The following is a 115343-nucleotide window of genomic DNA, read 5'->3' as shown; positions in this document are numbered from 1 at the left end:
CCTGCTGGTAGATCACCTGTCCGTCTTTCAGGAAGCTCACCGGGTTGGTGTACTGGTCCAGCTCAATGGGCAGAAAGCGGGCCAGCCTGATGGGCAGCCGCACACTGGCGTACCCCTTGGCTTTCAGACCCTCGTTCAAAGGCTCCTGGCCCATGAACTCATACAGGCGGTTGTAGGCGTCATTGTCACTGGTCACCAGAATCTTCTTAATGTAATGGGCAATGCTGGGGAAACCGTTGGCAGATGTTTTGTCTTGCAGCACCTTGGTCTGGCCTTGGTAGGCGCTATCTGTGAGCATGACGGTTTCTTTGTTGAGGCCGTCAATCTTCAGGGTGTTGATTTTCTCCAGCGCCATGAGCGCGGCGGGTAACTTCACTGTACTGGCCGGGTTAAAGTAGTTGTTCTGATCTACCTGGTACCGGTACGTCTTGAAAGAAGGCGTATTGTTCCTGTCGCGGTCAATCTGCGTATATAGAATCTGGATCTTATATTTCCCCGGGTTCGCCAGCAGCGTTTTGAACTTGGCTGGGTGCTTTTGCAGAAGCTGGGCTAAGAATTTGTCTGTTTTGGCTTGCGCCGAAGCTGCGGTGGAGAGCATAAGGGAGCAGAGGAGGAAAGAAAGAAAGTACTTCATGTTGGGTTCAGCAGGTCAGGGGTGAAGGAGATGGGAGCCAATATTAGTAAATTCGCCCCATCCCGCAATTCCTTGCCTTCCGTTCCTGTAATCAAAAGTGTTTTTCCCATGCAGAACCCGTTCCAGCTTGGAGACACCCGGCAGTACCAGAAAACTGTAACCGCCCAGGACTTAGCCCGTTTTGAAAGTGGGCTGGTGCACCCCGTTTGCTCCACCTTCGCGCTGGCGCAGGCCATGGAGTGGGCGGCGCGGCTGTTTGTGCTGGAGATGAAAGACCCGGACGAGGAAGGCATTGGCACCATGCTGCACATTGACCACCACGGCCCCGCGTTTGAAGGGGAGACGCTCCGGCTGGAGGCGGTCTTTCAGGAGCTGACCGGCAATACCCTCACGTGTGCGGTGACCGTACGGGTGGGGGAGCGGCTGGTGGCCACCGGGCAAACCGGGCAGAAGATTTTGAAAAAAGAGAAGATAGAACGACTTTTGAAGAATAGAAACGCATAAATGGCGAAACAGAAAGACAAAGACAGGCTCCAGAAAACGGTGAACATTTCTAACCGGCGTGCCTCTTATGAATACCAGTTCCTGGACAAGTACATTGCCGGCATGGTGTTGCGCGGCACGGAGATCAAATCCATTAGGGAGGGCAACGTGAACCTCACCGATGGCTACTGCACCTTTCACGGGAACGAGCTGTTCCTGCACCAGATCACCATTGCCAAATACACAGAGGGCACCCACTACAACCATGAGCCCACCCGTGACCGCAAGCTGCTCCTGAACAAACGGGAGCTGAAGAAGCTCAAAGAGGGTGCCCAGGAGCAGGGCGTCACCATGATCCCCACGCGGCTCTTCATCAATGACCGCGGCTTCGCCAAGGTAGAGATAGCGCTGGCCAAGGGGAAGAAACTCTTTGACAAACGCGAAGACATCAAAGAACGCGACATCAAGCGTGAAATGGCCAGGGAACGGTACTAAGAATTAGGAATTAAGAATTGGAATAGAGCAATGGTTCACTGCTTGTGGTGCTCCCATAATCATACAGCTTGCCTCAGTTCTTCTTCATTTATGGAGCTGTAAAGTTTTTTCTTGATCTGCCTCTGCTTAGGCTTCTCTTCTGGGTCTACTTCTTCCTGGCTATTTACCTAAATGTCTTTTAATACCTGATCAACTGCAGACTCCACCTTTTATCATCCTGAAAGGATCTTAGGGAACAGGGGGCGAACTAGAAAAGCAGGTGCCTTTTTTGATTCTCCCCTTGAGGGGAGCGAAGAGGGGTGTTGACACCAGCTGATCTTCGCATTGCCCTCACTTCATTGTAGTAAAGAAGGAATAGAATTAATCTAGTGATTTTCAGCAACGCCTGCTCTCCTGTGTAAACACCCCACTGGCTCCCCTCAACGGGCGAATCTGGTTCAAATAAACAAATTACCTAATTTCCTGTTTTCGGGCTGTTTTTCAGAAAACAGGCCGAAAACAGGAACAGCGCTAGAAATTCCGGCGGAAAAGTGAGAAATTGCTCCTTTATTTTGTTCACCAATTCTCACATTCACTCAATCACGCATTACCTTGAACTTCGGGATTTGTAAACTGAGTCTGGTGCCGGTGCGCCGGGAGCCATCTGATAAAAGCGAAATGATCTCGCAGTTGGTGTTTGGCGAGTGCTATCAGGTGCTGCAGACCCAGGAGAAGTGGCTCCAGATTCAGAATGCGGCAGATGACTATGAGGGGTGGATTGACTTCAAGCAGCATTTCCCCGTTACAGACACCTACTTTCAGGAGTGGAAAAATGAGAAACACGCCCGCTCCATGGATGTGGTGCAGACCGTGAGCGGCACAGACGGGGTAACCCCCATTGGCCTGGGCAGCGTACTCCCTTTCTTTGACGGCATGACCATTAGGGTTGGAGACGAGAAAATGCTTTACAACGGCCGCGCCACCAACCCCAACCTTCCTTACCGCGAAAATTTTCTGCAGAAGATAGCCCTTCAGTTTAAGAAGGCGCCCTACCTGTGGGGCGGGAAATCCATCTTCGGGATAGACTGCTCGGGATTTGTGCAGCAGGTGTACGGGCTGTGCGGCTACCAGCTTCGGCGGGACGCCTACCAGCAGGTGGTGCACGGGCAGGAGGTGCACTTTGTGGCGCAGTCCAGACCCGGTGACGTCGCCTTTTTTGACAATGACGAAGGCCGCATCATTCACGTGGGCCTGGTGCTGGAAGACCAGAAAATCATTCACGCCTCCGGCGAGGTGCGCATAGACCAGCTGGACCACTACGGCATCTACAACCGGGATGCCAAACGCTATTCCCACAAGCTGCGCATCATCAAACGAATTCTGGAGTAACCTTCGGCGGCTGATTCTCAGGGAGGTATGGCATCTGATGAAGATTTTACGTATCTTACAGGAGCAATCACTGAGCCGGACGCGTTATGAACGAAAAGGTACTCTTACTGAACCAGGATTTCACCGCCATTGCCACCTGCAGCCTGCACAAGGCGTTTGTGCTGCTGTACCTGCAGAAGGCCGAGTTGGTGGCGCAGGACCTTCTGAACGGCCTTCGCACGGTGAGCCACACCTACCCGCGGCCGCTGGTGATCAGGTTGCAGCGTTACGTGCGGGTTCCCTATAAAGGCATTGCGCTCACCCGCCAGAACATCATGCGCCGTGACGGCTACCGCTGCCAGTACTGCGGGGCTTCCAGAAACCTTACCCTGGACCATTTGCTTCCGCGCTCCCGCGGCGGGCAGAGCACCTGGCACAACCTTATTACCGCCTGCTCCCGCTGTAACTCCAAGAAAGGCGACCGTACCCCAGAGGAAGTGCAGATGAAACTGGCCAGAAAACCCTTCAAACCGTCTTTGGTCTCGTTCCTGCGCGAAAGCATACAGGATGTTGACCACGCCTGGATGCCGTATCTGGGGGAGCGGGTGCGGGCATAGGAGTAGTACATTGAATAGATGATATACAATTATTAACCGTTTCATATGTTGAGAAAAGCATTTTTTGTAGTTGTGTTGGCAGCCTTTGTTGCCCCTGTAGCGCTTCAGGCGCAGGATTTCCCAGGCAAGGGTACGCTCAGGGATTTGAGAATCACCAGTTCGCAAGGGGTCAGCGAACCCGTAAAGGCCCTCTTCCTGATTAAAACCGATGCGGGCAATGTACCAGTTTCCCTAGCGAGCATTGAGCAGATTGTTCCTGAATGGATTGAAGCCATAGATGTGATCAAAAGTCAGGCTGCCGTGCAGCAATTTGGAGAAAAAGGGAGGGAAGGTGTTATTCTGATTAAAATAAAACCAGAGCGGGAGCAGCAGGTTCTGCAGATGGTGAAAAAAGGTTAGCCTTAACCTCTGGTGGTGGGCATAAAGTCACAGCTATACAGCCTCTCGTTACGTACAGCCACTCCTTTCTGTCTGAGAGCTAGCCCCTGCCATCTCACCAGGGTCCTACCAACTTAGCCCTTCCAATCCATAAGGGGTAAGGTGATTTGCCTATGCAAAAAGGCGTAACCTAACGTTCAGCTTAAAGCCATCTCTTACATAGAAGGCTTGTCACCTCTGTTCTGTTTCTGGCCTGTTTTCAGAAAAACAGGCCAGAAACAGAGGGAACCCCGTCATGGGCATATCCCAAAAGCTTGAGCAGGCAGATAAGAGAGAAGTTTGTCATTTTCCGGAGCAGGGAAGGTGCTGGAACTGCCTGCCCCTGCGCTACGGCAGTTATTGAGAATCTAATCAGTTTCTTGCTGAGAAACAGCGAAATGCATAACTTTGCCCTGTAAACAGAGCGCCAACTCCCCCTTCAGGCGCTCCCGGCTGTTCAGCCGGAAAGAATTGATACCCATAGCTTTGTGTTTCTGGCTTCTTTTTTTGAAAACAGGCTGAAAACGTGCTGTGGTGTGGCCGTGCTCTATATTCTATCTAAACCCTTTTGTAAAATGAAAAGATTGCTACTTGTTTTTCTCCTGCTGGGAGCGGTGTGCTCCTATGAGGCTGCTGCCCAAGATGCCAATGCCAAACCAATCAAGGTGAAGCTAGGCAAGACCTCCCTGTCTGTGCACCCAGACGCCTCTTACTTTGTGAAACTGGAAGACCGTACCATAGAATTGGAGCAGCTGGCCCTGGACCAGATTGACCAGGCCTGGATTGCCGCCGCTGAGGCCCTGAAACCCGAACAGGCCATGGAAGCGTTTGGCGATAAAGGAGAGTATGGCGTGGTGCTGATCACTTTCACTAAAAAGAACGAGGCTGAGGCGCTAAAACTGATCCAGGACGTGAAGCGCCGGAAAATGTAATTCCGGCTACTGTAGCCAGAGGTTGCCACGTGCGTTTTAGGGCTGTTTTTCTGAAAACAGCCCTAAAACGCACGTTTCCTTTTCAGGGACAGGAAGGCTTGCCTGTCAAGGCGTTAGATATTATTTGAACGGTTTAACCGTATTGATTCCCAAAAAATTCGTACCTTCGCGCCGCATTCAAGGCGGATGCCCCGTGTTCTCAGGTGAGGCCATGGGTATGTAACATAAGCTACGCGGGGTTAAGTGGTTCTGTGACTACGCGTTATTTTAGTGAACCAGCATAGAAATATGGCAAATGTAGAAGATTTTGACTGGGGCCAGTACGAGTCTCAGGGTTTCGGTGGAGGTTACTCTGCGGCGCAGAGAGCTGAAATGGAACAAATGTACGCCGACACCCTGAACACCGTTCAGGAAGAGGAAGTAATCACCGGTACGGTGGTGGGTATCACTGACCGTGATGTGATCCTGAACATCGGCTTTAAGTCAGACGGGTTGGTACCTGTTTCAGAATTCCGTGACATGCCGGAGCTGAAGGTGGGTGACACCGTTGAGGTTTTCATTGAAGACCAGGAAGACCCTAACGGTCAGCTGATCCTGTCTCGCAAGAAAGCCAAAATTGTAAAAGCTTGGGAGAAAATCTACGGCGCCCTTGAGAACGACCTGGTTCTGGAAGGTGTGGTGAAACGCAGAACCAAAGGTGGTTTGATCACTGACCTTTACGGCGTAGAGGCCTTCTTGCCAGGTTCTCAGATTGATGTGAAACCTATCCGCGACTTTGATGTGTACGTGGGTAAGAAAATGGAAGTGAAAGTGGTGAAAATCAACGCCGCTTTTGACAACGTAGTAGTTTCGCACAAAGTCCTGATTGAGAAAGATCTGGAGCAGCAGCGTGCCGCTATCCTGAACAACCTTGAAAAAGGTCAGGTTCTGGAAGGTGTGATCAAGAACATGACCAACTTTGGGGTGTTCATTGACCTTGGTGGCGTAGACGGTCTGTTGCACATCACTGATATTTCATGGGGCCGCATCAACCACCCGCAAGAGGTGTTGGAGCTGGACCAGAAAGTAAACGTGGTAGTTCTGGACTTCGACGACGACAAGAAGCGTATTTCTTTGGGCATGAAGCAGCTGACTGCTCACCCATGGGATGCCCTCCCTGCCGAAGTAGAGGTTGGCTCACGCGTACGCGGCAGAATTGTGAACGTAGCAGATTACGGTGCGTTCTTAGAACTGATGCCAGGCGTAGAAGGCTTGATCCACGTATCAGAAATGTCATGGTCTCAGCACCTGCGCAACCCACAAGACTTCATCAAACAAGGTGATGAGATTGAGGCTGTTGTGTTGACCCTTGACAGAGATGAGCGCAAAATGTCTCTGGGCATTAAGCAACTGTCTGAAGATCCTTGGACCAAGCAAGATGTATTGACCAAATATGCCGTGGGTACTAAGCACACAGGTGTGGTTAGAAACCTGACCAACTTTGGTCTGTTCATTGAACTGGAAGAAGGCGTAGACGGTCTGGTACACGTATCTGACCTGTCCTGGACTAAGAAAATCAAACACCCATCTGAGTTTGTGAAAGTTGGTGATAACTTAGACGTAGTGGTTCTGGAGCTGGATGCTTCTGCCCGTCGTCTGGCGTTAGGCCACAAGCAACTGGAAGAAAACCCATGGGATACGTTTGCTACCGTATTCACCATTGGCTCAACCCACAAAGCAACGGTGTTAGAGAAATCTGACCGTGGTGCTACCCTGGAGCTGCCTTACGGTATTGAAGGTTTCGCATTCCCTAAAGGCTTGTCAAAAGAAGACGGTACTGCCGTTGAAGCTGGTGAGCAGTTAGATTTCAAAGTAACTGAGTTCTCTAAAGAAGATCGTAAGATCATCTTGTCGCACACTGCCAGCCACACGGCTCAGCCAGAAGATGCTAAGAAAGCCAAGTTTGCTAAGAAAGACGCTCCTGCCGGTGCCGCCAAAGCTGCTGCCCCTGCTGCTCCTAAGAAAGACGAAGTGCGTTCAACCTTAGGTGACCTGGATGCCCTTTCTGCTTTGAAAGACCAAATGATGGAAAGCGAAAAAGAAGCCGGTGAGAAAAAATTAGCCGCTGCTGCCAAAGCACGTGCTGAGAAATCTGGTGACGCTGACAGCGCTGAGTCTGCTGAATAAGTTCTGAACGGGTTTTTGACCTGTTTTCCTGAAAAGAGCCCCAAAACACGGGGCTCTTTTTTTTGCCCCCCTGCAGCCTCCAGCTTTCATTCAGCCCGTTGCAATTCCAGCAGTTTCTAAAATTGAACTCAGAAAGGCAGATTGGGAAGGAGGGAAGCCTCTTCTGTACAGGCTGATGGTAAGAAGGCAGCATTAGAGAAAGACGGTTTCCTCCTTTGGCAAAGCACTTAGCCAGGTATAGCCAAAAAAAATAGCTTCTTATCTCTTTGATTACATGTGATTTAAGGAGCCATAAGCCTTCTGCGCCCGGGGAAACCGTTAAAAAAATGCCATAAAATTGGCGCAGTAATAGAAAGTGGCTATATTTGCACTCCCAATCACGGTAACGTGGCCGAGTGGCTAGGCAGAGCTCTGCAAAAGCTCGTACAGCGGTTCGAATCCGCTCGTTACCTCAACTAAGGACAGAAACCCCGCTCAGGTATTACCTGAAGCGGGGTTTTCGTTTTTACAGGTTCTCAAACAGGAAATAAATCTCTCAAGCGCCCTTCTCCGCTTGTTGCTAAGAGCTTGTTTACATTTTGATTTTGCAAGCGAAAACGGGGAGCGAAGGGTTCTGGCAAATCGTTTATTGAGCAGCATAGTAGCGTTATGGTGCGATAAAAAGGTGAAGACAGGTTCTTTCGATACCCGTTTGCAGCTTAAAAAACAAATTAATACAAGCTTTAAGAGTCTCCTTGCCCGGTACGCAGCTGGCTGTTGATCTATGCAGGCTATGGGGTTTACGCTTTTTTGAGGGTTCCTTTCCCTGGCACCTTTCCAGGTGATTTTAGCCGCCGGTATTACCTTCCTCTCCCCATGTTTTCCCGTAAGGCAGGGTTAGTTACCTACCCGCCAGCTGTGGGTTAAGTAGTTTCCGCAGGAAGGGTTTGCGGCAACTATCATATCTGTATTTCCGGCAAATCTTTTGCCAAAAATCTACGTAAGCCGAACATCTATTAGCAATGTGATGCTTTTTGAAGCATCTGCCTGTATTGAATTGATAAATTCTTAAACTTGATTGGTTGTCAGAGCTTTACAGGCAAAAGCAACTAAGTACCCCCATTAGAACGCTGACACTGCATGAGTGAGAAAAACACCGGCCAGGAGGGAAAACCGCTTCCGTCATTTGAGTACAGGATTCCCAACGGCACCTTGATCGCCATTGGCGGACGTGAGAATAAAGGAGAAGAACCGGAAACTGGTTCAACCAGTAAGGAGAACCTGAATTTTGTGAGAAATGAGATTCTTGAACGGTTTGTGCAAGAGCTGGAAGGCAAGAATCCCTTGATCGTAGTCATTCCTACGGCCTCCTCCCTACCAGAAGAGGTGGGGCAGGATTATGTGAAGGTCTTTAAAAATCTAAAAGTCAACAACGTACAGGTGCTGGACATACGCTCCCGCGAAGACTCCTGCAAGGAGGAGCACCTGGATATGATCAGGAAAGCGGCGGGCGTCATGTTCACCGGGGGCGACCAGCTTCGGCTCACGGCCATCTTTGGCGGTACAGAGATCATGCGCCTGATCAAAGAGCGCTATTTCAAAGAGAAGCTGGTAGTAGCAGGCACCAGTGCCGGTGCGGCCGCTATGTCTACCCAGATGATTTACCAGGGCATGAGCGGCGGCGGTTTCATCAAAGGCTCTGTGAGCATAACGGCCGGCCTGGAGCTGATCAATGACGCCGCCATTGACACGCACTTCATTGCCCGGGGGCGCATGGTGAGAATGGCCCAAATGATTGCCACCAACCCCACGTTTATAGGCATTGGCCTGGAAGAAGACACCGGCATTGTGGTAAAGAAGGGGCGGGAAATAGAGGTGATAGGAAGCGGTTTGGTGGTGATTGTAGACGGCCGCAGCAGCACAGCAACCAACATATACAAGGTGGAGGAAGGCGTTCCAGTCACCATCAGAGACCTTAAAGTCCATTTGCTAGGCAAAGGAGACACGTATACCATGGAAATTTTTTAACACAACTCTCACTGAATTCTATCTTTTGAGTTTCAAGATTTATGAAAATCGCTGAATTGCGCATCATGCGCGGACCAAACTTTTGGTCAGTTAAACACCCGAAGATTATTGTGCTCAAGCTGGACATGGGAGACTATGCTGGTGTTTCTACCGCCCAGATCCCAGATTTTGCGCAGCGGCTGGAAGAAATGTTCCCCGGTATGGTAGAGCACCGCAGTACGGAGGGGCAGGAGGGCGGCTACTTAAAGCGGGTACGGGAAGAGGGTGTGCCGTTAAGCAATGTGGTAGAGCACGTGGCGCTGGAACTGCAGACCTTAGGGGGGATGGAGTGCGGGTTTGGGCGGTCTTATCCGGCCCCGCAGCCGGGGTTTGAGTACGTGGTGTTCTCTTACCAGGAAGAAAAAGCCGGTGAATATGCCGCAGAGGCGGCCATACGCGTGGTGACGGCACTGGCAAAAGGGGAGCAGTATGACATTCAACCAGATGTACTGGAACTGCATGAGATACGGGAAGATGAGCACATTGGCCCCAGTACCTATTCAATTGTCTCAGAGGCCGTAGCCCGCGGTATTCCTTACATCAGGCTCAACAAGCATTCCCTCATCCAGTTGGGGTATGGGGTGCACCAGAAGCGCATTCAGGCCACCATGACCTGCCGTACCGCCGCCTTCGCCACTGAGATTGCCGGTGACAAGAGCGCCACCAAAGACATGCTGCGGGAGGCCGGGGTACCGGTGCCCAAAGGGGAGATAGTGTATTCTGTAGATGAACTGAAGGAGGCGGTAGAGTACCTGGGGTACCCAATTGTGACCAAACCCTTAGACGGCAACCACGGCAAGGGGGCCGGTATCAACCTCAGGTCCTGGGCCGAGGCCATTGCCGGTTTCAAGATGGCGCAGAAATACTCTGATGCCGTGATTGTAGAGCAGTTCATTGAAGGCTATGACTTCCGGATGCTGGTTATCAACAAGAAGTTTGTGGCCGCCGCCAAACGCACGCCCGCCATGGTGGTAGGAGACGGTGTCTCTACCGTACAGGAACTGATCAATAAAGTAAACAGTGACCCAAGACGGGGCGTGGGGCATGAAAAAGTGCTTACCAGAATAACCGTTGACAAAGACACCAAAGGCATTCTGGAAAAGAAGGGCTACACCCTCAAAACTATCCTCGCGGAAGGGGAGGAACTGATGCTGAAGAGCACGGCCAACCTTTCTACCGGAGGCACCGCCACTGACGTCACAGATCTGGTAGACCCCTACAACATTTTAATGGCGGAACGCATTGCCGGCACCATTGGGTTGGACATCTGCGGCATTGACGTGGTTACCTCAGACATAGCCATACCGTTGCCAGAGGCCCGTGGGGCTGTGATAGAGGTTAATGCGGCCCCTGGGTTCAGAATGCACATCTCACCAACAGATGGTCTGCCGCGCAACGTGGCAGAACCGGTGATTGACATGCTGTTTCCCCGTGATTGCCCTTCGCGCATTCCCATCATTGCCGTGACCGGAACCAACGGGAAAACCACGACCTCCCGTTTAATTGCCCACCTGGTGAAATCAAAAGGCTACCACGTAGGCTTCACCACCACAGACGGCATCTACATACAGGACAAGATGCTCCAGAAAGGGGATACCACCGGGGCAAAGAGCACAGAGTTTGTGTTGCGGGACCCAACGGTCAATTTTGCGGTGCTGGAGTGCGCCCGCGGCGGAATGCTACGCTCGGGCCTGGGCTTCCAGAACTGTGACATTGGCATAGTAACCAATGTGGCCGAAGACCATCTGGGGCTGCGCGATATTTACACTTTAGAAGACATGGCCAAGGTGAAGGCCGTCGTTCCCAAGAGTGTGAGCAAAGACGGCTACGCCATTCTAAACGCAGATGATGACCTGGTGTACGAGATGGCCAAAGAGGTAGAGGCAAAGGTGGCCTTCTTCAGCATGGACGAAAACAACCCGCGCATTCTCAAGCATGTGGCCAAAGGCGGCATTGCCGCCGTCTTTGAGAACGGCTTCATTTCCATCTTCAAGAACACCTATAAAATACGGGTTGACCGCGTGGCAGACATCCCGTTGACGTTTGGCGGCAGGGCCAGGTTTAACATTGAAAACGTACTGGCGGCCACCCTGGCGGGGTATTTGTCCCATTTTGAGATCAGTGAGATCAAGACCGCGCTGAGAACCTTTATTCCTTCCCCCACCAAGACCCCGGGCCGCATGAACCTCTTCAAGTTCCCCACCTTTGAGGTGCTGGTGGACTATGCCCACAACCCCGCCGGCATGAAAGGCATTGCTGAATTCCTGGAGAATGTAGACGCCCGTAAAAAAGTAGGGATCATTGCCGGGGTAGGGGACCGGCGTGATGAAGACATGGTAGAGCTGGGGAAACTGGCGGCCCAGATGTTTGATGAGGTGATCATACGCCTAGACAAGGACCTGCGGGGCAGAACCGGTGATGAAATCAATAAACACGTGATCAACGGCATTATGCAGGTAGACCCTGAGAAACCGTACCGCATCATTCAGCAGGAGATGAGTGCTATTGCCTACGCGCTGGAGCATGCTGAGCGTAACTCCTTCATCACCATCTTCTCAGAAGACATCTCAGAAGCCATCAAGCTCATTGAAAACTTCAAGGTAATCCAAGACCGGAGGGTACTGGTAGATTAGTGAGTGGAGGCATGGGGGAATCTTTAGAGGTTGTTTAAATTTTGGTCTTGTGGCGAAAAATGGGTGTAAAAGGTTATGGCGAAGCGATTTTGAGCGGCCTAGCAGCGCTACGGCGCGAGAAAATGGCCAGCTCAGGTTCTTTTGATGCCATTTTTAAGTACGAAAGACAAGTTTAATCATACTCTTAAATGTAAGCATGTGCCAAATCTTATTTTCTGTTTTTGGGCTGTTTTGTGAAAAACAGGCTAAAAACAGGAATAGGTAATCCTGTCAAAATCCCTGTATTGTCCGCCTGTAAGGAAATGGCTGGCGGGTAAGAAACGTTCTTCTTACCCGCCAGCCATTTATTTACAGGAGACATCAACAACAGCGTATTTTAACCTTGAAGCAGTTTAGCGTTTTATATTCAGGTTATGGCGCCAGCGTGGGCTTGTGCATTATGGGAAGCGAAGCCGCTGTTTCCGGGCTGTTTTTGCGAAAGTAGCTTCAAAACGCAGGCAAACACTCGCGCAGGTGCCACGCCATGATTCGTCACTATCCATTCAACCAGGAAAAACCAGAGACAGCTTCATTGACAGCTTGCCGGTTAAACCCCGTTCACCCCTTCCCGCAATACGTATTCAAAAAAGAAGCCCGGAAACATTTTGCGTTTCCGGGCTTCTTTTTGAAAAACAGGGCTAAAACGGTTATTTCAGCGTGAAAGAGGACGTACCAATAAGGTAGCCGCCTGAGTAGAATTCAACGGTATGTTTGCCGGTCTTGTACGGGCTGCCTTTGGAGTACAGGAACGTGACCTGCTGCTGTGAGTTGTCAAAGACCACGTCACGTTTGCTCGTGTAGAAAATCTCTTTGCCTTCGTACTCAAATGTTCCAGAACCGGTGGCCAGGTTGTAGAGGGCAGAGCCGTCTGGCTCAATCAGACGCATCATGATCTCTTTGTTTTCCTTGGGCGCCACCTCGTTTCTGCCAAGCCTGAACGTGAATTTGATCTTGTCTACGCGCTTGGCTTTGTACTCCTCGTCATCGTCTTCTTTCTCTTTGCCTTTGTCATTCAGGATGGTCACCTGAATATGCTGGGCCTCCAGCTTTGAGGCCAGGGCTACCTTTTCCTCCAGTTCCTTGTTGGTAGAAGAAATTCTGCTGATGGAGTCAGACAGCTTGTTCTGGGTGGTCTTCAGGCCCGTCACCTCGGTGAAAAGCTCCTCATTGGCCTCCTGCAGCTTGGCCATCTCCTCGTCCTTTTTCCGGAGGGCCACTTCCAGGTTCTGCGCCCGCTGCTGGAAACGTTTCTGGTCAGCAATGGTGAACGAGCTGTTCCGGAAAGACCGGAGCTGGGCCAGGTCAGAGTTAATAGCGGCAATGCGGGTTTCCAGGGAGTCATTGGCCAGGCCCAGGGACCTCAGTTCGTTGCTCTGGCGCTCAAAATCAGCCTTGAGGGCTTCATAGACTTTGATCTGGTTCTCCAGTTCGGTATTCTTTACTTTAATAATTTCCTTCTGCTCCTCACTCTCCTGCGTCTTCTGCTGCTGCATGTAAATGAGAATACCATTGATGCTGAGCAGTACAATAATAAGGCCTACCACTAAGAGTTTGCGGTTGCTGTCCTTTTCGGGTGTTTCGGTTGCCATTGGGTAATTGGGGTTGGTGAATGGATTTCCGCCATTTCGTATTCTTACAAAAATACGGTTCTATCTATCCTTTGCAAATAACGGGTTAAAATACTTCCTTGGGGCCATGCCTACAGAACAAGACTTAAATGAGGCCTACTGGGCAAACCGGTACCGGCAAAACCAGACCCAGTGGGACGTGGGGGCCGCCACTGAACCGCTCAAGGCGTACATTGACCAGCTCACCCGCAAAGACCAGCGTATCTTACTGGCGGGCGGCGGAAATGGTTACGAAGCCGAGTATCTGCACCAGCAGGGGTTCACGCAGGTCTTCCTGCTGGACTTTGCGGCTGAGCCATTGGCCAACTTTCAGCGCCGGGTGCCTGACTTCCCGCGGGAGCACCTCCTGCGGCAGGATTTCTTTTCCTTAACGCCGCACCGGTTTGATTTGGTATTGGAGCAGACCTTCTTCTGCGCCCTGCCCAGACACCGGCGTGCGCAGTATGCCCGCCAAGTCTTTGACCTGCTGGTTCCTGGCGGGAAGCTGGCTGGGGTTCTTTTTTCTGAGGAATTTGAGAAAGAGGGGCCGCCCTTTGGCGGGACCGCCCCGGAATACCAGTCCTATTTTGAGCCGTATTTCAGGTTCAGCCACTTTGCACCCTGCTACAATTCTATCAAACCTAGACAGGGGCGGGAATTGTTTATAGTGCTGGAGCGGCGGGAGCGCATGCAGTTTCTGGCGTGAGATTCTAGAATTTGCTTAATTTTGGACAAAGGCCGAAGACATGCCACTGGGAGCGGCACAACAGCTGCCGCCGGTATTTCTGTTTTTGGGCTGTTTTTCTGAAAACAGGCCTAAAACAGCTTTTAACTCTTCTGCCAAACCATAACTTCGTAACGTATTTGAACCATGACTATTTCCATCCCTAAACTACAACATACAGACAGCGGCAACTTCTTCCTGATGGCGGGCCCGTGCGCCATTGAGGGCGAGGAGATGGCATTGGAGATTGCCGGTGAGCTGGTGCGCATCTCTAACCGGCTGCGCATCCCGTTGATTTTCAAAGGTTCTTACCGCAAAGCAAACCGTTCCCGCCGTGACTCGTTCACCGGCATTGGCGACGAGAAGGCGCTGAAGATCCTGGCCAAAGTGAGCGAGACCTTCGGGATCCCCACCGTGACCGACATCCATGAGAGCCATGAGGCGGCCATGGCCGCCGAGTACGTTGATGTGCTGCAGATCCCCGCGTTCCTCTGCCGCCAGACAGACTTGTTGATTGCCGCCGCTGAGACCGGCAAAGTGGTGAACATCAAAAAAGGCCAGTTCCTGTCTGGGGAGTCCATGAAATTTGCCGTGGAGAAAGTGCGGGACTCCGGCAACAACAACGTGATTCTCACCGACCGCGGCAACAGCTTCGGGTATTCTGATCTGGTGGTGGACTTCCGGAATATTCCGGCCATGCGGGAAAACCAGGTGCCGGTGGTCATGGATGTGACGCACTCCTTGCAGCAGCCTAACCAAACCTCTGGCGTAACCGGCGGCCGCCCCGCGCTGATTGAGACCATTGCCAAAGCGGCCATTGCCGTTGGCGCAGACGGTTTATTTATTGAAACGCACCCAACGCCCGCCACTGCCAAGTCAGACGGAGCCAACATGCTGCAGCTCTCTAACCTGGAAGGTCTGCTGGAGCGTCTGGTAAGAATCAGGGAAGCAATCCGCTAGAGGGGAATCCCTGTTTTGGGGCTGTTTTTCTGAAAACAGCCCCAAAACAGGGGGAATCCTTTTCTTTTACAACATTCCTGTGTCTTCTTTGGCGCAAGCATTTGCTGATGCCCACGCACTCCTTTTCAGAAACCCGTGGTCACCAGCAAATGCTTGCGCCATTTTTATTAAAAGACATTTGGCTAAAAACGCAGCGTGAAATGCTGCTTGGGCTGGTTGGTCCGGAAGAAAACGAGGCCCATGTAGAAGAGGTCTACTGTGAGCAGCACTTGCGGGTGCTGCTTTATTTTCTGCCAGGCTTGGGCCATTTCAGCAGACCAGTAGATGTCATCAAAGATGAAGACGCTGCCTTCATGGGCTTTGGGCAGACACAAATCAAAGTAGCGGAGAGTAGGTTCCAGACGGTGGTTGCCGTCAAAGAACACAAAGTCCAGCTGCTCTATCTGTTCAAGGGTTTGGGGCAGCGTCTGGTCCATATTGCCTTCCACCAGCCGCACGTTCTGCAGCCCCAGGTACTGCATGTTTCTCCTGGCCTGGGCCGCAATGGCTGGGCATCCCTCCAGGGTGTAGAGGTTTGCCTTTTCCCTGGCCAGACCCAGATAGCCGGTGGTGAGGCCAAGGGAGGTGCCCAGTTCCAGAACAGTGGCGGGTTGAAAATGGTTGGCCAGCCTGAACAGCAACTGCCCCAGACGGGCCGGTTTGGCCGCAGTGCGGGCAATGTCTGCCACTTTGCGTTTTCTGGTGTTTTGGGTATGGGAGCCGGCCCCAAAGTCAGTGACGGCCAGCTCTGTCTGGTCTTGCAGCAGCTTTTCTCTGAGGGCCTCTACCTTGTCATAGGCCAGGAAATGGCCGTTGTGGTGAATGATAAAGCAGTAGAGATTGAATACAAAAGGGGAGTGCAGGCCATGTGCATTCCCTGAACGCCACCAGAACGAGGCGTACCTGTAAACCATAGCGGCCTGTTGCAACAAGAGCAGTGATTAGTTAAGCTTGTAAGGAACAATTAAGGTGAACTCCGGAATGGACACGTAGAACTGACGCCCGTCTACCAGGCGCTCCATGAGAAACGTGCCCGCCATTTTACCAATGCTGGTCTTAAGGTTGCAGCCAGACACATACTGGTGGCTCTCGCCGGGTTCCAGCACCGGTTGCTGCCCTACCACGCCTTCGCCCTCCACTTCGCGCACCTCATTGTTAGAATCATAGATGTGCCAGTGGCGGCGTAACAACTTTACCGTAAATTCGCTGTTGTTCTCTATAGAAATCTTATAGGCGAACACAAAGTGCTGCTGGGCCGGACTGGAGTAGTCAGGGAGGTAGTTCGTGGTAACGTGAACGGTTACTCCTTGGGTTGTTTTCGTATCCATGCGTGCCTTTATTTGGTATAAAGAAGAACAGCCTATCTGGTAAATAAGTTTAGCCAGCCGGATTCTTGCTTAAAATTACACAGAAAACCATTAACATGTCACCTCTCTATGCAGGTAAAAATTGAAAGCAGCTGGCAACAGGTCCTGCAAGACGAATTTGAGAAGCCTTATTTTCAGGAGCTCATCCAGTTTGTAAAGTCAGAATATGCCACTACAGAAGTTTATCCGGCTGGTAAAAACATTTTCCATGCCTTTGAGGAATGCCCGTTTGACCAAGTGCGGGTGGTCATTCTGGGCCAGGACCCGTACCACGGCAAAGGGCAGGCCAACGGGCTGGCATTCTCGGTGAGTGAAGGAATCAGAACGCCTCCCTCTTTGCTTAACATATTCAAAGAGATAGAGGCAGATTTAGGGAAACCCATTCCGCGCAGCGGAAATCTGGAGCGTTGGGCAGAGCAGGGGGTGCTGTTGCTGAATGCCACCCTTACCGTACGGGCCCACCAGGCGGGTAGCCACCAGAAGAAAGGCTGGGAAGAGTTTACTGATGCCGTGATCAAGAAGGTGTCTGACCTGAAGGAAAACGTGGTGTTCCTGCTGTGGGGAGCTTATGCCCAGAAGAAAGGCCAGATGATTGACAGCCAGAAGCATCTGGTGCTGAAAGCGGCCCACCCCTCACCGTTTGCGGCAGACAAAGGGTTCTTTGGCACCCGGCATTTTAGCAAGGCCAACGCCTATCTAAGAGGGCACGGCCAGCCCGAGATTGACTGGTAGCCTGGGTTTCTGTTTTGGGGCTGTTTTCTGAAAAACAGCCCTAAAACAGAACCTGTTATTTTATTCCGCCAAAGGCGGCAAAGCAGGAGTTCTTGTGCAGGAGCTCCACTTGTTTGAATCCCACCTTACGTAAGAGGTCCAGTTGAAAAGTAACAGAACGGGGCGAGTCTTCCTTTTCAATATAGGCCAGCACGTGGTTTCTGTAGTCCAGGCCGCCCACGCTGGTAAGATAGTCACCGTAGCGTTGCCACATGAGCTGGTCAATCTGGGGAGTGGCCTGCACCACCAGGTCAGAGATCCAGAAGGAGCCGCCGTCTTTCAGGCTGTGGTACAGTTTCCGGAACACAAATTCCCATTCTTCTTCTTCCCGCAGGTGGTGCAGCACCGCACCGGCCAGAATCACATCAAACTGCTTTTCAGGAAGCGGCACTTCCCTGATATCTCCCTTTAGGGCCTTTACTTCACCCCTGGTTTCTGCTTGCACCCGTTGCTGCGCCCTCTGCACCATGGGCAGGCTCAGGTCTACCAGCGTGCAGTTCAGGTGCGGGAGTTTAGATAGCATTTTCAAGGTGAAATTACCGGCGCCACAGCCAATGTCAAGAAGGTGCCGGGCATGCGGTGTAGCATACTGGGCCGCTGAGGTGATGAGCTCCAGGCATAAAGGGGCGTCTATGGTAGACAGCTGCCCGGTCTCTAGGTTGGAGAAACGTTCTACCTCCTGATCAAAACGCTGTTCTATTTCTTGCACGGTTGACTTGGCCGTAAAAGGGGTTGCCATAGGTGTGAGTAGTTGGTTCTTTTAAGCCGAAAAGGTAAAGGTTTCTTTGCCGGAAGAAAAGGGTGTTTCTGGCTTCTTTTTCAAAAAACAGCTCTAAACCAGCGTTGGCTAGGGAAGGAGTTCGCGCAGCGGGACCAGTTGGTAGCCGCGCCTTTTGAGCTCCTGCAGCAGAAAGTCCAGCTGGTGGTACAGTTTATCTGTCCTGGCCGGATCAGTACCCAGGTGCATGAGCAGCAGAAAGCCGTTGAGGCCGTGTGGATCTTTTTCTTCCCGCTCCCAGATAGAATCCAGAATGGTTTGGCTGGAGCGGTATTGCCTGCCCAGGCTGGGGTAGGTGTAGTCTGCGTGCGAAAGGGTGCCGGAGGTGTAGTTGATAAGGGTGAAGCCTGCCTCTGTGGTCCAGTTGGCAATCTGCTGGTTGTACCACTCATAGGGGGGCAGAAAGAAAGGGGCTTCTTCTTTGGCGACCCCAAAGCGCGCCATTTCTGCATAATTGGCCATGAGATCTACCATGAACTGGCGCTTGGAAACCAGCAGGGAGTCCCGCTTGCCCCAATCTGCGTACAGCAGGTGCCGGTCTGAGTGGGCCCCCAGGTAGTGCCCGTCTTTTTTCAGGCCTTTAATAACGGGTGCAAAACCGGGGTTGCGGTAAAAGTCTCCGGTAAGAAAGAAGGCCGCGGGTACGTGGTGCTTTCTCAGGGTTTTTCTGATGACCGGGTAACCATCTGCAAACTCATGGCCGGTGAAGACCAGCGCCAGCTGTTTTTGCGCGGTGTCCCCCCTGACTATGGCCCCCTGGTACCGGGTTACTTTTTTTTTATTTTCCTGACTTTGCCTTTCTCTTTGCCTTCCATCTGGAGTGAGGAGAGCAGAAAGCTGAGGCTGGCGGTGCCATCCATGGTGGGTTCATTGGTTGAATAGTCGCCGTGGTCATCATGGTACACCGCCAGATTAGACTGATAGGCGGCAAACTCGTCTTCGGCATCTAGTTTCAGCCCTTTCAGGTTCTTGAAGATGCTGTTGTACACAGGACCGTCTACCAGGCCTCCCGCCAGCTTATAGCCCATGAGCAGGGAGAGGGAGGAGTGGGGGGAGTTGGGGAACTCACCGCTCTGGGGCAACCCTACCACCATGCTGGTGCCCCAAGGGTTCATCCCAAACAGCCAATCCCGCAGTGCCGCCTCCATCTCCACATAACGGCGGTCACCAGTAAGTTGGCGGTACAACACCGCCTGGGTTACCAGGCCCGCCACCAGATTGTTAGAGCACCAGATAAACGGTACCCCCATGTTAAAGGCATTTTTTCTGCTGCGCCTGAAAACCGCCTCCAGCCCGTTGCTCAGGTTGCTGATGAACTCCTGCCGTATGGCTTCGTCTTTAGAGGCGCCCAGGTAGAAATGGCCCAGGTTGATGAACGGGTACCATTGATAGTGGCGGGCGGTGTCTTTGCCCAGCCAGGGGGTCTGCGGCTCCTGTCTGCCAAACTCGGCGGCTTTCTCCAGAAATTCGGTGGCACCGGTCTGGTGGTACAGTTGTACGGCGGCCAGTTCCATGTCATCTACCCAATTGTCTTCCTCATAAAAATAGGGGGCTCTGCCGGGGGCGGTCTGGCTCACGCCGGGTCTGGCCAAACCAAACTCATATGCCTGCCTGGCTTTGGTCTGGAGAAGCTGAGCGTACTCAGGGTAGTAATCGGCCAGGAGCTGGGCGCCCATGCTGAACGCTGAGGAAAATTTTCCGGCCGTGGAGGCCACCCCGGTAGAGCGGTTTTTGTACTGGAACGCCCCCTGCGGTTTGTCAGAAACTACGTACACCGGCCGGCCGTTGCCGGCGCCTTTGCCATAATTCACCCGGTCATAGATAGGCAGCCGGTAGCCGGTGTGGTCGCGGTCATCTGCAATCTGGTTGAACATGAGGTCAGGCTTGGGGTACATTTTCAGGAGCCAGTCCAGTCCCCACTTTGCCTCATCTAAAATGTCTGGTACCCCGTTGCTGCCGGGCAGGCCGTTGTCAAAATAGTTGTCCCCAAAGGCCTTGGGGTTCTGCTGGTAGGCAAACAACATCTGGAATACGGCATTGGCCGAGGTGGTCACATACTGCAGGTAATCTGAGGCGTCATGCCAGCCGCCACGGGCATCAATGAAGGTGGAATCCACCTTCGGGTCTGGGTGAAACACCACAAAGCCGTCTTTGGTATGGCAGGAGTCTCTGAAGAAAGGGTTGAAACCGCAACGCTGCTGCCGCATGTAGTGCAGCACATAGTCTGCGGTGTTATCATACACGTCTGGGCTTACCCTGAATTTAGGAGAAATAGCCCCGCCGGCTTTAATGAAGAAATTGCCGGTCTTCCTGAATTTGGAGAAATCCAGGCGGTAGGTATTGGTAAAGGCGGCATACGGGCCAAAATCTTTAGACTGCTTCCCTTTGAAGACTTCCTTGCCCGTGATCACATCATGCACCGTAAAGTTGTTGCCTTTGAGCGGTTCTTTGCTGGCCAGTACGGCTATTTTGGTGGAGGTAGGCAAATACCCCATCTGGTTGATCCTGACCCAGCTCTTTAGAGGAGCCGATTGGCCAAGTGCCAGGGAGCCGTTCAGGAAAACAAGCAATAGGAGAAGCGGGACAATTCTACGCATGGAAAAAGGTTTCTAGCGGGGCTAATTTAACTTTTCTTCCGTTTCACGGAAAGAAGAATATGCAAAACGCCAGCTTGGGGCTGGCGCTCTGCTTTAGTAGTAATTGGGTAGTTTCTGTTTTTGGCCTGTTTTTACAAAAACGGCTCCAAAACAGGGATATTATTTGATACCCATGAAAATTCTGCTCCAGCGAATCTTATCAAAGAACCCGGCATTAGGGTCTGCTGACATCCAGACCAGAACGGCCTTGCCTACCACATGGTCTTCAGGCACAAAACCCCAGTAGCGGGAGTCTAGGGAGTCATGGCGGTTGTCACCCATCATCCAGTAATAGTTCTGCTTGAACGTGTACTGGGTAATGGCTTTGCCAGCAATGGTGATGCTGCTGTCTGTGACTACCACGTTTTCATTGCCTTCATACTTCCTGATCACCATTTCATACAACGGAATGGTTTGGGCGTTGATCTGGACTGTCATGCCTTCTTTGGGTACCACAAAAGGACCGAAGTTATCTTTGTTGTAGGGGTACATGCTGGGCTTGAACGGGAACACGTCTGGCTGCGCCACACTGTCTTTCCTGATAATCACATTGCTGATGAACTCAAAGCCTTTGAGCTGCTGGGCAGTCTCTGGGGAAGTGTTCACCACGTAGCCGGCCCCGCCGTACAGTTCCTGAATATCTGTAATGTTGTTTTCTTTAAAGAAGTTGGGGTTCAGGGGCGTCTTGGTGAGCAGGAAATACGAATACTGTACTTTCTCCGGCTCAGGGACCAGCTTGTCATTGATGTACACCTGCAGGTCTTTCATCTGGATTTTGTCACCGGCAATGGCAATACAGCGCTTGATGTAGTTGGTACGGAGGTCTACCGGGTGCTGCTCTTCTGGCGGGAAGTTGAACACGACCACGTCATTGTTCTTCACCTCAGAAAAGCCTGGCAAACGGTAAGACGGCAGCTGGATGGCATCTGAATAAGACGGGATATTGGTGCCCCAGATGGTTTGGTGGGTGAGCGGTACCTGCAGCGGTGTTTTTGGGGTTCTGGGGCCGTAGTGCAGCTTGCTCACAAACAGGTAGTCTCCCACCAGCAGTGACTTCTCCATAGAGGGAGTGGGAATGGTATAGGCCTCAAAGGTAGCCCACCTGATCAGGGTGGCCGCTACAACGGCAAACAGAATGGCGTCTCCCCATTCCCGCAAAAAGCCTTTTTTCTGTTTAGGCTGTTTATTCTCTTTCGTCCAAAAACGGATGCTCATGTGATCTTTTTTAAAGTTCCAGCAGGTCAGGCATTCCAAAGATGCCCTGGCGGCCCGGGAGCCATTCAGCGGCCAAAATGGCGCCGGCGGCAAAACCTTCTCTGCTATGGGCTATATGGTGTAGCTCAAAGGTATCGTTTTCTGAGGTGTATTGCACAATATGCGTCCCAACAACTTCACCCTCCCGCTCAGATTCAATCCCCAGCATTTCAGGGTTGTGGGTAGCGTTGTTCACCCAGCCTTGTTTCTGAGGGTAATGCGCCATAATGCCATCAGCAATGGTCAAGGCGGTGCCGCTGGGCTTGTCTAGCTTGTGAATGTGGTGAATCTCTTTCACCTGCACCGCATACTCGGGGTACCGCTGCATTTTTTTCGCCACATATTCATTAAAATGGAAGAAGAGGTTCACCCCAATGCTGAAATTAGAAGCGAAAAAAAGTGAGCCTTGGGCGGCCGCGCATTGCTCAGTCACCAGGGGCAACTGCTCCAGCCAGCCCGTGGTACCCACCACTACGGGAATCCCTTTTTCAAAGCAGGTGAGAATATTGGGTACGGCGGCGGCCGGGCTGGTGAACTCAATGGCCACATCTACCTGTTCTGCCGTGAATTCCTGTAACCGGTCTGCGTCTTCTATGGTCAGGGTGCCTACAATCTCATGCCCTTTGGCCTTGGCCAGACGCTCAATTGTTTTCCCCATTTTACCGTAGCCAATCAGAAGGATGCGCATGTTATCTGTTCAAGTTAATTTGTAAGGTAAGGCCAGCCGCATAAGAAGAGGAGTGGGCCACTTGCTGCATTCCCGGGGTAAGCCGGAAAGAAAGGTCGTCTCCCACGTCAAAGCCCTTCAAGTGTGCGTGTACGTGGGCCTCCATCACGTTCAGGCCCCAGGCCAGCACCCCCAGAATGATGTCAAGGTCCCGGTATTTCCTGAAAAAGTCGCGGCTTCGCTGGAGATTCCTGTCACCCTGGTCGTTGGGCAGCCCCTGGGCGTACAGTCCCTGGTTGGCGTATTGGTCTATGGTATTGGGGTCACCGTCAAACCGCACTCTGATTGCTTTGGAAAAGCCCTGGTACTGCCTGTTGTTGTCATAGATGAAATACCCAATGACAGCCCCAGTAGCATAGATCAAAGGAATTTTCCAGTAGCTCTTGTTGTACGCCTGCCCTAATCCCGGAACCACCAGAGAATAGAATGCTGCCTTGGCTGGCCTGCTCCAATTCTTAAAGCCTTTTTTCTGGGTGGTATCTATGGCCACCGTGGCGGGAGTGGCCACCACTACAGAATCTGGTCCGGCGGTTACCACTTGCGCCTGGGCGTGGTAGGCCGTTCCAAGAAGAACTAGTACGAAGGAGAAAAGTGCCGCCCAATGCCGCATTTATGAGTAATTTAAAATTTCCAGAATCCGGTTCAACTCATCTACAGACACAAACGGGATCTTGATTTCCCCTTTGCCCTCTGCAGAGGCTTTCACTTGAATACGGGTTCCGAAATAGGATGATAGCCTTGTTTCTACCCGCTTCACTTCATTCTCAAACGGATGAAGGTCTAATTTGGTCTGCGGGTCTGGCTTTTTGTTTTCCTGGTTGATCTTGCGAACCAGCTCCTCCACCTTGCGCACAGAGAGCTCCTCGTTCACAATTTTGCGGTACACCTCCAGCTGCTTCTCCACATCATCAATGTTGATCACGGCGCGGGCGTGCCCCATAGAGATCATGTTATCCCTGATCCCTATCTGTATGTCTGGCGGCAGTTTTAGCAGGCGCAGGTAGTTGGTGACTGTGGTGCGCTTTTTGCCTACCCGGTCACCCAGCTCCTCCTGCTTGAGGTTACACTCTGAGAGCAGGCGCTGGTAGCTGAGGGCAATTTCAATGGCATTGAGGTTTTCCCGCTGAATGTTCTCAATCAGGGCCATCTCCAGCATCTGCTGGTCATCAGCTTTTCTGATGTAGGCGGGAATAGACTCCAGACCGGCCAGTTTAGCGGCTTGAAAACGGCGTTCCCCGGAGATCAGCTGGTAGGCCTCTGCGTTGAGCTGCCTTACCGTGATAGGCTGAATGATGCCTTGAATTCTTATAGACTCGGCCAGTTCCTCCAGCGCCACCTGATCAAAATGGGTACGCGGCTGAAAGGGGTTGGTCTCAATCTGGGTTAATTTTATCTCTGCGATGGTATTGACCTCATGAAGGGTAGAAGAATCAGACTTTCGTTGTTCATAGCCGCCAGAGATCAGGGCGTTCAAGCCCCTTCCCAATCCGCCGGCTTTCTTTTTGGCTGAATTATCAGACATGTACTTTTCTCTTTCTAAAATTATTGGGCAACGGCCACCCCGTTTTTCTCTACAATCTCACGGGCCAGGTTCAGGTAGCTAATGGCTCCCTTGCTCTCTGCATCATGCAGAATGGCCGGCACCCCAAAGCTGGGGGACTCACTCAACTTCACGTTACGGGGTATAATGGTGTCAAACACCATCTGCTGGAAGTGGGTTTTCACTTCTTCCACCACCTGGTTAGACAGGCGCAGGCGCACGTCATACATGGTCAGTAGCAGCCCTTCAATCTCCAGGTCAGGGTTCAGGCGTGACTGAATGATCTTAATGGTATTGAGAAGCTTGCCCAGCCCTTCCAGGGCGAAGTATTCACACTGCACCGGTATGATAACAGAGTCTGCGGCCGTAAGTGAGTTCACTGTGATCAGACCCAGCGAAGGGGAGCAGTCAATGATGATGAAATCATACTTCTCCTTGAGCGGCACCAGCACTGATTTCATTTTCTCCTCCCGGTTGGGCAGGTTGATCATCTCTACCTCAGCGCCCACCAGATCAATGTGTGACGGGATCAGGTCCAGGTAATCAATAGGGGAGGTGAGAATGATCTCCTGCACGCTGGTCCCGTCTACCATGCACTCATAGATGCTGTTCTCAATATCTTTCGGGTCAAACCCGATGCCGGAGGTGGCATTGGCCTGCGGGTCAGCATCTACCAGCAGGGTTTTAAATTCTAAAGCGGCTAAGCTGGCTGCCAGGTTGATCGCCGACGTGGTTTTGCCCACGCCGCCTTTCTGGTTGGCAACGGCAATAATTTTTCCCATTCTACAGGTTACAGTTCAATAGTTTGACCAATCTCCATCAAAATCAACTCCTTCTGCTGGCGCCTTGCAAGCTCCAGCGCTTCAATATGATCAATCTCTATGTAAGGGAAGGTGTCATAATGCATCCCTATGATCTTTTTAGTGTTCACGTAATTGGCCGCCACCAGGGCGTCTTCTACATCCATGGTGAAGTTGTCGCCTATGGGCAGAAAGGCAAAGTTCACGTGGTACCGGTCGCCAATCAGTTTCATGTCTAGGGTAAGGGCGGTGTCACCGGCAAAGTAGAAGGTCTTCTCTGCGCTTTCTACCACGTACCCGCCGGCAGTACCGGCGTAAGAACCGTCTGGCAGGGAGCTGGAGTGAACGGCGTTCACCATCTTCACCGTCCCGAAGGGCAGGTGTACCTTGCCGCCGGTGTTCATGGGGTGTACCTTCTCTATGCCCTTGTTCTGGTACCAGCTCACAATCTCAAAATTAGCCACCAGCGTAGCCCCGGTTTTTTTCAACAGATACTCGGCATCTGCCACATGGTCTGCGTGGCCGTGTGACAGCAGGATGTAGTCGCACTCAATCTGATCCAGATCCACCTCAGACGCCAGAGGGTTAGGGGTGATGAAGGGATCAAACAGCACCCTGGTGCCGCCCAGATCGCACAGAAAGCAGGATTGACCGTAATATGTAATTTCCATAATCTTCGTGCTGAATTGACTTTTTGCCTGCACTTTACAGTTCAAGCTTGCACAAAGATAACGCTTTTTACATACACTTTTCAGCGCCAATTATCAACACTTTGCAGGTATTTATCCCCATTTTTTGGCGAAGATATTTGCGGGGCCAGAAGAAGCGAACCGGTTCGCCAGCCCCCGGGCCAGCACCCCTTCCCCTGCTTTCCGGGGGGGGAGAATGGCTGCTGTCAGTACGCTGAGCGCCCTTGGCCCAGCTCCTGGATTAGAACGCCTAACCCACTAAAAAAGTCTTCCCACCCTGAATTTTAGCACGGAAGTGGTGCTGGCGACGGTGGTTCTTGATCCTGTTTTTGGCGTGTTTTCACAAAAACAGGCCGAAAACAGGGAAGGGCTCTGGCAATTCAGCCCGTTGCTTTAATATAGGCTTCTCAGCGCAGGCTAAACGGGCAGCGTAAGTTTCTGGCGAAGCGATGTATGAAAGGCTGAGCCCCGCCATAGCGGGAGAAAAGGGTAAAGTCAGGTTCCTGTGATTTTGTTTGGCCGCGCACAAGACTGATCTAAAATGGCCGCCCCGTGCAGGAGGCTTAGCCGGTCCCAAGATCGTGGTTTGGGGCTGATATCAAAAAACTAGCCCAGAAACGCCACTCAGAGGTTCTTGCACTTCTTGCCGGTGCATGCCTTGGGGTGGCGTGAAGGATCACTCCTCCTCCCTGCAATCACAAAAGAGCAGGAAGGGCCTGAAACAGCAAAACCCGGCTGTAAGGCCGGGTTTTGCTGTTTTAAAGTGGCACGCTTATTTGCCGCCTTTCTTACGTTTAGATTCCTGCTCTGCGGCGGCCTTCATGGCATCCTGTAAGCGTTTTTGGAAACCTCCCTTAGGCTCTTTGCCTTTGTTTTTCTCATGGTAATCATCCAGGTTCTTCCGGATCTTCTGGTCATCTACAAAGTATCTGATCAGGGCCTGCTGGCCAAAGGTGACAATGTTGGAGACAAAGTAATAGAAACTCAGACCGGCAGGGAAGCTGTTCAACACAAACATGAAGATCACCGGCATGAGGTAGGAGTAGAACTTCATGGGCCCTTGCACGGTGCTCACCTGGTTGTTGGACCATGTGTACAGAATGGTGGAGGCCGTCATCAGGAGGGTAAACATGCTCACGTGGTTGCCATAGAACGGAATGGTGAACGGCAGCTTGGCAAACACGTCATACGTACTCAGGTCATGGGCCCACAGGAATGGCTCCTGCCGCAACTCAATAGAGTTGGGGAAGAAGTTGAACATGGCAAACAGGATAGGGATCTGGAGCAGCATAGGAATACAGCCGCTCATGGGGTTTACGCCCATCTTGCTGTACAGGGCCATGGTTTCGGCCTGCGTCTTTTGCATATCCCCCTCGTTCTTCTCTTTAATGGCGTCAATCTCAGGCTTCAGCACCTTCATCTTGGCCATAGAAACGTATGACTTGTAGGTCAGCGGGCTCAGGATCAGCTTAATGTACAGCACCAGTAAAATAATAATGATACCGTAGTTGCCAATGAAGTCTTCCAGGAAGTCAAAGGCCGGAATGATGAGCAGCTTGTTCACGTACGCGAAGATGCCCCAGCCCAGCTCCAGGTTCTGGTCAAAGTCATCGGTCACATTCTTCAGCACGTCATAGTCATTGGGGCCGAAGAAGTAGGTGAAGTTGGCTTTGCCGCTTAACGCATCCTGGATAGGAATGTCAAGTTTAGACTTGAGCGTTTTCACCTGGAGGGTGTCTTCCGGACGGAAAGAGCTTTCCACCTCCACGTTCTCAAAGCGGTTCTGGGCAATGATGGCGGCGGTGAAGAAATTCTGCTTGTTGGCTACCCATTTCACGGGCTCCTCCAGTTTCTCAATCTCAGGGTCAGTGGCGCTGGCAGAAAGCTTGTCAAAATCCCCCTCCACAGTCAGGTAGTTGACGGTAGAATGGTTGCGGTTCTGCTTGATGTCCTGCTCCAGGCGCTTCAGCTCATCTGTCCAGGTAAGGGTGATGGGCTTCTGGGCCACCAGTTGGTCCATGCCCCTGAAGTATAGCTGGTAGTCTACCTCATAAGACAGGTCCCGTAGAACATACACCTGCTCAATTACCTGGCCGGGGGCCACCTGGGCGGTAAAGGTCACCTTTTTAGCCGGGGCATTGTCAACGGTGGCTGAGGCAACCCCAGAAGGTTGGAAGTTCAGGTCAGACAGACGGACTGTTTTGCCAGAGGCCGTCTGAAATGAGAAAACCTGCTGGCTGCTCTCGGTGTCAAACAGGATAAGCGGCTTCTGGTCCCAGGTTTTGTAGTCTTTGAGTAGAACCTCTTCTACCTTGCCGCCCTGGCTGCCCAGGGTTACCCGCACCACTTCGTTCTCCAGCACCACCTGCTGGTTGGTGCCGGTGGCCAAAGAGGCGAACTCCCCCAGTTGGGAGGCACGTTGCGCCGTGGCGATAGAATCATTGAGGGGAGTGGCAGCTGCCGTAGAATCTTTTCCGGCCGCCGCTCCGGTAGTGGTAGTGATAGCTGGCTCAGCCGCTTGAGGGGCTGGTCCGTCCATGAAGAAAATGCTGTACATCAGTATCAGCACGGCAATCAGGCCCAAGCCTATTGCTTGATTTTTATCCATATTGACTTCTAAGTGGTTATTTGTTTTTATTTTTTGTGTAGGTGATGGCGGCTTTCACAAACCGCACAAACAGCGGGTGCGGGTTAAGCACGGTGCTTTTCAGCTCTGGGTGGAACTGCGCGCCCACAAACCAGGGGTGGTTCTGCAGCTCAATCACCTCCACCAGCCCGGTGTCTGGGTTCACGCCAGAGGCCACCATGCCTGCTTCTTCAAACGCCTGCAGAAACTGGTTGTTGAACTCGTACCGGTGGCGGTGGCGCTCAGTGATGTGCCCTTTGCCGTAAGCCTGGTAGGCTTTAGAACCCCGCTTCAGGTCACAGGCATAGGCCCCCAGGCGCATGGTGCCGCCTTTCTGGGTGATTTGCTTCTGCTCTTCCATCATGTCAATCACGGCATGGGTGGTTTCAGGGTTCATCTCTGTAGAGCTGGCGTCAGGGTAGCCGAGCACGTTGCGGGCAAACTCTACGGCTGCCGTCTGCATGCCCAGGCAGATCCCAAAGAACGGAATTCCCGCCTCGCGCACAAACCGGATAGCCTCCAGTTTTCCTTCAAAGCCGCGCTCCCCAAAGCCGGGGGCTACCAGCACGCCGTCCATGCTCTCCAGGTGCATGTGCACGTTTTCATGTGTGATGAACTCAGACTGGATGAACTTGAGGTGCACCTTGCACTCATTGAAGGCGCCGGCGTGGATAAAAGACTCAATAATTGATTTGTAGGCGTCTGGCAGTTCCACGTATTTCCCCACCAGGGCAATGTTCACCTCCTCGGTTGGGTTTTTGAGGCGGCCCAGAAACTCTTTCCAGCTGTCCAGGTTGATCTCCTGGCGGCTGGTCAGTTTCAGTTTCTTGATCACGCGCTCGTCCAGCTTCTCTTTTTTCATGAGAAGCGGCACATCATAGATGGTTTCAGCGTCTAGCGACTCAATGACCGCGTTGGGTGCCACGTTGCAGAACAAGGCGATCTTGCGGCGCATTTCAGCGGGAATGGAGTGCTCAGAGCGGCAAACCAGAATGTCTGGGTTCACGCCAGACTCAGACAGCGCCTTTACAGAGTGCTGGGTGGGTTTGGTTTTCAATTCACCGGCGGCTTTCAGGTACGGGAGCAAGGTCAGGTGAATGACCACGCTGTCACTGGGGTTGAGCTCCCAGCGCAACTGCCGTACGGCTTCAATGAACGGAAGGGATTCAATATCACCTACGCACCCGCCAATCTCTGTGATGACCACGTCAAACTCACCACTCTGGCCAAGAAGCAGCATGCGGCGTTTGATCTCGTCTGTGATGTGGGGTACCACCTGCACGGTTTTTCCCAGGTAGGCGCCCTGGCGCTCCTGGGTAATGACGTTGTGGTAAATGCGGCCGGTGGTGACGTTGTTGGCCTGCGAGGTGGGGGCGTTCAGGAAACGCTCATAGTGCCCCAGGTCCAGATCTGTTTCAGCACCGTCATCGGTTACATAGCATTCGCCGTGCTCATAGGGGTTGAGCGTGCCGGGGTCAATGTTAATGTAGGGGTCAAATTTTTGGATGGTTACAGAGAAACCTCTCGCTTGCAGAAGTTTAGCCAAGGAAGCAGAGATGATGCCTTTCCCGAGAGAGGAAGTCACACCCCCCGTAACAAAAATATATTTAGCAGAAGCCATAAGTAGTGTTTGTCTTATGGACTGCAAAGTTACTGTAAATAATTAGAACGGCAGGCAAAATGTTTGGGAACCAACAGGAAATAAAGCAGCGGAGCCCGTATAGGGCTGTTTCTGAGCTGTTTTTCTGAAAGTAGCCCGAAAACAGAAAGTACAGGTTTCCTTTATTTCCGCAGGTCACCCTATTATGGTTGTGGCCCCCTGGTACCAACTCTGCCGCTTTCACAAGGCCGGTTGGATTTTTCTGTTTTGGGGCTGTTTTTTAGAAAACAGCCCCAAAACAGAAAAAACGAAGAGCCCGCCAGGCAGGGCTATTGCTCTATCCAGAGAATGGAGTTGCCGGTGTTATGCTCATTCTGCTCCCACAGCTTGTTCGCGGGGTCTAAGATCCAGTTACCGTTCACCACAAACTTGTAGCGGGTTTTGCCGGGGGAGAGGTGCACCTGGAACACCCACTCGTTGTCTTCGCGCCGCATCACAAAAGACTCTGGGTCCCAGTTGTTGAAGTCGCCGGCCAGGGTCACTTTTTTGGCATTGGGGTAGCCTTTGAGCCGGAACGTGTAGTTGGGCTGAATGATCAGGTAAGAGTTTCCGCGCTCGCCCCCCCGGTTGGGGTTGGCTGGGTCTGCAATCATTTTGCCGTCTACCTTGAATTTATAGGCGTAATTGCCGGGGCCCAGGGTGTAGGGGATCTCCCAGCCGGTTGCGGTTTTGCTGAGGAAGAGCTCATCTTCGCGCCAGCCGTTAAAGGAGCCGGTGAGCACCACTTGCCGGGCGCTGGGGTAGCCATGCAGCTTGAACAGGTGCGGCTTGCCCAGCCGAATGACGGAGTTGTACTGCCCAAACTCATTGGGGTATTTGTTCGGGTTGGAGGGGTCTTCATACCAGCTGCCGTCTACAATAAAGCGGTAGGTGTGGGTGCCTTCGGCTAAGTAAAGGGGCAGCTCCCAACCGTGGGGGGTCTTGACAAGCAGCAGTTCCCGCTCACGCCAGTCATTGAAGCTCCCGGCCAGGTAGACCCGTCTGGCATTGGGGAACGAGGGCAGCCTGAACAGCCAGTTGGTTTTGTAGAAGACAGAGTTGGTGTTGCCGCGCCCGTCATTCTCCCGGAGCTGGTTGTCTGGATCAATGAGCCAATTCCCGTCTACCACAAACTTATACCAGTATTTGCCGCTTTTAAGGGAAACCGGGGCAATCCAGCCGCTGTCGGTTTTGGTCATGGGCAGGGCCTCTGGCGCCCAGTTGTTGAAGCTGCCGGCCAAGGTCACTTTTCTGGCCTTTGTGAAGTTGCGCAGGAAGAAGGTGACCGTGGAGTTGGTGGCCGGAAAGGGGTCTTTGCCTTTAAACCGGTTGTACCCGTACCTGATATCTGACCGTACCGCCGGAAAAAGGGCCGCTATGGCCTTGAGGTCCTGGGAAAGGTTCATGCGGTCTAGCGAGCTATTGATGCTGCCGGCACCAGACATGGGCTTGCTGAGGAGCACACGGTTTGGATCATTGGCCTCCAGGTGCCAACCGGCCGCGCGCAGGGAGTCAGCCCTGTTTTCTCTGAGTAAAGTTTTAAGGCCAAGCTCTTTCAGGTCAAACTGGGTGATAAAGCTGTCTAGCGCGGTGGTTCTGATCTGCTTGCTCAGCTCAATGTACATTTTGCCCTGCTTCACCGTGTATTTCTTCTCCGGGTTCTGCGCAAGGGCCGCCAAGGGCATTACCACCAGGAGCAGCCAGAAGAAGCCGCCCCGGCAGAACTGCCGTTTGTATGTTTGCCACCTGCTGCTCATTTGAATAGGTACATTTTATTCGTCACAAAATTAAAGCCCACTTTGCGTTCTGCCAGGAAACTGTAGCCAAGCACCCCGTTCACGCACCCGTTATAGGTGAAGCAGGTCTTCTCAAAATTGGTGATCAACACATCCATGGCCCCAAAGCTACGGTTCCCAATCACCAGATTGTCTAAAGAGCCAAACAGCGCCTCCACTTTTTTGTTCCCGGTTCCCGTTAGCATGACCCTGCGGGAGATGGCTACGCTTTCCAGAATCTTGTCTGGCAGCCTGCTGTCCAGCAGGTTGGTCTCTGCGCCGCTGTCAATAATGAACTCAATTTTTTTGCCGGCCACCTCTGTGCTGGTGACTATTTTGTTGTCTTTGAAGTAAATGGGAACCTCGTGAAAAGCGGCCGTGTCTGAGAGGTGGGCGCTTTTAAAGGTCTTTGCTTCTTTTTTACTGATCAGTTGCAGGTACAGCAGGTTGTTTTCATAATCAATAATCATTTCAAACCGCTTGAATAGTTCCATGCCCAGCAGCCCCAGTATTTTAACCCCTTTGGCATTCTCCAGGTGCCCCAGGTTTGTGAGGTGGGCCTTGGAGCGCAGGTACTTGAACGGACCCATGGTAAATTTTTTCACCCAGGTGCTGGCCACTGCCTGGGAGGTGCCCGTGACGCTGGTCTGCTCTGCCTGGCTGGAGCGGGAGATGGGGTACTGCCTGAAATAGGTGATGTTCAAAACCAGATGGGGGGCCCCGGTGTCTAAGATAAAGTTGCCCACGGTGGTGTCTGCGGTGGCCTTGATCAGAATCAGGTTGCCTGCCCGGGTAAAGGGAATCACCGCCGAAGAGGAATCTGACTCCATAAAAGGCTCCAGCAACGCCTCCATGTCCAGTACAGGTTCACCTGAATACCGTGCCGCCGGGGCGGAAAAGGTAGTGTCAGGGGGAGGCACAGCGGCACCGGCCGCCTTTGTTGCCAGCAGCAGCAGTACTAGGAGAAACCAAGACCGGGGTGATATTTTGCCCACGAACCGCCTTATAATCTTTCGTTTTACATCTAAAGGTAACGGTAGTGAGGCAAAAAAGAAATACCTGTTTCTGAGGTGAAGCAGCAGAGGTGTTTCCCCTCCTATAGAATGGTGAAATGCGTTTTAGGGCTGTTTTCCCAAAAACAGCCCTAAAACGCATTTGCGGGAAGTACGCAGCAGACTGAAAAGCAAAAGCCCCACCTGCTCAGGCAGGTGGGGCTTGTTAGGCAATGATGGGAATTTATTCGGCCAGGGCCGCCACTTCCTTTTTCTGGTAGGCATCTGCGTGCACGTTGGCCACGGCTCTGCCAGAAGGGTCATTGAGGTTTTTGAAAGAGGCATCCCACTCCAGGGCCACCGGGGTGCTGCACGCCACAGACGGCACTGACGGTACAGATAGTGCCGCCGCGTCACTGGGGAAATGCCTGGCGAAGATACTTCTGTAGTAATACTCCTCCTTGCTGGCCGGGGTCTGGATGGGGAACCGGAACCGGGCATTGGCCAACTGCTCATCACTCACCTTCTCGTTCACCATCTCTTTGAGGGTGTCAATCCAGCTGTAGCCCACGCCGTCTGAGAACTGCTCCTTTTGGCGCCACGCCACGCTGGCGGGCAGATAATCTTCAAAGGCCTTTCTCAGTATCCATTTTTCCATGCGCTCACCGTTGATCATTTTGTCCTGGGGGTTGATGCGCATGGCCACATCCATGAACTCCTTGTCCAGGAACGGTACGCGGCCCTCAATGCCCCAGGCGGCCAGTGATTTGTTGGCCCGAAGGCAGTCATACATGTGCAGTTTGTCCAGTTTCCGCACCGTCTCCTCATGAAGGGCCTGGGCGCTGGGGGCCTTGTGGAAGTAGAGGTAGCCGCCAAAAATCTCATCTGAACCTTCGCCGGAGAGCACCATCTTGATGCCCATGGCCTTGATGGCCCGTGCCATGAGGTACATGGGCGTTGACGCCCGCACGGTGGTCACATCATAGGTTTCCAGGTGGTAGATGACATCTTTGATGGCGTCAATCCCCTCCTGAATGGTGAATTTGATCTCATGGTGCACCGTGCCAATGAAGTCAGCCACTTTCTGGGCCGCCGCTAAATCTGGGGAACCTTCCAGGCCTACGGCAAACGAATGAAGCTGAGGCCACCAGGCGGCTTCCTCGTCATTGCTCTCTATGCGTCTCTCTGCGTATTTCTTGGCAACGGCTGACGTGATAGAGGAGTCCAGCCCGCCGGAGAGCAGCACGCCATACGGCACATCACTCATCAATTGCCGGTGCACGGCCGCCTCTAACGCCTCCCGGAGCTCCTGGATGTTGGTTTCATTCTCTGCCACATTCTTGTATTCCATCCAGTCACGGTCATACCATTTCTGGAAGCCCTCTTCTTTGCTGGAAAGATAGTGGCCCGGCGGGAACAGCTCAATTTTGGTGCAGCGGCCCTCCAGGGCTTTGAGTTCTGACGCCACAAAGAAGGTGCCGTTCTGGTCCCAGCCAATGTACAGCGGGATGATGCCCATGTGGTCACGGGCAATGAGGTACTCGTTGTTTTCAATATCATACAGCGCAAACCCGAAGATGCCGTTCAGCTCGTCTAAGAATTTGGCCCCTTTTTCTTTGTAAAGCGCCAGGATCACCTCGCAGTCAGACTTGGTCTGGAAGTTATAGGCGTTGGTCAGTTGGTGGCGCAACGCCAGGTGATTGTATATTTCGCCGTTGGCGGCCAGCACCAGGCTGCCGTCTTCACTGAACAACGGCTGCTTCCCGGAGATAGGGTCTACAATAGCCAGGCGCTCGTGGGCCAGGATGGCTTTTGCGTTACTGTACACGCCGCTCCAGTCTGGCCCCCGGTGCCGAATGCACTTTGCCATTTCCAATACCTGGGGACGCAACGCCTCAGGAGACTCTTTTAAATCAAAAGCACAAACAATTCCACACACAGTACTTACATTTTTAAGGTTCGTTTAACAAATATCGTATAAAATGTTTACAAACAAAGTGAATTTCACAAACATATTAAAAATATGTTGCAAATAATTTAATGATACGGGATAGGGTTGGTTCTGTTCTGATACGTTGAACAAAGGGTGATACAGACGTAGGCGAGCGAGTAGGGAAAAAGGTGGTATTGGAAAAGTTGAAAGGAGGGGGACAGGTGCAACTTATAGGTGCTGTAGATGTTTATTGTCTTTCTGTTTTGGGGCTGTTTTTCTGAAAACAGCCCCAAAACAGAAAGTAACAGTAGGCTAAGCTTTAAAACTGGTAACCACCTGTATAAGCCTGGCCACCATTTCCTGGGTAAGGTCTAAATGGGTTACCATTCTGATCTGCTTAGGCCCGAAGGAGGAGGCTAAGATGCCGTTTTCCTTCAGAAACTCTAAGTAGCGGTCATTGTTGACCTCTGGAGCCAGGGTGAAAATAATAATGTTGGTTTCTACCGGCATCACCTCTGTCACATAGGGTGCCGCCTGCAGCGCGGCACCTAGCTGGGCGGCCCGGTCATGGTCTTCCTGCAGGCGGTCAATGTTGTGTTGAAGGGCGTAGAGTCCGGCTGCCGCCAGGTAGCCTGCCTGCCGCCAACCGCCCCCCAAGGCCTTGCGTACCCGTTTGGCCTGCTCTATCAGAGGCTTGGGGCCCAGGAGCAGAGAACCCACGGGGGCGCCCAGCCCTTTGGAGAGGCAGACCGAGATGGTGTCAAAGTAGCGGCTGTAGGTTTCTGGAGCATCGCCGGAGGCGGTCAGGGCATTGAACACCCGGGCGCCGTCCAGGTGCAGCGCCAGCCCGTGCTGTTTGCACACCTCTGAAATGGCCGCAATCTCTGGTAGGGTGTAGAACGAGCCGCCGCCTTTGTTGGCGGTATTCTCTAAGGAGACCAGCCGCGTGACCGGATAGTGTATATTGTCTGGGTTAATGGCGGCGGCCACCTGTTCTGCCGTTATCTTACCCCGCACCCCCTCAATCAGATGCACTGACGCCGCTGAGTTAAAGGCAATACCGCCCACCTCGTATAAATAGACGTGGCTGGTGCGTTCGCAAATGACCTCTGTGAGCGGCTGGGTGTGCAGTTTTATGGCAATCTGGTTGGTCATGGTGCCAGAAGGGCAGAAGAGGCCCGCTTCCATCCCGAAGAGGCTGGCCCCGTACGCCTGCAGCTCCAGTACCGTTGGGTCTTCACTGTACACATCATCGCCCACGGGCGCCTTGAACATGGCTTCCAGCATAGCAGGCGAAGGTTTGGTGACCGTATCACTCCGGAGATCAATCAAGTTCATGTGATTTTTATTCTGGTAAGGGTTGAGATTGTAAAAATAAAAACTTACTTTTGCGATTCAATTTTAAATATTGACCGATGGCAGTTACCAGATTAAAAAGAAAAGACCGCAAGAATAAGGCAAGACAGAACAACAAAGTGCGTGTGATTAAGCAGTTGTTGTCTACTCCAGTGATCAAGAATGTTGATGTGGAAGAGCTGAAAGCCCGTTTCACAAGCGCTCCAGCCACGGCTGCGGCTTCTGCTGAGTAATCCCGCGTTTTTTCGTTCGCCTACTGCCTTTCGGCAAACTGCACGCGCTTACTCCTGAACAGAAAGATACATGGAAAGTGTAACCACAGCGGTTACACTTTTTTTTATGCCCGGTTACCAAGCTCAATGGCTTGTAGCCGGGTTACTCTACCGCCCTCAACGGCAAACTTGAGCATTGTCCTGATCTTATGGAAACCGTGCCATCCGGCGGCGCCGGGGTTCAGGTGCAGCAAATTGCCGTGTTTAGGGTCTGTCATGACCTTTAAGATGTGCGAATGCCCGCAGATAAACAACCCCGGCGGGTTCTCTTTGATCATGGCCCGCACCTCTGGGGCATATTTACCGGGGTAGCCGCCAATATGGGTCATGAGAACCTCCAGGCCGTTGCAGTCAAACCTCAGGTTCTTTGGGTACAGGTGCCGTATGTCAGCGGCGTCAATATTGCCGTACACCCCCCGCAGGGGAGCCACCTGTGACAGCCGCTCAGAGACTTTTACCGCACCAAAATCGCCGGCATGCCAAATCTCATCACAGCCCTCCAGGTGCGCCAGAATACGGTCATCTACATAGCTGTGCGTGTCTGAGAGAAGGCCAATCTTCATTTGGATTTGGAATTGAGAATGGGGAATTAAGAAAAATGATTACCCTAATTAGGTACTTCTATGTAGAGTTGACTCAATAGATGGAGGACTTTCTGTTTTGGGGCTGTTTTCAGAAAAACAGCCCCAAAACAGAAAGTGAGATATAAGTACGTAGACAAATTTAATTATACATTTTGCCATCTTAGAAATATCCTGGAGGAGAACTCAAAAGCGATAATTAGCAAGCTGCTACCGTTCGCAACCGAGATCCTGTCAGGATGGCAAAGAGAAAGAATATATGCTAATTTCTGTCTCCTTACTTAATTCTTGATTCCCCATTCCTAGTTCTGAATTAATTTAAATTCCCCACACCTCTGGGGCCTGGCGCCACTGGCGCAGGGTCTCAATGGCGTCTGGCGAGATGTAATGCCGGGCGGCGGCGGTTTCAAGGAGAGAGCTGTAGTTGCTCAGGCACAGCAGCGGGATCTGCGCCTCTGCAAAATTCTGGTCTGCCTGCGGAAAACCATAGGTGAAAATGGCGGCCATGCCTATCACCTGGCCGCCGGCGGCCGCAACGGCTTTGGCGGCTTTCAAAGAGCTTCCGCCGGTAGAGATCAGGTCCTCAACCAGCACCACTTTTTGGCCTGCTTCCAGTTTTCCTTCAATTTGGTTGCCCATTCCATGGCTCTTTGGCTCAGGACGCACGTATAAATACGGCAGTTCCAGCAGGTCAGCCACCAGGGCACCCTGCGCAATGCCGGCGGTGGCTACCCCGGCTATAGCCTGCACCTCTGGATACTGGGCCTGAATGGCCTGTGCAAGGGCTTTTTTAATGTAAGACCTTATATGCGGAAAAGAGAGCGTGACGCGGTTGTCACAGTAAATGGGCGAGTTCCAGCCGGAACTCCACTTGAACGGTTGTTCTGGGCGCAGGCGTACCGCTTGCGTCTCCAGCAGGTAAGCCGCTATCTGGGCGGCGGTTTCTGTCTGTGGCATGGGCGAAAATACTCAAAACACTTTAATCTTTCCGGCCAGACTTGCCTTGTGCTGTGAAAAAATTCTTACTTTCTTTGTAGCCTATAGGCTACGTACTTTAGCATTTACCCTGCATGAATGTCTTTATCAATGACATCCCACTGATTATCAAGAAAAGCAGTGAAAAGATCTTTAAGCACAAGTATGACCTGGTGCTGGATAAAGACGATCAGTTTACCTCCAAAGATCTGGTGGGTGATGTGCTGCTGCGTGATGCTGATGCCGCGCTGGTAGACCGCCTGGTACGGCTCATGGAAGTGAAAAAGCTCAAGAAGCTGGACTCCCTCACCCTGGTCACAGACCGCAAGAAAAAACTGATTGAGCACCTCAAAGACCAGTTTAAGATCATTAAAGCCGCCGGCGGACTGGTGATCAAAGACGGTAAAATCCTTATGATTCACCGGCTGGGCACCTGGGACCTGCCTAAAGGGAAGTTGAACAAAGGCGAGGAGGTGCAATTGGCCGCGCTGCGGGAGGTAGAGGAGGAGTGCAACATCAAAGTGGCCATTACCGGTGAACTGCCCAACACGTGGCACTCTTATGCCTACAAAGGCAAGAAGATCCTGAAGAAAACCAACTGGTACACCATGCAGTGCCTGGACGATACGCTCATGAAGCCCCAGGCGGAGGAGTTTATTGAGGAGGTGCGTTTCATGACCCCAGATGAAGTGCTGGAGGTGCTGCCTAAGTCTTACGCCTCCATACAGTTTGTCATCAGAGATTTTTTGCGGGCAACGCGGAAAGCCGGAAAGGAATAAAATCCTGCACATTGCCCCCAAAGCGGTGAATCTCTCTGATAATGGAGGAGTTGATTGCCGCCAGTTTAGGGGAAGTGATCAGGAAAACCGTTTCCAGGTCTGGGTTTACGTGCCGGTTTGCCTGCGCAATGGTATTCTCATACTCAAAGTCTGTGGTATTGCGGAGCCCCCGCAGTAAAAAGCGCGCCCCTACCTCTTTGGCAAAGTCGGCGGTGAGGCCTTTGTAGGCTTGTACGCTGATCCTGGAATTGTCTTTGAACAGATCCTCAATGATAGCCACCATGTCTTCTACCGGGAAATAACGGTTTTTGCTGCTGTTGTTCCCAAGGGCAATGATAATGTTGTCAAAGAGCTCGGCCCCCCGTTGCACCACATCAAAGTGGCCGTTGGTGAAGGGGTCAAAAGAGCCGGGGAAGATGGCGATACGTTTCATGGGCGAGTAGTTAGCCAGATGGTGCTGTACGTTCAGGCTGTGAAGATGGCCATTTTTTTTTACCGCCTCCTTTTCCTCGTCTAAAATTTTATTTCTGTTTTTGGCCTGTTTTTAGAAAAACAGGCCAAAAACAGAAATAAAAAAACTCGACCCCCAGAAGGAGCCGAGTTTTTAGAATTACTCCTATTCTACAAATCCTTATTTATTTTTAAAATACTTCTGCGGGGCTTGCCTCCGTGTCAAATCTCCAGATTTAATGGTGAACCCTTCAGCCATCTCCCCTCACACAAAGCTGCAGGCGTTCGCCCAGCAGGTGGGGGACCACCTTAGATAGTACTTGAAACCGAACCTGGGCCTTTGATATACCTGTTGCCGGGTACAATCTTGTCATAGACGAGAGGTGGGCTGCCTAGTAAGATGCGCAAAGAATAGAGACAGGGGTGGCCAGCCTTGCTTGCCAAACAAAGAACTCTGTTTATACAGACAAACTCTATCTTACAGATACTACTTTACTACATCAGGGGCAGGATTACCAGTACATCAATAGTACATCAGGCGGGAGAAATGGCTTGTTTAAGGGCAGTGGCAAGTGTTCAGCTTTCTGTGGCAGTGGTGTTTGTAATTTTTGTTGGGTTCCGGCCTAATGATTTTAATTGCTCAAGTACAACATTCTCTGGTTTTAGGGTTTGTTCAGATAATGTTCTTGCTGGCTGAAAAAAGGGGAGCAAAAGGATCTGGCAAAGCCATTTGAAGGGCTATGTAGCGGTTCGGTGGGAAAAAAGGCAAAGTCAGGTTCTTGTGATGCCGTGATGAAACGCAAAAGACAAAATTAGGCATGTTCTAAGTGCCGGTAGGCAGGATGGGGCAAGGGAGGAAAAGCTTTATATGTTGCGTCTGTAGCTACGTCACACTGGCCATAGCTGCTTTAAAAATTGAGTATCTGGTACAGGAAAATAACAAAACCCCGGCCATAGTAGCCGGGGCTTTAGTCTGTTCAACGAAGAAAATTTTACTCTAAAAGGCGGTTGGGCAAAAGAATGCCTGTATATCTGTATTAAGCCTGCTCAGCTATTTTTGTCTCAACAGAGGCGGCCTGTACGTGCAGTGAGTTCTGGTGAATCTCCTGAAATATAGCTTTGATGAAGACCTCCTCCAGGCCTTCACGCTGGGCGGCTTTGAGGCGCTGCTCCATCACCTGCTCCCAACGGCCGGTCTGCAACAGGTTCATCTTGCTTTCCTTTTTGATGATACCAATCTGCTTGGCCACCTGTGAACGGCGTGACAGAATGTTGATCAGCTCATTGTCCAGGTAGTCAATCAGGTTCCGCAGCTCGCTCAGTTCCTCTTCATTTGCGGTGGCGTTGGTAAGGGCTGGTTCTACCACCAGCGAGGCGAGCAGTTGTCTCAGGCCTTCTGGGGTAACCTGCTGGGCGGCATCACTCAGGGCTACATCTGGGTTGCAGTGGGTTTCAATCATGAGGCCGTCTACCTGCAGGTTCAGGGCCTCCTGGCTGATCTGCTGCAGAAGGGAACGCTTACCGGCAATATGGCTGGGGTCACAGATCAACGGCACCTCAGGCAACAGTTTCTTAAACTCATAGGCCATGTTCCACTTGGGGTGGTTGCGGTACGGGCGGGAATCAAAGGAGGAGAACCCGCGGTGAATGGCGGCCAGATCAGTGATCCCTGCCCGGTTCAGACGCTCCAGCGCCCCCAGCCACAGCTGCAGGTCTGGGTTTACCGGGTTTTTCACCAGTACGGGTACATCTACGCCCTCCAGGGCATCAGCGATCTCCTGTACAGAGAACGGGTTCACGGTGGTTCTGGCGCCTACCCACAGAATGTCCACCCCTTGCTTTAGGGCATCATTCACATGCTCAGCGGTGGCTACCTCACAGGCCGTAAGCAGACCGGTTTCCTCCTTCACGGTTTTCAGCCATTTCAGGCCTACTTTCCCAATGCCTTCAAAGGCACCTGGCCGCGTGCGGGGTTTCCAGATACCGGCCCGGAAAATAGTGACATCAGATACCTGCTGAAGTCCCCGAGCGGTTTCCAGCATTTGTTCTTCGCTTTCGGCGCTGCACGGGCCGGCAATGATCAACGGTTTGCCATCGGCTCTTTTGAACGTGGAGTTGGCAGCGAGGGTAAGGTGTTTTGTACTCATGGTTATACTTCGGCGGTAGCCGTTATGTGTTTGCTGATTCGTTTAATTGCTTCTTCTAACAGTTGTTCCGGTAAACAGAGTGATACCCGTAAATAGCGCTCTCCCTGGGTCCCGAATATTTTGCCCGGAGTTAAAAACACCCCGGCCTCGTACAGGATCTCATCTAAATAGGCCTCCACCTCTGTGATGGCTTCTGGTACTTTGGCCCAAACAAACATGCCCACTGTGTCTTCCTGGTAAGAACAGCCCAGCATGTTCAACAGTTCATACACCTTCTGTCTGCGTTGGGCGTAGACTTCATTGCGCTCTGTGTGCCAGGAGTCGAAGTTCTGCAGGGCATGAATGGCGGCCTGCTGCACGGGCAGGAACATGCCGCTGTCCAGGTTGCTCTTCACCCTGAGCAGGCACTGCAGGTAGTCTTGGCTGCCCAGGACCATACCCACGCGCCACCCCGCCATGTTGTGTGACTTACTCAGGGAATTGAATTCCAGGCTGCACTGCTTGGCGTTGGGCAAGGAGAGGAGGCTTAAGGGCTTGCCGGTGGGCAGCACCAGGCTGTACGGGTTGTCATTGGCCAGCAGGAACTTGTGCTCCAGCGCCAGATCAACCAAGGCCTGCAAGGCTTGGGCGGTAGCTACCGCCCCGGTGGGCATGTGCGGGTAGTTGATCCACATCAGTTTCACGTTGCCGCCCGCCAGCAGTTCCTGCAGTTCTGCCACGTCTGGGAGCCAGCTGTTTTCTTCTTTCAATGTATAGAAAACAGGTTCAGCACCCACCAGGCGGGCCGTGGCCGCATACGCCGGATAGCCGGGGTTAGGCACCAAAACTTTGTCTCCCGGGTTCAGGAACGCCATAGAGAGATGAAAGATCCCTTCTTTGGAACCCATCAGCGGGAGCACTTCCTGCTCCGGGTTCAGGGTTACCCCGTAGGTGCGCTGGTACCAGTGCCCAATGGCCTCCCGCAGGGCCAGAATAGAGTTGTAGGCCTGGTAGCCGTGTACGCCAGGACTCATGGCGGTCCGGACCAGGGCGCTGATGGTCTCTTCTGAGGGAGCCATGTCCGGGTCACCAATCCCCAGGTTAATGATTTTCTTTCCGGCGGCGTTCAGGGCGCGTACTTCTGCCAATTTGCGGGAGAAGTAGTATTCCTGCACCTGCTGCAGCCTGTTGGCACCTGCTATGATCATACTACTAATTCTGGTTCTAATTGTACTTGTTGAGCTATGCAGCCATTCAACCTGTCTTGCGGGAGCGGGGCCTCTGCCTTGGGGTAAATGCCCACTACCTGCAGGTTGGGGGAGGTAATCTGTAAGGCGGCCAGGGCCTCTGTGATCTGGCTAGCCTGCGCGGCTTCTATCTCCAACACCCAGGATTCAGGCTGGCCCGGGTTCACTGATGGGAGCGCCTGCAGCATGGTCAACTCTAAACCAAGGTCTTGCACTGTCTCCAGTACCGCCTCCAGGGAGAACTTTGCCACGGGGTAGGGAAGGAGCAAGGTGGCTTTGTTGGCGGGTTTGGCCGCGGCAGTGGGGGTGAGGACCAGGAAACGGGTGTAATTGTCCAGTTGGTTGGCCACATTTTCTTGCAGTACCTCCAGGCCGTACAGTTCAGCTGCTTTGCGGCTGGCAATGGCGGCTACCCCTTTTATCAGGCCTTCTTTGATGATGCGCGCGGTGTCTGCGGTGTCTGAGGTCTCTTTGGTGGTTTTCTCCGGGTGCTGCGCAATGTACTCGTTGCACTGCAACAGGGCAATGGGGTGGGACCAGATCTGCTGAATGTCTGCTAACCGCTGGCCTGGCAGTGCCATCAGGGTCTGGTCAATGAGAAGCCACCGCTCTGCCTGCACAGAGAAGCCATACTGGCCCAGCAACCGGTAATTGGGCAGAATAGGGCCTGCTACAGAGTTCTGCACCGCCATGACAGCGTAATCTACCAAGCCAGCCTGCAGCGTGTGGCAAAGCTCTGGAAAGGAGGCGCAGGAGATGGTGCTGATCTGCTCCTGGGGGAACAGTTCTTTGGCGGCAGTTTCATGGAAAGAGGCGGCACCTCCCTGAATGGCGATTTTTATGGTTCTGGTCATAATGAAAAAAGCCCCGCTTTTGGCGGGGCTCTTAGGTTTATCTTTTGTTAATTTAACGCAAAGTCTTACCTGTTGAGCCCCGGATGAGGTCCAAAAAAGTAAAAACCAAAAAAGTAAGAATTGCGCTGAATCATTTTCTTTTCTTTTTAAGAATACCCAAACATACAGGGTGTGCTTTCAACTTCCAAACAATGTAGCAAATATTTTTAAATATTTTTAATAAAACGGTTGTTAGGTTGGTAAAATAGTAGTATATGCAAACAGTAGTTAGTGTATAATCGGGAAATATGGAGCTGATTTCTGTTTATGGGCTATTTTTCAGAAAACAGGGCTAAAACGGAAACAGAGTATTATCTGGTAAGTTCAGGCAACGCCCATACTAGCTTTGACGACTGTTGGAAGGAAGGGTGAGAACTCACCGTAGTGAAGAGAGGTGAATATAAGTCAGCATTATCAGCGCGGTTAGAGAACGCCAGGAAGATGGCCTCCTTTTCAGGCACACTCACCACCAGATGGCTGAAACCGCAGGTATTGCCACTGTGGCAGAGCTCCAGGCTGCCGTTTTTCCTGAGGGTAAAGAACCACCCCATGCCGTAGAAACTGTTAGGGAAATCTGGAACCGCCGTGTGCACTTTATGGAGCAGGGGTGCCAGGAGGAATTCCGGATGGTGGTGCAGGGCGTGGTGCCAGCACAGGTACTCCTGAACAGACGTATACAGGCAGCCGTCTCCTTGGGTGGCGCTGCAGGGACTTTGGTCAGAAAAAATAAATTTATCTCTGTTTGGAGCATACCCCATGGCGCGGTGTGGTATGGGTGAGCCGGGCTGGTAGAAAACGGTGTTCTGCATGCCAAGGGGCTGGAAAATCTTTTCCTTCAGGTAATTCCTAATAGGTTTGTCTGAAACTTTTTTCACCAGCAAGCCCAGCAGAACATACCCGGTGTTGCTGTATCTGAAACCATGGCCAGATGTAAAATACCGCTGAGACCGGGCGGCAGTCATCTCCAACACCTCCTGGTCGGTTACCTGCCGGGGGCGGTTGTCAGCAATTACGTCCTCATAATCTGGCAAGCCGGAAGTGTGGGTTAAGAGGTGCCGTATGGTTACAGAAGCATGGTATTGCTGCATCTGGGTCAGAAACAAACCAATGGGGTCATCAAATGTGAACAGCCCTTCTTTTTCAAGCATGGCAACCGCCATAGCGGTAAACTGCTTGGTAAGAGATGCCATTCTAAAATTGGTTGCTGGGTGGAGCTGTTGCCCGGTGTCTGGATTGGCGCACCCAAAAGACTTTTTATAGAGATCCCTGCCTCCGGCCTGGGCAATAATTGTAAGTCCTGGTTCTTTTGCCGGATAGAGCGGGACCAGGAGATGATCCAGAGCGTGTGCAACTGAACTGGGGAATGTAATATTTGCTGAAGTAGGGGTCGTTTCCATGGCTGAGGCAGAAAGGTAATACACTCAGGGCTCCAACCAAAACCTATACCTGCCCTTCTTGTTGTTCATACCAAGAAACTAAGCTATGATGTATAGGGGCAGATTGCAAATAACTTACCCCTTCCCTGTAGGCAGGGCCGGTAAGTTGAGGAATCTTCTCTGTTTCTCGTTTTTGATTATCTGATGACACTCTTTACCAGTACTCTTTTACTTGAGCTTGATTGACGTGTAACTAACGGCCTCGTGTAAAAGACGGCGAAGGCCGTCGGCCGCTGCTGACGTTTATGCAGTGTTGGTGGTTGCTTTTTTAACACGCTACCACAATTTCCTCCACCAAGGCTTTTTCTGTTCTTTTAAGTTTTTTTCTCTTTCAGTCCTGTTCATTTCCTCCAAGTCAGAAACTACTCGCTTATTTAGTTCAGACCAACTTGTATGATTTTCAATGCTATAATCTGCATATAGTGCTAAGAAGTCGAGTGTTTCATTTCTAACAATGTCCAAGCTTCCATATACCTTTGTATTGGCCAGGTCGAATCCATCGTCGATTTGGTAGATGTACCCTTTTTCAAGTTCTGTAAAGTCTACCTCATCTTTAAGGTTATACATTGTCCGAACTATTCTCTCAAGTTCTTGTCCCTCTATAAGCCGCTTGTAAAGTAGTCCAAGAATTGCCTTACCGTTAGCTAAGGAATCCGAATCTAAAAAGCTACCTAAATAAGAAACCCCTTCGCTTTTAGATTTTATGAGAGACAATTCAATGAAGAATATATCTGGTTCTGCTTCTTGTGTAATTATTTCATCGGCCCACTTGGTAACTTCTTCTTTGCTAATAAGACTACTTGCCAAACCTACTTTGAACAAGGTCAGTAGTTCCTTATATTCTTTTGGGTCTCTCATTCATTTTAATAAAAGTTACCGCCAACTCCCCAATAACCGCACCTACTATGTGTATCACACCTATCTCCGTAGTTAAACATACGCTTTATTCGTCTTTCTAACAAACCGTCACCACATAGAAAGAGGCTTCCGTTTTGGGGCTGTTTTCTGAAAAACAGCCCCAAAACGGAAGCCTCATCTGGAAATGCTGGAAACAGACTACAGCACGTCTTTCAAGACCGCCCAAACGTTTTCGGCCAGAATCTTTTGGCCGGCGGCGGTAGGGTGCACACCGTCCTGTTGGTTGAGGTGGCGTTCCCCGCCCACGCCTTCCAGCAGGAAAGGGACCAGGGCCATGTTGTTCTCAGTAGCCAGCTGTCTAAAGATCACCCTAAATTCGCTGGCGTAGCGGCCACCCATGCTGGATGGGACTTCCATGCCCGCCATGACCAACTTGGCTTGGGGGTATTTGGCTTTCACTTTGTCAACAATGGCCTGCAGGTTCTTTTTGGTCTCGGCGGGCGGAATGCCGCGCAGGCCGTCGTTGGCCCCCAGTTCCAGCACAAACACATCCACCGGCTGCCGCAGCAACCAGTCAATCCTGTTCTTGCCTCCCGCTGAGGTTTCCCCACTCAGGCCGGCATTGATGGCCTTGTACGGTAGCTGCAGCGAGTCAATCTTCTTCTGGATCAGGGCCGGGAAAGACTCTGAGGGGCTGAGCCCGTACCCGGCGGTGAGGCTGTTGCCGAAAAATAATATGTTCTTCATCTTTTGCGGAGCAGTGGGTTTCTGGGCGGTTTGCGTTGCCGGGCTGGAGCTCCTGTCAGAGGCGCCCTTGTCAGAGCAGCCGTACAAAAAGGGGACCACCAGCCAAAAGAGGAACAAACAACGGTTATACATAGAGATCATGGGTAGGGTTGGGTTACAAAGAAAGTACTTAATAACTTAATTGGTACGTTTAAGGTTTAACTGGCGGTACCGCCATTGTTTCGTATTTTACGGCACTTTCCTCTGCCCGTCAAAGAGCCAGAGGTTTCATTTCCAACCAAGAACGCGTGAACACCATTCTGCAGATCCAAAACCTGAGCAAGACCTACCAAAGTGCAGAGCGCACCCTTACGGTATTAGAGAACATCAACTTTTCCATTGACGCGGGCTCAACGGTGGCCATTGTGGGGCCGTCTGGCAGCGGCAAGACCACCCTGCTGGGGCTCTGCGCCGGCCTTGACCGCTCCAGCGCAGGGGCGGTGGCGTTGAACGGCATCCGGCTGGACGAGCTGAGCGAAGATGCGCGCGCCCAGGTGCGCAACCAGCACGTGGGGTTTATCTTCCAGAACTTCCAGCTGCTGCCCACGCTCACGGCCCTGGAAAATGTGATGGTACCGTTAGAACTGCGGGGTGAGAAGAACGTGCAGCCGCAGGCGCTGGAACTGTTGGACAAAGTAGGCCTGGCCAGCCGGGCGCACCATTATCCGGCGCAGCTGTCAGGGGGGGAGCAGCAGCGGGTATCGCTGGCGCGGGCTTTCTCCAACAAACCTAAGATCCTGTTCGCAGATGAACCCACGGGCAATCTGGATGCCGAAACTAGTGAGAAAGTGGTGAACCTCCTGTTCCGCCTGAACCAGGACGCCGGAACCACCCTGGTGCTGGTGACCCATGACCTGGAGCTGGCCTCTAAAACCCAGCGTATACTGCGGGTGAAAGGCGGAAAGCTGGTGTCAGATGAGCGCACAGGCGTGTAGCAATGTTCCGCCTGCCAGTTTTCTATAGACTCTGTAGGAACACCGGCAAGGCAGTAGCCAGCACTATGGGAGCCACCACCTTCCTGCTTCCTCTTTCTGTTTTGGGGCTGTTTTCTGAAAAACAGCCCCAAAACAGAAAGAAATCACCAAAGAGACTTGTACCCTCCAACCCTCAACCAAAACCATTTTGAACAACCTGAACCTACCGTGGCTGGTGAAAATGGCCTGGCGCGACAGCCGCCGAAACCGTTCCCGGCTTTTCCTGTTCATCTCCAGCATCATTCTGGGCATAGCTGCGCTGGTGGCCATCTTTTCCTTTGGCCATAACCTGCGGCGCGACATTGACCAGCAGGCCATGAGCCTGATTGGGGCAGACGTCACCATTTCCAGCAACCGTCCGGTAAGCCCTGAACTGCAGCCGTTGCTTGACTCACTGGGTGATCTGCGGTCAGAGGAGCGAAGTTTCGCCTCTATGGTGTTCTTCCCCAGAAGCCAGGGCACCCGCCTGGTGCAGGTAAGGGCGCTGCAAGGCGGCTATCCGTATTACGGAAAGCTGGAAACCACTCCCGCTGAGGCAGGCACCTCCTTTCAAAATGGCCAGCAGGCGCTGGTAGACAAGACGGTTATGCTCCAGTTCGGGGCCAAGGTGGGAGACACCCTCTGGGTGGGGAATCTGTCATTTGAGATTGCCGGGATCTTGAACAAAGCCCCTGGGCAGACCGGGATTTCAGCCACCGTGGCCCCGGCCGTGTATGTGCCGCTGCGGTTTCTGGCCCAGACCGGCCTGGACCAGAAAGGGAGCCGCATCAATTACCGGTACTACTATAAATACAACCGGGAGGTAGATTTAAAAGCCCTGGCCAACAAACTGGAGCCCCGCCTGGAGAAGGAGCTGGTCAACCTGGAGACCGCCGACTCTGAGCGCGAAAACCTGGGCCGCTCGTTTGAAGACCTCACCAGCTTTCTGGCCCTGGTGGGGTTTATAGCCCTGTTGCTGGGGAGCATTGGCGTGGCCAGCGCCATTCATGTGTACATGCGGGAAAAGTTGCCCTCTATTGCCATTTTGCGGTGCATGGGCGTGAGCGGGCGGCAGGCGTTCCTGATCTACGTGATCCAGATCCTGGGCATAGGCTTGGTGGGGTCTGTGCTGGGGGCTGCGCTCGGCACGGCCGTGCAGTTGCTGTTGCCGCAGGTGCTGCAAGACCTGCTGCCGGTAGAGGTGACGGTGGCGGTCTCCTGGCTGGCGGTAGGGCAGGGCGTGCTCATTGGGCTGGTCATTTCCCTGCTGTTTGCTCTGTTGCCGCTGGTGAGTATCAGAAACATATCGCCGCTCAACACGCTCCGGCTCTCTTATGAAAACACCAGTCTGCTCAAAGACCCGCTCAAGTGGCTGGTGTACGCCCTTATTCTGCTGTTCATCTTTGGGTTTACCTACCTGCAGACGCGGCAGCTGAAAGACTCTTTCTACTTCACCCTGGGTGTGCTGGTGGCGTTTCTGGTGCTGGTGGGTATTGCGTGGACGTTGATGTGGCTGGTGCGCCGGTTTTTCCCCACCTCCTGGAGCTACCTCTGGCGGCAGGGGCTGTCCAACCTATTCCGGCCTAACAACCAGACCCTGATCCTGATCATTTCCATTGGCCTGGGCACGGCCTTTATCTGCACGCTTTATTTTGTGCAGTCCATTCTCCTGAACCGCATCACCTTGTCTGCCAGTGAGAACCAGCCCAACATGGTGCTGTTTGACATTCAGCCGGCCCAGCGCGAAGCGGTGACGCGGCTCACCAGGGCGCAGGGGCTGCCTGTGATCCAGCAGGTACCCATTGTGACCATGCGGGTTGAGGAAATCAATGGCCTTACGGCCGAAAAAGTGTTAGCAGACACTACGTTAGAGGTCTCCATCAGAGCCTTCCAGCGGGAGATGCGGGTCACGTTCAGAGACAGCCTCACCAGCTCAGAAAAAATCACCCAGGGCACCTGGCGCGGGAAAGTAGCCGCCCCTGATGATACCGTTTTTGTGTCACTGGACCAGAGTTATGCAGAGCGCCTGAAAGTTGAGGTGGGGGATACCATCATCTTCAACGTGCAGGGGGCCCTGATTCCCACCGTGGTGGGCAGCCTGCGCAAGGTAGACTGGAACCGCATCCAGACCAACTTTCTGGTGGTTTTCCCCACCGGGGTGCTGGAAGAGGCGCCGCAGTTCCATGTCTTGATCACCAGAGTGCCCACGGCCCAGGCCTCGGCGGCGTTTCAGCAGAAGGTGGTGCGGCAGTTCCCCAACATTTCCATCATTGACCTGGAGCTGATTTTAAGTGTCATGGACGAGCTGTTGGAGAAAATAGGTTTTGTGATCCGGTTTATGGGGGCGTTCAGTATTATGACCGGCGTGGTGGTGCTTATTTCCTCAGTGCTCATCAGCAAATACCAGCGCATGCGCGAAAGCGTGTTACTGCGCACCATGGGTGCCAGCCGGAAACAGATTTACGCCATTACCGCGTTAGAGTACTTTTTCTTAGGGGCCCTGGCCGCCGGTACGGGCATTGTCCTGTCGCTGGCCGGGAGTTGGGCCTTGGCCAGATTCAGCTTTGAAACCGAATTCTCGCCGCAGCTGTTGCCGGTGCTGGTGCTTTTTGGGCTCATCTCTACGTTAACGGTGGTGATTGGCCTGTTTAACAGCCGGGGAGTAGTGAACCGGTCGCCGCTGGAGGTTCTGCGGGCAGAGGCATAAGAAAGGCTTGGCCCCCCTTTCGTTTTCGGCCTGTTTTTCAGAAACCAGGCCGAAAACGCAACGTAATTATTTTTTCCCTTTCCCCTCTAGCCTTTGATACCACACCTCGCTGGCCCCTCCCTGTTTCTGGGTGTAGGCCACCAGCAGGTGAGAGTCACCCACCCCCACCACCACCGGATAACTGGCACTGACGGTGTCTGCCGTAAGAAAAGACTGCAGCACAGGCGCCCCCATTGCGTCTCTCACCTGTAGCCCAATGCGGGCCCGGAACGGTTTTGCCTGGGGCACCTGCTCATCCCAAACCAGGGCCAGCTGTTCGTTTCCAAAACTCACTAGCTGCGGGTGTTTGGCTGAGGCGAGCGTACTTACCGCCTCCCGCGGCGCAAAGGCACCCGCCTGGGGTTTGTGGGTGTAGAAAACCCCGCTTCCGCCGCCCATGGTGTACCATGCGGCATGCAGCCCGCTCCTGGTCCAGGCCAGCGTGGGCCCGGTATGCGGACAGCCGTTGATGACCCAGTTGTCTACACTAATGCGCTCGCGGGGTTGAAAAGTCTGCCCGTTGTCTGTTGACACCAGGTGCATCATGTCCCGGATGCTGTCATTCAAGATGGCGCGGTAAGCGGCATGCAGGTGGCCTCTACCGTCTACAAACAAATCTGTGCGGCAGCACTGGCAGAGTTGCCGGTCAATCACTTTCTCATAGGTAAAGCCCTGCCGGCCGCTGGTGGAGGAGAAGTAGAGGCTGGAGCCTTCTTTGGCCGTGTTCTTGCGGGAATCCAGCCAGATGGCGGCCACTTCGCCGGAAGGCAAAAGGGCTAGGTCAAAGTAGCGTTCATCTATGCTGTTCTCGGCGTCCTGCGCCAGTTGCCGGGCGGGGGTCCAGGTTTTTCCGCTGTCAAATGACTGGGTGTACCTCACCAGGCCGGCGTAGCTGTTTTGGTTACTCGGGTTCTGAACGGCAAAGACCGCTAAGATGTCCCCGTTGGCTTTGAAGACCAGTTTAGACAAGTTTTCGTCATGCGGATACACCCCGGCCGAGGTGGGAATTGCCTGGGGTGGGGCAAAGGTGTGGCCTTGGTCAGTGGAGCGGGCGTAGTACAAAAGATAATGGCCGGCTGTATCCTGCGCCTGCACCCAGCAAAGCACCGGGTTACCCTTGTGGTCTTTGGTGAGGTAGGGGCTGGAGGCTTTCAGGTGGTTCAGGGAAATCCTCTTCGGGCCGGCTTGTTCCTCCTGGGCCGGCTTCTGCTGGCAACCCACCCCCAGCAGGGCGAGAAAAAGTAACAGGACAAGTTGATAGTTATAAATTGGTTTCATGTTATTCTGAATGGGATAAAGTGCATGGTAAAGGCTGTTTTCGGCCTGTTTTTCCAAAAACAGGCCGAAAACAGAAAAAAGGGATGTGTTTTAGAGCTGCTTGCCTTTGGCCGTGAACTGATAGCCCAGCCCAACCGTGAAGGTTCTGGGTACGCCCTGGCGGTAGCTTTTGCCATAGGCGAATTTGTCAACGGTGGTGGCGTAAAGCTCATGGGTGAGGTTGATTACGTTCACCCAGGCTTCCACCCCGTGAAAAGCGTACCCCATTCTGGCATGGAAGAGGTGGTAGCCTTGGTACGTCTCAGAATTGGCAGGATCCATGTAGTACCGGCCCACGCGCTGCCATTCGGCGCTCAGCCGCAGACCGGGCAGGAAAAGAGGCTTGTACGTAATTTCTGTATTGCCAATGTACCTGGGGGCGGTAGCCATTTCATGGCCGGAGTAGTCCTGGCCGCGCTCTACAAAATGCCGGAACCAGTGCCGGGCGTAGGTGCCGCCTACCCTGAGCGTTAACGCCTCTACCAGGGAGGCCTGCCAGGTGAATTCCAAGCCCCGGTGGCGGGTGCGCCCGGCATTCTGATTTAGGTAGGTGCCGTCTGCCAGCCGCACAGAGATGATTTCATTGGTCCCGTCCATCTGGTACACGCTCAGGTCCAGATAGGCTTTCTGCTGCCAGAAGCTCCACCAGCCGCCCAGCTCATAGCTTCTGTAATCAGAAGGTTGCAGGGTAGGTGCTTGCACGCCCCGGTACAGTTCAGTGATCTGCGGCGGGGCAAAGCCTACGCTGTAGTTGGCATAAAGTCCGTTGCTTTTCCCAAAGTCATACGTCAGCCCCAGCTTGGGCGAGAACTGATGATATCCATCGGTTTTGTCTGGCGCCCCGGTGAAAGAAGAAGGCGGCAGGTAATTGTCAAAGGCATAGTCCAGCCGGTCATACCTGAGCGCCGCCACCAGTTTCAGGCGCTCTACCGGTGAGATCTCTGCCTGGGTGTAGACGGCGGTGTTCAGCAGGTCTACTGCATAATGCGTCAGGAGTGAATCTTTGGCGGTATAGCCGGTATAGGTGCCGTCTTCGCTGCGGTCAATGTCCAGGAACCGGGCGGTGTAGGTGGCCGGGCTGTAATCAGCGCTTATTCCTGCTATGAGGCTGGCGTTGAGAAAGGAAACCTGTTTTCTGTGCTGGGCAATAATGCCGTAGCTGGTGAACGCGTCTTCATTGATTTCCCCTTTTGCCTTGCGCGGGTTCCCAGAGACATTGGCAATGGCGTAAAACGGATTCTGCCCAATGGCATTCTGCCGGAAGAACAAAGTGGCCTGCGTTTGGTTTTGGGCATCCCAGCTATGCGCCAACGTGCTCCTTATGCGCAGCGCCTCCACCTGGCGGTAGGTGAACGTGTGCGGGCTGCTGTATTCCTTCTTGAAGAAACGGGTACTGTCCAGGCCGCCCGTCTGGTCGGTTGTATAATCCACCCACGTGGCAGAGGTGGTGAGCTTGCTGCGGTCCGATATCTGGTAGTCGGTTCTGAGGGTGAAGGCCAGCTTGTCAAAATCACTGTGGCTGATGAGGCCGTCCCGCTGCGCCGCGTAGTAGCCGCCGGCGTACACCCCCACTTTGCCCAAGGTGTTGCTCACGCTAAAGTCTGTGCGGCGGTAGCCCTGGTTGCTGGCTTCCAGCTGTACCTTGGCAGACAGAACGGGCGATGGGGCCAGGGTAATAAAATTCACGGCTCCGCCAATGGCCTCGCTCCCGTACAGAGAAGAAGCGGGGCCTCTGATCACTTCAATGTTCTTAAGGGCCGCCTGATTGATCTCAATGAGGGCGTTATGGTTAAAATCGCCGGAGGCGCGAATGGGAATGCCGTCTTCCAGATACAGAAAGAGGCTTTTGTAGCCAATGGGCTGCCTTATTGCCATGGTATGCTGCTCATTTCCCAGGTTCACCATGTACACGCCGCTCACTTTGTTCAGGACCTGGTCCAGCGTGGTGGCTTTGGTGTCATGCAATACCTGGGCGGAGATGCTGCTGATGGCCACCGGCGCCTCTGTGCGGCTTTGTGCTTCCCGGCTGGCAGAGACCACCACCTGGTTGATCTGGCTGGCAGCGGGCACCAGGGCCACTACCAGCGGTTGCCCCTGCACGGGAAGTTGCTGGGAAAAATATCCCAGGTACGAGACCGCCAACGTCTCCTGCGGTTGGCTGGCAGACAGCGTGAACCGTCCTGCCTGGTCTGTGCTGGTAGCCAGCGCGCTGGGTTGGCTTTGCACCGTGGCACCCACTAAGGCTTCTTTGGTATAGGCGTTTATCACCCGCCCCTGCACCGTGTGTTGGGCATGGGCATAGCGGGCCAGCGTCATGCAGAGCATGAGGCAAGCAAAATATCTTTGCATAGAACTGGATTGACAGGAATAGAAATAGAAAATCTGCCGTGCCCCAAAAGTGGGAGGCACAGCCAGGCCCACCAGGGTTCACCTGGTGGCATTTACTTCTAAACTGCCGTCTGGGGCGGGTGAAAGATAGCCTGCAAAGACCCGCTGGGTTTGCCTTCTAAAAAAGCCAGGGGCACGGCTGAACCTTTATGGGCGAACGCCGGGGGGTAGGAGGCCAGTGACTGGTAGAACAAGGTGATTTCCTGCTTCTGTTTCTGACGCTTCTGGTTAGAGGTGTTCTCGGTCTGCTCCGCCTTCCTGAGTTTCTTCATCAGGTAGCACTTCCCATTACATTGCAGTTGGGGCTTTTCCCGGTTAAGGCAGAGAAACTTAGTGATGAAGTCTTTGTTGGCCTGGTACTCTAACAAAATGAAAAGCCTGCTGAATGCTTGGGTCAGCATCACCACCAGGAGTAATATGGTTACTGTTCTTTTCACGTTCTAAAGGCGGGGCAAAGGTAGCCAGGCAACCTGTAACTAGCTTAAAGGATTTGTAAAGTTTTTGTTTCAAAGTCAGAAAGTTTCTTAGGCTATGAACGAGACTGAATTTTCTGTTTTAGGGCTGTTTTAGAGAAAACAGCCCTAAAACAGAAGTGGCTAATAGGGAATGCCCAGCCTTTGGTAGATAAAACTCAGCAACCACACCGGGCCAATGAGCAGGAACTGCAGGTCTTTGAGAAAGGAGGGTTTCTTGCCTTCTATCTTGTGCCCAATGAACTGCCCCACCCAGGCCCCAATAAAAATCAGCAGGCAGATAGCCCAGAGCGGGACGGAAGGCACCCTGTCCAGCTGGTAAACCACCCAGAGAAAGAATGCGCTCACCAGAACCATGCCCGCCGCCAGCCGCGGAGAGAGGAGTAGGTAGTAGACCATGGCCGCCAGCACAAACAGAATGCCCCAGTTAAGCAGAAAGGGCAGCTCCAGGAAGAAAGCCGGTACCGGAATAGACCAGATCAACCCCTCCAGGCTGATCATGATGGCGGGTACACAGATCCAGTGAATGGTTTTGTTCGTGCCGTTGCGGTGGCTCTCGGCGTATTCGTTTAGCAACTGGTGAAGGGCGGCCATGGCTTTTTTTAGGACCAATGTAACCAATCTGGCAGAAGAAGGAAAGCCCCACATCCCGCTGAGTTACAACTAGAAGAGACTTCCAAAGGAACTTATACCCTCAGCTCTGGTAGAAGTTGCTCAAGCCATTCTGGTAATCTGGACTAAAATCAAACGTATGGCAGTTTTTGGCGAAGGCAGCAGTACCCCGTGTCTCAACCACAGAGATGCGCTACTCACAGGGCGTAGGTTTGGGCGTTTTTGGCCCGTTTTTCTGAAAACAGGCCGAAAACAGGTTTTATGCCTGGGGCAGGTTGGACTGGTTTTTGCCAGACTAACACATATTAGCTATTTTTAAGATCTTATCAATTAACCCAATAGAATGAAGCACCAACGTTCTGCAGCCTCAGCTTTTTTACTGGCATCACTGCTGGTGGGGGGCTGTGCCAAAAATACCACTTCCAGTACCAGTACCGCCTCTGCCACCGCTTCAGCGGTGCAGGCGAAGGAAATGGTCTCTGTCACCCAGTCTTCACCCCCGCAAGTCACCGAGGGCGAGTTTACCTACGTGGCAGACCAGTTCGCCGACCTCCGGATTCTGCGGTACCGCGTGCCGGGCTTTGAGGAGCTCACCACGCAGCAGAAGGAGCTGCTCTATTACCTCTATGAAGCCGCTCTCTCTGGCCGTGACATCATCTATGACCAGAACTATAAGCACAACCTGCGCATACGCCGCACCTTAGACGCCCTTGTGGCGAACAAAAGAGACCGCTCCACGTCGCCAGACTGGGAAAAGCTGATGGAGTACACCAAGCGCGTCTGGTTCTCTAACGGCATCCACCACCATTACTCCACCAATAAGCTGGTGCCTGAGTTCAGCCAGGCCTTTCTGGCTGAGTCTATCAAAAAAGTGCCAGCCCGGCAGCTTCCGCTGCAGCCGGGTGAAAGCGTAGAGGCCTTTATCAACTGGATAACCCCCCTTCTCTTTGACCCCACTATTGCGCCCAAGCGCGTGAACCAGGCGGCGGGGCAGGACTTGATCGCCACTTCGGCCAACAATTACTATGAGGGCGTAACCCAGAAGGAGGTAGAGGATTTTTACGCGAAGAAGTCGAATAAGAAAGACCTCACCCCGGTTTCCCACGGGCTCAACTCCAAAGTAGTCAAAGAAAACGGCCAGCTGGTGGAGAAAGTCTGGAAAGTGGGCGGCATGTATGACGCCGCCATCAAACGCATTGTGTTCTGGCTGGAGAAGGCGATTCCGGTGGCCGAGAACGACCAGCAGCGTCTGGCCCTGCAGAAACTGGCCCAGTACTACCGCACCGGTGATCTGAAAGTGTTTGATGAGTACAACATTGCCTGGGTGAATGATGTGAATTCCAAGACAGATGTGGTCAACGGCTTCATTGAGGTGTACGGTGACCCGCTGGGCATCAAGGCTGCATATGAGTCAGTGGTCTCTTTCAGAGACGAAGAGGCCACCAAGCGCATCAAAGCCATTGGGGATCAGGCGCAGTGGTTTGAAGACAATTCGCCGCTGCTGCCCCAGCACAAGAAGAAGAACGTGGTAGGCATTACCGCCAAAGTGATTACCACCGTGGTAGAGGCCGGTGATGCCGCCCCGTCTACGCCCATTGGCATCAACCTGCCCAACGCCAACTGGATCAGGAAAGAGCACGGTTCCAAGTCAGTGAACCTGGGCAATATTGTGCACGCGTACAATGAGTCTGCCAACACCGGCGGAAGCGCCCTTTCTGAGTTTGCGTTCTCGCCGGAAGAGATTGACCGCGCCAAGAAGTATGGCTCCCTGGCCAGTGACCTGCACACTGACATGCACGAGGTGATTGGCCACGCCTCTGGCCAGATCAACCCTGGCGTAGGCACGCCCAAAGAAACTTTGAAAAGCTACGCCAGTACCATAGAAGAGGGGCGGGCTGACTTAGTGGCGCTTTATTATGTAATGGACCCCAAGTTGGTGCAGATTGGGGTCATGCCTTCTTTAGAAGCCGGCAAGGCCGAATATGATGGCTACATCAGAAACGGGTTGATGACCCAGCTCTCGCGCCTGGCCCCCGGGGAGCACCTGGAGGAAGCCCACATGCGCAACCGCCAGATGGTGGCGGGCTGGGTGTACGAGAAAGGCCAGAAAGACAAGGTGATTGAGAAAGTGACCCGTGACGGCAAAACGTATTTCAGAATCAATGATTACCAGAAGCTGCGCACCCTCTTTGGGCAGCTGCTGCGGGAAACCCAGCGCATTACCTCTGAAGGGGATTACAACGCCGCCAAGAACCTGGTGGAAACCTACGGCGTGAAAGTAGACCCTGCCCTGCACAAAGAGGTATTGCAGCGCTACAGCAAACTGAATATTGCCCCGTATGCCGGCTTCATCCAACCCAAGCTTTCACCGGTGGTAAAAGACGGCAAAGTAGTAGATGTGTTGATTACGTACCCTGCCAACTTTACCCAGCAGATGCTGGAGTACGGCGAAGTGTACAACCTGCTGCCCAACTATAACTAATTTCTGTTTTCGGGCTGTTTTTCTGAAAACAGCTTAAAAACAAGAAGCGCCTGATTTTTCAGGCGCTTCTTGTTTTTATAGGGCAACAGGATGTACAGCATGTCTGTATCTGTTAGCGGTGAGGGCCAGAATAGGGTTCTGCCAACGTTTTTTTTACCTTGCTAAACCGTGTGATGCGGATAAAAGCGCGGGGGCAGATTCTCACCAAAGCCGTTTGCCTCCCGGAAAAAAGCGAACAGGTACTTCCGTCTGTTAACCGGCAGCTCTCTCCTGCAGGATTTTCACCGTTACCAGCAGTTGGCCCACATGGCGCTGGGTATGTTCGGCGGCATGGAAAAGCAACCCCAGCACCGTAGACGGCAGCTGTACCCTGCCTACCCCTCTAGGTTGGGTTAGCTCCGGTTCCGGCGTTTGGGTAAGTTGGGCCAACGTTAAGTCAACCTGCAGGTTAAACGCCCCCAACAACTCCTGAACAGTGACCTTTTGCTGGGGAGGAATGCCTTCCTGTGAAAGGTAATGCAACTGTTCCTGTTGCAGGCCTTCACCGCGGGCGTACGTCAAAAGCCGGTCTAACACTCCGCACAGGTGCTGTAAGTGAAAACCAACCGAAGCCACCCCGGCAGGTCTCTGCCACAGCAGGTCATCAGAAAATTCCTGCAGGTATTCCTCCAGTTCTTCTTTGGCCTGCAGAAGGGCATGCGCTACTGGCTGCAGCAGCAGCGGGATATTCGCCACCGGACCGCGCAGCCATACTTCCGGGGCCTTTACTTTAGCCATAGTAACGTAAGTTTATGTGTGATGTGACCTCAACCAAAAGAGGGCAATCTGAGCAAAGATAGAATAACCGCTGTTTTGTCTTCATCTTTAAAAGATTAGCCTTTTAGCTGGCAGAGCACCAATGTATAGTAACTTGTTGAGCTATAGGTACATTTATTGGTCCTGCGGGGAGCAAAAGGAGGCGAACGGCAACAGCAAGTACTCCTCACTAACTTAATTCAACGGCAGGTTCATTTGAGAGACAAGTAGGTAGTTTGCCTTGGCTCAACGCTTAGCAGGTCATACACCAGCCGAGAGAAACCCCTATCTATTCTTCCATGACAAACGCCAGGAGCAGTTCTCTGTACCCCAGCGCCTAGGCACAATATTTCCGTTTTCGGGCTGTTTTTGCAAAAGGAGCCCTAAAACAGCAGCCTGGTTAAACGGTTTAATTTGCATCAAGTTCCCGGAAGGCAAAGCCAGGCACAAAGGGGTATAAAACAGAAATGCCCCACCAACCGGCGGGGCATTTCTGTTTCTTAACGCAGTCTATTCACTTATTGGATGAAGAGACGGAACTCAGCGCGGCGGTTTCTGGCACGGCCGGCGTTGGTGGTGTTTGGTGCCACTGGTCTTTCCTCACCAAACCCTTCTGTGATCACACGGTCAGAGCTGATGCCTTTGGTGTCTGTGAAGTAAGACTTGGCAGCTTCGGCACGGCGTACAGAAAGCTCCTGGTTGTACTCGTTAGAACCAATGTGGTCAGCGTGGCCAGAGATACGCAGGTTGTAGTGCGGATACTTGTTCAACATGGTTGAGATTCTGTCAAGAGTTGGGTATGAAGTTTTCTTCAGTACTGCTCTGTTGAATTCGAACTCAATCTTAGGAACACGGGCCATGTAGGTGCTGTCAGCGGCGTCTAGGCCTGGGCAACCCATGTTAGCGGCAGAACCGGCTACGTCTGGGCAACGGTCAACGTCATCATTCACACCGTCTCCGTCTTTGTCAAGTACCACTGGGCAACCGTTGGCATCTACCTGAGTACCGGCTGGGGTGCCTGGGCACTGGTCGTTTTTATCGGCTACGCCGTCACCGTCTGCATCTGGGCAACCTCTGGTTGCGGCAGTACCGGCCTGGTCTGGACACTCGTCTTCTGAGTCTCTGATACCGTCACCGTCTCTGTCTGGGCAGCCTTGCAGGGCAGCAGTACCGGCTTCGGTTGGGCACTGATCCTGATAATCTGGAACACCGTCACCGTCACCGTCTAACGGACATCCTTTTTTATCAACCTGTACACCGGCAGGGGTGTCTGGGCATTCGTCTCTTCTGTCAGAAACGCCGTCACCGTCTGTGTCTTTGGCTTTCCCTAAACCGAAGGAAACCCCAAACTGGTGCTGCAGGTAGCGGTCGTTCAACTCGTCAGTACCCTGCACCTTGATCCCGTCCAGCAAATCTGTAGATGGATAGTTGAAGGTAGATTGGGCAAAGATTTTGAAGTTGTCTGAGATTTTGAAGTTGATACCAGCCCCGGCGGCATAGTTCATGCGCAGGATGCCCTCATCATAAGAGGCTGGGGTGGAGCCGGTAGGGTAGTAGGCTTCTACACTGGCATACTGGGCACCTACGCTGGCCAACAGGTAAGGCTGAATAAAGGCGTTCTCATTCAGGATCTTACCGTTGTTCAACTTGAGTTTTAAGCCCAGGTTGGCGGTTCCCACTTCATCGTCAAAACGGGACATGCCGTTGGTGCCGTTGAAGTTGTACATTCCTTCCTGCTTCATGTTGAAGTAGTTCAACTGTAAAGCGACATCAAAAGAAGGAGACAGGTAACGGTTGATCCCAAGGCCGCCGCCCCAGGTTGAGTTACTCATGTCCCAGATGTCATTACGTAGGTTGGTACGTGCCTGAATGGCATTCGCGTATAGAGAGAGTCCCCAGGGCCTATCAGCAGACTGTGCGAAAGTTTCAGGGGTGGCACCCATAGACAGCAGGAACGCGCCTACCATGGATGCCTTAAGTAATGATTTCTTCATAGTTTTAAAGTAATTGGAATATAGTGTAATGCCCATATTTACATGTTTTAGAATAAAATGTTGCCTTTTCACTGAAAAAATAAAATGCAAGGGCGTGTAAATGGCAGAAGGTGAACTAGTTAAAATTTATAAAAGAAGGGCCTGATTTGCTGGTAGAAGGTTTTTTACAGGCCAAATACCAAGTTTTGCCTTGAGTGGCCCTAGACAGATTATTTATGAATATTTATAAAAAAAGGAGAGCGTTTGGGCTCTCCTTTGTATTATGTTATATAACAATTGCTATACTTAGGTCTTAGACGTTAAACCTGAAGTGCATAATGTCGCCGTCTTGCACCACGTACTCTTTGCCTTCCAGGGCCATTTTGCCAGCCTCTTTGATTTTAGCCTCGGTTTTATACTCCTGATAGTCTTTCAATTTGATTACCTCAGCCCTGATAAAGCCTTTCTCAAAGTCTGTGTGAATCACCCCGGCCGCCTGCGGCGCCTTCCAGCCTTTTCTAATGGTCCAGGCGCGTACTTCCTTTACCCCGGCGGTGAAGTAGGTGATCAGGTCCAGCAGGGCGTAAGAGGCTTTGATCAGGCGGTTCAGCCCAGATTCTGTTAAGCCGTACTCTCCCAGGAACAACTCTTTCTCCTCGGCATCTGTGAAATCAGCAATCTGGGCCTCAATGGCGGCAGAGATCACCACCACCTCGGCGTTCTCCTCTTTCACGTGCGCTTGCAGGGCGTCTAAGAATTTGTTGCCGGTCAGGATAGACTCCTCATCTACGTTGGCTACATAGATCACCGGTTTAATGGTGAGCAGCTGCAGATCTTCTACAGATTCCAGGTCTTCTTCTGAGTAATCAAGGGAGCGGGCGTTTTTGCCGCTTTCCAGGTGCTGCTTGAACCGTTGCAGCGAGGCAAACTCTTTCTTCGCCTTGGCGTCTCCAGACTTGGCGGTACGCTCCACCTTGGCAATTTTTTTGTCAATAGACTCCAGGTCTTTCAGCTGCAGCTCGGTGTCAATCACATCTTTGTCAAACACGGGGTCTACGCCGCCGGCCACGTGCACAATGTTAGGGTCATCAAAGCACCGCACCACGTGAATGATGGCGTCTACTTCTCTGATGTTAGCCAAAAACTTGTTGCCCAGGCCTTCGCCCTTGCTGGCGCCTTTCACCAGACCGGCAATGTCAACAAACTCCATGACGGTGGGTAGTACCCGCTCCGGGTGCACCAGTTCCTCCAGGATCTGGAGGCGCTCATCTGGCACGGTGATCACGCCCACGTTGGGCTCAATGGTACAGAAAGGGTAATTGGCAGATTCTGCCTTGGCGTTTGACAAAGCATTGAACAGCGTAGATTTGCCCACGTTTGGTAAACCCACTATTCCGCAACGAAGTCCCATATAAATAAGGTTGGTATAAGTTCAGGTGAAAATTCTGTGTTGGGCGGCTCCCTGCGCTGAGCAGGGCACCGCCTGAAACGGCCGCAAATATACGCAATCCCTTTTGAATGAGCGTTGGCCGGAAGAAAGGATCTGGTTTTGCTCCGGTCTGGGAGAAAAGCCCCATACCGCACAGGGCAGAGGCGTTTTGGGGTTGTTTTCAGAAAAACAGGTCAAAAACAGAAAAGAGGGGATGCAGCGGTTTCTGCCTGTTTTAGCAAAAACAGCCCGGAAACAGGAACCGGGAAGGCATAAAAAAAGCTCACGCGAGGCATGAGCTTGGGGAGAATTGAAAGCGGGACTATTCCCACTTCAGTTCTTCATCCACAGCGGCTTCTGTTTCAGCATGCTCCAGACGTTCCAGTTCAGCCAGTGCCTCTTCAGATAACAATTCGCCTTTCACGTGGTTAACGGTATCCTGCAGCGCTTCCATGAACTTGGCAAAGTCTTCTTTGTACAGGAAAATCTTGTGCTTTTCGTAAGAGTAGTTGTCATCCTTGAACTTTCTCTTGCTCTCTGTGATAGTCAGATAATAATCATTGGAGCGGGTTGACTTCACATCAAAGAAATAGGTGCGCTTTCCTGCTCTTACTCTTTGCGAGTAGATTTCTGCTTTGTCGTTGTTCTCTTCCACCATAACTTGAAGGGTTCCTAAAGTATTTGAGGTAGCCAATTTAAAAGAACTGTTTCATATCTAAAAATTTTTAAGATTAATTTTAATAGTTAAATTCGAATGTACTAATGTTCCAAGAGGGGCTCCTTGCCGTGATAAACCGCATTATCCTGCTCATTCTCTGCTTCTTGCCGTATTTTTCAGCAGCGGGCGTTACGCCGCAAAAGGGAAAAGCGACGTATTACGCTTCTTCATTTAATGGAAAAAAGACTACTACCGGGGAGCCGTACAACCCAAAATCTTACACTGCCGCCCATGCCACGCTGCCTTTGCACTCGTATGTACGGGTGCAAAATCTGCAGAATGGCCGGAGTGTGGTGGTCAGGATCAATGACCGCATGAGCCGTAAATCACGGTTTATCATTGACGTTTCTACCGTGGCGGCCAAAGAGCTGAAGATTTATGGGAAGGGAATGGGGCAGGTGCGGCTTACCCGTATAAGTAAACAGGAGGCACTGGCGTTACAGAAGAAAGAAAAGAAACAGCATGAGCAGAATAACGGTTGACCTAGACAGTGTACGGCACCTGAAGAACCTGGAGTTTCTGGCCAAGCGGCTGGTAGAGGGGTTTATTACCGGATTGCACAAGTCGCCGTACCACGGGTTTTCCGTTGAATTCTCAGAGCACCGCCTTTACAACTCCGGCGAGAGCACCCGCCACATGGACTGGAAAGTCTTTGCCCGCACAGATAAGCTCTTTGTGAAGCGGTATGAGGAGGAAACCAACCTGCGGTGCCAGCTGCTGCTGGATGTCTCCGGGTCCATGTATTACCCCACCGCCAACTACGGCAAACTTGCCTACGCCGTGCTGAGTGCGGCGGCGCTGGCCACCCTGCTGCAAAAACAGCGCGATGCGGTAGGCCTCACCACCTTCTCTGATGTCATTGAGTTGCAGACCCCCATTAAATCAACCGGGGCCCACCTGCATACGCTGCTCCTGCATTTGCAGCAACAGCTGCAGAAGTCGGCCCCCCCGCAGAAGGAAACCAAAGTGGCCGCCATGCTGCACCATGTGGCGCAGCAGCTGCCCAAGCGTTCGCTGGTGATTTTGTTCAGTGACCTGCTAAGCCAATATGAGCAGCTGGATGAGATTTTTCTGGCGCTCCAGCACCTGCGCCACCAGCAGCACGAAGTCTTGCTTTTCCATTTCACCCACGCCGAGACCGAAGAGGAATTCCAGTTCCCTGACCGCCCCTTTACCTTTATTGGTCTGGAGAACGGGGAGAAAGTGAAGGTACAGCCGGCCGAGCTGCGGGAAACCTACGTGGCGGCTATGCGGCAGTTTAAGAACGAACTGAAGCTGCGGTGCGGGCAGTACCGGATTGATCTGGTGTCGGTTGACCTGCGGGATCCTATTGAGAAGGTGCTGCAGGCGTATTTGGTGAAGAGGCAGAAGGTAAGGTGATCTGGGGTTCTGTGAGTTGTTCTTGAATATTCAGGTAGCTTTTGGTGAAGCTTGTCTGATCCCCTGGCTTTGCCGTTTGCTCCGGTGCGACATCACTTTTCTGTTTCATGGTTTCCGCTATGCGCTCACGGCCGCGGGGCCCCGTCCTGGCGATTCGCACTGCTGCTTCTCTAAACCTTCGGTTTTGCTGCTAAAGCAGCACCAAGAACCAGAGGCGCTCATCCCCACGACTGGTCTCTGTTCCTTCCCTGAACAGCTTGTGCAGTCATGTCTGCCTCTGCAGGTAACCGTTGCTGATCCGCTAGCCTGTGGCGAACCCGTGCTGCGCACATCAGTCATGGGCAGAAGTGTTTGCTGCTGATTGCTCGAGGCTGCAGATGGTTGCTATTGCGGCTGCTACAGGCACCGCTGCCCGCTGCTGGCGCGAGTCTCCAGACTCGTGCCTGATGATGACGGGGAGTCTCTGACTACCCTCGCTGCCGGGCAGCGATAGTACGCCGTGGTGATCAATTCGTGCTTCAATTCTTGGACTCCCGCTGGCGCGAGCTTGCAGCTAGTGCCTTTTTACTGGTCTTGCTGTTGTTGGTGATCTGTCACGCCTGAAACTTGGGCATACCTCCTTGGCGGCAGTTTGGAACAGCCATGAAGCAAAGCCTTACCTTACTTTTGCATAGAACTGCTGCAATAGTGCGGAAGCTACTGACGTGCCTTACATATAGTAAAGCTGTTTAGTGTTTTGATAGAAATGGTTTGGCAATGATTCAAGTTTCTGTTTTCGGGCTGTTTTTCAGAAAACAGCCTGAAAACAGAAACCAATGGCTAGTGAAAAACCGTACCCGGCAGCTTTTGGCTGCCAGTTTCAAAAACTCTAAACATCTTCTTTATATAAAAGGAATAGACCACTCCTGATTCTGCATTAGAATATCCCTTTCTTAGCTTTTCCCTTAAATAGTGATAAAACAACCCTTACGGTAAGGGTTTGAGCAGGATATCGGCGAAGCCGTGGGTGGTGTCTGTGAAATAGTCTTCTACTTCATACTGGCAGGCGGCGGCCATCTCGTGGATCTGCCTGAGGGAGTATTTGTAGGAGTTTTCAGTGTGAATGGCTTCCCAGGCCTCAAAGGAGAAAGTTTGCTGAAGGGCTTGCACGTGTACCTCCTGCGGCTGCTTGCTGATGAGAAAGCTGCGCATAGCGCCTTCTACGGGGTCATACTCAGCAAAGTGCTGGAACTGCTCCAGGGCAAAATCTGCCGAAAGCTCCTGGTTAATGCGGTGCAGCAGGTTCAGGTTGAAGGCAGAGGTGACACCGGCGGCATCATCATAGGCCCGCCTAATCTTCTCCGGGTCCTTGCGCAAATCAACCCCTACAAGCACGCGGTCCTGGGGGGAGAGTTTTCGGCGCAGTTCGCAGAGAAACTGCTGGGCTTCTCCGGGGGCAAAATTCCCGATGTTGGAGCCCAGGAACAACAACAGTTTGCGGGCTGGACTCTGCTCGTTAAGCCATTGCAGGCCCTGCACATACTCGGCGGCCAGGCCGGTGACTTTCAAAGTAGGATAGGTTGCCTGCAGTTCTTCCAGCAAGTGTTCAACCTGCCGGGGCGAAATATCCAGCGGCACAAAATTGAAATCAGTTTGCTGGGAGACCAGTTCCTTGATCAAAAGTTTGGTTTTAAGCGCATCTCCGGCACCAAGGTCCACCAGCTGGAACGGCTCCTGGGTGCCAAAGGCAAAGAGGATCTCTTTGCGCTGTTTGTCCAGAATCTCGTGCTCCAGTTCAGTGAGGTAGTACTCTGGCAGCTCCATGATTTGCTGGAACAGCTGGCTGCCCCTGGCATCATAGAAGAACTTTGAGGAGAGTTTTTTGGGGAACTGGCTTAACCCCTGGGCAACATCCTGGGCCAGCCCGCTGTCTTTTTGGTCATTGGTTGGCAACAGGTTGATGAACTGCTGTAAAGAGGTGGTAGCCTTTGGGGTCATATTCAAATGTAGGTTTATCTTTTGGCCAGCCTGATGCCGGTGAACTGCCAGCGTTTGTCTGCATGAAAGAAGTTACGATACGTGGGCCTGATATGGTTTTGCGGAGTAGCGCAGGAGCCGCCTCTGAGCACCATCTGGTTGATCATGAACTTACCGTTGTACTCGCCAATAGCACCGGGGGCGGTTTCAAAGTGAGGGTAGGGCAGGTAGCTGCTGTAAGTCCATTCCCAGGTGTTGCCCAGCAACTGGGCGGCATAGGGTTGTTCTGCGGGAAACACGGCTGGCACCGGCTGGTACCGCTCACTCTCCACAAAGTTGCCGGTTGCCAAGGGGTTAGGGTATTTCTGCGACAGTGCCTCCCATTCAAACTCAGTCAACAGCCGGTGCCCTGACCAGTTGGCATAGGCCAGGGCCTCATAGAAGCAGACATGGGTGACCGGTGCTGCCAGGTCAAGCGGCTGCAGCCCGTGCAGGGTAAACTGGAACCATTGATCCTCCTGCTGCAGCCAATAAAGGGGCGCCTGCCACTGCTGGGCCTGCACCAGTTGCCAGCCCTCTTCCAGCCAGTGCCTGAAATCAGCGTAGCCGCCGTCTTGCATGAAACGCAGGTATTCACCGTTGGTCACCGGGGCAGCCTGGGCCTCAAAGGCAGGTATAAACACCTGATGCGCCTGTAGCTCATTGTCAAAGCAGAAGCCCTGGCCCCGGTGCCCAACGGTGTAAAGGCCTTCTGGCACGGGGAGCCATCTGTTTTGGGGCTGTTTTTCAGAAAACAGGCCCAAAACAGCCGTTGCCGGGCTGGGCAGGTAAGCGGGCAGCAGCGGGTTGCAACTCAGAATGTACTTGATGTCTGTCACCAGCAGCTCCTGGTGCTGTTGCTCATGCTGCAGGCCCAGTTCCAGCACGGCGGCTAGTTCCGGCTTCTCCTGAAGCAGGGTGTCTGCCAGGACTTTTTCCATGTACTGGTCCACATGTTGGCGGTACGCGTAAATGTCTTGCAGCGGAGGTCTGGAAAGGGTGCCCCGGTCTGAGCGCGCAATGCGGCTGCCCATGCTGTTGTAGTACGAGTTAAACAGAAATGCGTACTGCGGGTGGAAGTGCTTGTAGCCGCTAACGTGGGGCTGCAGGATAAACATCTCAAAAAACCAGGTTGTGTGCCCCAGGTGCCACTTTGGCGGGCTCACGTCTACCATGGGCTGCATCACGGTGTCTTCTGGGGTGAGGGGCGCGCAGAGTTTTTCGGTTTGCCGCCGTACCGCCCGGTAACGGGCCAGGTACAGCTCCGGCTGGGTATTCAGGGCGTGCTGCATGTGGTTTCTACGGATTGTTCCTTCCTAAACTTAGATCCCGTAAAAAGGTTATAATTTTACTTTCTCTTACTCGTGCCATGCCCATAGTTGTCACTCCGTTTTTCAGGAAACTCCTGTTCAAGTTTGATGCCCGCACCTCCAGAGGGGCCATGCGGGAGCACCATGCCCACTATATTCGCATTCACCATACAGACAACCCGCAGGTGCAGGGGTGGGGGGAGTGCTCGCCGCTGCCCGGGCTGAGCCTTGATTACCGCCCAGACTTCTACCAGGTGCTGCAGGAACTGTGCCGGGAGTACAACTCCCTGGAACTCAAGCGGGGGCAAGAGGAGGAAGGCGAATATTTTTGGCTGAAGCTGCAGGACTTCCCCTCTATTTTATTCGCCTGGGAAACCGCCTGGGTTGATTTTCTGAGGGGGGGCAACAAAGTGCTCTACAAGTCAAGCTTCACCAGAGGGGAAAGCGGGATTAAGATGAACGGACTGGTCTGGATGGGAGAGGCTGCCTTTATGCGGGAACAGATTGAGAAGAAGCTGGAACAGGGTTTTACGTGCCTCAAATTGAAAATTGGCGGGCTTGACTTTGTGCAGGAAATCAAGATCCTCAGGGAAATCAGGAAAGTGGCGGGTGCCGACCAACTGGAGCTGCGGCTAGATGCCAACGGCGCGTTTACGGTGCAGGAAGCGGAGGAGAAACTCAGGGAGCTGGCTTTGTTTGACATTCATTCTATTGAGCAGCCCATCAGGCAGGGGCAACTTGAGGCCATGCAGCTCCTATGTGGTGTGTCGCCCATCCCTATAGCCCTTGATGAGGAGTTAATAGGCGTACAGGGAACCGAGCAGAAATGGAAGTTGCTGGATTTCATTCGTCCAGCCTATGTGATTTTAAAGCCAACTTTAACCGGCGGGCTTTCCTCTTCCCGGAGCTGGATTCAGGTGGCCGAGTCATTGGGTATAGCCTGGTGGCTCACCTCAGCACTTGAGTCTAACATTGGCCTGAACGCCATTGCCCAGTTTGCCGCCGAGTTCCACAACCCGCTTCCGCAGGGCTTGGGTACCGGGCAGTTATACCACAACAACCTGGCGTCACCGCTGCAGGTAAGAGGCGAGGAGCTGTGGTACAACCCGGAGCAGAGCTGGGAGCTGCCAACCTAAACATCCTGTTTTCGGGCTGTTTTTCTGAAAACAGCCCGAAAACAGGAACTGCTGAAACGGAGGGGGAGAAACGGTTATTTTTCCAGCAGCGCTTTGACCAGTTGCGGCACGCCCACCGTTGCCTTCTCCTGGATTATAGTCACATTACGGCGGTGGCTCAGAGCAGGGGTGTGCGGGTCAACCAGGTAAACAGGGGTGTCATGCGGGGCGTAAGACAAGAGCCCGGCAGCCGGGTACACTTGCAGGCTGGTGCCAATGACCAGAAAATAATCTGCCGTTAAGGCTTCTTCAATGGCCTGTTCCATCATGGGCACGGCTTCGCCGAACCAGACAATATTGGGTCGCAGCTGATATCCTTTCTCGCATAAGTCCCCCAGGTTCAGTTCCCAACCCGTCATGGGGTAAACCAAAGATTCATCATAGGTGCTCCGGCTTTCAAAGAGCTTGCCGTGCAGGTGCAGAATGTGGGAGGAACCCGCGCGTTCATGCAGGTCATCTACATTTTGGGTGATGATACGCACGTCATACTTCTGCTCCAGGTCCACCAGCGCCCTGTGTCCTGCATTTGGCTCCACCCCCTGCGCGCTCTTGCGCCGCTGGTTGTAAAACTCCAGTACCAGTTCAGGATTCCTGCGCCACCCTTCCGGCGAGGCTACAGCCATGACATCATGGCCTTCCCAGAGACCGTTGGCATCTCTGAAAGTGGCCAAACCGCTTTCAGCACTAATTCCTGCCCCGGTGAGTACTACAACTTTCTGCCGCATAACACTAAGTAAATGAAGAGGTAAGGGTGTCTTGGGTTTAGTAGGGGTTACCACATTCCCGTTTACTTATTCCCTTTCTAAAAGATTCAGAAGTCTGGAAACAGAAACTCCGTTTTTGGCCTGTTTTTAGAAAAACAGGCCAAAAACGGAGTGACAAAGATTATGCGCCGCCTTTAGCCTTTAGCTTGACTTCTTTTTAGTGGCAGGCTTGGTGGTGGTTCCTTTCTTGGCGGCTGCTTTTTTGGCCGGGGCTTTCTTGGCGGCGGCTGGGGTGTCTGCCGTGGCCGCTTTCTTCTTGAAACCTCCCCGCGCGGGTTTGTCTGGCGTCTTCTCTGCCAAGTCCAGACACTGCTCCAGCGTCAGTTCTGCCGGCTCTTGCCCCTTGGGGATTTTCACGTTCTTCTTGCCCACCACAATGTAAGGCCCAAAACGGCCATTCAGCACTTGCACGTCCGGGTTCTCCGGGAATGATTTGATCAGCTTCTCGGCATCTGCCTTGCGTTTGGCCTCAATAAGGGCTACGGCTTCCTGCTCTGTCACCAGCAGCGGGTCCAGGTCTTTGGGCAGCGAGTAGAACTTGCTGTTGTGCTGAATGTAGGGGCCAAACCGGCCAATGGCGGCTTTCATGTCCTTGCCTTCGAACTCACCTACCACGCGCGGCAACTTGAATAATTCCAAGGCTTGCTCTAAGGTGATAGACTCCAGGAACTGTCCCTTGCGCAGGCTGGCATAGGCCGGTTTGGCATCTGTGCCCTCTACCTCTTCCCCTAGCTGCACATACGGCCCAAAGCGCCCCAGCTTGGCAATCACTTTCATGCCAGAGACCGGGTCAACGCCTAGTTCGCGGGCCCCGCTTACGGTAGACCTTTCAACGTGAGCACTGCTTTCAATGGTTTTATGAAAACTTGAGTAGAAGGTGTCAATCATTTTGTCCCACTGCTTCTTACCGCTGGCTATCTCATCAAATTCTTCTTCTACCCTGGCGGTGAAGGAATAGTCAATCACACTTTCAAAATGGGAGACCAGAAAATCAGTGACCACCATGGCAATGTCAGTGGGGAACAGCTTGGCTTTTTCGGCCCCGGCCATCTCTGTTTTCTGCTGCGCCGTGATCTGGTCTTTCTCCAGAGTAAGTACCTGGTAAGGCCGCTCTTTCCCTTCTCTATTGTCTTTTTCCACGTAGCCGCGTTTTTGAATGGTAGAGATGGTAGGCGCGTACGTAGACGGGCGCCCAATGCCCATTTCCTCCAGTTTTTTCACCAGGCTCGCCTCTGTGAAGCGCGGGGCTGGGCGGCTGAAGCGCTGGGTGGCCTGCAGGCGCTGCAGTTGCAGCGCCTGGCCTTCTGAGAGCGGAGGCAACATGCCTTTCACATCATCATCGGCCAGTTCCTCGTCATCTGTAGACTCTGAGTACACTTTCAGGAAACCTTCAAAGCGCACCACTTCGCCGGTGGCGATGAGTCTCTCTGGCTGGCCGCTAATGCTGATGGTGGCGGTAGTTTTCTCTATCTCGGCGTCTGCCATCTGCGAGGCAATGGCGCGTTTCCTGATCAGGTCATAGAGGCGCTGCTCATTGCGGTCATCACTCACGTGGGTGGCGGCAAAGTCAGTGGGCCTGATAGATTCGTGGGCCTCCTGCGCCTGCTTTGATTTGGTCTTGTACTGGCGGGTCTTCACGTAGTTGTCCCCAAAACTGCGGGCAATTTCGGCGGCAGCCGCCGTCATGGCATCCTGAGACAGGTTCACCGAGTCTGTACGCATGTAGGAGATCTTACCGGCCTCATACAGGCGCTGCGCCACGGTCATGGTCTGGGCAACAGAGAAGTAAAGTTTGCGGCTGGCCTCCTGCTGCAGGGTGGAGGTGGTGAAGGGCGGGGCAGGGGTGCGCTTGGTTGGTTTTTTCTCCAGGCTCTCAATGGTGAAGGCCGCGCCAATGCAGCGCCTGAGGAAATCCTCTGCCTCTTCACGGGTTTTGAAGCGGGTGTTCAACTCTGCCTCCAGTCTCTTGCCACCGGCGTCAAACTGCGCCACCACCTTAAAGGCCGACTCCGCTTTGTGGCTCTCAATTTCCCGCTCCCGCTCTACCACCAGGCGTACCGCCACTGACTGTACACGGCCGGCGGAAAGGCCGGTTTTGATTTTCTTCCAGAGCACCGGTGACAGCTCAAACCCCACCAGACGGTCCAGCACGCGCCGTGCCTGCTGGGCGTTCACCAGGTTCACATCAATGGTGCGCGGGTTCTCAATGGCGTTTAAAATGGCATTCTTGGTGATCTCCCTGAACACAATGCGGCGGGTTTTGGCCTCGTTCAGGTTCAGGGCCTCGGCCAGATGCCAGGAAATGGCCTCCCCCTCGCGGTCCTCATCAGAGGCGAGCCAGACCACCTCTGCCTCTTTGGCCAATTTCTTAAGTTGGGAGATGACCTCTTTTTTGTCAGAGTTTATGACATAAGTTGGCTTGAATCCGTTTTGAATATCAATTGCGTTGTTATCTTTGGGGAGGTCGCGCACGTGTCCGAAGCTGGATTTTACAATAAAATCCTTGCCTAGATAGCCTTCAATGGTCTTGGCCTTGGCCGGCGACTCCACAATAACTAAGTTTTTTATCATACAGGAAAAGAGGCGGGCAGTGCCCAAAAATTTTTCAAAGATGAAGTAATTTTCTGAGACAATGCAAACCGGTAGTGAAGGAGACGGTTTCTCAGTAGGTACTTAAATATATACCAAGACTCTGTAAAAAGGTTTTTTAGCCATCTAGTAGAATGAAGAATCTTTTATTGATGCGGCACGCCACGGCGGCCGAAAAAGAAACGGGGCAGCAGGATGCTGACCGGGAACTGACTCTTTTTGGGGAGCGCCAGGCTGGCGAGATGGGTATCAAGCTGAAGAGCCTGGGGCTGGTGCCAGAGCTGGTTCTGTGCAGCCCCGCCGTACGCACCCGCGCCACCGTTGAGAACCTCATGGCCGAGGTGGGGCGCAACCTGCCTTTGCAGCTGGAGCAGGTGATCTACCATGGCTCTGAGACTGAAATCTGCCGTCTTGTCTCAGATGTTTCTGATGAGGTAGACACTCTGCTGCTGGTGGGGCACAATCCGGTGATCTCTTTTCTGGCCGCCATGCTCCAGCATGAAGGGCAAGAGCCTGTAAACTTTCTACCGGCCACCGTGGCCCACCTGCATTTCACCGGCATGACGTGGGAGCATTTGCGGGCGGGCACCTGTAAACTGCAGGCTCTCTACACCGCGTAGCCTTTCTGTTTTTGGCCTGTTTTCTTGAAAACAGGCCAAAAACAGAAATGGATTGGCGTTTTCTTTTGTAGTTTAGCGCAGTTTCAGCGGTGAAAAATTTATTTTAGATTTTCTGCAACCTATGCCAGCAACCATCGTATCGGTCATCAACCAAAAAGGGGGTACGGGTAAAACCACCACTACCATTAACCTGGGAAGTGCCCTCCAGAAACTGGGAAAACGCGTTTTGTTGATCGATCTTGACCCCCAAGCCAACCTCTCTTATTCCTTAGGTATCACGGAGCCCGCCTGTACGCTGGCCGAGGTCTTTTCCGGGCAGCAGAAACTCACTGACTGCCTGCAGGAGAGAAACGGTCTCTGGGTGGCCCCGGGCTCCAATGAACTGGTTGATATAGAGATTTCACTGGTAAGCCAGAAGGAGCGGGAGCTGTTCCTGCAGTACATGCTGCGGGAGGTGGAAGGCTTTGACTACATCCTGATTGACTGCCCGCCTTCCCTGTCCCTGTTGACCTTGAACGCGCTGGTGGCCTCTACTGAGGTGGTCATTCCTTTGCAGATGGAAGTGCTTACCCTGCAGGGGTTGGGGCAAATCCTGAACACGGTGGCGCAGATCAGGGAAACGCTGAACCCTAACCTGCGGGTGAAGGGCATAGTGGTGGTCATGTTTGACAAGCGCCGCAAGTTGAGCTCTGAGATTGAAGATTACCTGAAGGAGAACATTGATGAATACATCTTCCACCAGCGCATCAGGCTGAACGTTAAACTGGCAGAGGCGCCTTCCTTTGGGCAAAGTGTGCTGGATTATGACGCATCTTCTTATGGGGCCAAAGATTACCTGGGGTTGGCCAAAGAATTTGTATCAATTTCTTAGCAAGGGAAACTTTCAGAAGTCTTATAATATTAGTAAATTGCGTGGTGGGCAGATTAGCAGCGCCACCGCATTAAAATTAAATTGGCATCTTTTGCCGCAGCAGATACATAACGCTCCTCAATCATAGATAAGATGGCTTTAGGTAAGAATCTAAAACTCAACAAGGATAAACTCATTGGGAAGGCAGAGGCTGGAGCTCCTGCTGGAGACCCGCAGGAAGGCGCCCCTTCCACTCCTGCAGAGACCCCTCCTGCAGAACAGCCCAAAGAAGATGAGACCCTTGTAGTAGAGGTGCCGTTGGCAGATGTAAAAGTCTCTGCCACCAAAGCCTCTGCTGGCAAGGAAACCCGTGCAGAAGGAAAAGGAAAAGAAATGGAAAAGGGTGTGCCAATGGCCACAAATTCAATCGCCCGCATGTCTCATGACCAGGCAAAGAACCAGGCCAGGAAAAGTGATTCGCCCAGGCTGTCAACAGAGAACCAGGACTCTGACTATATTAACGAGCAGTTGAACCGCGTGCTCTACGCGCTGGACGCTTTTAAGAAGGGAGACGTTTCGGTTCGTCTGACCAAGCAGAACAACGACATCTTCTCTGAGATTGCCGAAGCCTACAACTCCATGGTGGAGATGATTGGCGGGGTAGGCGGCGAGGTGTCCCGTATCTCTAAAGTAGCCGGGGTGGAGGGGAACCTGAAAGCCCGTGCCTCAGCAGAGAACGCCTCCGGTTTCTGGAAAGACATGATCAACAATATCAACGGCCTGGTTGACTCCATTGCCGTTCCGGTATTAGAGGTGGGCAAGGTATTGAAGAACATCTCCCGGGGTAATCTGGATGAGACGTTCCAGATTCCCGTGTCCGGTGACTTCAAGGTCATGGCCGAAACCATCAACCGTACCATTGACAACCTGAACCTGTTTGCCGGTGAGGTAACCCGGGTGGCGCTGGAAGTGGGTACCGAAGGTAAACTGGGCGGACAGGCGTCTGTACCAAACGTGGCCGGTATCTGGAAAGAGCTGACCGATAATGTGAATGCCATGGCCTCTAACCTTACCTCTCAGGTAAGGGATATTGCCAAAGTAACCACGGCCGTGGCCCAGGGTAATCTGGACCAGAAGGTAACAGTAGACCTGAAAGGGGAAATGCTTCAGCTGAAGGAGAACATCAACCAGATGGTGGACTCTTTGAACATCTTCGGGGATGAAGTAACCCGGGTGGCCCGTGAAGTGGGTACCGAGGGTAAACTGGGTGGCCAGGCGAAGGTGCCGAACGTGGGCGGGGTATGGAAAGACCTCACCGACAACGTAAACACCATGGCCAGCAACTTAACCTCGCAGCTCCGTGACATTGCCAACGTGGCCACCGCGGTAGCGAAAGGGGACTTGACCCAGAAGATCACAGTAAACGTGAAAGGTGAGCTGGCCGAGCTGAAAGACAACCTGAACCAGATGGTGGACAGCCTTAACATCTTCGCGGATGAGGTGACTCGGGTAAGCCGTGAGGTGGGTACCGAAGGGATCTTGGGTGGGCAAGCCAACGTGCCAAAGGTAGCCGGTATCTGGAAAGAGCTGACTGACAACGTGAACTCCATGGCCTCCAACCTGACCCTGCAAGTTCGTGACATCGCCAATGTTGCGACTGCGGTGGCGAGAGGTGACCTGAGCCAGAAGATTACAGTAAATGTAAACGGCGAGCTCCTTCAGTTAAAGGACAACCTGAACCAGATGGTGGACTCGCTGAACATCTTCGCCGGTGAGGTGACCCGGGTGGCGCTGGAAGTGGGTACCGAAGGTAAACTGGGCGGACAGGCATCTGTGCCAAATGTGGCAGGTGTTTGGAAAGCGCTGACCGACAACGTGAACTACATGGCGTCTAACTTGACCCTACAAGTTCGTGACATTGCTAATGTTGCGACTGCTGTTGCCCGTGGTGACCTGAGCCAGAAAATTACAGTAAACGTGAAAGGCGAGCTGGCTGAGCTGAAGGACAACCTGAACCAGATGGTGGACTCCCTGAACATCTTCGCCGGTGAGGTAACCAGAGTGGCCCGTGAAGTGGGTACTGAGGGTAAGTTGGGTGGCCAGGCATCTGTGCCTAATGTGGGCGGTGTTTGGAAAGACCTGACAGAAAATGTGAACTACATGGCGTCTAATTTGACGCTGCAAGTACGTGATATAGCCAATGTGGCAACTGCGGTGGCTCGCGGAGATTTGAGCCAGAAGATAACCGTAGGGGTGAAAGGCGAGCTGGCTGAGCTGAAGGACAACCTGAACCAGATGGTGGACAGCTTGAACATCTTCGCCGGTGAGGTAACAAGGGTTGCCTTGGAAGTGGGTACCGAGGGTAAACTAGGCGGACAGGCATCTGTTCCGAACGTGGCAGGAACCTGGAAGGCACTTACCGACAACGTGAATTCCATGGCCTCCAACCTGACTCTCCAAGTGCGTGATATTGCCAATGTGGCAACTGCGGTGGCGAGAGGAGACTTGAGCCAGAAAATTACTGTTAATGTTAAGGGCGAGCTGGCCGAGCTGAAGGACAACCTGAACCAGATGGTGGACTCCCTGAACATCTTCGCTGGTGAAGTAACCCGTGTGGCAAAAGAAGTAGGAACCGAAGGTAAACTGGGCGGCCAAGCCAACGTGCCAAACGTGGGCGGTGTATGGAAAGACCTGACGGAGAACGTAAACTACATGGCCTCCAACCTGACGCTGCAGGTGCGTGACATTGCGAACGTGGCGACCGCGGTAGCAAGGGGTGACCTGAGCCAGAAAATCACCGTTGATGTAAAAGGCGAGCTCCTTCAATTGAAGGACAACCTGAACCAGATGGTGGACTCGCTCAACATATTCGCCGGTGAGGTAACCCGTGTGGCCCGTGAAGTGGGTACTGAAGGAATCTTAGGTGGTCAAGCCAGCGTGCCTAATGTAGGTGGCGTTTGGAAAGACCTGACTGAGAACGTGAACTACATGGCGTCCAACCTGACGCTGCAAGTGCGTGATATTGCCAACGTGGCAACTGCCGTTGCCCGTGGTGATTTGAGCCAGAAGATTACCGTTGATGTAAAAGGCGAATTAGCCGAACTGAAGAATAACCTGAACCAGATGGTGGACTCGCTCAATATTTTTGCGGACGAGGTAACCAGGGTAGCAAGGGAAGTGGGTACCGAAGGTAAACTGGGCGGACAGGCTTCCGTGCCAAAAGTACGCGGTACCTGGAAAGAGCTGACCGATAATGTGAACTCCATGGCCTCCAACCTGACGCTGCAGGTGCGTGATATCGCCAACGTGGCGACTGCCGTTGCCCGTGGTGACCTGAGCCAGAAAATCACGGTTGATGTAAAAGGAGAGTTCTTAGAATTGAAGAACATCCTGAATCAGATGGTGGACAGCTTGAACATCTTCGCCGGTGAGGTGACCCGGGTGGCGCTGGAAGTGGGTACCGAGGGTAAACTGGGCGGTCAGGCATCTGTGCCGAACGTGGCAGGAACCTGGAAGGCGCTCACTGACAACGTGAACTCCATGGCCTCCAACCTGACAAGCCAGGTACGTGACATCGCCAATGTGGCGACCGCGGTGGCGAAAGGGGATTTGAGCCAGAAGATGACGGTGAACGTGAAGGGTGAGATCCTTCAGTTGAAAGACATCCTGAACCAGATGGTGGACTCGCTGAACATCTTCGCTGGTGAGGTGACCCGTGTGGCGCTGGAAGTGGGTACAGAAGGTAAACTGGGTGGCCAGGCAAGCGTACCTAATGTGGGCGGTGTTTGGAAAGCATTGACAGACAATGTAAACACCATGGCCTCCAACCTGACGCTGCAGGTGCGTGACATTGCCAATGTTGCAACCGCGGTGGCGAAAGGCGACCTGACCCAGAAGATCACGGTGAATGTACGCGGTGAGTTAGCCGAGCTGAAGGACAACCTGAACCAGATGGTGGACAGTTTGAACATCTTCGCCGGTGAGGTAACCCGGGTGGCGTTGGAAGTGGGTACTGAGGGTAGACTGGGCGGACAAGCCAAAGTGCCGAATGTAGCCGGTGTTTGGAAAGCCCTGACTGACAATGTAAACGTAATGGCCTCAAACCTGACTACTCAGGTACGGGGAATTGTGAAAGTAGTAACCGCGGTGTCTAAGGGTGACTTGACCCAGAAATTGACCCTGCAAGCCAAAGGTGAACTCGCTGATCTGGCAGATACCATCAACAGCATGGTGGAAGACCTGAACCGTTTAGCGGGTGAGGTTAGCCGTGTGGCCAGAGTGGCCGGTGTGGAAGGGAAACTGACAGAGCGTGCCTCTGTACCAGGTGTGAGCGGAAGCTGGAAAGAACTGGTGGACACTTTGAACGACCTGTTGGAGTCAATCGTAACGCCGGTTCTGGAAGTGTCTCGCGTAGTACGTTCCATCTCTGAAGGTGACTTGACCCAAAAAGTAGAGATTCATACCGCAGGTGATATTTTAGCCATGTCAAACGCCTTGAACCTGGCGGTAGACAACCTCAACGCGCTCTTAGGAGAAATCAACGACAGCTCGCTGATTGTGGGAAGCTCTTCTGAGGAAATGGCCGCCAAAGGGCTTGAAATGAACCGCGTAACGGTAGATGTGGCCCTGGCCATGCAACAGATGGCAGAGGGTGCGCAGAACCAAGCCTTGAAAACAGACCAGGCCTTTAAGCTGATTGAGGAAATCATGAAAGCGACCAAAGAAACGGCGAACAAGGCAGACGTGGTAAACCGTTCGGCGGTAATGGGTGAGGAGACTTCCCAGTTGGGACTGAAAACAGTGGCCGAGGTGGTGCGCAACATGGAGGAGATTTCTTCTTCTGCCGCGCTGACTGCCAAAACCATTGAAGTATTGAGTACCCGCAGCCAGGAAATTTCCAAGTCCTTGGGCGTGATCACCGACATTGCGTCCCAAACCAACTTGCTGGCCTTGAATGCGGCCATTGAGGCGGCCCGTGCGGGTGAGGCAGGACGTGGTTTCGCGGTGGTAGCTGAAGAGATCCGTAAGCTGGCAGAAGGTTCCAGAAAATCAGCCAGTGAGATTGCCACCCTGGTAGAAGATGTGAAGAAAGATACCTCTTCTGCCGCTGCTGCGATTGCGACCATGGAAGGCCGCGTATTGAAAGGAAAGAATGCTACGTTTGAAGCATCTGGCGCCTTTAAGAATATTGCGACTTCCAGTGGTGAAACCCTTCGCAGTGCCCAGGACATCTTAGAATCTACTGAGGTTCAGAAATCGTCTATCGGAGATGTAGTGAAGTACGTGGAAGAAGTGGTGGCCATTGCCGAGCAGACAGCCTCTGGTACGCAACAGGTAGCAGGAACTGCCAAGCAATTGTCGGCTTCCATGCAGGAACTGACCGCTTCCAGCCAGCGTCTGAATGACATTGCAGATGACCTGCAGGTGGGTATTTCGGCCTTCAAGCTGATTAACGGGAACATTGTTTTCCCTAACCGGAACAACCGCAAGCTTTCTGCCGTGCCGGCTGCGCGCAAGCGTGCTTTTATAGCGCCTGAAGATGACATAGACTCAGATTTGGCCAAGAAGGCAGTAGCCAAAAAAACAGGTAAATCCAGAGGACAAGACTAATGGAGTCACAGAATATTCGTGATAAAAAAGAGGCGGCGGTTGAGGTAAAGGTGCATCTCATTGTCTTTAAACTAGGCACTGAGGAATACGGGGTACGCATTGACCAGGTAAAGGAGGTTACCATTACCCCAGAGATCACCCGCATGCCCAAAACCCCTTCCTTCATCAAGGGGGTTTCTAATATAAGAGGGGATATTATTGCTATTATGGACCTGGAGGAGCGCTTTAACATTGAGCGCTCCACAGCAGGCACCCAAAGCAAACACACCTATACTCTTGTTATGGAGGCGAAGGATTATACCATGGGATTTATTGTCCGGGAGGTGCCGCAGTCTCTGTCGCTCCCGGTTTCAAGCATTGACAAAGCCCCTTCCTTCATTCAGGACATTAACATCAATGAGAACTTCATTGAGGGAATTGGAAAAATTGATGACCGTCTGATCATAGTGTTAGACATCTACAAAATCCTGACCTCTGAGGAAATCATGGAACTGAAATCATAGTGCTTATTTCTGAACTAGACTATTATGGAAATTACTGAGAAAAAAAGAATACTGATTGTAGATGACTCGTTCTACATGCGCACTATGCTTAAAAACATGTTGCTGGATGCGGGTTATGATGTAGTGGGCGAGGCACCAGACGGTAAGACTGCCCTGGAAATGGCCCGCGACAAGGTTCCGGATCTGGTTACCTTAGACGTTATTTTGCCAGATAACACCGGGCTTGATGTATTAAAGGGCATCAAACAAGACAACCCAGAGATCAAGGTGGTAATTGTAAGCGCCGTGGGGCAGGAAGTCATCATGAATGAAGCCGCTGAGTACGGGGCCTTGCATTACATTATCAAGCCTTTTTCTGAAGACAAAGTGTTGGAGGCATTGACCAATGCATTCAAAGAAGAATAACAGTTCATTTTAGTACCGCCACAAACCAGTGCCGCTAACGCCTACACGTAAAATCAGAGTCTTGATTGGAGACGCATCTGTACGCTCCAGATTGGTGCTATTGGGCATGATCAATGCCGATCCCAATCTGGAGGTGGTAGATACTGCCCAGTCCAGAGATGAATTGCTGACCAAGGCAATGTCCTACCAGCCTGATGTGATTGTGACGCATAGCGGGTTAACCTTGAGCGGACATTTACCTTCTTTTACTTCGGTATTAACTACTGAATCTTCCCTGCTTTTGCTGGTGTCTGCTGAAATGGCGCTCCAAAGCCATCCTGCCTCAAACGTGAAAGCGTTTCAGGAATCAGAGCCGGAAGCTGTGAGGAATGGCAAAAAGCGCCCCGGATATAAGGAGGAGCTGATGGCTAAGCTAAAGGAGTTTGGGGGAAGGTTCACAGGCAGCCAAAACGGCTTGAGGAAAGTGAAAAGGAAGGAGCATTTTTCTATGCCCACTTCTACTTCAGCAGTTGATTTATTTTCTTATTCTGCGCTGGATAAACCGCTTTGTCTGGTGGTGATAGGGGCTTCTACCGGTGGGTCAAAGGCGGTTGAATATTTAATCAGAGAGTTAGAAGTAGTACAGCCAACAGCAGTGCTGGTAGCCTTGCATATGCCGGAGAAATTCACCAAACGTCTGGCCAGAAGGTTGCAGAAACTCACGCATTGGCGCGTGGAAGAAGGCTATGAAGGCATGGCTGTTACCCCGCAGACCATCATCATAGCTCCGGGAGGAATGGATATGCTGGTTAGGCGTACGCCGCTCAGGCCAAACCGCCTCTTCCTGGAAATTATGCCGGCCACTGCTGTGGAGTCACCTTCTGTGGATCTGCTCATGCAGTCTGCCGCCGCCTGTGCCCGGGCGCAGGTGCTGGGGGTGATTATGACCGGCATGGGAAAAGACGGTTCTGCCGGGGCCTGTGCCATTCAGGAGAATGGCGGAGTGGTGATTGCGCAGAATGAAGAGACGTCCTCTATTTTCGGGATGGCCAAGAATGCGATTGAACGCGGGGTGGTGAATGGGGTTTTCCCGTTGGGGCAGATAAATGCCATCATCAATAGATTTGTGAGTGATAGACACCTGAGCCACGGGCTCTATTGTAATTTGACAGGATGAAATCGAGGGATCAGGAATATAAAGAGATATTTATAGCTGAGGCTCTCGAATACTATGATGCGCTGAACCGGCACATTAGTGATCTGGAGAAAAGCCCTGAAGATGAACAGCTGTTGGCTGAGATCTTCAGGCTGCTGCACAACCTGAAGGCCAACGCAAAGGCCATTGGGTATGTTTCTATTGCAGATGTGTCCCATAAACTGGAGACGGCTTTCGGGTTGATCCGGAACAAGGAGCTGAATTTTAGTGATGAGGTGGTGACGGTGCTTTTTGATGGCATTGATATGTTGGGTGAGATGATCACCAACATTGACAGCCCCAAAGAGGTGGAGCCAAGCCCGGCCCTGCTCCGCAACCTGGACATCATTGTCAATTCAATTTCAGAGAATACGGCAGAGTTGTCAAAGGTGCAGAAGTACTATACTTCTAAAAACCTTTCGCTCTCTGACCTGATTTATATACAGATCAAGAAGCTGGACCACCTGCTGAACCTGGTGGGCGAGTTGATCATTGACCGGGACCGGATTGTCTCCATCAGCAAGGAGCTGGACAATGAGGATCTGAAAAACGTAAGCGCCCACCTGTACCGCATCACAGATGAGCTGCAGTACAGTGTGATGGATGCCCGTCTGGTGAACGTGGGTTCTTTGTTTAACAAATTTCCGCGTATAGTACGGGACATAGCCGTGGCAGAGAAGAAGGAGATCAACCTGGAGATTTCAGGGCAGGACATTCAGATTGACCGGAATATCCTGCAGATCATCACAGATTCACTGCTGCACCTTATGCGGAACGCCATTTCGCACGGGATTGAGAAAGCAGACGTGCGCAAGAAACTGAAGAAGACGCCGCAGGGCAATGTCTTCCTTTCTGCCCAGAATGACCGTGACACGGTTATTCTGAAACTGACCGATGACGGCAAGGGCATTGACCAGCAGGAAGTAAGGAAGGCCATTGTGCAGCGCGGTTTCTTGCCGGCTGAGGCCGCTGAGGATCTGCGGGAGTCTGAGGTGCTTTCTTACCTCTTTGAACCGGGGTTTTCACTGGCCAAAGAAGTGACAGAAGTGTCAGGGCGCGGGGTGGGGCTGGATGTGGTGAAGAATGCCATTGACTCCATTGGCGGAAGAATACGGGTAGACTCTAAAAAAGGCGAAGGCACCACCTTCACCCTTTTCCTGCCTACCTCTATTGCCGTTAAAGGGGCGCTGCTGTGCCAGGTAGAAGAAAACTTCTATGCTATTCCGTTGATGCATACAGACTCAGTGGTGGCGCTGCCATCTGTAGAGCTGCATGAGGTGGGCGACCTGCTGGTGGCTGATATCAATGGGGAGACCATTACCATTGTGTACCTGAAGGAGCTCTTTAATTCTGAGCTACATGAATACAGCGGTAAGAAGTCTAAGTTAGAGGGCGATGTGCAGAACATCATTATTGTGACCTACAATAACCGTAAGCTGGGTTTGATTGTTGATAAACTGCTGAGACAGCAGGATATTGTCATCAAAGCCTTAAGCAAACCAGTGAATACGATTGAAATTTATGCGGGGGTAACCTTGTTGGGCTCAGGCAAAGTGTGCCTGGTGCTGGATGTGGCGGCTATCACCCGTTATTTTATTGCCAGGAGATAAGTGCGGTAGGAAACATTAAATTAAGAGCCAGCTATGGAGCTTCAAGTAAATGAACTAGAGCGGGATATCATCAAAGAGATTCTCAACATAGGCTTAGCAAGGGCGGCAGATTCGTTTGCAGTCATTGCCAAAGACCGGGTACTCCTCAAAGTGCCGGACTTGCAGTTGATGGAGGCCGAGGAACTCCTGAAAATTGTACGGGCCTATGAGAAAACGCACACGTTTATTCAGTCAGATATAAAAGGGGAACTGAACGGGGCCACCCTTATGCTCTTCTCTGATGCCCATATAGAGCAGCTTTCCAAAGTTTGCCTGGGAATGAAATTAACGCCGGGTGAACCGCTCACAGAGATGCAGGAGTCCCTGCTGCTGGAGGTGAGCAACATCATCACCGGCGCCTTGGTGACCCAGCTGGCCAATATCCTCAAGTCAAATATCTACGGCTCGCCGCCGGTGGCACCCAAACATGACATTGCCATGTCATTGCGTGATATTTTCACTGACCACCCGCTTTTCCAACCGCTGGTGTTTACGGTCATCACACAGTTCACCCATAACTCACAACTGGTGGAGTTGCCGCTGCTGCTGTTCTTTGATACCAACACCTTTATTAAAATTCTGGAGATCATCAGGTCCTATAATTTCCTTACCAAGTAGAAAATACTCCCGTTCAATTATTTTATGATAGAAAAAGAGCCGCCCCCAGCGGCTCTTTTCATTTACATAATAGTTGATCTCCGGCGTTTTAGGGCTGTTTTTGTAAAAACAGCCCTAAAACGCCGGGGGCGGGTAACTTTTCATTCCAGTATCTTTTTTGTTGTTTTGCGCGTCTGAAATATAAATAGTAACTGAATAACCGCTTATGGACGCCTTAGGAAGACACATCCTGGTAGAGTTCTACAACTGTTCCCCGGAGTTAATGAATGATGTGGTGCACATTGAAAACAGCATGGTAGAAGCCGCTGAAACCGCAGGTGCCACCGTCATCAACAGTACGTTTCACCACTTCTCCCCCTATGGCGTCTCTGGCGTGGTGGTGATCCAGGAAAGCCATCTGGCCATTCACACCTGGCCAGAGTACGGGTATGCCGCAGTTGACCTGTTTACCTGTGGGGAAACCGTAGACCCGTGGGTTTCCTATAATTTTCTGAAAGAAGCCTTCAAAGCCAGCCACGGCTCCTCCATGGAGTGCCGCCGGGGGCAGCAAAGTCTGCTCAAGCGAACAGATTTTACGGTAGAGTCCCGGGACACAGGCCAGGTGGTGGCGCCCATCCCTACCATTACCCGTGATGTCTGGTTTACCGAGCGGGACGAGAACATTGCCCTTTCGCTAAAGCATTCAGGCAACCAGCTATATAAAAAGCAGAGCCCGTACCAGAAGGTGGAGGTGTTTGAGACGCTGGCTTACGGCAACATGCTCACCCTGGATGGTATGGTGATGTGCACCCAGAAAGATGAATACGTGTACCATGAAATGATTACCCACGTACCGGTCTTCAGTCATGGGAATGTGAAAAAAGCCCTGGTGATAGGCGGGGGAGACGGGGGAACCGTTCGCGAATTGCTTCGGCACGAGGCTATAGAAGAGGTGGTACTGGTAGAAATTGACGAACTGGTCATTGAGGCCTGCAAACTGCACCTGCCTGAGACCGCCAGCGCTTTCAACCACCCCCGGTTGAACCTGCTGGTGGCAGACGGTATTCAATACATCCAGGATTGTCCAGATGCTGCCTTTGACCTGATCATAGTAGACTCAGCAGATCCGGTAGGCCCGGGCGAAGGCCTTTTTACGGCCGCTTTCTACGCTGAGGTATACCGCTGCCTGACCTCTAACGGAATCATGATCACACAAAGTGAGTCGCCGCGCTTCAACACCAAGGTGTTTGTAGAGATCTATGACACCTACAAAAGCATTTTTGGCGCAGAGAAAGTACACTGCTACCTGGCGGCCATCCCCACCTACCCAACCGGTACCTGGAGCTTCTCTTTCTGTTCTAAAGGAGAGGTGCAGCCTAAGAACTTTGACCAGACGGCGGCGGCGGCGTTCTCTCGCTCACAAGGGTTGCGCTATTACAATGAAGACATCCATACGGCTGCCTTTGCGCTGCCAAACTTTGTTAAAGACTTACTTTCTTCAAAAGCCTAAACCATGGACTTTCAGCAACCATCAATGTGCGATTCTAAACGCACCAAATTAACGTCTTTTGATCCTAACGGAGTGGGGGAGGTGGGCAGCGGTCTCTTCGGGTTGCCCTTTACGGAGGAGGAGTCTGAGGTGGTGGTATTTCCAATTCCGTGGGAAGTCACCGTCTCTTACAACGCCGGTACCGCCCAGGGCCCTGCTGCCGTGCGGGACGCCTCGCCGCAGCTGGACCTGTTTGACCCTGAGCTGCAAAATGCCTGGCATCTGGGCATTCACATGCCAGAGGTGCCAGAAGAATGGGCGCAGGAGAGCAGACGCCTCCGGGAAAAGACAGAAGCCTATATTGGCTGGCTGGAAGGCAGCGTGCAAGGCACAGAAGAGCAGTTTCAGCAGACCATTGAGGAGGTGAACCAGAAAGGGGAGGAGCTGCTGCAGTGGTCTAAACAGGCCACCCTGGAGTACCTGGACAAAGGCAAGCTGGTGGGGGTTTTAGGAGGAGACCACAGCACCCCCCTCGGTTTCATGCATGCCCTGGCCCAGAAGCATGAGGAGTTTGGCATTCTGCAGGTAGATGCCCATGCTGATCTGAGGAATGCGTATGAGGGCTTCACCTATTCGCACGCGTCCATCATGTTCAACGCCCTGAAGCTGCCGCAGGTGAAAAAGCTGGTGCAGGTGGGTATCAGAGACCTCTGCCAGGGCGAAGCGGAGCTGGTTGACCAAAGCAACGGCCGTATCACCACGTTCTATGACAGCAAAATCAAAACCAAGATGTACGAGGGCAACACCTGGCGCAAGCAATGCAAGAAAATCATTGCGCAGCTGCCCCAGAAGGTGTACATCAGCTTTGACATTGACGGCTTAGACCCTAAGCTCTGCCCCGGCACCGGCACCCCTGTTCCCGGCGGCTTTGAGTTTGAGGAGGCGGTTTACCTGATCAAGGCACTGGTGAAGTCGGGCCGTGAAATCATTGGCTTTGACCTCTGCGAAGTGGCACCCGGTGACACCGAGTGGAACGGGAACGTAGGCGCGCGCCTGCTCTACAAACTCTGCAACTGGATGGCCGTATCTCAGGGGAGGCTGGTGGCTGACCACAAGTAACCTGTTTTCCTGTTTTCGGCCTGTTTTTCAGAAAACAGGCCGAAAACAGAAAATTTCTACCATGCTTTAACTCAGATAAAACTATGGGATTCATTTTAAAAATCATTCTAACCGGGATTGCCGCTCTCTTGCTGGCCAATTTTGTGCCGGGCATTCTGCTGGAAGGCATTGTGAGTGGTATTCTGCTGGCCCTGGTGCTGGCTATCCTGAACGCGGTGGTAAGGCCAATTCTGGTCTTTCTTACCATACCGGTTACGTTTCTCACCTTGGGGCTGTTCCTGCTGGTGATTAACGCGATCATACTTTACCTGGCAGACTTTATCTTAGACGGCTTTTCGGTAGAAGGTTTCCTGAACGCCATCATCTTCAGCTTGATTCTGTCTGTGGTCACCTACATCATTGACTTGATCACCGGCTAACTCCTGCTAGCACGTATTGCCTTAGCCCGAAGTCATTCGGGCTATTTTTTTGCCCGCTACTTTCTCCCCACCGCTGCTTTCAAGAGGAAAAAGCCTTCAACCACAGATCTCGTACTGCCAGCAGGGAAAACCCACCCGCGTCTAAGAGGGACTTATTTTAAGGAAAGGTTGCTAAGGAAATTAGCCGTTTTTGGCTTATTTTTGTGAAAACAGGTGAAAAATGGAAGCACGGGAAGTTCTGAAGCTATATTTTGGGTATGACCAGTTCCGGCCGGGGCAGGAGGAGATAATCTCCCATGTACTGGCGAAACGGGACACGGTAGTGCTTATGCCAACGGGCGGCGGAAAATCTGTGTGCTACCAGGTGCCGGGGTTGGTAATGCCGGGAATAACGGTAGTGGTCTCCCCACTCATTGCCCTAATGAAAGACCAGGTGGAGGCGCTGCTGGGCAACGGTGTCAACGCGGCGTACCTCAACAGCTCACAGTCTGCCAAAGAGCAGCAGCAGGTAGAGCAGCAGTGCTTCAATGGCCAGCTTAAAATGCTGTACGTTTCCCCAGAGAAACTTTTGTCAGTGGGCTTTTTCTCCTTTCTGAAGAGTTTAAAAATAAACCTGTTCGCCATTGATGAGGCCCACTGTATCTCGGCCTGGGGGCATGACTTCCGGCCGGAGTACCTGCAGCTCAAGAACCTGAAGCTCCAGTTCCCGGAGGTACCGGTAATTGCGCTCACCGCCACGGCAGACAGGCTCACCCAGCGTGACATCCTGACGCAGCTGTACCTCCAGGACCCCAAAGTCTTCATCTCCTCTTTTGACCGCCCCAATATTTACCTGCAGGTGCAGCCGGGGCAGAAACGCATGGAGGCTATTCTTGATTTTCTGGAGCAGCGCCCTTTTCAGCCGGGCATTATTTACTGCCTGAGCCGTAAGGCCACTGAGAGCCTGGCCAATAAACTGAAGGAGAAAGGCTTCAACGCAGACTACTACCACGCCGGCATGAGTGCCAGAGACAGGGAACGGGTGCAGGAGAAGTTTCTGCAGGACAACGTGCAGATCATGTGCGCCACCATTGCGTTTGGGATGGGGATTGACAAATCTAATGTGCGCTGGGTCATTCACTACAACCTGCCCAAGAACCTGGAGAGCTACTACCAGGAGATTGGCCGGGCGGGTAGGGACGGTGCCTCTGCCGAGGCGCTGCTGTTTTACAGTTTTGCAGATGTGATGACCCTGCGGGACATCATCAACCAGGGGGAGAACAAAGAGCAGGCTCTGGCGCATGCCAAGTTAGACCGGATGCAGCAGTTTGCAGAGAGCACCAGTTGCCGACGCAAAACCCTCATGCACTATTTTGGGGAGGAATATCCCAAAGACTGCGGCAACTGTGATATCTGTGACAATCCCCCCACTTCGTTCAACGGCACGGAGTACGCGCAGAAGATTCTTTCGGCGGTAGCCAGAACCCAGGAGTCAGTGTCTGCCGCCCAGGTGGTAGATATATTGCGGGGCTCCCGAAACCAGCAGAGCCTGAGCCGGGGGTATGACAAACTCAAAACCTTTGGCGTGGGCCGTGATGTGGCTCCCCAGGACTGGCAGCGCTATATTCACCAGCTCATCAATCTGGGCATGTTAGACATTGCCTATGAGGAGCACGGCGCCCTTAAACTGAACAACGGGAGCAAGGAAGTGCTGTTCAACGGCAAAAATGTGGAGCTGGTGAAGTTCCAGCCGGTAGACCCCAAAGAGGAGAAGGAGAAGCGTCAGAAGAAATCCAGGAGTGCGGTGGAGAATGCCCTGTTTGAGCACTTGCGCCAGCTTAGGAAGGAACTGGCCAATGAACGGAGCATTCCGCCCTACGTGGTCTTCACAGATAATACCCTGCAGGAGATTGTGGAGCAGCGGCCTACCAATAAAATGGCGTTTCTGGCTATCTCTGGGGTGGCGCAGGCCAAGTATGAGCAGTACGGCGAGACTTTTATCAATGCCATCTTGAGTTTTCTGGCGCAGCAGGCAGAGCAGCAGCAGGCCCGCCTGAAGGGAACCACCCACCTGGTGACGTATGAGTTGTTACGGCAGGGCAAGACCCCGGAGCAGATCTCAGAACAACGGCAGGTGCAGCTCACTACTATTTTCTCACATCTGGCCACGCTTTACCAGCAGGGGTATGAGGTGGATCTGAAGCCTTATCTCTCAGACTGGGAGTATTCACGGGTGCGGGAGGGCATTATTGCCACCAAGCAAACCGCGGCGCTGAAACCCATCTTTGAATATCTGGACGGCGAGGTAGACTATCTTAAAATTAGGCTGGGGATTGGCCGGTTCAACAAAGAAGAGGGCGCCCTGGCTAAAGCCTAACGAAAGAACAGCGGGCTATAGATAAGCTTTTCAGGTATGGGCACGCCCTGCTTCTCTGGAATTTTAGATGTCTTCCTGCAGAATGTATAAAACAGCAGAAGCTGAACAGGGTTTCTCCTTTACGAATCCAAGAGCTTGAAAGGGTAAAAGTGTAGGCTGGTGTTTGCTGTTTCTGGGCTGTTTTTAGAAAACAGCCCGGAAACAGGAAGCCGTTTCACCCTTAAGGTACCTCTTGCGGCGCACGCCTAGGTAAAATCAATAAACTCCTAACAGCTTTACAGTAAGGATGACGGTTCTGGCCACAGGCAGAAATAGCTTCACCTACTTAGGGTATTCCCTTTACTGAAAGCCCCTTTCAAAGAGATCAGGAGAGAGTGCTGGATTCTGTTTTCGGCCTGTTTTTCAGAAAACAGGCCGAAAACAGAAAGGTTCTTTAACAGAAATCTATTAACGCGAAAAGGCCCCTCTACTGGTAGAGGGGCCTTTTCTGTGGGGGATATGTGAATTATTTAAGGGCGATTGGATCGGCTTTGCCGTCTGGGTCACCTACAACTGTACCTTGGGAATTCACTCTGCCGCCGTTCAAGGCTAAGATACCGGCAACGTGCGGAGCGGCAAAGGAAGTACCGTTTCCGTTGGCGTAAGTGCCGTTTTTGCTGGTAGATCTGATGGCAGTGCCAGGGGCCGCAAACTTAACGGAAGTACCGAAGTTAGAGGTGGAGTTGAATTTACCGTAAGAGTCCATGTTAGACACTACGTACACATTAGGCGCCACTACACGGGCAGGAGAATCATTCTTGCAGTCAATGTAGCTGTTACCGGCCGCAATGGCTATGTAGATGCCTCTGGCTGCTGTCTTCTTCACTAGATCATCTAACAAAGTAGAGCCGTCTACTCTTAGGCTCATGTTCACCACATCACCAGGCTTTCCGTTTTTGTACACATGGTTCAACGCAGAGTAAATGCGGGTCAAAGTACCGTAACCAGTGTCATCAAACACTCGCAGGGCTACAATGGTGGCATTGGCGGCTACGCCTACCACGCCAATGTTATTGTTCTTGGCGCCAATGATACCGGCAACGCCGGTTCCGTGGCCGTAGCCGTCTTCTACAGACGTAACGCCAGAGATAAAGGACTTGCTGCGGGCAACGTCCACATTCAGATCAGGGTGGTCAGTGTCTACGCCTGAGTCAATAACCCAAACTGTCTTACCGGTGCCGTCTCCATATCCCACCCGGGCAACGCCCCATGGAATTTCTTGGGTTGACGTGGTAGTTGTGGTGGTGGTGGTAGTAGAGGAAGTAGAAGTGGTTGAATTGGTAGTAGTTTTAAGTGGCTTACCGAGCATAACAGCTTGCTCCGGTTCAATGTAGGCAACATCTTTATCAGCTTTCAAGGCTTCCACCTCTTCACGGGACAATGAGCCGGCAAAACCGTCTGAAGCACCGTCAAAAACCTGCTTAATTCTTTCGCGCTTAATGCGGTGTGAACCCAGCACGCGCTCTCTGAGGCTTTCGCTGCTGGTACTGCCGTCTTTCAGGACCACAATGTATTTGCCTGCCACGGCAGAGGAGGTAGCCGTTGGCTCAGAAGGAGTGGGAACAGCTTCTTCTAAAATTTCGTCCTTCTGGCAACCCGCCATGGTAAACACAGATGCAAGCGCGAAGAACGACACTGCTTTCTTGAACTTTCCTGATTTCATATACTAAATTTTAATAGTTAAAGAAAAAGCATGGATAAAAGAAGGATTTGAAACCACTTCCTTATTTGTCTCGTAACCGCCCCTTTTCAGTAATGGTTCAATATGGACTGAAATAAAACTGATTTATTTCTGAAGTGATTTATAGCCTATTTGCTCTTTAATTCAGGTATATAGCACTATATAGATGCTTCTATCCCTTTAAAAATCTACTCAACCTTGCCCTATTGGGAGGAGAGGGCGGGGCTGCAGGGAATTGTCTAACTAGGAAAAATTTTATTTTAAATGAATGCCAAAATATTTAGTTTCGTGCTAAAGAATTAGTATTTTTACTAATCATTACCTATAGACTACTTGATCATGCTTAGCACGAACCTTAAATATTTACGAAAACAGCACAACCTCACCCAAGTTCAGCTGGCAGAGAAGCTGGAGATAAAGCGTTCCCTGATTGGGGCGTATGAAGAAGGCAGGGCTGAGCCTAAACTGGTAACCCTGGTGAAAATGGGCCAGGTGTTCAACCTGCCGGTAGATGATTTGATCAGCCCTGACCTGCCCAACTCCCTTCAATCTGGTTCGTCTAAGAACAAATCAAATGTGCGGGTGCTGTCTATTACGGTTGACTCCCAGGACCGGGAGAATATTGAGCTGGTACCGTACAAGGCCAGTGCCGGGTATCTGAACGGCTACTCTGACCCAGAATTCATGGAGGAGCTGCCAAAGTTCAGATTACCCATGATCCAGGGCCCTGGCACATACCGCGCCTTTGAGATCAAGGGGGACTCCATGCTGCCCATTCCTTCAGGAACGGTCATTGTGGGCCGCTATGTGGAGCGTTGGCAGGAGATTAAAGACGGAACCCCCTGCATTGTGGTAAGTCTGCAGGAAGGAATCGTGTTCAAGAGAATCTATCAGCAGGAGAAACATACTGCACTGAGACTGCACTCAGACAACCCCATTTATGAGCCGTATGAGGTGAAACTGGAAGATGTGGTAGAGCTGTGGGAGGCAAAAGCCTATATCAGTACGTCTTTCCCTATGGCGGAAATCTCTCTGGACAAGCTTACCTCGCTGGTGTTGGATCTGCAGCAGGAGGTGAAAAAACTTAAAGTCACCAAGTAAGTCACACCTTTGTATATAGTAGTACACCCCTCTGTTTTGGGGCTGTTTTTCAAAAAACAGCCCCAAAACAGAGGGGTGTTTGTTTTCCCCTGAACATTACCAGATTTCTAAAAGCGGTAAAGGCGACCTTGGGGCAGGGGCTCCCGGCGGGACCGGAGAGTTAATCTAATCTGGAAATGGAAGCTTGTCTATGCACCAGGTTCTATGTTCTGAATCTTCGCCCGCTGAGTAGTGTAGATCTAGGTTTCATATGGTAAAGAACCGTAACAAGAGGTTGCGTTCTCTCAGTTAATCACCTGGTTGGCGCAACTGCTGCTATGAGCCTCCTGGGCCATATAGAAAACAGCCTGACACTCTACCCTCACAAATCAATAGTGACTCTTGCTCTAAATCAACCATAACCAAACTGCCTCTAGCAGCTGCTTATGCACCTTTGCTAAAGAAGTTCTGCATCATGCCTAGTTAAGGTGAATGGTGCTGCAAAGGGTAGGAGTTATCGCTGTTTTTTGTCTGTTTTATGAAAAACAGGCCAAAAACGAGTCGGATAATTATTGCTGCTTTTTATGATCTGACTTTTGGTTCTATCTCTGGTTCTTGCTTTTACCGGAGAAAGGTAAAGCCGGTTACTGGGATAGAAGAAGAAGGCTGTCTGCCTAAAAGTTGCATACAGCCACGGTCGTTTAAATGTCTTAATTATATGGGGGAGGGCTGCGCCCCTTGGCTGAACAAAACCATGCAGGCATTTCTGAACCCTCAGGTTAAAAGTGGTGCTTTTACCCGCAGGAACCCAACTCCGGGGTGTACGTAAGAGGGTTAATACTACTTACTATCCTGAAAACTACGTACTCATGGTTAATGTAATCTCAGCGTCTGAGCGGTACCATGCCTCCCACGGCTGGCTGAACTCATATTTTCTCTTTTCGTTTGCCGAGCACTATGACATGAACAATCTGCAGTGGGGGCCGCTCAGGGTCTTCAACGATGACTATATCTCTGCAAAAAGCGGATTTCCTGAGCATGCCCATTCTGAGATGGAGATTGTGACTATTGTGCTGGAGGGCCAAGTCTCTCACACCGACAGCCTCGGGAATAAAACGGTGATCAGTGCCGGCGAAGTGCAGCGCATGACCACCGGTACGGGAGTGAGCCATTCTGAAACGAACCACCAGGACAGCGACCTCCATCTGTACCAGCTGTGGTTTATCCCCAACAAAAAGGGGCTTTCTCCTAGCTATGAACAAAAAGAAGTCAATTTTCTAAAGGAGAAAAACACCTTATTGCCGTTGGTGACGGGGCAGAAGGTGCTGGAAGACATTGTTTACATCAACTCAAATTCAACCATCTATTATGCCAATCTGGAGGAGGAAAAAGAAATAGATTTCAAAACCTCGCCCATCAGGAAAGGCTTTATATATGTGACCAGCGGAGAGATCTTTGTGAACGGGATGCAGGTGCAGAAAAATGACCAGGTGCGTTCCTCAGACATTGATGCCCTCCGGATCAGAGCCACAGCCGACAGTTCATTTATTTTAATTGATTTGCCTGGGGTAGAAGCCAATTATTGATAGCAATTAAGTCCTGTGTGTACGGTTCTACGTGTGCCGCCGTGGGGCTGTGTGAAACATGTTTCCGTTTAATCTAGGCTTGGTTGTGCTGCATTAGGCTTAAAACCGCTGCAGCCTCACCTCCCTCTGGCCCACTGTAAACGTTCCAAAAAATCATATATTCATAATAGCTTTTGCTCCGGCTTGGGCAATCAGTTTTACCTTCTGTTTTCGGCCTGTTTTTCCAAAAACAGGCCGAAAACGCTTGTTACCTTTGATTTTCCTCTGCTCAACCTCTTAGAACGAGGTTGAGTAGCTACTTTCCCTGGAATTTCCTGTGACCTCTTCGCCAATCCCTCTTTTTAACCAATTTTCATGAACTGCTTTCACCAGCCCATATCAGCAGTTGCTGAAACTGTTGATTGGAAAAGGGGAGCCATTTGAGGGGCTCAATCTATTTTTTCTTATGTAAAATATGGTGTATTGTTAAAGGTAAGAATTAAAGAATAGTATTATTGTAATATACAGGTGGAGAGGATATAAATGGCAGAATACGTATTTATTCTTTTTAATTGCTGATAACTTATTAAAAAACAAACGTATAAGAAACCTGTGTTTGTTTTAAAATATTAATAAAGTAAGACTATGAAAAAGAAATGGCTATCCTTGCTGGTCGCTCCTATGTTTGTGACGGCAGTAACATTGGCTTCCTGTGATGACGATGATGATTCAACAGTAAACCCAACAAGCAACACTACTGGTAGCACAGGTAGCACAGGTAGTACGGGCACAACCGGAACAACCGGAACCACTGGAACTACCGGAACAACAGGAACCACTGGTACGACCGGAACAACCGGTACTACTGGAACAACCGGTACTACTGGAACAACCGGTACAACTGGTACAACAGGAACAACCGGTACAACAGGAACCACTGGTACGACCGGAACCACCGGTACAACAGGAACCACTGGTACAACAGGAACCACCGGTACAACAGGTACAACTGGAACTACTGGTACAACAGGAACAACAGGAACAACCGGTACAACAGGTACAACTGGAACTACCGGAACCACAGGTACCACTGGAACGACCGGTACAACAGGAACTACCGGAACCACTGGTACTACGGGTACAACCGGAACCACTACAGGAGGCACCACCACTGGTGGTTGATTCTAGCCAACGGTTTAAAACAGGAAAGGCAGCTCATACCAGCTGCCTTTCTTTTTGTCCTGTTTTCCAAAAGTAGCCCGGGAACAGAAGCTTGATTACACCTCTTCCAGGTTTTCCTGGGGTTGTTCTGCCTCAGAGGGCAGGGCAGGGGCTACCGATGATGAGTTGTGCAGCCACTGAGTTTCCATGGTTTTGCTGGTGCGGGCGCCCAGTTTTTTGAGCAGCTCCACTTTTTTCAGCAGATTCCCGTTGCCCTCACTCAGTTTATTCATGGCCGCGTGGTATTTCTGCTGGCTTCGGTCCAGGTTTACGCCAATGTCTTTGAGGTCTTCTAAGAAGTTGGCGAATTTGTCATAGAGTTTGCCGCTCTCCTCGGCTATGCGCAGCACATTGCGTTTCTGGCTTTCCTGTTTCCAGACGCTGGCCACGGTTCTGAGGGTAGCCAACAGGGTAGAGGTGGTGACAAAGACAATGTTGCGGTCCAGCGCCTCCAGAAACAAATCACGGTCCTGCTGAATGGCCAGGTTGAACGCCGGTTCAATAGGGATGTACATCAGCACAAAGTCTGGGGAGCTGATGCCGTGCAGGTGCTGGTAATTTTTGCGGCTCAAATCAGTGAAATGCGTGCGCAGGCTTTGCACGTGGCTTTTCAGGTGCAACTGCTGCTGGGCCTCGTCTTCACAGTTGCAATAGGCGTCATAGGCCACCAGACTCACTTTGGAGTCAATGATGAGGTGCTTGTTGTCGGGGAGGTCAATGATCACGTCTGGGCGGTAGATTTTGGCGTCGTCATGCTGCAGCACCTGTTCGCGGCGGTAGTGCACATTGCGCTCCAGGCCAGACTTCTCCAGCAGGTTCTCCAGCAGGTACTCGCCCCAGTTGCCCTGGGCTTTCTTTTCGCCGCGCAGGGCTTTGGTGAGGTTGAGCGCGTCCTGGCTCATCTGCTGGTTCAGGCTGGCCATGAAGGTGATCTGCTCTTTGAGCGAGGTGGTGTCTTTGAGTGTCTTCTCATACGTCTGCTCCACCTTGCTCTCAAATTCCTTGATGCGCTCTTTCAACGGGCTCAGCACCTGCTCCAAATTTTCCGCCGAGGCTTTCCGGAAGTGTTCGGCGTTGGTGACCAGTACCTGGTTAGACACCTGGGTGAACTGCTGCATGAACGTCTCCCGCAGCTGTGACAGCTCGGCCCGCTCATCAGAAAGTTTCTGCTTGAGATGGTAGATGTCGTTTTCGGCGCGCGTGACTTCGGCGTGCAGCTCCATGACTTTGCTTTGCTCACGGCGTAGCGATTCCTGCAGCTTCTGGGCCTCCTGTACGGCGGCTTGGTGCTGCTTCACCGCAAAGGCTTTGTCCAGTTCATGCTGCTGCATAGTGTTCCGCAGAGCGGAAAGCCGGGACTGAAGCAAAAAATACACCAGAATGGCGCCAACCAGAAAAGCGAGAAGCGGGAGCGTAAAATCCATGGGAGCGGAGCTTGTTTAGCCTTGGGAACAGTTAAAGGTACTACAAAAGTGCCGAAGGCTAAAAAAATTCGCAAAGGCAATAGGGTTAGCAAGCCCTTTGGCTGTCTATAAAGAAGTAACAGTAAACAATGACGAATTTAAGCTGTTGTAGAGTGGTTACCTGCCGGGGTTTCCGGTATTAATGAATGTACTTTTCCTTCTTTTCCCTGCCTGAAACGTGCCTGTTCTCAGGCAGGGGAAAGGGAAGGGGGCCATAAAAAAGAAAAATGGTTTTTCTTGGCCCAAAATGCGTTGCCGGCACAACTTTTAACGTTACCTACGTAAGGGGAGTGCAGGAACAAGTTCAGGAAGAATAAGCAGTATGGCCGTGATTTTACGAGCGAATATAGGAATAGGGAGATTTATACGGCGGAAGCTGTGGGAACCGCTTATGGCGCTGGCCAAGCAGGGGTTTACGCCGCACCAGCTGGCCCTGACCATTACGCTGGGCACTGGCTTCGGGATGATCCCGTTCATTGGCCTCACCACTGTGTTGTGTACCTTCTGGGCGCTGCGCCTGCGGCTGAACGTGGCGTTTACCATTGTGCTGGGCTACCTCATGCAGCCGTTCCAGCTGGCGCTTTACGTGCCGTTTGTAGACCTGGGCCAAACCATTTTCCCGGTAACACCCATCCAGTTCTCCATTGACAAACTCACCTCCATGTTCGCCGCCGACTGGCTGCACGCCCTGCAACAGCTGTGGGTGGCTAATTTGGTAGGCATTCTGGCCTGGTTGCTTTGCTTCGTCCCCTTTGGGCTGGCCGTTTACTTCTCCAGCCGGAAGGTGCTGCACCGCGTGTTGCCCCCGCAGTAACTTGTTTCTGTTTTCGGCCTGTTTTGGCCAAAACAGGCCGAAAACAGCCGGCTCCCCTCTTTTAGAAGAAACCATCTTATTCTGCCGCTACTGTTGTTCCTGCGGGAACTACTGCATTTATCTGGGAAGAAAACACCCGGGGGAATCATGCGTACGCTTTAGAGCATGTTTCAATTTATCTCTTGCGCTGCCAACGTGTATCAAAAGTACCTGTCTTTGCCATTTTTTCTCACCGTAGTGCTGCTACGCTGTTCAAAAATCGCTTCGTCAGAACCTTTAGGTCCTGGTTTTCTCGGGCAAAAACAAAATTGAAACAAGCTCTTACCTGAAGAATCATATCTAAAGAACGAAAGCATTTGCCCATGAGTACCATTCCGGAAGAAAAAGGCCTGGACCATTCCTACCACCTCTTGCAGGAAGGATTCCCGTTTATCCAGAACCGGGTTGAGAAGTTCAACTCCAACATCTTCAAAACCCGCGTCATGCTCCAGAACGTGGTGTGCCTGCACGGCGAAGAAGGAGCCAAAGTCTTCTATGATTTTGACAAGTTCATGCGCTTTGGGGCTATTCCGGGCAGAATCCAGAAATCATTAATGGGCGAAAACGCTATCCAGACAATGGACGGCGACGCCCACCGGCACCGCAAAGCCATGTTCATGTCATTGATGACGCCACACAGTCTGCATTCCCTGAACCGGCTGCTGTTAGACCAGTGGCAGGCGTTCAGTCAGAAATGGGAGCAGCTAGAGGAGGTGGTGCTGTTTGAGGAAAGCCAGGAATTGCTCTGCCGCGTGGCCTGCGCCTGGACGGGCGTACCCGTGAACGAAAGCGAGGTGCGGTATTGGGCGCAGGATTTCACCGCCATGGTTGATGCGTTCGGGGCGGTGGGGCCCAGGCACTGGCGCGGCAGGCGCGCCCGCAGGAGGACTGAGAAGTGGGTGGAGCAGGTCGTCAAAGACATCAGGAAAGGGAAGATAATAGTGTCTAACCAATCCCCCGCCCACGTCATTGCCTTCCACCGGGATTTAGAAGACGAGTTGCTGGACCCGCGCATGGCGGCCATTGAGTTGATAAACCTGCTGCGCCCCATGGTGGCCATTGCCTGGTACATCACCTTTGGGGCGGTGGCGCTGCATGAGCACCCCGTGGCCCGCCAAAAAATTGCCGAGGGCGAAGAGAACTACCTGGAGTGGTTTGTGCAGGAAGTGCGCAGGTATTATCCGTTCGGGCCGTTTCTGGGCAACCGCGTGAAAAATGATTTCAGCTGGGGCGGGCATGACTTCCAGAAAGGCACGCTGGTGTTGTTAGACATGTACGGCGCGTTGCATGACCCGCAGATTTGGGAGCACCCAGACCAGTTCTACCCGTACCGGTTCAGAGACTGGAAAGGCAGCGCCTATGATTTTATTCCGCAGGGCGGGGGCGACCATTTTACCGGCCACCGCTGCGCCGGCGAATGGGTGACCATTGAAGCCATGAAAGTGTCAATGCTGTATCTTTCTAAATACCTGGAGTATGACGTGCCGCCGCAGGATCTGTCTTTCAGCCTGCACCGGATGCCCACCTACCCCAAGAGCAAGTTCATCATGCGGCAGGTGAGGGGCAGACAGGTGGCGCAGGAAGATACGGGAATGACCACCCTGTCTAAATGTCCGTTCCATCATGGGTAGGCGTGAGACCGTCCAATTTTAATGGTGAGTTTTTTTAATGGTGGTTTTTTCCGTTTTCGGCCTGTTTTGAGAAAAACAGGCCGAAAACGTTTTAGAGCTGGTTTACATTTTGTTCTTTCTGTGACAACGGGGAGTTCAAGGTGCTTCTAGTGCGTTTTTGAGCGGCATTGCCCCGTCAGGGTGCGAGGCAACCACGCGACCAGGTTCTTTTGGTACCCGTTTCTGCCCAGCAGTCAGATTGAAACATGCTCTGAGGGAAAGGGATAATTTACAGGGGACTGATAGAATTTATTTGGAAGTAAACACGTTGTGGGTGCACATTGGTATGGGAAGTATTTTATATTTGTGCCCAGAAACAATGTTGTTTTACTGTCAATATTCTTGCATAAGTCTTTGTCATTCAACCATAAAAAATAGTTACTATGAAAAGAGCCTCCTTTCTCTTGCTTGCCCTGTTCTCGGTTTCATTCGCGTTTGCTCAGCAGAAAGACATTCCTTCTGCCAAACCGGGGGTAACCTATGGCAAAAAAGTAACCGCCAAAAAAGCGGTTCAACTTCCTGAATTGGCTTCTAAACTGGAAAATGCCCCTGAGTACACCGGCAAGATTGAAGGCACCGTGGTGGAAGTATGCAAGAAAAAAGGCTGCTTCATGAAACTGGCCCGCGCCAACGGCGAACCCGTGATGGTGAAATTCACTGATTACGCGTTCTTCATGCCGCAGGACATTGTAGGGAAAACCGTTGTGGTGGAAGGCAACGCCAAAGTGAAGGAAACGTCTGTGGAGCGTCTGCAGCACTTCGCGCAGGATGCCGGCAAGAGCAAGGAAGAGATTGCCGCCATTACCCAGCCTAAACGTGATATTGAAATAGTAGCAGACGGGGTGCTGGTAGTGAAATAGGGCTGTTTGCTTTTAGCACAAGGCTCTTCTTTTACCTGAAACGGTAGAAGAAGGGCCTTTCTGTTTTCGGCCTGTTTTGGGAAAAACAGGCCAAAAACGCTTTATAGTAAATTTCCTTTGGTCATTCTGTGCTTACCGAAGGAAGGGAGATGCGTTCATGGGCATTGCTGGGTCTGTTTTTCCCCTGGCTTGGGGTTTACGCCGTGCGATGTTTGCTGTTCCCCTGGTATGGCGGGAAACTCCAGAGCGAAGTCTGCTGCTCTCTTGGCTGAGCTTTTTGATGCTGGGTTTAGTGACTAATTGCTGCTGTTGTGGTAATGCGTAGTTTGCTGTTCCCTTGGCTGTGCCGCTTGCTGCAGTGCTGTTATTTTAGGAATACGTGATCTGCTGTTTCCCTGGCTTTACCGCTTGACCCAGTGCCTCACTCACTGAGTTGTTTCATCTTCTCCGGTAAGCGCTCACGGCCGCGGGGCCCCGTCCTGGCGGTGAGCACTGCTGTTAAAACTAGGCCCTCCGGCCTTGCCGCTGGTGCGGCACCGTATTAACAGAGGCGCTCACCCCCAGGACTGGTTCAGGTTCCTCTCCTGATCAGCTTCTCTGGTTGTTAATTGGTTTGCAGGTAACTATTGCTGTCCCGCTAGCCTATGGCGAGCCCGTGCTGCGCACATCAGCCTAGGGCAGAAGTGTTGATTGTCTGTTGCTGATTGTTTTTCTCTGGTTCAAGTTTCCAACTTGGACCTATAATGTCGGAAGCTTTCAGCTTCCATGAGGCGGCCGCCTCACATGACCTCTGCCATCTATAGCTCCCGCTTCTGCCCCCCTATGGCGCGGAAGTTACTTCCGTGCCTTCTAACTCCAGCTGATACTCCCGCGCCGGCGCGAGTCTCCAGACGCGTGCCTACTGATGACGGGCGGTCTCTGGCTGCCCTCGCGGCACGGCTGCGAGACCAGGCATTGCTGCTTCATTCGTGCTGAAGTACCTGAGATGAAAGAAAGGATTCAGAACTCAAGACTCAGGACTCAAGACTCATAACTCAGAACTCACTCCGATACTCCCCCTTGGAAGGGGGCGAAGGGGGATGTTTGCACCAGCAGGTCTACGCATTCCAGATAATTCCCCTCCTCGGAGGGGCAGGGGTGGGTTCAATTTGCCAGTCATCTTAATATCGCCTGCTCAAATGACCTCGCAGCGTCTTCCAGACCTGCGAGCGTCTGCGTCAGTAGCCGTTGCACTACCACTTGAACCGCCTTACCCTCATCCTAACCTTCTCCCCCAGGGAGAAGGAACACCGCTGTTCTGTTTTTGACCTGTTTTCTGGAAAACAAGCCAAAAACAGAATCTACTCAAGCCACCGCTTCACCGCCTGCTCAAAAGACCTCGTAGCGTCCGGAGGACCTGCGAGCGTCTGGGCCAATCACTACCCCCGCGCACAAATGGTCTTGTACGGGCAGTACTGGCACGTCTCCAGGTCATTGGTTTTCCTAATCGGCTCCTCTGGGTTCAGCATGTGCAGCACCAGCTCTTTCAGCAGCCGTTCTGAGGTATCCACAAAATCAGCGGGAGCGCCGGTGGCATCTACAAAGGGCAGCTCTGAGGTCAATACCCCTGCGCCTAAATTCCGGAAAGAGATGATGCCCGCCTCAAATTGATACTGTGATTTGGGCAGGTTCAGGATTTTACTTTCCAACAGTGTGCCTTTCTGAATTTCCTTGGCCAGAATGTAGCGGTAAAGCCACAACTGCCGCACTTTGTCAAGCTTGCGGTCATTCAGCAGAGACTCCTCCATTTCCTCGGGCTTCACTTTTAAATGGTTGGCTTCTACTTTGCCGGTTTTGTAATCTATCACGCGCAGGGTTTGCCCGCTTAAATCAATTCTATCTGCTTTACCGGCAATGCGGGCGGTGAATCTCTCGCCGTTTTCAAGGAGTACTTCCAGGTCGGTGGTGAGTTTTTCCTCCAGGTGCAGAATGTAGAGCGGCAGTTCTTCTGAGGAAATCAGACTTTCCAAGTAGCGGGTGAGCAGTTGCACAGCCACTTTGTAGAGAATCAGGTTCATGCCCTGCTCTGGCAAGTTGCCCAAGGTGCCGCGCTTGAATTCCTGTTTTACTTTCTCCGGGAGGTTGGCCAGCATTTCTTCCACATGCGCTTTCTCAATGGGCAAAGCGTTGTCAGCGAAAGGCCGGAAATAATCTTCCAGCACCTGGTGCACAATGGTCCCGAAGGTGTCTGCCCCCACCAGTTCATCAATCTCCTCCACTTCCTCCAGCTTGGCAATTCGGCTGAAATAATATTGCAGGGAGCAGTTCACGTACTGGTTCAGGTGCGAGGGGTAGAGGCCGTACTGCAGTTGCTGCTTTATTTTCTCCAGCACTTCGCCATCTTTTTCAATGATGATGTCAGGCTCGTATTCCTTGGTGTCCAGCTGTTCCACCACGGCAGTCAGTTCCCTGAATTTGAGGTTGGGGTTGCGGGCGGCCAGGTCATGTTGCAATTGCAAGATAAACCGACTTTTCTCACCGGAACCATAGGTGTCTGAGGGCAACACATAAAGCAGGTTCACGCGCTTGGCACGCTGCAGCAGGCGGTAGAAATAGTAGGAGGTGATGCTTTCCTGTTCGGCGTAGGTGGGCAGCCCGAAGGTGCGCAGCACGTCATAAGGGAATAGGGAGGTCTGCTTCTTGGGCTGGGGCAGCACGTTCTCGTTCACGCTCAGGATGATGAGGTTCTCAAAGTCCAGGGCGCGGGTTTCCAGCATACCCATGACCTGCGTGGGCGAGATGGGTTCGCCGCTGAACGGTAGCTTGGTGTTGCCAATCTGCTCGTAGAGGAACTTCTTGAAACTGCGCACCGAAATCTTGTGCTCGCGGCAGTCAAAGAGCGTGTCCAGCCGCTTCACGATGGTGTAGAGAATGTAGAGGTACTCGGTCTCAATGGGGTTCTCCGTTTCTACGCGGTAAATGCGGCCCAAAGCATCTACGAGTTGGTAGAGCGTGTCAATGAGGTCGGTGCAGTCGTTCCAGGTTCTGAAAAGGGTGATGAACATTGGGTGCTCACGGCCCAGCTTAATGAGTTCCTCTGCGGTGAGTAAGACGCTGTTGCGGGCCACCATCTCGTCCAGCACGTGCTGGAACAGGTCTAAATCGGCTTCGCGCTCGGCTATGCTGTTGAGGTACTGCTCATAGCGCCGCAGAAAGGGGTGCTGCAGCAGTTTGGTGACGGCCAGGTGGTGGTAGCGATTGACCTTGTAACCCGTATCAGTGGGCTGCACCACGCCCGTGAGGTGCACCTCAAAGAGCAGGTCGATGAGGTTGAACAGGGGCGTGCCCTTGAACGACAAGCCCATGGTGACGTTGTAATCGGTGACTTCGTCTGAGATGGAGTGCAGCACGGGCAGGAGCAGGGTCTCATCGGGCAGAATGATGGCGATTTCGGCGGCGGGGTCCTGCTGACGGATTTCGCGCAGGAGCTGCCCCGCAATCTTGCCCTGCATGCTGGCGTTGGCTACGCCAATGGCGTTGATTTCCTTGGCATCTGAGAGCAGGAGGTTCTGTTGCCAGTTCCACTGGGGCAGCGGCCATTTAGCTTTGTAGCGCTTCAGGAAATGCCCAGCCCGCTTATCGGCTTCGGGGGCCATGTAGTAGTCATCTGAGTCAAAGAAGACTTCGGATTTGCCAGCCTCCAGCAGGGTCTGGATGATTTTCTGCTCGGCGCGGCTCAGAGCGTTCAACCCGACGAACAGGTAGCGGTACGGGCCCTGCTCGCTCCCGGCAATGTCTTTGATGCGGTTGGCCACCATTCTGAAGGCCATGCCCGTGTAGGCCTGCTTGTTTTGCTTCAGGTGGGCCTGCAAGGCGTGGTAGGTCTGCTCCAGGTTGGCCCAGAGCTGGAAATACTGCTTCACGTTGGGGGTGGGGGCGCTGCTGCCGGGTTTGCCCGGGTCCCACCGCTCCAAGGCCTTGGCCTCGCTCACGTACTCAAATACTTTGTGCGCGTCTACCAGTTCCATGTCCAGGCGGGAGAAATCTTCCAGCAGGGTGGCGCTCCAGCCCACAAACTGGTCGAAGTCCAGCTTGGGGTCTACCCGCAGCAGGAGGTCATAGAGGTCTAGCTGCAGGTGCAGCGGCTCCAGCACCTCTACGTTGGCCATGTTGCAGACAAAGTCTTCCATGGAGTAAATCTGCGGCGACCAGATACCCGTGGGCGCCGCCTGCGCCAGGGCATTCTTGAAATAGAGCGTAGCCCGACGGGTGGGCAGCACAATGCACAGGTCGCTGAGGCGGTCTGCGTAGGTCTGATAAATATGCTCGGCGGTCTGCCGCAGGAACGAGTACATGTGGGTGTAGTATCTTATGGTCTGGCGCGGAAAGTAAAGATACTACGTTTTTGGGCTAGTTTTTGGAAAACAGTGGTTAATGGGTTGAATTTTAATTAAATAGTTAAAATTAGCTGGTTATTTTAAGAGGTATTATTGCTTTTAAATATAAAATTGGCTGATTTATATTAGTGCAATTTGGCTCGAAAATTTTTAAGAGTATTATTTGGTGTTAATTAAATAATGAGCCCTGTATTGTATTGCTTTCTATAAGCAATTTGTTTTTTGATTTTATTTTCAATAATATTTCTTCTAATCTTTTATGAGTGAGGATTGTAACATCTGTACTCTCAGTTATTAATTGCCTGTTTAAGTCAAACATAGGATTGTCGTTATCAGTATAGTGGTCGTACATTACAGCTCTAGGAATATTATATTCTTTTGCATATCCCATCGCTAATCTAGCACCGCTATCTAACTTCTGATTTAAAATATTCCAACGTTTAGCAGAATCTTGTGCGTAGCTGGCCGCCAAAATAATTGTATCACAAAATAAAGCTTGCAGCCTATCACGCTCTTTATATCTGCTACTTAATTCCATTGACGATTTAAAATTTTCATAATATTCTGAAACTAATAGTCCACCATATTTTACAATTTGTTCTGCAAGAATTTTATTTTTACTCGGTAAAATGTTATCAAGAGGACTTGGTAATATTGCAACAGTTTTTCCACCTTCCAATGCTTGTTGATGTGCAATACTATCACAACCATAAGCTAAACCGCTTACAATTGTAATTCCTGACTTCACTATTTCAGCAACAAGCTTTCTTTCCCTGATTTCTATAGATTCGTCAGGGTTAAGAAGACCAATAACGCTAATATTAGTATTGCTTATATTTAATAAATCAAGATTCCCTTTATAAAAAAGATAGATTGGTTGCTCGCTTTCCTTAACTGTCCCGCGATACTTTGGAAAATTAATATCTCCAATTGCAACAAGACCATCGCAATTATCTTTAAAAGAGCTTAACTTGTTGATTATAATATTTCTATTGTGTTCAAAATCATGAATGGTTAATTTATTCTCTTGTTTTGAATTATTGTTAATTAATGATAATAGTTTTTCAATACTTTCATTGCCCCTTAAATTTTTAACAAGCCAAGCTCTTCCAATACCTTTGAATGTTTTTGCTGTTAAAATATTTATTGCGTTCTCAGTATATTTCATTGTTGAAAGTTTGTTAAATGTCAAATGCTTAATACTTGGAAATTGTTTTTCCAACCACATAAAGCATAACGGAATTTGCGCCTTTGTCTAGTAATGCCTGAATAGCATCTTCATCAATGTTTATCGTTTTCGTATATAAGTCATCTACTAGTAAAACATCTTTACCCTTAATTTCAAACGAAATTTGACAAGTATCTTTTGTAATATTAGGATAAGGCATTTTTCCATTACCCCCATAACCTCCTCTTTCTCTGTGCGTCGTTTTAGTATCAGTATGTCTAATTATATAACTTGTCCCATTTATATAACTACTAAGTTGATTTACAACACGGCTTACCGTGTTTTTAAATAATAGCTGATTTGGAGAATAATTAACTTTTGCTCTAGGAACAACACAAACAGTAAGGCTATTATTTTTAGTAAAATTAGTTATTTGGGGCAAATCAGTCAATAATATTTGCTCTAATTGTTGCGAGGCCTTTATTAGAACATCATTTGGGTATGGTGTAATGTCATTTTTAAGAGTACAGATAATGTTTTCAATAGTTCCTTGAACTCTCCATTGACCGCCACTAGAATAATCAGAATGGTAAAACCCTTCTATTTCTCTTTTTAAAAAATATTCACCTGTTGTATAATCTTGGCTGGGATAAATTGTAAAACTGTTCATTCTATTTTATTATTATTATGTTGTTGATAGGGATTCCTGCATTTATTGCATCATTAACTTCTGAATATTCATTTTCAAAAGCGATTACACTGTCTGGTGAAACATTCAGATTCATGATAGCATTGTGGTATTTATTTACTTTTTTATTATTTACATTCTCTATCCTGAAAAATAGCCTGATGAAAAGTTTTGTTAGCTCGTAATGATTTAATATCATTAATGCTCTGTCTTTACGGCAGTTCGTAACTAAAACTATGCTATTTGTTCTTGAAAAATGTTTTAAAATATTAGTTAAAGATTTATTGAGTTCTGTTTTTGGTAGATATTCTATATAATTTTTTTCTTTTTGATAAACAATATTTCTATATTCATCCTCAGTTATGTTTATAAAAGTGGTCTTTAGTAAGCTGCGATTAAATCTCTGGTCTGGATTATAAGGAAAGGTGCAGTCTTTGTGTAAAACAGACTGTAAAGCCTTTTTATATGATAAATAGTTGGCAAAATTTGTATCTACTAAAGTGCCATCTAAATCGAAAAATAAGATTGAATTTGGTTTTACTTTATTGTACAATGTATTTATTAATTCATTAGGTTCTTCTATTGCTTTCATATTTATGTTTAGTTATTATTTATATAATTGTATAAAAATTCCAAATTTTTTAATTTAGTTTTAGTGTATTATTAGTGTTAAGAGCTTTCTTTTAATTCTAAAATTTGAAAAACGTTACTAAATATAGAATATTTTAAATTAACTATGAATACTATTTTAAGATTATTTGTAAAAAAAATATTAAGTTTCATTAACCCTCCAACCCTCTAACCACCCTACAAGGATTCCCCGCCGCGAATATATCTGAGGGAATGTCTTTGGTGACCACGCTGCCCGCTCCAATCACGGTTCGGTCGCCAATGGTCACGCCAGGGCAGATGATGGCGCCACCGCCAATCCAGACGTCTTCGCCAATGGTGATGGGTTTGGCAAACACCTCTCCGCTGGCCCGTTCCTGGTGGTGTAGGGGGTGGGTGGCGGTGTAGTTTGCACGTTGGGGCCAAAGAGGGTGCGGCTGCCAACGGTCACGGGCATCACGTCCAGCACCACAAAGGTAAAGTGAATGAACACCTTTTAGCCCAGGGTGAGGTTATAGCCGTTTCGCAGTAGAAGGGCGGCTGAATCCAGAGGCCGTCGGCAGCGTGGGGGAGGAGCTGCCGCAGAAGGCTCAGGCGTTCTTCGGGTTGGTCTTCGCGGCTTTCGTTCAGGGCCTTGAGCAGGAGGCGCGCCTGTGTCCGTTCCTCGGTCAGCTGCGGGTCCAGGGCGTTATAGAGTTCACCCGCCAGCATTTTCTCTTTTTCGGTTTTCATAGGGGAGGTGTTTGTCTGGTAAAAGCGGCTTGCTTTCCTTCCCCTAAAGGTCTTCCGTTTTCGGCCTGTTTTCAGAAAAAGAGGCTAAAAACAGCAGCGAGAAATGATTTTGGGAGTGGAGGTGAAAGCGCTCTTGTCCGCTTTCTTAGTTCGCCCACAAGGTCCTTTCAGGATGACAGTGGGGGGTAAGGAAATTTTATTTTTATGCAGATGCACCTATCGTTCTGTAACTGAATATATTTTCCTAAACAGTTAAGGTTTTGTTCTCATTTCTGGCGCAAGCGTCCGCTTGTGTCCACAGTTTAGGGCTATTTTTCCAAAAACAGGTCAAAAACAGGAATGCGTGCGGACACAAGCGGACGCTTGCGCCAATGTGTGTTAATTCTTACGTAGAATTATTTTGCCCAATTCTCAATTTTTAAACCAGTCACTCTGTTGAACTCTTTCTCGTTGTTAGTCACTAGCGTGGCGTTAAGGCTAAGGGCGTGTGCAGCAATTAGGGTGTCCAGCGGCCCTATGGGTGTACCAGCTTTTTCAAGGTTAGCCCTTATTTTACCGTATTCAACGGTAGCATTATAATGGAAATCTTTAATGTCAAGCGGCACAAGAAATTGATTCAATGCCTCAAGGTTTCTGTCTGGATTGCTGCTCTTTCTTATCCCGAACTCTAGTTCAGCCAGGGTGATAGCTGAAATTCCTACGCTTCCAAGAGACAATTCCTTGAACCTTTCCAGTACAATCTCTGGCCTTTTCTTTATGATGTAGATGCAGATGTTTGTGTCCAGAAGGTACTCTATCAGTCAAATGCCTCCCTTTTCTGTTCTGTCGGCTGACTTCTATCTTCCATAAAGTCAGGGGTGAACTTCTCTAAACTTTCAAAAAGATTTTGCCAGGGGTTGTGGTAGGGGATAAGGTAAAGAGCATTCCCTAGCCTTTTAACATAAACTTTATCATCATTTATTTTGTGGCTTTCAGGAATACGTATTGCCTGTGAACCAGCTTCGTTCTGAATATTGATTGTTTCAAAGGCCATGGCACTGATTTTTGGTTTGTTCTTAAAACTAACGATTTCTTATGAATATTCGTTTTTTCAGTGTGCCTAGATGGTCTGTTTTCAGAAAAAGAGGCCGAAAACAGGGGTGGTGCTGAAAGTCTATAGTTGATGCCTATTGGCATTATTATTAAACAAGCTTGACAAAGTTGTCTTCCAACTTTACATTAAATTGATTTCGGCTTTCAAGGCTTTGAAAACTTTTAAAACCGTGTCAATGGTGGCGCTATTGGTACTATTCTCCAGCTTAGAGATTTGAGCCTTCTGTACACCCACTAATTGGCCTAACTGCTTCTGGGTCAAGTTTCGCTGTTGCTGGGCAGTTTTAATCATTTTGCCTAGCACCTCCATGTGAAGTTCATACTCATACTCGTCTCTCTCCTGTGTGCCTACTTTGCCAATGAATTTGTCTTTCATTTCAGCAAGGGAGGAGGATTTTATTTCTTGCGTTGCCATAAGATTACTTTCTCTGTTTGTTCTCGAAATACCTTTTTCTAAACGCTTTAAACCTTTCTTGAAAGTTAGGGCCGGGTCCTGATAAAAAGGGGGCCGCTCTTCAGGATTTGCAATCCGGAAGCAGGTATAGAGGGGATTTGCCATCCCGTTTGCCAGTTCCGTGCCTACTGCAGCGCGGATTGCAAATCCGCGTGATATGTAAGTTCGGGATTGCAAATCCCGAACAGCGGCGAATGGCGGTAATGGCGCTACTTATCCGCTGTTCTAGTTCGCCCACAAGGTCCTTTCAGGATGACAAAAGGTGGAGAAAGTAAAATAAGCTCCGTATAGCGCCAGTACCAGCAGGCACTTACGTGATACGGGGTAAACCATCTGTTATCCGAGGGCTAAAGTAGCTCCTTCTTATTCCGTCTTCCCTTTAAACGTGGTATAAATGGCCATGGCGTGCCCGTGCCCTAAACCGAAGTCTTCTTTCAGCCAATTGGTGATTTCTGTGGCTTTGGTGGCGGGGTTCAGGTTCCCGTCCAGGAGGAAGCCTTTCGCCTCGGCTAGCTTTTTAAAATCGGCGGGCGTTTTGCCTGTCTTGGCTTCAATGTTGTCTAAATACGCTTGAAAGGACATGATTTTACAAGTTAAGATGATGGTATGGTTAGGAACAGTTTCGCCAGTAAGACAGGATAGAGAAGGTAGCAAAGCACCAGCAGACAGTTGGGCCAGCCGTTTACCCCAATCACCCCCTTCGGTAATTCTGCCAGCGGCGGCGCGTCTGGTCCGGACACAATGCCCGCTGATTTAAAGCTTGAAAATAACAAAAACATTGTGACACACAGTTTGGCGCAGCCTTAGTCATGCAGGCCCATTCCCTGAAGAATCTTTTCCCGGCACCTGGCAATGCGGCTGAACCGGGTTTGGGTTTGCTTGGGTTGGGAGAAGAAAAGGACATAGCCCCTTTGGCGGCCGGGGGTGAGGCGGTAGAAGGCGTGTTGCAGGTCGGGGTGTTCTTCAAAGGTGGCCAGAAGCTCGTCTGGTACCGGTTCCAGGTTTTTCTTGAACGCCACTTTTAAGCCCGCTTTCTCAATGTCTATGGCTTCCTGCAGATACTGCTTGATTACCTCCTGCTGCTGCAGCACCTGGTCTGGGCTGGTGAACCGGAGGGACCTGGCCGATTGGGAGCTTTCGCCGTGGGCGGTGAGGAGCCTGGCTTCGTCTTTGAGTAAAACTCCTTTGAAGAAGTTGATGGCGGCGTAGTGCTTGAAGGCGGTGACCATGAAAATGTTCTTGCTGCCCAAGGTGTAGCACGGAACTCCCCATTTCACTTCTTCGGTGAGGCCGCTTTCCAACGCAAGGTGCCGGAGCAGCACCAACTCGGCTTGCCAGGTATGCACTTTGCACTGCGGGGTGCCGCCGTAGGGGCAGCGCATACAACCGTCCAGGAGGTATTTGTCTACTTGTGGGTTCATGCGTTCTTAAAGGTAAGAGGGTGGGTGACTTTTCTTTGGGCAGGTCTAAAATACCGAGAAACAGCGGTCAATACAAGCAGCAGGCCAGGGCCGAAGTACTCCGTTAACGGGTCGCGGTGGGCAAGGTGCGAAAAAAGGGCACTCGTCATTAAGAAGAAGAAGCCTGCATAGGCCCACTCTTTTATCAACGGGAGGCGGGGAAGCAGCACCGCAGTGACGCCCAACACTTTGCAGAGGCCAAGGAAGGGCAGGAGGTAGAGCGGATAGCCCAGTTCGCTTATTTTTTGCGCCTCTTCCTCCAGCTGAAGGAGCTGCACCACGCCCGTAGAGGTCATACCCAAACAAAGCCAGGCGGTGGAAACCCAGTAGATGATGTTGTCTCTCTTTTTCATAGGTTGGCTACTTTCTATTCTCCATAAAGGTCTGAAGACGGTTGTGGGCCATGTTGATGCCTGCTGCAAAGGGTAGTTTCAACATGTTGTCTCGGTCGGTGACCGATTTAAAGATCAGGTGCATGGTAAGCATGCTCCTTTCTGCTGTAAGTTCTTTAAAATCTAGGAACTCCAGCTGCACCGGGAAGGGCGTGTTTTCCATTTCAAAGGTTCTAGTGATGTATTGGTTGGGTGCAAACGAATGAATGGTGCCATTCGCGCGGAACAAGACGTTTCCTTGCGCATCTCGGGTCTCAAACTGATAACCGCCGTGGGCTTTGTTTTCCAGTTTCAGGACTTTGTTGCCCATCCATTGCTCCACCAACTCAGGCTCGGTGTAGGCTTTAAAAAGAAGGGCAAGCGGCAGGTCAAAGGTTCTGGTGATGACAATGTCATGCTTGCCTTCTTCGGCGGTGAGGTGGGTTCTGCTTTCCATAAATTATTTTTTAGATTGATAGGCTTTCATGACCTGCTCCAGCTTATTGAAGCGGTCATCCCAGTGTTGGCGGAAGGGCTCCAGAAAATCGGCAATCTCTTTCATTTTATAGGCGCTGAGATGGTAATACACCTCGCGTCCCTTCTGTTCCTGCGCCAGCAGTTCACATTCAGTGAGTATCTGTAAATGCTTGGAAACGGTAGGCCGGGCGGAGTCAAAGTTGGCGGCAATAGCCCCCGCCGTCATAGACTGGCTGGCCAGCAAAAGAAGGATGGCCCTTCTGGTGGGGTCTGCAAGGGCTTGGAAAACGTCTCGTCTTAAATTCATTATGAAGTTATTTGGCTATAAATATACATGTAGTTAAATAACTTCATAATGATAGAAGTACTTTTTTCAGTGAAGAGGATAGGCCGGGTGCCTACTCAGGTGAATGAAAACAAAAAGCCTGTGCGGAGCTGGATAGAGAAGCTGCTGGATAATGAACAGGTAAGATCTTGCCACCGGCAGCAGCTACCTCACTCGTCGTTTAATGATGAGATTCCCTGCGCTAATAGTTTGGCTAGGCCTGCCCTCATGGCCTGCACTTGCTCCTGGGGGTGTCCTTGCCAACGCGTCACTTCGCCTACTACCCTGAACGGATGCGTGGAGCGGTACGACTGGGTGGGGTTGCCCGGGAATTTCTTGTCGGTGAGGTCGGGGTCGTTTTCAAGGGGACCGGTGGGTTCTACCAGATAGATTCTTTCCCGTCCTTCGCCCCAGGCCAGCTCTGCCCCCCAGATGGCGGCGTCTAAAGTGGCGGTGAGAAAGATGTACTTGGCCTGTTTCCGTTCCCCGAAGTTGGATGGGTAGCCAGGATTTATCAAATCCCCCAGCTGAAGTTCAGCCTTGGTGCCGTGAAAATAGGTTTGGGCAAAAGTAGTGGGTTGCGCCGGGTTTTCTGGTTGGTTCGTTTGCATGGGAGAAAGCGGTATAAGGGTGAATTAATAATTTTCATATAAGTATGGGGAGATTGCCTTTTGCTGACAGCATATGCCCCTGACAGGTGTCTGGCCTTTTCTGTAGAGACAGGTGCTGTTTTTTTCAGGCACCAATCAGCTCAGAAAAAGAGCCGCCAAGCGGATAAGAAATGAGGGAGTTTTATTCATTCGCATCTGGCTGGCTGAGGATCTCAATTCTCTGGTTCATGATGGCTAGCGCCTGGGAGAAATACCGTTCAATAACCTTGATTTCACTTGTTGAAAAGGACGAAATGAGGTTTTCGGTCTCACGCCTGAATTCTTCATACAGCGGAATTAGCAGGGTCATGATAAGCTCAGTGTTAGGTTTGAGGAGCACCTTTCGTCGGTCTCCCTCGGCAAAGTGCCGGGACAGGAATTTCTTCTTCTCCAGCCGGTCTATCAAACCGGTCACGGCCCCCGTGGTCAAACCAGTGGCCTTTGCGAAGTCACCGGCCGTCATTTCTCCCTTCTCCAGCAAGAACCCCAGGTATTTGTGGTCGGTGCCTGATAGGCCTGCCTTGCGGGCTACCGCCTCGTGCATTTGAAGGGAGGTGTAGGCGTGCTGTTGGGTGAGTTTCCTGATTTGTTTTACCAGCTCCTCTTTCATAGATTATCTTTCTAGCTAAATATCTTAGGTGCTAAGATAACTGTTTTCAAATGAGCCGCCAAGTTTTTTTTCTGAGCTTCTGAAGAAAGCTATTTAAACGTGGAGCATGTTTGTAATGTCTTGTGTGCTGTTAACGGGCCTCTACACAACCTGACTTGGCGGTAGTTGCCTCGCACCCTGGCGCTGCTAAGTGGCTCTAAAAAGCACCAAGGAAGAAACTTGCGCTCCCCGGTTTCATCTGCAAGATCAGAAATGAAGCAAGTTTTTTAACTGCTAATGCCAGGTTGGTTCGTAAGGGGGGAATTTCTGTTTTGGGGCTGTTTTCCAAAAAGTAGCCCCAAAACGTGGTTTTAAGCAGTGGCTGCACCGGGCTAAACTCCTTAGAAGCAGGAAAAGAGTAAGCTCCCAACAGAGGCAATGTCAGAGACCTGGCGCGGAGGAAAGGGCGGGGAGGAGGACTTATGGCAGTGAGAAACAGTAGAAATGAAAATGCGTTTTTGGCCTGTTTTCAGAAAAACAGGCCAAAAACGCATTTGTTGGTGGCGCGCACATACGCTAAGTCTGCGTCTGGCAGAAGTGGTTAGTAAATCAGATTGGCCTCGGTCAGGATCACGGGCGCACTGTCTGTAATCAGCACCGTGTGCTCGTGCTGGGCCACATACCCGCCTTTGTTCCCCAGCAGCGTCCAGCCATCGCCTTTCTCATAGGCCATGGTGCTTTTGTCTGAGATGAAGGTTTCTATGGCAATGACTGAGTTTTTCTTAAACCGCATGCGGTTAGAGGGGTCGTAGTAGTTGGGTATCTCTGAGGGGGCCTCATGCAGGCTTCGGCCCACGCCGTGCCCCACCAGGTTTCTGATGACTTTGTAGCCTGCTTTCCTGGCTTCAGTTTCTATCAGGCGCCCCACCTCTGCAATGCGTACGCCGCCCTTGATCTGGCTGATGGCTTTGCGCAGAATGGCCTGCGAAGCCTGTACCAGCGGGTTTAGGTGGCGGTGGTCCTGGCCCAGCACAAAAGAGCCCCCGTTGTCAGCGAAGAAGCCGTTCAGTTCAGCTGAGACATCAATGTTCACCAGGTCGCCCTCGCGCAGCACCACTTGGTCTGACGGGATGCCGTGCGCCACCTCCTGGTTCAGACTGATGCAGGTGTACCCGGGAAAGTTGTACATGAGTTTGGGCGCCGGCTTGGCCTTGTACTGCTGCAAAATGGAGAAGCCGTACTCATCCAGTTCTTTGGTGGTGATGCCCGGTTTGGCATATTCGCGCATCTGGCGAAGGGTGAGCGCCACCACTTCGCTTATGGCTTTCATGCCGGTGAGGTCAGCGGCTGATTCTATTGACATCTTCTTCTGGGTTGGTGCTTAGACAAGGTACAAAAAGAAATGGAACAACCGTTCAAGGCACGGCCTTTGAACCGGCGGAGTGTTGGCTTTTGCTTTAGGCCGAAAACATGCGTGGGTGGATTCCCTGATAGGAGCCCCTCCCTAAGGCCGAGCTTCAGGATTGTCTTTGAAACCGTTGTCACCAGCGTTCGGTTGCGCTTTTACAGACCCATCATGAGGTAAACTTCTAAGCCTCTCAAGCCAGATCATTGAAAGAAAAGGCTTTGTTTGTGTAAAAGGCCAATGAATAGTCAGGCCGGGTGCTGTCTGTTGGTGCGGCAAATGCCGATAAAAGAATCGTGCGTTTTGGAGCTGTTTTTCTGAAAACAGCTCCAAAACGCACAGGTAGCATTGGTTAGGATTCCCGCTGGACCAAATGGTTCTCTTTCAGCTGCAGTACGCGGCTGGTGTGTTCCCTGATCTCCTCACACAGCTGCGGGTTGTCTTTCAACGACTGCCCGAAAGACGGGATCATCTGCTTGATTTTGGCCTGCCACTCCGGTGACTTCGCCCTGTTGGGGAAGCAGCGGTGAATTAGGTCCAGCATGATGGAAACAGCGGTAGAAGCCCCCGGAGAAGCTCCAAGTAACGCGGCAATTGAGCCATCGGCGGAGCTGACCACCTCGGTCCCAAACTCCAGCACGCCGCCTTTCTTGGGATCTTTCTTGATCACCTGCACCCGTTGGCCGGCCACTTCCAGCTCCCAGTCTTTGGAGTTGGCGGTGGGAACGTATTCCCGCAGCGAAGCCATGCGGTCTTCGGGGGACTGGAGTACCTGGCTGATCAGGTATTTGGTCAAGGGTATGTTGGTGTAACCGGCTGCCAGCATGGGCCGCAGGTTGTTCACCTTTATGGAAAGCGGCAAGTCAAAGAACGACCCTTTTTTCAGGAACTTGGTGGTAAAACCGGCATAAGGCCCAAACAGGAGGGCTTTCTCCCCGTTGATCACCCGCGTGTCCAGGTGCGGCACTGACATGGGCGGAGAGCCAACGGCCGCCTTGCCGTATACTTTGGCCTGATGCTGGGCAATGATGTCTGGGTTGGTGCATTTGAGCCACTGGCCGCTCACCGGGAAGCCGCCAAAGCCTTTGCCTTCGGGAATGCCGGAGGCCAGGAGCAGGGGCAGTGATCCGCCGCCGGCGCCAATGAACACAAACTTGGCCCGCACGCGGCGCTTCTCATCGGTGCTGCGGTCTTTCACCCGCACCCGCCACAGGCCGTCTTCCTTCTGCTTGAGTTTGGTCACCTCATGGTTCAGGTGCATGGTCACGCCGCCCATCTCTTTGAGGTACTTGAACAGGTTGCGGGTGAGGCAGCCAAAGTTCACGTCGGTTCCCATTTCCATGCGGGTGGCAGCCAGGGGCTGTGACCGGTCGCGGCCCTGCATGATGAGCGGCATCCAGTTTTCCAGCTGTTGGGTGTCTTCTGAGTACTGCATGCCCTTGAACAGGGGCGAGGTGGTCATGGCTTCAAACCGTTTGCGCAGAAACTGCACATTTTTTTCGCCCCACACAAAGCTCATGTGCGGGGTGCTGTTGATGAAGCTGCGCGGGTTCTGCATCACGCCCTTCTCCACCAGAAAAGCCCAGAACTGGCGGGACTGCTCAAACCATTCGGCTATCACGTCTGCCTTGGAGATGTCAATGGTGCCGTTGGCTTTCTCTGGGGTGTAGTTAAGCTCACAGAAGGCTGAGTGGCCGGTGCCGGCGTTATTCCAGGCGTCTGAACTTTCGGCGGCTACCTCGTTCAGGCGCTCATATATTTCAATGGTTAAGTCAGGTTGCAGTTGTTTCAGCATCACGCCCAGGGTGGCGCTCATGATACCGGCCCCAATCAAGACAACGTCTGGATGGGTGACCATAGAATTTTCGTTTTTTGCCATGGTAAAAGTATTGGTACTTGGCATACGAATAAACCAATAGGAAGTGTTTAATTAATTACTGGTCTTTCAGCAGCGGCCATTGCGGTCGCAAAAGTAACCCAAACAGATAAGCCGCCCAATGAACTTCTGCTATTCCTTCTGTTTTCGGCCTGTTTTTACAAAAACAGGCCGAAAACAGAAATCCCATTTTTGGTTTGCAGTAAGGTGGGGGGCGCTTTCTTACAGAACCTAGGAAGCTTTTAAGGGGTTGCGCTTGCCCCTTTGGAGTCAAGGCGCCCTTCTCAGGTTTGGAGCTGTCATAGTGGGTTGATAGAAGTAGCC

The 115343-nt window shown here is 51.7% G+C and carries 97 protein-coding genes and 1 tRNA gene (1 of these 98 only partly in view); 37 read left to right on the top strand and 61 right to left on the bottom strand.

Annotated elements, in window-relative coordinates:
• Positions 1-634, bottom strand: the 5' end (the start) of a protein-coding gene (locus FHS90_RS13275; protein WP_182513386.1) for a serine hydrolase. The gene continues 641 nt to the left of window position 1, outside the view; only the first 634 of its 1275 coding nucleotides appear in the window; the start codon lies at positions 632-634; its stop codon lies off the left edge, out of view.
• Between the two features lie 108 nt (positions 635-742).
• Here FHS90_RS13275 and FHS90_RS13270 point away from each other — a divergent pair, with 108 nt between their 5' ends.
• The 10 genes from FHS90_RS13270 (at position 743) to cphA (ending at position 11770) form a co-directional block, all read left to right on the top strand.
• Positions 743-1138: a thioesterase family protein gene (locus tag FHS90_RS13270; protein WP_182513385.1), complete on the top strand. Its 396-nt coding sequence runs from the start codon at positions 743-745 to the stop codon at positions 1136-1138.
• On the top strand, positions 1139-1612 hold the full coding sequence (smpB, locus tag FHS90_RS13265) for an SsrA-binding protein SmpB (RefSeq protein WP_066831373.1): 474 nt from the start codon (positions 1139-1141) through the stop codon (positions 1610-1612).
• Positions 1613-2203: 591 nt separating this feature from the next.
• On the top strand, positions 2204-2980 hold the full coding sequence (locus FHS90_RS13260) for a C40 family peptidase (RefSeq protein WP_246387005.1): 777 nt from the start codon (positions 2204-2206) through the stop codon (positions 2978-2980).
• Positions 2981-3066: 86 nt separating this feature from the next.
• Positions 3067-3576: an HNH endonuclease gene (locus FHS90_RS13255; RefSeq protein WP_066831371.1), complete on the top strand. Its 510-nt coding sequence runs from the start codon at positions 3067-3069 to the stop codon at positions 3574-3576.
• Positions 3577-3621: 45 nt separating this feature from the next.
• Positions 3622-3975 carry a hypothetical protein gene (locus FHS90_RS13250; RefSeq protein ID WP_182513384.1) on the top strand — a complete coding sequence of 118 codons (354 nt, stop codon included), beginning with the start codon at positions 3622-3624 and terminating at the stop codon, positions 3973-3975.
• A 593-nt stretch (positions 3976-4568) separates the two neighbouring features.
• Positions 4569-4925, top strand: coding sequence for a hypothetical protein (locus tag FHS90_RS13245; protein ID WP_182513383.1), 357 nt, complete (start codon positions 4569-4571; stop codon positions 4923-4925).
• A 288-nt stretch (positions 4926-5213) separates the two neighbouring features.
• The gene (gene rpsA / locus FHS90_RS13240) at positions 5214-7091 is read left to right on the top strand and encodes a 30S ribosomal protein S1 (RefSeq protein WP_066831363.1); all 1878 of its coding nucleotides are present in this window, start codon (positions 5214-5216) and stop codon (positions 7089-7091) included.
• Between the two features lie 381 nt (positions 7092-7472).
• Positions 7473-7543: transfer RNA gene (locus FHS90_RS13235), tRNA-Cys, on the top strand.
• Between the two features lie 667 nt (positions 7544-8210).
• Positions 8211-9098, top strand: coding sequence for a cyanophycinase (locus FHS90_RS13230; protein WP_182513382.1), 888 nt, complete (start codon positions 8211-8213; stop codon positions 9096-9098).
• Positions 9099-9139: 41 nt separating this feature from the next.
• Positions 9140-11770 carry a cyanophycin synthetase gene (gene cphA / locus FHS90_RS13225; RefSeq protein ID WP_066831359.1) on the top strand — a complete coding sequence of 877 codons (2631 nt, stop codon included), beginning with the start codon at positions 9140-9142 and terminating at the stop codon, positions 11768-11770.
• A 686-nt stretch (positions 11771-12456) separates the two neighbouring features.
• Here cphA and FHS90_RS13220 read toward each other — a convergent pair.
• Entirely contained in the window at positions 12457-13398 is a 942-nt protein-coding gene (locus FHS90_RS13220) for a DUF8428 domain-containing protein (protein WP_066831354.1), read from the bottom strand.
• Positions 13399-13504: 106 nt separating this feature from the next.
• Between FHS90_RS13220 and FHS90_RS13215 the strand changes: the two genes are divergently transcribed.
• Complete coding sequence (locus tag FHS90_RS13215; RefSeq protein ID WP_182513381.1) at positions 13505-14122, top strand: methyltransferase domain-containing protein; 618 nt, start codon at positions 13505-13507, stop codon at positions 14120-14122.
• Between the two features lie 165 nt (positions 14123-14287).
• A complete protein-coding gene (kdsA, locus tag FHS90_RS13210; protein ID WP_182513380.1) occupies positions 14288-15100 on the top strand; it encodes a 3-deoxy-8-phosphooctulonate synthase in 813 nt (270 codons plus the stop codon).
• A 182-nt stretch (positions 15101-15282) separates the two neighbouring features.
• Here kdsA and FHS90_RS13205 read toward each other — a convergent pair whose 3' ends face one another.
• Positions 15283-16053 carry an O-methyltransferase gene (locus FHS90_RS13205; protein ID WP_182513379.1) on the bottom strand — a complete coding sequence of 257 codons (771 nt, stop codon included), beginning with the start codon at positions 16051-16053 and terminating at the stop codon, positions 15283-15285.
• Positions 16054-16080: 27 nt separating this feature from the next.
• Entirely contained in the window at positions 16081-16467 is a 387-nt protein-coding gene (gene apaG, locus FHS90_RS13200; protein ID WP_066829780.1) for a Co2+/Mg2+ efflux facilitator ApaG/CorD, read from the bottom strand.
• 108 nt (positions 16468-16575) lie between these two features.
• Here apaG and ung point away from each other — a divergent pair, with 108 nt between their 5' ends.
• Positions 16576-17238 (top strand): uracil-DNA glycosylase, encoded by a 663-nt coding sequence (gene ung, locus FHS90_RS13195; protein WP_066829783.1) that lies wholly within the window; start codon positions 16576-16578, stop codon positions 17236-17238.
• Positions 17239-17293: 55 nt separating this feature from the next.
• On the opposite strand, the gene FHS90_RS13190 is transcribed toward ung, so the two are convergent.
• The 17 genes from FHS90_RS13190 to pyrE form a co-directional block, all read right to left on the bottom strand.
• Positions 17294-18016, bottom strand: a complete 723-nt coding sequence (locus FHS90_RS13190; protein ID WP_182513378.1) for a class I SAM-dependent methyltransferase — start codon at positions 18014-18016, stop codon at positions 17294-17296.
• A 108-nt stretch (positions 18017-18124) separates the two neighbouring features.
• Complete coding sequence (locus tag FHS90_RS22290) at positions 18125-18769, bottom strand: polysaccharide deacetylase family protein (protein ID WP_246387021.1); 645 nt, start codon at positions 18767-18769, stop codon at positions 18125-18127.
• Between the two features lie 53 nt (positions 18770-18822).
• The gene (locus tag FHS90_RS13185; protein WP_066829789.1) at positions 18823-20652 is read right to left on the bottom strand and encodes a glycoside hydrolase family 9 protein; all 1830 of its coding nucleotides are present in this window, start codon (positions 20650-20652) and stop codon (positions 18823-18825) included.
• A gap of 159 nt (positions 20653-20811) precedes the next feature.
• Positions 20812-21906 (bottom strand): signal peptidase I, encoded by a 1095-nt coding sequence (gene lepB, locus FHS90_RS13180; protein ID WP_066829792.1) that lies wholly within the window; start codon positions 21904-21906, stop codon positions 20812-20814.
• 10 nt (positions 21907-21916) lie between these two features.
• The gene (gene dapB / locus FHS90_RS13175) at positions 21917-22633 is read right to left on the bottom strand and encodes a 4-hydroxy-tetrahydrodipicolinate reductase (protein ID WP_066829795.1); all 717 of its coding nucleotides are present in this window, start codon (positions 22631-22633) and stop codon (positions 21917-21919) included.
• 1 nt (position 22634) lies between these two features.
• Positions 22635-23282 carry a DUF5683 domain-containing protein gene (locus tag FHS90_RS13170; RefSeq protein WP_066829798.1) on the bottom strand — a complete coding sequence of 216 codons (648 nt, stop codon included), beginning with the start codon at positions 23280-23282 and terminating at the stop codon, positions 22635-22637.
• Positions 23283-24194, bottom strand: a complete 912-nt coding sequence (locus FHS90_RS13165) for a ParB/RepB/Spo0J family partition protein (protein WP_066829801.1) — start codon at positions 24192-24194, stop codon at positions 23283-23285.
• A 20-nt stretch (positions 24195-24214) separates the two neighbouring features.
• Positions 24215-24994 carry a ParA family protein gene (locus tag FHS90_RS13160; protein WP_066829804.1) on the bottom strand — a complete coding sequence of 260 codons (780 nt, stop codon included), beginning with the start codon at positions 24992-24994 and terminating at the stop codon, positions 24215-24217.
• Between the two features lie 8 nt (positions 24995-25002).
• Entirely contained in the window at positions 25003-25683 is a 681-nt protein-coding gene (locus FHS90_RS13155; RefSeq protein ID WP_066829807.1) for a metal-dependent hydrolase, read from the bottom strand.
• A gap of 790 nt (positions 25684-26473) precedes the next feature.
• Entirely contained in the window at positions 26474-28309 is a 1836-nt protein-coding gene (gene yidC / locus FHS90_RS13150; protein ID WP_182513377.1) for a membrane protein insertase YidC, read from the bottom strand.
• Between the two features lie 16 nt (positions 28310-28325).
• Complete coding sequence (gene pyrG, locus FHS90_RS13145; RefSeq protein ID WP_066829819.1) at positions 28326-29948, bottom strand: CTP synthase; 1623 nt, start codon at positions 29946-29948, stop codon at positions 28326-28328.
• A gap of 308 nt (positions 29949-30256) precedes the next feature.
• Complete coding sequence (locus tag FHS90_RS13140) at positions 30257-31723, bottom strand: glycogen-binding domain-containing protein (protein WP_066829823.1); 1467 nt, start codon at positions 31721-31723, stop codon at positions 30257-30259.
• Positions 31720-32661: an aspartyl protease family protein gene (locus FHS90_RS13135; protein ID WP_153042546.1), complete on the bottom strand. Its 942-nt coding sequence runs from the start codon at positions 32659-32661 to the stop codon at positions 31720-31722. The genes FHS90_RS13140 and FHS90_RS13135 overlap by 4 nt, the downstream gene beginning before the upstream one ends.
• A 316-nt stretch (positions 32662-32977) precedes the next feature.
• Positions 32978-34672, bottom strand: coding sequence for an asparagine synthase B (asnB, locus tag FHS90_RS13130; protein ID WP_066829827.1), 1695 nt, complete (start codon positions 34670-34672; stop codon positions 32978-32980).
• A gap of 306 nt (positions 34673-34978) precedes the next feature.
• Positions 34979-36004: a low-specificity L-threonine aldolase gene (gene ltaE / locus FHS90_RS13125; RefSeq protein ID WP_066829829.1), complete on the bottom strand. Its 1026-nt coding sequence runs from the start codon at positions 36002-36004 to the stop codon at positions 34979-34981.
• 355 nt (positions 36005-36359) lie between these two features.
• Positions 36360-36857: a metallophosphoesterase family protein gene (locus FHS90_RS13120; RefSeq protein ID WP_066829832.1), complete on the bottom strand. Its 498-nt coding sequence runs from the start codon at positions 36855-36857 to the stop codon at positions 36360-36362.
• Positions 36858-37193: 336 nt separating this feature from the next.
• Entirely contained in the window at positions 37194-37832 is a 639-nt protein-coding gene (gene pyrE / locus FHS90_RS13115) for an orotate phosphoribosyltransferase (RefSeq protein WP_066829835.1), read from the bottom strand.
• Positions 37833-37945: 113 nt separating this feature from the next.
• On the opposite strand from pyrE, the gene FHS90_RS13110 reads away from it, so the two are divergent.
• On the top strand, positions 37946-38629 hold the full coding sequence (locus FHS90_RS13110; protein ID WP_066829838.1) for an NUDIX hydrolase: 684 nt from the start codon (positions 37946-37948) through the stop codon (positions 38627-38629).
• Here FHS90_RS13110 and coaD read toward each other — a convergent pair.
• From coaD to FHS90_RS13075, 7 genes are all read right to left on the bottom strand, one after another.
• Positions 38586-39062, bottom strand: coding sequence for a pantetheine-phosphate adenylyltransferase (coaD, locus tag FHS90_RS13105; protein WP_066829841.1), 477 nt, complete (start codon positions 39060-39062; stop codon positions 38586-38588). The two genes, FHS90_RS13110 and coaD, sit on opposite strands and share 44 nt — an antisense overlap.
• A 1054-nt stretch (positions 39063-40116) precedes the next feature.
• Positions 40117-41226, bottom strand: coding sequence for a chorismate mutase (locus tag FHS90_RS13100; RefSeq protein ID WP_066829844.1), 1110 nt, complete (start codon positions 41224-41226; stop codon positions 40117-40119).
• Between the two features lie 2 nt (positions 41227-41228).
• Positions 41229-42413 (bottom strand): pyridoxal phosphate-dependent aminotransferase, encoded by a 1185-nt coding sequence (locus FHS90_RS13095; RefSeq protein WP_066829848.1) that lies wholly within the window; start codon positions 42411-42413, stop codon positions 41229-41231.
• A complete protein-coding gene (locus FHS90_RS13090; protein ID WP_066829851.1) occupies positions 42410-43306 on the bottom strand; it encodes a prephenate dehydratase in 897 nt (298 codons plus the stop codon). The genes FHS90_RS13095 and FHS90_RS13090 overlap by 4 nt, the downstream gene beginning before the upstream one ends.
• Positions 43307-43656: 350 nt before the next feature.
• Positions 43657-44742 carry a serine hydrolase domain-containing protein gene (locus FHS90_RS13085; protein ID WP_066829938.1) on the bottom strand — a complete coding sequence of 362 codons (1086 nt, stop codon included), beginning with the start codon at positions 44740-44742 and terminating at the stop codon, positions 43657-43659.
• A 315-nt stretch (positions 44743-45057) separates the two neighbouring features.
• The gene (locus FHS90_RS13080; protein WP_066829854.1) at positions 45058-45639 is read right to left on the bottom strand and encodes a hypothetical protein; all 582 of its coding nucleotides are present in this window, start codon (positions 45637-45639) and stop codon (positions 45058-45060) included.
• Positions 45640-45837: 198 nt separating this feature from the next.
• Positions 45838-46386 carry a GDSL-type esterase/lipase family protein gene (locus FHS90_RS13075; protein ID WP_082893382.1) on the bottom strand — a complete coding sequence of 183 codons (549 nt, stop codon included), beginning with the start codon at positions 46384-46386 and terminating at the stop codon, positions 45838-45840.
• Positions 46387-46673: 287 nt separating this feature from the next.
• On the opposite strand from FHS90_RS13075, the gene FHS90_RS13070 reads away from it, so the two are divergent.
• Both FHS90_RS13070 and FHS90_RS13065 read left to right on the top strand, forming a co-directional pair.
• The gene (locus FHS90_RS13070) at positions 46674-47360 is read left to right on the top strand and encodes an ABC transporter ATP-binding protein (RefSeq protein ID WP_066829856.1); all 687 of its coding nucleotides are present in this window, start codon (positions 46674-46676) and stop codon (positions 47358-47360) included.
• 187 nt (positions 47361-47547) lie between these two features.
• Positions 47548-50085: an ABC transporter permease gene (locus FHS90_RS13065; protein ID WP_343049705.1), complete on the top strand. Its 2538-nt coding sequence runs from the start codon at positions 47548-47550 to the stop codon at positions 50083-50085.
• 66 nt (positions 50086-50151) lie between these two features.
• Here the strand turns inward: FHS90_RS13065 and FHS90_RS13060 are convergent, their stop codons facing one another.
• The 4 genes from FHS90_RS13060 to FHS90_RS13045 all read right to left on the bottom strand — a co-directional run bounded on the left by FHS90_RS13060 (position 50152) and on the right by FHS90_RS13045 (position 54896).
• On the bottom strand, positions 50152-51402 hold the full coding sequence (locus FHS90_RS13060) for an exo-alpha-sialidase (protein ID WP_182513375.1): 1251 nt from the start codon (positions 51400-51402) through the stop codon (positions 50152-50154).
• Positions 51403-51492: 90 nt separating this feature from the next.
• Positions 51493-53790 (bottom strand): TonB-dependent receptor, encoded by a 2298-nt coding sequence (locus tag FHS90_RS13055; RefSeq protein WP_220483061.1) that lies wholly within the window; start codon positions 53788-53790, stop codon positions 51493-51495.
• A gap of 98 nt (positions 53791-53888) precedes the next feature.
• Complete coding sequence (locus FHS90_RS13050) at positions 53889-54266, bottom strand: hypothetical protein (protein ID WP_182513374.1); 378 nt, start codon at positions 54264-54266, stop codon at positions 53889-53891.
• A 159-nt stretch (positions 54267-54425) separates the two neighbouring features.
• Complete coding sequence (locus FHS90_RS13045; protein ID WP_182513373.1) at positions 54426-54896, bottom strand: Mpo1 family 2-hydroxy fatty acid dioxygenase; 471 nt, start codon at positions 54894-54896, stop codon at positions 54426-54428.
• A 361-nt stretch (positions 54897-55257) separates the two neighbouring features.
• Between FHS90_RS13045 and FHS90_RS13040 the strand changes: the two genes are divergently transcribed.
• Entirely contained in the window at positions 55258-57396 is a 2139-nt protein-coding gene (locus tag FHS90_RS13040; RefSeq protein ID WP_246387002.1) for a dipeptidyl-peptidase 3 family protein, read from the top strand.
• Between the two features lie 252 nt (positions 57397-57648).
• Here the strand turns inward: FHS90_RS13040 and FHS90_RS13035 are convergent, their stop codons facing one another.
• The 4 genes from FHS90_RS13035 to FHS90_RS13020 all read right to left on the bottom strand — a co-directional run bounded on the left by FHS90_RS13035 (position 57649) and on the right by FHS90_RS13020 (position 62248).
• Complete coding sequence (locus tag FHS90_RS13035) at positions 57649-58173, bottom strand: DinB family protein (protein ID WP_182513372.1); 525 nt, start codon at positions 58171-58173, stop codon at positions 57649-57651.
• 536 nt (positions 58174-58709) lie between these two features.
• Complete coding sequence (locus FHS90_RS13030) at positions 58710-60185, bottom strand: OmpA family protein (RefSeq protein WP_074987987.1); 1476 nt, start codon at positions 60183-60185, stop codon at positions 58710-58712.
• A gap of 292 nt (positions 60186-60477) precedes the next feature.
• A complete protein-coding gene (ychF, locus tag FHS90_RS13025; RefSeq protein ID WP_066836327.1) occupies positions 60478-61575 on the bottom strand; it encodes a redox-regulated ATPase YchF in 1098 nt (365 codons plus the stop codon).
• Positions 61576-61915: 340 nt separating this feature from the next.
• Positions 61916-62248 (bottom strand): DUF3276 family protein, encoded by a 333-nt coding sequence (locus FHS90_RS13020; protein WP_066836373.1) that lies wholly within the window; start codon positions 62246-62248, stop codon positions 61916-61918.
• A gap of 107 nt (positions 62249-62355) precedes the next feature.
• On the opposite strand from FHS90_RS13020, the gene FHS90_RS13015 reads away from it, so the two are divergent.
• Both FHS90_RS13015 and FHS90_RS13010 read left to right on the top strand, forming a co-directional pair.
• Positions 62356-62793, top strand: a complete 438-nt coding sequence (locus FHS90_RS13015; RefSeq protein WP_066836331.1) for a septal ring lytic transglycosylase RlpA family protein — start codon at positions 62356-62358, stop codon at positions 62791-62793.
• Complete coding sequence (locus FHS90_RS13010; protein WP_182513371.1) at positions 62774-63691, top strand: DUF58 domain-containing protein; 918 nt, start codon at positions 62774-62776, stop codon at positions 63689-63691. The genes FHS90_RS13015 and FHS90_RS13010 overlap by 20 nt, the downstream gene beginning before the upstream one ends.
• A gap of 966 nt (positions 63692-64657) precedes the next feature.
• On the opposite strand, the gene egtD is transcribed toward FHS90_RS13010, so the two are convergent.
• Positions 64658-65668 (bottom strand): L-histidine N(alpha)-methyltransferase, encoded by a 1011-nt coding sequence (gene egtD, locus FHS90_RS13005; RefSeq protein WP_182513370.1) that lies wholly within the window; start codon positions 65666-65668, stop codon positions 64658-64660.
• 14 nt (positions 65669-65682) lie between these two features.
• On the bottom strand, positions 65683-66978 hold the full coding sequence (egtB, locus tag FHS90_RS13000; RefSeq protein WP_182513369.1) for an ergothioneine biosynthesis protein EgtB: 1296 nt from the start codon (positions 66976-66978) through the stop codon (positions 65683-65685).
• 77 nt (positions 66979-67055) lie between these two features.
• Between egtB and FHS90_RS12995 the strand changes: the two genes are divergently transcribed.
• Positions 67056-68132: an o-succinylbenzoate synthase gene (locus tag FHS90_RS12995; RefSeq protein WP_182513368.1), complete on the top strand. Its 1077-nt coding sequence runs from the start codon at positions 67056-67058 to the stop codon at positions 68130-68132.
• 74 nt (positions 68133-68206) lie between these two features.
• Here the strand turns inward: FHS90_RS12995 and FHS90_RS12990 are convergent, their stop codons facing one another.
• Together FHS90_RS12990 and topA are read right to left on the bottom strand one after the other, a co-directional pair.
• On the bottom strand, positions 68207-68896 hold the full coding sequence (locus FHS90_RS12990) for an SIR2 family NAD-dependent protein deacylase (RefSeq protein ID WP_182513367.1): 690 nt from the start codon (positions 68894-68896) through the stop codon (positions 68207-68209).
• Positions 68897-69076: 180 nt separating this feature from the next.
• Positions 69077-71506, bottom strand: coding sequence for a type I DNA topoisomerase (gene topA / locus FHS90_RS12985; protein ID WP_182513366.1), 2430 nt, complete (start codon positions 71504-71506; stop codon positions 69077-69079).
• Between the two features lie 152 nt (positions 71507-71658).
• Here topA and FHS90_RS12980 point away from each other — a divergent pair, with 152 nt between their 5' ends.
• The 12 genes from FHS90_RS12980 (at position 71659) to recQ (ending at position 88315) form a co-directional block, all read left to right on the top strand.
• Positions 71659-72144, top strand: coding sequence for a SixA phosphatase family protein (locus FHS90_RS12980; protein ID WP_182513365.1), 486 nt, complete (start codon positions 71659-71661; stop codon positions 72142-72144).
• Positions 72145-72265: 121 nt separating this feature from the next.
• The gene (locus FHS90_RS12975; protein WP_182513364.1) at positions 72266-73015 is read left to right on the top strand and encodes a ParA family protein; all 750 of its coding nucleotides are present in this window, start codon (positions 72266-72268) and stop codon (positions 73013-73015) included.
• 132 nt (positions 73016-73147) lie between these two features.
• Positions 73148-78604, top strand: a complete 5457-nt coding sequence (locus FHS90_RS12970; protein WP_193788623.1) for a HAMP domain-containing protein — start codon at positions 73148-73150, stop codon at positions 78602-78604.
• Positions 78604-79107, top strand: coding sequence for a chemotaxis protein CheW (locus tag FHS90_RS12965; RefSeq protein WP_066836340.1), 504 nt, complete (start codon positions 78604-78606; stop codon positions 79105-79107). The genes FHS90_RS12970 and FHS90_RS12965 overlap by 1 nt, the downstream gene beginning before the upstream one ends.
• A 24-nt stretch (positions 79108-79131) precedes the next feature.
• Positions 79132-79512: a response regulator gene (locus tag FHS90_RS12960; protein WP_066836342.1), complete on the top strand. Its 381-nt coding sequence runs from the start codon at positions 79132-79134 to the stop codon at positions 79510-79512.
• A 28-nt stretch (positions 79513-79540) separates the two neighbouring features.
• Entirely contained in the window at positions 79541-80668 is a 1128-nt protein-coding gene (locus FHS90_RS22775; protein ID WP_182513363.1) for a chemotaxis protein CheB, read from the top strand.
• Positions 80665-82296, top strand: coding sequence for a chemotaxis protein CheA (locus FHS90_RS12950; protein ID WP_182513362.1), 1632 nt, complete (start codon positions 80665-80667; stop codon positions 82294-82296). Before FHS90_RS22775 ends, FHS90_RS12950 begins: the two co-directional genes overlap by 4 nt.
• A gap of 33 nt (positions 82297-82329) precedes the next feature.
• Positions 82330-82953, top strand: coding sequence for a chemotaxis protein CheC (locus FHS90_RS12945; protein WP_066836350.1), 624 nt, complete (start codon positions 82330-82332; stop codon positions 82951-82953).
• 205 nt (positions 82954-83158) lie between these two features.
• Positions 83159-84442 (top strand): polyamine aminopropyltransferase, encoded by a 1284-nt coding sequence (speE, locus tag FHS90_RS12940; protein WP_182513361.1) that lies wholly within the window; start codon positions 83159-83161, stop codon positions 84440-84442.
• A gap of 3 nt (positions 84443-84445) precedes the next feature.
• Positions 84446-85540 carry an agmatinase family protein gene (locus tag FHS90_RS12935; protein WP_246387000.1) on the top strand — a complete coding sequence of 365 codons (1095 nt, stop codon included), beginning with the start codon at positions 84446-84448 and terminating at the stop codon, positions 85538-85540.
• 83 nt (positions 85541-85623) lie between these two features.
• Positions 85624-85959, top strand: a complete 336-nt coding sequence (locus tag FHS90_RS12930; RefSeq protein ID WP_182513360.1) for a phage holin family protein — start codon at positions 85624-85626, stop codon at positions 85957-85959.
• 220 nt (positions 85960-86179) lie between these two features.
• Positions 86180-88315: a DNA helicase RecQ gene (gene recQ, locus FHS90_RS12925; protein WP_182513359.1), complete on the top strand. Its 2136-nt coding sequence runs from the start codon at positions 86180-86182 to the stop codon at positions 88313-88315.
• A 505-nt stretch (positions 88316-88820) separates the two neighbouring features.
• On the opposite strand, the gene FHS90_RS12920 is transcribed toward recQ, so the two are convergent.
• Entirely contained in the window at positions 88821-90017 is a 1197-nt protein-coding gene (locus tag FHS90_RS12920) for a S8 family serine peptidase (protein ID WP_182513358.1), read from the bottom strand.
• A 357-nt stretch (positions 90018-90374) separates the two neighbouring features.
• Between FHS90_RS12920 and FHS90_RS12915 the strand changes: the two genes are divergently transcribed.
• Both FHS90_RS12915 and FHS90_RS12910 read left to right on the top strand, forming a co-directional pair.
• Positions 90375-91136 carry a helix-turn-helix domain-containing protein gene (locus FHS90_RS12915; protein ID WP_343049703.1) on the top strand — a complete coding sequence of 254 codons (762 nt, stop codon included), beginning with the start codon at positions 90375-90377 and terminating at the stop codon, positions 91134-91136.
• A gap of 848 nt (positions 91137-91984) precedes the next feature.
• Entirely contained in the window at positions 91985-92701 is a 717-nt protein-coding gene (locus FHS90_RS12910) for a pirin family protein (RefSeq protein ID WP_066839161.1), read from the top strand.
• 608 nt (positions 92702-93309) lie between these two features.
• On the opposite strand, the gene FHS90_RS22285 is transcribed toward FHS90_RS12910, so the two are convergent.
• Complete coding sequence (locus FHS90_RS22285) at positions 93310-93846, bottom strand: hypothetical protein (RefSeq protein WP_220483059.1); 537 nt, start codon at positions 93844-93846, stop codon at positions 93310-93312.
• Between the two features lie 111 nt (positions 93847-93957).
• Positions 93958-95232, bottom strand: coding sequence for a DNA recombination protein RmuC (locus tag FHS90_RS12900; RefSeq protein ID WP_246386998.1), 1275 nt, complete (start codon positions 95230-95232; stop codon positions 93958-93960).
• A gap of 523 nt (positions 95233-95755) precedes the next feature.
• Here FHS90_RS12900 and FHS90_RS12895 point away from each other — a divergent pair.
• The 3 genes from FHS90_RS12895 (at position 95756) to FHS90_RS12885 (ending at position 98747) form a co-directional block, all read left to right on the top strand.
• A complete protein-coding gene (locus FHS90_RS12895; protein WP_161947801.1) occupies positions 95756-96178 on the top strand; it encodes a DUF2062 domain-containing protein in 423 nt (140 codons plus the stop codon).
• A gap of 362 nt (positions 96179-96540) precedes the next feature.
• Positions 96541-97848, top strand: coding sequence for a CYP152 family fatty-acid peroxygenase CypC (gene cypC / locus FHS90_RS12890; protein ID WP_182513354.1), 1308 nt, complete (start codon positions 96541-96543; stop codon positions 97846-97848).
• Positions 97849-98270: 422 nt separating this feature from the next.
• On the top strand, positions 98271-98747 hold the full coding sequence (locus FHS90_RS12885; RefSeq protein WP_066839171.1) for a DUF4920 domain-containing protein: 477 nt from the start codon (positions 98271-98273) through the stop codon (positions 98745-98747).
• 1418 nt (positions 98748-100165) lie between these two features.
• Here FHS90_RS12885 and FHS90_RS12880 read toward each other — a convergent pair.
• The 18 genes from FHS90_RS12880 to FHS90_RS12800 all read right to left on the bottom strand — a co-directional run bounded on the left by FHS90_RS12880 (position 100166) and on the right by FHS90_RS12800 (position 115022).
• Positions 100166-103081 (bottom strand): PD-(D/E)XK nuclease family protein, encoded by a 2916-nt coding sequence (locus FHS90_RS12880; RefSeq protein WP_182513353.1) that lies wholly within the window; start codon positions 103079-103081, stop codon positions 100166-100168.
• A 211-nt stretch (positions 103082-103292) separates the two neighbouring features.
• Entirely contained in the window at positions 103293-104291 is a 999-nt protein-coding gene (locus FHS90_RS12875) for a DNA-processing protein DprA (RefSeq protein ID WP_182513352.1), read from the bottom strand.
• Between the two features lie 28 nt (positions 104292-104319).
• Complete coding sequence (locus tag FHS90_RS12870) at positions 104320-104961, bottom strand: phosphoribosyltransferase (RefSeq protein ID WP_220483058.1); 642 nt, start codon at positions 104959-104961, stop codon at positions 104320-104322.
• A 1-nt stretch (position 104962) separates the two neighbouring features.
• Positions 104963-105571 (bottom strand): HAD hydrolase-like protein, encoded by a 609-nt coding sequence (locus FHS90_RS12865; RefSeq protein WP_182513351.1) that lies wholly within the window; start codon positions 105569-105571, stop codon positions 104963-104965.
• Positions 105572-105761: 190 nt separating this feature from the next.
• Entirely contained in the window at positions 105762-105947 is a 186-nt protein-coding gene (locus tag FHS90_RS22880; protein WP_377047843.1) for a DapH/DapD/GlmU-related protein, read from the bottom strand.
• A 97-nt stretch (positions 105948-106044) separates the two neighbouring features.
• Positions 106045-106320 carry a maltose acetyltransferase domain-containing protein gene (locus FHS90_RS22875; protein ID WP_377047844.1) on the bottom strand — a complete coding sequence of 92 codons (276 nt, stop codon included), beginning with the start codon at positions 106318-106320 and terminating at the stop codon, positions 106045-106047.
• A gap of 395 nt (positions 106321-106715) precedes the next feature.
• Entirely contained in the window at positions 106716-107105 is a 390-nt protein-coding gene (vapC, locus tag FHS90_RS12855) for a type II toxin-antitoxin system tRNA(fMet)-specific endonuclease VapC (protein ID WP_281367906.1), read from the bottom strand.
• Between the two features lie 11 nt (positions 107106-107116).
• Positions 107117-107353: an antitoxin gene (locus FHS90_RS12850; RefSeq protein WP_066839187.1), complete on the bottom strand. Its 237-nt coding sequence runs from the start codon at positions 107351-107353 to the stop codon at positions 107117-107119.
• A 180-nt stretch (positions 107354-107533) separates the two neighbouring features.
• Positions 107534-107827: a type II toxin-antitoxin system RelB family anti-toxin gene (locus FHS90_RS12845; RefSeq protein WP_220483057.1), complete on the bottom strand. Its 294-nt coding sequence runs from the start codon at positions 107825-107827 to the stop codon at positions 107534-107536.
• A 402-nt stretch (positions 107828-108229) separates the two neighbouring features.
• Positions 108230-108448 carry a DUF4287 domain-containing protein gene (locus FHS90_RS12840; protein ID WP_182513350.1) on the bottom strand — a complete coding sequence of 73 codons (219 nt, stop codon included), beginning with the start codon at positions 108446-108448 and terminating at the stop codon, positions 108230-108232.
• A 221-nt stretch (positions 108449-108669) separates the two neighbouring features.
• On the bottom strand, positions 108670-109287 hold the full coding sequence (locus tag FHS90_RS12835; RefSeq protein ID WP_182513349.1) for a YdeI/OmpD-associated family protein: 618 nt from the start codon (positions 109285-109287) through the stop codon (positions 108670-108672).
• The gene (locus FHS90_RS12830) at positions 109284-109679 is read right to left on the bottom strand and encodes a DoxX family protein (protein ID WP_182513348.1); all 396 of its coding nucleotides are present in this window, start codon (positions 109677-109679) and stop codon (positions 109284-109286) included. The genes FHS90_RS12835 and FHS90_RS12830 overlap by 4 nt, the downstream gene beginning before the upstream one ends.
• A 7-nt stretch (positions 109680-109686) precedes the next feature.
• Positions 109687-110154 carry an SRPBCC family protein gene (locus tag FHS90_RS12825; protein WP_066836076.1) on the bottom strand — a complete coding sequence of 156 codons (468 nt, stop codon included), beginning with the start codon at positions 110152-110154 and terminating at the stop codon, positions 109687-109689.
• A gap of 3 nt (positions 110155-110157) precedes the next feature.
• Positions 110158-110481: an ArsR/SmtB family transcription factor gene (locus FHS90_RS12820; RefSeq protein WP_182513347.1), complete on the bottom strand. Its 324-nt coding sequence runs from the start codon at positions 110479-110481 to the stop codon at positions 110158-110160.
• 188 nt (positions 110482-110669) lie between these two features.
• Positions 110670-111110 carry an NAD(+)--rifampin ADP-ribosyltransferase gene (arr, locus tag FHS90_RS12815; RefSeq protein WP_182513346.1) on the bottom strand — a complete coding sequence of 147 codons (441 nt, stop codon included), beginning with the start codon at positions 111108-111110 and terminating at the stop codon, positions 110670-110672.
• A 181-nt stretch (positions 111111-111291) separates the two neighbouring features.
• Positions 111292-111759, bottom strand: coding sequence for a MarR family winged helix-turn-helix transcriptional regulator (locus FHS90_RS12810; protein WP_182513345.1), 468 nt, complete (start codon positions 111757-111759; stop codon positions 111292-111294).
• A 580-nt stretch (positions 111760-112339) separates the two neighbouring features.
• Positions 112340-113101 carry a type I methionyl aminopeptidase gene (gene map, locus FHS90_RS12805; RefSeq protein WP_182513344.1) on the bottom strand — a complete coding sequence of 254 codons (762 nt, stop codon included), beginning with the start codon at positions 113099-113101 and terminating at the stop codon, positions 112340-112342.
• Positions 113102-113495: 394 nt separating this feature from the next.
• The gene (locus tag FHS90_RS12800; RefSeq protein ID WP_066836116.1) at positions 113496-115022 is read right to left on the bottom strand and encodes a malate:quinone oxidoreductase; all 1527 of its coding nucleotides are present in this window, start codon (positions 115020-115022) and stop codon (positions 113496-113498) included.
• Between the last annotated feature and the right edge of the window lie 321 nt (positions 115023-115343).

Source organism: Rufibacter ruber (assembly GCF_014138425.1).
Lineage (GTDB): Bacteria > Bacteroidota > Bacteroidia > Cytophagales > Hymenobacteraceae > Nibribacter > Nibribacter ruber_C.
Note: the sequence above shows the minus strand (reverse complement) of the source record. Positions and strands in the feature narration are given on the sequence as shown.

What these genes read in the sequence shown, in the direction of transcription:
- FHS90_RS12895 (WP_161947801.1), top strand. Translation starts at nt 95,756, where the DNA reads ATGGCGCTGGCCAAGCAGGGGTTTACGCCGCACCAGCTGGCCCTGACC.
- FHS90_RS12920 (WP_182513358.1), bottom strand. Translation starts at nt 90,017, where the DNA reads ATGAAATCAGGAAAGTTCAAGAAAGCAGTGTCGTTCTTCGCGCTTGCA.
- FHS90_RS12995 (WP_182513368.1), top strand. Translation starts at nt 67,056, where the DNA reads ATGCCCATAGTTGTCACTCCGTTTTTCAGGAAACTCCTGTTCAAGTTT.
- FHS90_RS13170 (WP_066829798.1), bottom strand. Translation starts at nt 23,282, where the DNA reads ATGCGGCATTGGGCGGCACTTTTCTCCTTCGTACTAGTTCTTCTTGGA.
- FHS90_RS12980 (WP_182513365.1), top strand. Translation starts at nt 71,659, where the DNA reads ATGAAGAATCTTTTATTGATGCGGCACGCCACGGCGGCCGAAAAAGAA.
- FHS90_RS13090 (WP_066829851.1), bottom strand. Translation starts at nt 43,306, where the DNA reads ATGACCAGAACCATAAAAATCGCCATTCAGGGAGGTGCCGCCTCTTTC.
- pyrG (WP_066829819.1), bottom strand. Translation starts at nt 29,948, where the DNA reads ATGGCTTCTGCTAAATATATTTTTGTTACGGGGGGTGTGACTTCCTCT.
- FHS90_RS12975 (WP_182513364.1), top strand. Translation starts at nt 72,266, where the DNA reads ATGCCAGCAACCATCGTATCGGTCATCAACCAAAAAGGGGGTACGGGT.
- FHS90_RS13080 (WP_066829854.1), bottom strand. Translation starts at nt 45,639, where the DNA reads ATGAGAGACCCAAAAGAATATAAGGAACTACTGACCTTGTTCAAAGTA.
- FHS90_RS12810 (WP_182513345.1), bottom strand. Translation starts at nt 111,759, where the DNA reads ATGAAAGAGGAGCTGGTAAAACAAATCAGGAAACTCACCCAACAGCAC.
- FHS90_RS13085 (WP_066829938.1), bottom strand. Translation starts at nt 44,742, where the DNA reads ATGGAAACGACCCCTACTTCAGCAAATATTACATTCCCCAGTTCAGTT.
- topA (WP_182513366.1), bottom strand. Translation starts at nt 71,506, where the DNA reads ATGATAAAAAACTTAGTTATTGTGGAGTCGCCGGCCAAGGCCAAGACC.
- FHS90_RS13100 (WP_066829844.1), bottom strand. Translation starts at nt 41,226, where the DNA reads ATGAGTACAAAACACCTTACCCTCGCTGCCAACTCCACGTTCAAAAGA.
- FHS90_RS13055 (WP_220483061.1), bottom strand. Translation starts at nt 53,790, where the DNA reads ATGCAAAGATATTTTGCTTGCCTCATGCTCTGCATGACGCTGGCCCGC.
- FHS90_RS12915 (WP_343049703.1), top strand. Translation starts at nt 90,375, where the DNA reads ATGCTTAGCACGAACCTTAAATATTTACGAAAACAGCACAACCTCACC.
- FHS90_RS12850 (WP_066839187.1), bottom strand. Translation starts at nt 107,353, where the DNA reads ATGGCCTTTGAAACAATCAATATTCAGAACGAAGCTGGTTCACAGGCA.
- FHS90_RS13205 (WP_182513379.1), bottom strand. Translation starts at nt 16,053, where the DNA reads ATGGTTTACAGGTACGCCTCGTTCTGGTGGCGTTCAGGGAATGCACAT.
- FHS90_RS12820 (WP_182513347.1), bottom strand. Translation starts at nt 110,481, where the DNA reads ATGAATTTAAGACGAGACGTTTTCCAAGCCCTTGCAGACCCCACCAGA.
- FHS90_RS22875 (WP_377047844.1), bottom strand. Translation starts at nt 106,320, where the DNA reads ATGAAAACCGAAAAAGAGAAAATGCTGGCGGGTGAACTCTATAACGCC.
- FHS90_RS12930 (WP_182513360.1), top strand. Translation starts at nt 85,624, where the DNA reads ATGGGATTCATTTTAAAAATCATTCTAACCGGGATTGCCGCTCTCTTG.
- FHS90_RS13250 (WP_182513384.1), top strand. Translation starts at nt 3,622, where the DNA reads ATGTTGAGAAAAGCATTTTTTGTAGTTGTGTTGGCAGCCTTTGTTGCC.
- FHS90_RS13035 (WP_182513372.1), bottom strand. Translation starts at nt 58,173, where the DNA reads ATGGCTAAAGTAAAGGCCCCGGAAGTATGGCTGCGCGGTCCGGTGGCG.
- FHS90_RS13095 (WP_066829848.1), bottom strand. Translation starts at nt 42,413, where the DNA reads ATGATCATAGCAGGTGCCAACAGGCTGCAGCAGGTGCAGGAATACTAC.
- FHS90_RS13010 (WP_182513371.1), top strand. Translation starts at nt 62,774, where the DNA reads ATGAGCAGAATAACGGTTGACCTAGACAGTGTACGGCACCTGAAGAAC.
- FHS90_RS13215 (WP_182513381.1), top strand. Translation starts at nt 13,505, where the DNA reads ATGCCTACAGAACAAGACTTAAATGAGGCCTACTGGGCAAACCGGTAC.
- FHS90_RS12960 (WP_066836342.1), top strand. Translation starts at nt 79,132, where the DNA reads ATGGAAATTACTGAGAAAAAAAGAATACTGATTGTAGATGACTCGTTC.
- FHS90_RS12945 (WP_066836350.1), top strand. Translation starts at nt 82,330, where the DNA reads ATGGAGCTTCAAGTAAATGAACTAGAGCGGGATATCATCAAAGAGATT.
- FHS90_RS13120 (WP_066829832.1), bottom strand. Translation starts at nt 36,857, where the DNA reads ATGAAGATTGGCCTTCTCTCAGACACGCACAGCTATGTAGATGACCGT.
- FHS90_RS12965 (WP_066836340.1), top strand. Translation starts at nt 78,604, where the DNA reads ATGGAGTCACAGAATATTCGTGATAAAAAAGAGGCGGCGGTTGAGGTA.
- FHS90_RS12870 (WP_220483058.1), bottom strand. Translation starts at nt 104,961, where the DNA reads ATGAACAGTTTTACAATTTATCCCAGCCAAGATTATACAACAGGTGAA.
- pyrE (WP_066829835.1), bottom strand. Translation starts at nt 37,832, where the DNA reads ATGCCACAGACAGAAACCGCCGCCCAGATAGCGGCTTACCTGCTGGAG.
- yidC (WP_182513377.1), bottom strand. Translation starts at nt 28,309, where the DNA reads ATGGATAAAAATCAAGCAATAGGCTTGGGCCTGATTGCCGTGCTGATA.
- FHS90_RS12900 (WP_246386998.1), bottom strand. Translation starts at nt 95,232, where the DNA reads ATGCAGCAGCATGAACTGGACAAAGCCTTTGCGGTGAAGCAGCACCAA.
- FHS90_RS13160 (WP_066829804.1), bottom strand. Translation starts at nt 24,994, where the DNA reads ATGGGAAAAATTATTGCCGTTGCCAACCAGAAAGGCGGCGTGGGCAAA.
- cphA (WP_066831359.1), top strand. Translation starts at nt 9,140, where the DNA reads ATGAAAATCGCTGAATTGCGCATCATGCGCGGACCAAACTTTTGGTCA.
- FHS90_RS13165 (WP_066829801.1), bottom strand. Translation starts at nt 24,194, where the DNA reads ATGTCTGATAATTCAGCCAAAAAGAAAGCCGGCGGATTGGGAAGGGGC.
- FHS90_RS13230 (WP_182513382.1), top strand. Translation starts at nt 8,211, where the DNA reads ATGAGTGAGAAAAACACCGGCCAGGAGGGAAAACCGCTTCCGTCATTT.
- FHS90_RS13045 (WP_182513373.1), bottom strand. Translation starts at nt 54,896, where the DNA reads ATGGCCGCCCTTCACCAGTTGCTAAACGAATACGCCGAGAGCCACCGC.
- egtB (WP_182513369.1), bottom strand. Translation starts at nt 66,978, where the DNA reads ATGCAGCACGCCCTGAATACCCAGCCGGAGCTGTACCTGGCCCGTTAC.
- FHS90_RS13030 (WP_074987987.1), bottom strand. Translation starts at nt 60,185, where the DNA reads ATGAAGAAATCATTACTTAAGGCATCCATGGTAGGCGCGTTCCTGCTG.
- FHS90_RS12875 (WP_182513352.1), bottom strand. Translation starts at nt 104,291, where the DNA reads ATGAAATATACTGAGAACGCAATAAATATTTTAACAGCAAAAACATTC.
- FHS90_RS13075 (WP_082893382.1), bottom strand. Translation starts at nt 46,386, where the DNA reads ATGAAGAACATATTATTTTTCGGCAACAGCCTCACCGCCGGGTACGGG.
- smpB (WP_066831373.1), top strand. Translation starts at nt 1,139, where the DNA reads ATGGCGAAACAGAAAGACAAAGACAGGCTCCAGAAAACGGTGAACATT.
- FHS90_RS12845 (WP_220483057.1), bottom strand. Translation starts at nt 107,827, where the DNA reads ATGGCAACGCAAGAAATAAAATCCTCCTCCCTTGCTGAAATGAAAGAC.
- FHS90_RS12830 (WP_182513348.1), bottom strand. Translation starts at nt 109,679, where the DNA reads ATGAAAAAGAGAGACAACATCATCTACTGGGTTTCCACCGCCTGGCTT.
- speE (WP_182513361.1), top strand. Translation starts at nt 83,159, where the DNA reads ATGGACGCCTTAGGAAGACACATCCTGGTAGAGTTCTACAACTGTTCC.
- FHS90_RS12970 (WP_193788623.1), top strand. Translation starts at nt 73,148, where the DNA reads ATGGCTTTAGGTAAGAATCTAAAACTCAACAAGGATAAACTCATTGGG.
- ychF (WP_066836327.1), bottom strand. Translation starts at nt 61,575, where the DNA reads ATGGGACTTCGTTGCGGAATAGTGGGTTTACCAAACGTGGGCAAATCT.
- recQ (WP_182513359.1), top strand. Translation starts at nt 86,180, where the DNA reads ATGGAAGCACGGGAAGTTCTGAAGCTATATTTTGGGTATGACCAGTTC.
- FHS90_RS13245 (WP_182513383.1), top strand. Translation starts at nt 4,569, where the DNA reads ATGAAAAGATTGCTACTTGTTTTTCTCCTGCTGGGAGCGGTGTGCTCC.
- FHS90_RS13255 (WP_066831371.1), top strand. Translation starts at nt 3,067, where the DNA reads ATGAACGAAAAGGTACTCTTACTGAACCAGGATTTCACCGCCATTGCC.
- lepB (WP_066829792.1), bottom strand. Translation starts at nt 21,906, where the DNA reads ATGAGCATCCGTTTTTGGACGAAAGAGAATAAACAGCCTAAACAGAAA.
- FHS90_RS13270 (WP_182513385.1), top strand. Translation starts at nt 743, where the DNA reads ATGCAGAACCCGTTCCAGCTTGGAGACACCCGGCAGTACCAGAAAACT.
- FHS90_RS12880 (WP_182513353.1), bottom strand. Translation starts at nt 103,081, where the DNA reads ATGTACTCGTTCCTGCGGCAGACCGCCGAGCATATTTATCAGACCTAC.
- FHS90_RS12950 (WP_182513362.1), top strand. Translation starts at nt 80,665, where the DNA reads ATGAAATCGAGGGATCAGGAATATAAAGAGATATTTATAGCTGAGGCT.
- arr (WP_182513346.1), bottom strand. Translation starts at nt 111,110, where the DNA reads ATGCAAACGAACCAACCAGAAAACCCGGCGCAACCCACTACTTTTGCC.
- rpsA (WP_066831363.1), top strand. Translation starts at nt 5,214, where the DNA reads ATGGCAAATGTAGAAGATTTTGACTGGGGCCAGTACGAGTCTCAGGGT.
- dapB (WP_066829795.1), bottom strand. Translation starts at nt 22,633, where the DNA reads ATGCGCATCCTTCTGATTGGCTACGGTAAAATGGGGAAAACAATTGAG.
- FHS90_RS13185 (WP_066829789.1), bottom strand. Translation starts at nt 20,652, where the DNA reads ATGCGTAGAATTGTCCCGCTTCTCCTATTGCTTGTTTTCCTGAACGGC.
- FHS90_RS12885 (WP_066839171.1), top strand. Translation starts at nt 98,271, where the DNA reads ATGAAAAGAGCCTCCTTTCTCTTGCTTGCCCTGTTCTCGGTTTCATTC.
- FHS90_RS13060 (WP_182513375.1), bottom strand. Translation starts at nt 51,402, where the DNA reads ATGAAACCAATTTATAACTATCAACTTGTCCTGTTACTTTTTCTCGCC.
- FHS90_RS12825 (WP_066836076.1), bottom strand. Translation starts at nt 110,154, where the DNA reads ATGGAAAGCAGAACCCACCTCACCGCCGAAGAAGGCAAGCATGACATT.
- ltaE (WP_066829829.1), bottom strand. Translation starts at nt 36,004, where the DNA reads ATGAACTTGATTGATCTCCGGAGTGATACGGTCACCAAACCTTCGCCT.
- FHS90_RS13190 (WP_182513378.1), bottom strand. Translation starts at nt 18,016, where the DNA reads ATGGCAACCCCTTTTACGGCCAAGTCAACCGTGCAAGAAATAGAACAG.
- FHS90_RS13040 (WP_246387002.1), top strand. Translation starts at nt 55,258, where the DNA reads ATGAAGCACCAACGTTCTGCAGCCTCAGCTTTTTTACTGGCATCACTG.
- FHS90_RS13110 (WP_066829838.1), top strand. Translation starts at nt 37,946, where the DNA reads ATGAATGTCTTTATCAATGACATCCCACTGATTATCAAGAAAAGCAGT.
- FHS90_RS13015 (WP_066836331.1), top strand. Translation starts at nt 62,356, where the DNA reads ATGTTCCAAGAGGGGCTCCTTGCCGTGATAAACCGCATTATCCTGCTC.
- FHS90_RS13140 (WP_066829823.1), bottom strand. Translation starts at nt 31,723, where the DNA reads ATGAGCAGCAGGTGGCAAACATACAAACGGCAGTTCTGCCGGGGCGGC.
- FHS90_RS13220 (WP_066831354.1), bottom strand. Translation starts at nt 13,398, where the DNA reads ATGGCAACCGAAACACCCGAAAAGGACAGCAACCGCAAACTCTTAGTG.
- FHS90_RS12910 (WP_066839161.1), top strand. Translation starts at nt 91,985, where the DNA reads ATGGTTAATGTAATCTCAGCGTCTGAGCGGTACCATGCCTCCCACGGC.
- cypC (WP_182513354.1), top strand. Translation starts at nt 96,541, where the DNA reads ATGAGTACCATTCCGGAAGAAAAAGGCCTGGACCATTCCTACCACCTC.
- egtD (WP_182513370.1), bottom strand. Translation starts at nt 65,668, where the DNA reads ATGACCCCAAAGGCTACCACCTCTTTACAGCAGTTCATCAACCTGTTG.
- FHS90_RS12865 (WP_182513351.1), bottom strand. Translation starts at nt 105,571, where the DNA reads ATGAAAGCAATAGAAGAACCTAATGAATTAATAAATACATTGTACAAT.
- ung (WP_066829783.1), top strand. Translation starts at nt 16,576, where the DNA reads ATGCAGGTAAAAATTGAAAGCAGCTGGCAACAGGTCCTGCAAGACGAA.
- apaG (WP_066829780.1), bottom strand. Translation starts at nt 16,467, where the DNA reads ATGGATACGAAAACAACCCAAGGAGTAACCGTTCACGTTACCACGAAC.
- FHS90_RS12935 (WP_246387000.1), top strand. Translation starts at nt 84,446, where the DNA reads ATGGACTTTCAGCAACCATCAATGTGCGATTCTAAACGCACCAAATTA.
- FHS90_RS12990 (WP_182513367.1), bottom strand. Translation starts at nt 68,896, where the DNA reads ATGCGGCAGAAAGTTGTAGTACTCACCGGGGCAGGAATTAGTGCTGAA.
- coaD (WP_066829841.1), bottom strand. Translation starts at nt 39,062, where the DNA reads ATGAAACGTATCGCCATCTTCCCCGGCTCTTTTGACCCCTTCACCAAC.
- kdsA (WP_182513380.1), top strand. Translation starts at nt 14,288, where the DNA reads ATGACTATTTCCATCCCTAAACTACAACATACAGACAGCGGCAACTTC.
- FHS90_RS12800 (WP_066836116.1), bottom strand. Translation starts at nt 115,022, where the DNA reads ATGGCAAAAAACGAAAATTCTATGGTCACCCATCCAGACGTTGTCTTG.
- FHS90_RS12835 (WP_182513349.1), bottom strand. Translation starts at nt 109,287, where the DNA reads ATGAACCCACAAGTAGACAAATACCTCCTGGACGGTTGTATGCGCTGC.
- FHS90_RS13155 (WP_066829807.1), bottom strand. Translation starts at nt 25,683, where the DNA reads ATGGAAATTACATATTACGGTCAATCCTGCTTTCTGTGCGATCTGGGC.
- map (WP_182513344.1), bottom strand. Translation starts at nt 113,101, where the DNA reads ATGTCAATAGAATCAGCCGCTGACCTCACCGGCATGAAAGCCATAAGC.
- FHS90_RS12840 (WP_182513350.1), bottom strand. Translation starts at nt 108,448, where the DNA reads ATGTCCTTTCAAGCGTATTTAGACAACATTGAAGCCAAGACAGGCAAA.